Origin of the sequence: Enterococcus sp. AZ170 (assembly GCF_050545135.1) — a bacterium.
GTDB classification, from domain to species: Bacteria; Bacillota; Bacilli; order Lactobacillales; family Enterococcaceae; genus Enterococcus_L; species Enterococcus_L ureilyticus.
Window position 1 is genome coordinate 1,960,830 of sequence record NZ_CP172947.1, and the last position, 115,343, is coordinate 2,076,172.

Here is a 115,343-nt window from a genome sequence, read left to right on the forward strand (position 1 = left end):
TTTTCCAATAATTCTGTAACTGTTTCTAATGATAGGTCTTCTTTTACCACTTCAAAAATGGCTTTTGCTACGATTTCTTTGTTGTTCATAAATATCCTCCTGATGGTTGATTATATTGTTTAAAAGGTAACTTCTCTCACTTTATTTTTCAACTATTCTTCATCCTCCACTCTAGCTATGCCAATCGTACTCCTTCGATTTTTAGAGCTTTAGCTCTTATAAATTGATGAGATCACACAAAGTGGAGTGATGAACAACAAAAAAGTCTCTAGTGTTAAAAAACACCAGAGACGAGATTTTCCCGCGGTACCACTCTAATTGTTCATTCTTTGCAAAAGATGAACCCTCTTAATCTAGTAACGGTAGATAACCGTCTGCCTATGCAGATTCTCCAAAGTGCGTTTCCTTCATTTGATTATCTTCGGCTTTCACCCTCCCGAAATCGCTTGGTTAATTCTAATGAAGTACTCTCTTTTTCAATGAATCAATATGAAACTGGATTTATTATAGCAAATATTTATCGCTATGCCTAGTGTTTGGTTGTTGATTTTTACTCTTTAATAGTCATAAAGGTCAAACTAGGATCAGCATTTAATTGATAATCGGCAAAATGACCCTTTTCTGCTTCAACAAAAGCCGCAGCTCCGACCATCGCCGCATTGTCACCACATAATCTAAGCGGTGGCACAATAAAGGTTACTCCTGGTAGTTTTTTTGTAACTTCTGCTCTTAGCCGATCACGTAAGCCTTGATTCGCTGCGACACCACCGGCCATCACTAGCTGCTTAATTGGATACTCTTGGCAAGCACGAATTGTTTTGGCTACTAAAACGTCAATGACACTCTCCTGAAAACTTGCCGCTAAGTCTTGAATCACTAATTCCTCATCTCGTTGCTGCGCATTATGAACTGTATTGATGAAGGAACTTTTCAACCCGCTAAAACTAAAATCATAATTATCTTCCTTAATCATTGCTCGTGGAAATTGATAAGTATCTTGACCTTGATGCGCTAAGTTATCGATTTCTTTCCCACTCGGATAGCTTAATCCTAAAACTCTACCCACTTTATCATACGCTTCACCAGCTGCATCATCTCGTGTTTCGCCGACGATTTCAAATGAGCCTGTTTCTTTCATGTAAACCAGTTCTGTATGACCGCCACTCACTAATAGTGCCATTAAGGGAAATTGCAACGGTTCTACAAATTGGGCTGCATAAATATGGCCAGCCATATGATTCACTGGAATCAACGGTAAATCGTGTGCCCAAGCAAATGCTTTAGCAGCCGAAATCCCAATCAATAACGCCCCAACCAAGCCTGGGCCATAAGTAACACCAACCCCACTCAATTCACTGGGTTTGACATCCGCTGTTGTCAAAGCGTCTTCAATACATAATGTAATCTCTTCCACATGATGACGACTAGCCACCTCTGGCACCACACCGCCAAAACGCTGATGACTTTTGACTTGAGAAGCTACGACATTCGACAATATCAGGGAACCATCTTCAATAATGGCAACACTCGTCTCATCACAACTACTTTCAATAGCGAGTATTAATTTTCTTTCCTTATTAAAAAAAGTCATTGACTCATTTTCACTTCCTTAACAGTTAAACACATGACCACTCCGTCTTCTTTAGGATGACTATAATAATTTTTTCGACGGTTGATGGGTTTGAATCCTTTTTTTTCATATAATTTTTGTGCTTTTGAATTAGACACACGTACTTCTAAAAAAGCCTGAGAAACGTTTTGTTCAACAAAGCGTTGGATCAGTTGATCGATTAATCGACTACCATACCCTTGGTGTTGAAAATCTTTGTTGATCACAACATGAGTGATCTCCACTTCATCTAAAACCAAGTGATAACTGACAAAACCAAGCCATTGTTCTTGATCGATCAGCACAAGATAATCACTCGTTTTTTGAGTTAAGTCAAGGCTAAATTGTTCTAGGGACCACGGCGAACCATTGCTGTATGACTGATTGCTTAAAGTCCAAAGTTTTTCCGCCGCCTGATTTACTGGTAATTGTTCTTTTGAATAATACATCTTTCACTCTTCTTTTAAGTGTAACATCATTTCTAATGCATCTTCTTTATTTTCCGAATAATAGGCTGGTTTGATCGTATTCGAAACAAAACCCAGTTTCCGATATACACGTTGAGCATTTTTATTGCTGATCCTTACTTCTAAAGAAATTGTTTGACAATCGTTGACTCTTGCAAATTCCTGGACCTCTCTGATCAAAAAACTACCAATTCCATTTCCTTGATATTGAGTCAAAACAGCGACATTTGTAATGTGCGCATCTTTACCAAATATCCGACATCCAACAAAACCAATCGTTTGCTCATCCTTTTGAATAAGTAAATATAAGTGCGGCTCTGCTGCTTGAAGTTCCATCAAAAATGCTGTTTTTGTCCAAGGTAATTCCCCAGCATAGACTTCTCTTTCAATCGAAAGAAGATCTTTGATATCATCAAGTACAATTGCACGTATAAAATATTCTTGCTTTGAAATTTCGACCGTTCTGGCATCATAGGGTCGATTTTTAAAGAATTTTCCTAGAATACTATGAAAAAGATTAAATTTTTTCAACATAATTTTCTACCTCTGATGTATGTTCTTTTAGCCAATTTTCTTCTGCTTCCACACGTTTTAAATAATTAGGCAAAAAGTGGTGAATTTCTGGTTCTGGCTCCGCTTCTCCACCAATTTCCGCAAGAGTCACACCACTGGGAATTTGCCACTGAGTAATTGGATTGATCTGTGCATGGGGTAATACTGATTCGATTTGAACACGGAATTTTTCAACATCTTCTCCAACGAAATAAACTTGTTCAAATTCTTTTAATTCTTCTAACCACACGTCTATTGCACTATGGCGATCTGCTTTGATCATCTTCAACTTGCCATCAACATATTCATAAGCCCCAGTGTAAACATTATTTCTTCGGGCATCAAATACTGGAATAATGGGGCCTTCAATCCGCACACAATTGGCAGCTAAGGTCTTTAAACTTGAAACACCAACTAATTCTTTCTTTAGTGTATACGCAAGTGTTTTCGCTGTCGTTACACCAATTCGTAAGCCTGTATAAGAACCTGGTCCTTGAGCCACAACGATTCGATCAATGTCAGTAGGTGTCAACCCAATATCTTTTACTAATCGTGTGATTGTAGGCATCAAAGTTAAGCTATGGTTTTGTTTTACGGTGATTGTATATTGTCCTAATAGTTTCTTCTCTTCACAAACTGCAACTGCCAACGTTTGATTCGAGGTATCGATTGCTAAAATCCGCACAAAAAAGTCCCTTTCTTTCATCATCTAGTTGGTCTATTGTAGCATATTTTTATTCTTTCGTAAAAACATGAAGAATTAAAAGCAAAAAGAGGCAAAATCGCTTGTTGCGCTTTACCTCTCGCTTGATTGATTAGTTGCTATTCGCTTCTAAATAATCAATCAACGGTTTGCTGATATTGGTTGCCGTATCATTTTTTCGAGAATCTTCTACCATGATCATCGCAGAGAATTTATTATTACTGCGATCCATCGCTAAAAGAAAGCTATTTTCTTTCCCGACTGTATCTTGCTTCTCTTTGATTTCGGCAGTTCCAGTTTTGGCTGCTAAAGAGAAATCTGGATTATACATATTATGAACGTATCCCGTTTCATCTTCTACGCTACCTAACAAATCAGTCACAATTGTATTCGCTGCATTTGCACTGATCACATTTTCTTTCACTTTTGTTTCTTTATTCAGTTCAATTTTCGGATAAACAAGTTTCCCTTCATTTTGGAAAACAGTATACATAGCAGCCTGTTGAATCGGTGTCACTAACAGTTGTCCTTGACCATATCCTGTATCTGCCAATAAAATTTCCGAATTAAATTTATCTTCATTCGAGATTTGTGCTGGATTCATCGGGATCGACAAATCTAGTTTTTCGCCAAAGATAAATTTGTCCAGACCTGTTCTGAATGTTTCTTCACCCATCCGTAAGGTTTGTTCTGCAAAATAAATATTATCAGAATTGACTAATGCTGTTCTTAAATTTACTGGGCTAGCTTCTTTAACTCGGGTCACGAAGTAATCCCCCCAAGATGCATCTTTTTGCCATTTCAAGCCATTGATTGCAATTTCTTCTTCTGGTTTTAAGGTGCCGGCATCTAAGCCAATTCCGCCGGTGATTGTCTTAAAGGTCGATCCAGGCGCATATCCTGTCGCAAATCGGGCAGTAAATGGTAAGTTTTCATTGGTTGCATACGCATCATAATCCGTTTGAGAAATGCCATTCGCCATCTTATTTGGATCAAAGGATGGTGAACTAGCTGCTGCTAATAAATCGCCTTGTTGAGGGGCCATGATCACAGCACTTCCTGGACGATTATTGAAAATGTTATAGGCTTGAGATTGTACATTCTTATCAATCGTCAACTGGATTTTTTCGCCATCCTTTTTATCCACTTGCTGAAGGACACTTTTTGGTGTACCGTCTTCCTGAGTAATCGTGATACTACCGCCGTCTTGTCCTCTTAATTGTTTATCATAAGCCTGCTCTAAACCAACTTTCCCAACAACGCCATTACTACTTAAAGTTGGGTCTTTCTCAATGTCCTCTGCTGTGATTGTGCCAACATAGCCAACCAATTGCGCAGATGCTTCCTTCAATGGATAATAACGAACAGTCGCATCCTGAGAGGCAGCTCCTTTTGGCAAAGTCGTAACTGGTTCAAAAGAGACTGTTAACGGTACGAAAGAATCCGCTTGGACCCATGATTGCTTGAGTTTTTGTTCGATTTCATCTACAGAAATCTTGAACTGATCACTAAATGCTTTGATATTATTCGTTTTTTCTTGTCCTTCTCCTAGTTTCCCAGGTACAATGCCTACTTGATCAAAAGCTTGGTTGACAGCTAAGCCTTCTCCATTGCGATCGATGATTTCTCCTCGGTTTGCTGCATCTACCCCAATCGAAATTTTGTCTTGTCCTGTCATTTCAGGGAAAATCAGATTAGGCGCCCAGTTGATTTTATATGTGTCAGTATCCTTTTGGATCGTTGTTTTATAGGATAAATCTGTCAGATTGCCAAGTGGCGTAGTCATCTCTAAATTGTAAGTAAATGTGTATTTTCCTTCTTTTTCTTGGGTGACTTTGATGTTTTTGCTCTTGATTCCTTGCGCTTGAATACCAGAAAAAATCGTTTGGTATTTTTCTACAACTTTGGCATCATCATAACCACTTTCTTTTACAGAAGTTTCATTTAGTAATTCAGGTAATTGCTCAAATTCTTGTTTTGAAAGATAGTTTAAAAAAGACTTCGCCGATTTTTCTGCTTTATTCAACTCTTGATTTTTCTGCCACGAACTATAAGCAAAATAACCTCCCGCCAAAACTATTACAGCTGCGGCAGCGCTAATCACTATGATCACTGGTTTATTTCCTTTTTTTTTGGTCACTCTTTCCATTTTCCAATCCCCCAAATCTTGTTTCTTTCTATCTATTCATTATACCTTATTCATCTAAATCTATGATAGAAAAAAGAAGTATTTATCAAAATTATAAATAATTCGACTTTTTTTGCGCTGATAAATATTATAAGTACAATTTTATTTATAGTCAGCGATACAATAATGTTTTCATCTATTCATTTGCAGGTATAGTCAAAAAAATTATGGTAGCAAAAAACTTTATGAAAGCCATAGCTTTTAACCCTAAAAAAGGAAAGCCTCGTATTTTACGAATGACTTTCCTTGTATATTTTAAATTCTATTAAAACTCTTTAGTACATATTCTTCTGCTTCTTTACTCCAAATACCATCAGTCTTGTGAAGGATATCAGCTAATTGAGCATTATGGTTTTCCATTTCCGCTAATGGAAGTAATTTAGAAGACAAATGTGTGTAAACTAACTTCTTCCCTCCACCAATTTCTGGTTGATGCAAGGTTGTCTCGGCTACCGCATCCAACCCTAAAATATGCGTGACGACATTGGCAACTTTTACTTGTTTTTTTTCAATCAGTTCAACAGCCTTGCGCATGTCCTCTGTATTTCCACCTGAAGTTCCAACATAATGAGTGAATGAATAATGTACATCATAGAAATTGATTGGTGCTGAAAATGATTTGTCTTGCGGCCCTGCAAAGAAGTTCAGACAGCCATCTGGGTTCAGTAATTTAGAAGCATCCGCGACAACGTCCGAAACAGGAACCATTACAAAAATATCATCAAATCCTCCAGAAACCGTTTGTTTTAGAACCTCAACTTGATTTTCTAACTCTTTTACATTGAGATATGTCACTTCAATACCATTTTGACTTAGATATAATTTTTCAGCACGTTTTAATTTTTCGTCACTCATATCCGTGATCACAATTTTTTTAGGTGTGGTCGGCCCATGCAAGGCATAATCGATTGCTAATAAGCCCATTGGACCGGTACCGCCCATAATTAGTAGATGACCATCTGATTTGATTCCCATTCTATGTTCATAAGAGCCTTCAATCAAATGATAATTTGCTTCAAATGCGCCAATCACACATGATAAAGGTTCGATCAATGAGCCTTCAAAGTAAGTCTCTCCTTTATATGGAATTAAGCAGTCCTGCTCCATAACATCTCGCGATAAAATGATGTACGTTGCATCTCCTCCTGTATAGGCATAGGAATATCCTGGACAATCTGGACGATCTGGCAATTGAAGGTTTGCTTGTACTACGTAGCGCTCTCCTGCTTGGTATTTCCCTTGCCATTTACTACCCACTTCTAAGATCTCACCGCAAAACTCATGCCCAATAATAATTGAGTTGTGCTCTAAATCTTGCGGTGCCTTTTTGTGTTCTTGACCTTGATTAGCCAGTTTCCATGTAGACATGCAAATACTATCTGTCACAACAGAGGCCAAAATTTCATCCTCTTTAATTTCAGGTAATTCAAACGCTTCTAAGCGTAAATCTTTTTTTCCATATAAACGGACTGCTTTTGTTTCCATCCTAAAATACCTCCAACTATTTTAATTTAAAAGACCTAATCCATACCCTACAATTCCCACTGCGAATAAAACAAAAATCAATACAATCGGGCTTACCTTTTTCTTCAATAATTTCATCATTAACAAGGTCAATCCTAAGGCTAACAGCCCAGGAACTAAATCATCCAACACATTTTGAACTGTCGTAACAATCATTTTTCCATCTTGTCCAGGTGTTTTTGACACAACTAAAGGGATATTGATCGTTGTCCACTTAGTCACAAGGACACCCATGATAAATAGCCCTAAAATGGTCGCACCTTCCGTCAATTTCTGCAAAAGATTACCTGACAGATCTTTAACGATGTCTAAACCTTTTCTGAATCCATAAGTTAAACCAAACCATTTCATGCTCAGACGAACGGCATTAAAAGCTATAAAAAAGAGAATAGGACCCAAAATATTCCCAGACAAAGCAAGTGAGGCACCGATTGCTGCTGCAATCGGACGCAGAGTCCCCCAAACTAAGGGATCGCCCACACCTGCTAACGGACCCATCAAGCCCACTTTTAAACTGTTGATCGTACCATCATCGATATCAGCGCCACTTGCTTTGGCTTCTTCCATCGCAATCGTTACATCAATCACAGGACCACAGACAGCTGGTGTTGTATTAAAGAATGTTAAATGTCGTTTTAGCGCTTCCGACTGTTCTTCTTTTGTATGGTAAATTCTCTTGATTGTCGGAATCATGTCTACGCAAAAAGCAAGTGCGTGAATCCGTTCATAATTAAAAGATGCTTGTTGAAAGTTTGAAAAAACAAACGTCATCATTAAATCTTTTTTTGTGATGACGGATTGTAAGGGCTGCTCCTCAATCGTTTCGCTCACTATTGTCTCCATTTTTTTCCTCCCTAATCATCTAATTCATCGTCTGCAACAATTGCTCCTGAATAAACCATCTGTTCGTTTGGTTGTAAGGTGAGTGACTTAGTAAAATTAGGATTCAATTGAACATAAATCAATGCAGTGATTAAACCAATCACACCAAATGAAAGCAAACTAAATTCCAAATAGCCACCTAAAACAAACCCTAAATAGAAAAATGGCATCAAGTATTTTACACTCATCATATTTAGAACCATGGCATACCCGACTACCACAATAAAGCCGCCAGCTACTGCCAGCCCACCTGTAACGACTTCTGGAATCATTGCCAACATTTTATTGACCATTTCCGCACTAACAAATATGGCAACAATCGTCGCAGGAATCGCTACACGTAGCGCTTGAACAAATAATGCACTAAAATGAAGAAAAATAATTTTGTTAAAAGCTGCCGTCTCGGCTTCTTTATCCGCAGCGTGTTGAAAAGCGACCGTAATCGTCCGAGCAATTACTGTTAAAACTTGGCCTGCTGCGGCCACTGGCAAAGCAATTGCAATACCGGCTTGAATGTCCTGATGCCCGACTACTACTAAGATTGTCGCAATCACACTTGCCAAAGCAGAGTCTGGTGATTGTGCCGCGCCAATATTCATCCAACCTAAAGCAATCAGCTCTAATGTTCCACCTAAAATAATTCCTGTTGTCAGGTCACCTAAAATCAATCCAACAATGGTACATGCAATTAAAGGGCGATGGGTTTGAAATTCATCTAAAACACTCCCCATACCCGCAACACATGAAAAGATAAAAATCAGTACAATTTGAATTATCGATAACGCCATTTTGCTCCTCCTTAATTCGTAACTGCTTCTTTTAATTTCCCTTCAAAATCGATTTTAGGATCTGTTGCAACAACACGGCAATCTAACGTAACTGCTAATTCTTTCAGCTCATAGAATGCCTCTATATCTCTTTGACTAACAGAGATGGCTTTCGTGATCTGTGTCTTACCATTTCTAAATTGCATACCGCCGATATTGATTGTCTTTAATGGGACCCCACCTTTAACTAATGCTACAACTTCGCTAGGATTCGTAAATAAATAGAACACTGTTTCTGTTTTGTATTTAGGATTTTGATACACTTTGATGGCTTTTTCTACGTCAACAATATTGACTTTGATCCCTGGAGGTGCGGCTTGTTTAACTAAGGTTTTGCGGATCTCATCTTCATTTACTTCTTTGCTAACAACGATGATTCGTTGAGCTCCTGCTTCTTTAGCCCAAACAGTTGCTACTTGTCCATGGATCAATCGATCATCGATTCTTGCTAATTTTATTTCCATCTCAAAATTCCTCCTCGTCTTTAATAACTTGTTCTTTAAATGATTTTACAGTTTCAGCCGCAGCTTCTTTCACTATGTTAACGACTTGACTGAGCGGTGTTGCATCAATCATAGCCGCTACTTCCAACACCATTGGTAATGACATACCTGAAATCACTTCGATCTGCAGTGTTGGTTCTTTCATACAAATACTACAGCTAGCATTGTAAGGTGTGCCGCAGAAAAGATCCGTAATAAGCAGCGTTTCTTCATTTGATTTTTTAAGGTCTTTCATTATTTTTTCAGACAAGCTTTCTAATCCATCATGCTTGGAAAATTCAATCGCAGAAAAATGAGATAATTGACCAAAAATCATTTCAGCAGAGTTTTTCATCTCTAAAGCAAGTTTTCCGTGCGCTACTAGCACTACTTTTGTCATTCAAGTTACCCCCTCGTCTTCCCACCAGCAACATTGATTGTCACCCCACTGAGATAACTAGAACGATCTGATATTAAATAAACGACTAAATCTGCCACCTCAACCAATTTTCCACTTCTCCCCAGTGGAATTGTACTTATTTGACTGTAGCCCGCTCTGATTTCGTCCACTGTCTTTCCTCTCGTATAAGCTAAAGCGGATTCATAACTTGCTGTCCGTAAGCCCGTTTCCTCCATAATACCTGGTGCAATCCCTACTACTCGAATGCCTAATTTGCCTAATTCTTTTGACCAAGAACGAGTAAAGCTATTGATTGCCGCTTTAGTTGCAGCATAACAACTTTGTCCTTCTGAACCCTCAAGTCCACTTTCAGAAGACATATTGATAATCACACCAGCTCCTTCTTTGATTAAGTATCGACTAACAGCTTGACTCATTAGATAAACGCCTTTTTGATTAATATTCACCATCTTTTCAAAAAGTGCGTCATTTAATTCATAGGGACTATCCAATTGATTTGTATCTGCCAACAGCGCTGGAATGTTAATTCCCGCATTATTTACCAAGGCATCAATTTTTCCAAACATATCTATAGTAGATTTAACAGCTTGTTCCACAGATACACGTGTCGTTACATCCGTTTGAATAAAAGAAAGGTTTTCATGCTCAAAAGTCCCTTCTTGCAAATCTGTATTTACTACTTTGACGCCTAAATGACACAATTCCTTGACTATCGCCGCACCGATACCTGAAGATCCACCTGTTACGATAACCGTTTTTTTCTCTACTTCTAACCAGCTCATCAGAACACTCCTCACATTCGTGATTTAATATTAACTTATGTGATATCACAAACTCATTATATGTATGTGCTTTCACAATGTCAAGCACTTTTTCACATTTGTTATTCCTAAATCACAAATAACGTCCTAGAGAACTAAGTTTTTTAGTTTTCTAGAACGTTATAAAGTTAGGGTTTCAACTTGATTGAACCAAATTTAATGAATTATTTTTTTCTTGATTGTGCCAAGATTTCTTTTGCTGTTTCTTCAGTAGTTACAAGGGTCGTCAAGAGTTGTCCTTTTAATGCAGCCACAATGCTTTGCGCTTTTTCTTTTGACTCAGCTATACCAATCTTTATTGGCGTTTCTCTCAACTGATTAATGGTGATGCCAATGATGCGATCATCTAATTCACTAGCTATTGGTAATCCTGCACTATTAAAAAAATGAGAAACAATATCTCCTGCGATATCTCTTTCTGCCAATTCACTAAGTATATCTTTACCATAAAATGCTTGCCAAATATCCTTTTTGCTTAAATGAGGGCTTCCAATACCGAAAACCGCTATATCCAATTGTTCCCATAACTGAAGCAATTTCTGATTAAAGGCATTTTTCATCAAAGCCTCTTTAAGTTCCAATGTTTCAGGAATAGCAGGTGCATCAATCATCAATGCTTTAGCCCCCATTTTTTTTGATGCAGTGTATGCAATAGTATTGACATGATACTCACTAGCTAATTTTCCTGATGGGCCGCCAATCATAGGCAGACAAACAATATCTTTTGATTCAGTATGCCCCATTTCGTTCACCATTGAAGCTAAAGAATGTCCCCATGAAAAACCAACATTCATCCCCGTTTCTAATTGCTCAAATAAATAATCGGCAGCAGCTTTTCCAATCACTTGTTCTTTTTGCTGTGTACTTGCCTCAATGGCAATTGGTACAACAATAGCTTTATGTAATCCAAATTGTTGCTCTAAGGCTTGCTCCAACGAATACGTCTCCGAAAGATCATAATTGATCGAAATTTTAACGATCCCTTCCTCTCTTGATCGTTTTAATAATCGACTGATTGTTGTACGGTGAATATTTAATTCTTTTGAGATCTGACTCTGATTTTTATCTTCTTGATAATACATTTCTGCTATCCTGATTAATAATTTTTCTTCATCCATGCAATTACTCCTTTTTCCCTTTTTAACAAAATATATCATAGGTATCACATTTGTGAAAGATAAAAGAACAATCATCGTACTTTTAATAAAGATAACTAACTATAAAATGGAACAAACAATAGACCGAAACATCAGCATTTTTTCAATTCTCACATTACTAGTAAAAGTCACCTTGTTATTTAACAAGATACAAGGTAGTATAGAATAAAATGTCCCTATAAAAAAGAACATCGCTTTTATTTTATAGGGTCTTCTGTAACTATTATTTGATAAAGTGAGGATATAAGAATGAAAAAATTGGTGAGTATAGGAGTCTTAACTCTATGTTGTGCAACCTTGGTTGCTTGTGGTGGAAATACAGCATCAACAGAGGATAAAAAAGCAGATAATTCTTCAAGTTCTGAAAAAAATATGGAAAAAGTCTATTTTAAAGATGACACTTTAAAAATCGATATGGCTACTCTTAAAATATTATCCACTGAAGTTTTACCTGCTGACGAAAATTTACTTAGAGAAAAACCGCAACTGGCCATTACCTATGAAGTAACAAACGATAGTAAGGATTTAATTTCAGCTTCAACTGTTTGGATTGCTTGTATGTCATTAACTCAAGAAGCTGAAGAAGTTCTCAATAAATTAACTGTTGGAATGACTCCACAAGATGAAAAATTTGCGCAATACACCGAACATCAACTAGACGACATTAAACCTGGCGGTACAGCCAAAGCACTTATTTCTTATGATCTAGATGATTCACAAACACCTGTCATTTTGAAAGCGACGCAAGGAATGGCTGGAGAAGAGCTTGGTGAAAAAACAATCAATTTGAAATAGCAAGTGCCTCCAAGTCGTTTTCTAGATTCAAAAAAAGAGCATCAGTCATTGAATCATGGCTGATGCTCTTTTTTTGTATAAAAACTTTCACGTATTTTTCAAAATAGTTTCATCTGTAAAAAACTATTTTCTTTCAAAAAATTAATTGACCTGAGGAAACAATCGTTTTAAATCAATATACGCGTATAAAGTAACTTCACTCATCCACACTTCTTCTGAAATAAAATGCCCTGAATCAGCCAGATCAGTAAATAAATCATAAGCCATACATTCCAGTTCTTTATTTGTTTCCCCTACTGGCTCGTTATAAAAGGAATGACTTTTGTAACCTGTTCTAATTCAACAACATCTTCTGCACTCAATTTTAACACGTCTATTCCCTGATCACACTCGTTATATTTTTCACTTTCAGACAAAAAAAAGGCCTATAAGCCTTGATAAATCGATCATCTAATCAGACACATGGCGACACCTACTTAATTTTAAATAACAAGTACATATAATTGCAAATCCTTAGAAAATCTGCCTTCCTTCGTCTTACCTATCTTAATAAAAAGAATATAATTACATATGGTTACAAATTTCTTAATTCTTTTATGCTTCCTAATTTCATTTTTAAAATAACGATATTATAGTTCAAATCCACTCTCTTAATATTTTATCTTTTTAACATATTTACTAATCATTTTACAACTGGTTAAGTATCTCACGCTAGACAAACGAGAACAAACGTTTGTATAATATGCTTAGGTGATGATAATGAGATATGTAAAAACTGTACATTTAAAAGAGCATATACGACCAGCGCAATATTTTTACTCGTTGCACCTGGTCCCATTTCGAAAAGTATCCTCTAAACGCTTAAACATAGAGGGAACGATTTATAATCTATGGTCCTTTCCTAAGATAAAGAAAAAAGACTATTTAGCTGCTTTCCCGCTTGAGAAGATCGACCACTTTATTGTTTTAGAATATACTGACCCCTATCAATATTTGACTTTATCAAGTAAAAAAGTTTATAACCTGGATGATTTTAAAATGGAAACAAGGCGTATGGAATATATATTTGACCAGTGGAATTATAGTGAGATGGAGTGATCTTGTGAATATAATCGATGAATACGAATCCGGTCTACTGACCTACCAAGAATTTCAAAAGTACATATGGGGTTGTGGTCAGAGGCTAATTAATGAGGTTGGGTTGGATGAATTTATATTTTACTTAAATGCTGAGGAGGGTGAATATCATGAACAAGAATAGCTATGTTGCAGTAGTAGATAAGATTAGGGTAATAAAGTTGTTCCCCGATATGCTAGTGCGTTTTACGTTGCATACCGCTTTCGCTGATGTCAATTGCCTTGTCAGTAAGAAAGAACTCGCTAACCTTATTCTTTTACTTGAGGACGGGAAGTTCGAGGTTGCTACCTTTGGTCATTATAATAATCGTCAGAAATTTGTGATCGAGAAATTTGCAGTAAAAAACCCTGATAGCTTTATACGCGAGTTTGTCTTAAAACCATTAAAATCAATTGCATAAAATAATTTCCTCCCCTCTTTGCGTATCTTAACGTAAGGAGGTTTTTATATGGATCAGATAAGTTTGCTATAATTTTCCCGAACACAATAAAAGACCCTTGCAAACACTAGGGTCTTTTCGCTTAAATTTTTATTTACTAAGTTCTTTTCTCACCTTGTTCGGAACTTCATTTTCCGAAATTTGAGTTGGATTATTTACTCTTTCTTTGCTTATTTCTGCTCTAATATATGCCCCTGATTCGAATGGTTTTGGGGTTTTCCCAGACAACTCAAAATCCATCTCTTGTTTGTCTCCGTTTTCTTTCACGAACGTGACTTTGTACTTATAAGAGTAAGTATCTTTTACCTTTTTACCATCAATATCCAAAGTATCTGACATTTCAGGAACCTCAGTTGGAACCTTCGCATACGCTACCGTAGTATTATATGTTTGATTGTAGTAATCAAAAGCAAAGTAACCAATAGCGCACAATGCAATAAGTCCGATCAATCCAAGTATTTTCTTCATAGTGATTCACCTCGTATAATTTAATTTAGTATAGTTTAGCACTACGGAAACAATTTTAACCATGTATTCTTCTAACAATTTTGTAACTTTATTCTATAAATAGCCTCACTATAGGTGTATCAAATTATAAATTTTTTACAAAAAACCGCCTCGATGAAAGGGCGGCATGATGATTGTAACAAACGCATAGATAGGTGTTCTGTTTTAGTTTTTAGTGGGTGGATGGAGTTGTCAAAAATACTGACCGGTTAGGGTCGGTATTTTCGCTATCCCATAAATAATTTTAAAGCCCCGATCATCACACTAGCCAAAGCAATAGTGGTGCGGCTCGTTGGGAGTTTGAGAGTTTAGAGGATGCTGCGGAGTTGTATAGGTTGCTGGTGCTTAGTGTGGATGTTGAGGATAGGATTGCCGATTTAGTAGGAAATAGTATATAATTAGTAAAAAAGGATATGATAAAATTGCAAAAATTAAAATCGTTATACTTTAAGGTTAAAAATAAACTTTCGGACGGTAGCATAGACAGCTATCATTACCAGATAATTTTTTATTGTATGTTTCCCTTCGCACTATTACTATTTCTTGCTCTGGAAGTATTTATTTTTAATAATATTTTAAATAATTTTCACTCTACAATACTTACAGTTTTTGAACTCTTCAGCGGAGTTATATTCTTTATAATTAATATTTACTTACTCTTTTTTTTTACAAGAAAAATAGTTTTTTTTTTCAAACATAAATATATACTATTGTTACTCTCGATTCTTCCAACATCTTTATTTCTTTTAATAGCTACTCTATTTTGGTTTAGCGTTGTACTTGTAGGTATTCAAAAAATTTTTACCCTTACTTTTAATTTTAATATGCCAGTTTTATCTCCATATGTATTTTTAAAACTTGTTGCTAACTTTTCAACTATAATTGCTCCAATCACGATCTTATTTCTTTTACCTATAGCTATTTCACTTTCACTGAATTCACTTTTACCTAGACCATTACAAAAAAAAGACATTTCAACAAAACAGAAATTAACTCGAATGAGTATAAAATTATCTTTTATACTTATCGCAATCTTTATTTCATATATATTTTCAATAATTAGTATAGAAACTTTTGCTTCTATATCTATGCTTACAACATTATTTACTTTTATATGTACTCCAAAAACAATTCTCCGTATTTTTTCTACTCAAAAAAATATAGAAGGTAAAAAAATTACTGATGATGTTCTTACAAAATTCGAGATGATAAAATTTGTTTATTATGAATTTGTTTTTGCATGGTCAATTTCTATTTATATTTTTAATCCTGAAAAAACCGAAGATAGAATTAAAATATTTTTTATTTCGTTCTTTATTTTAATAATTACATCGGCGGCTATTCAATGGTATCTAAAAAAAGAAAAAAGTGATTTTTTTTCAAAATGGATAGTTGATAACGAAGATGATGAGATTGAAAAGTCGAATGGTGAAAATATAAAATCTAATAAAGAAGTGAGTAAAATGATCGAAGCCATAAAACAATACTTAAACAAGGAAATCTTTATTGACGGATGTTATGCTAAAATTATAGATGCTTTGATATGTTCTGATGGTGATTTTTTTGATGTTAAATTTACTTCTGGTGATAAAAACGGGACTAAAAAAAGATATTCTGCTTCAGATGCTAATTTCATAAAAAGTTTACCAGACTTAAACAAGCCCCCGCAATCGTGAGGGCTTTTTCTTTGCACAAAAATACCGACCGATTAGGGTCGGTGTAAGTATTATGTATTTAACTTTTTTTGATTTTTTTATAATTATTCCTACGAAGAGGCTTGGGAAACAAATAGGAAAATGCGTTTCTATCCTTAAATCCAAGCAAAACAGCACCTTGATCACTACTGAAACTATTATTGACAACGACCTACCAATATTTTCGTAATTATAGTTTTCATTTATACTCTTTATAAAATGCTTAGTAATAAAGAACATCACAGCAATTCTATTGGAATAAGTATTCCTATTTTCAAACTGAAATAAATAGGGTTTCCACTCGTTACGTATTTTAGGTGTTGTAGTTAATTTCAAATCAATTACATTAGAATTATGCGCACAAATATTTCTAATAAATTTTAAACCTTACAGCCACGACATGAGTTCTTCTGCTGTGTAGCCATAGTAAGAAGCTAATTTCCTGAGGTTATTTTTAGACATCAATTGAAGCAAAACTAAAATATCCCCAAAAGTCAGCACATCCACCGTTAACCAAATAGTAGGAAATCCGTTTGCATTTAAATTTTTCTTGTCTTTAATATCATGGGAGCTTGATAATCTAATTTTCTCTTTTAAGTAATACTTGCAGTATTCTTCACGATTGCACCAACTACTAAAGTTAAGATAACCATATGCTTTATAATTTTTCCCTAAAATATAAGCAACTTTAGTTTTCAAGGAAACTTCTATTTTTTCAATGGCATGCATTAGGTACACTCTTAAATTTTTATCTTGGTAATATCTGGTTAATACATTATCGAACTCGACATTTTCGTACTGTCGTTCTTTTTCTCCATTTTCCAGAGTTACTACTTTTGATAATGGGAAAGCAAATTCTTTGAATTTATAATAACTAATCTTTTCAAGTTTTTAACTGCTTTTTCTCTGTTAGTAACTAACATTCCTCTACTCTCAAATAACGATAATTGATTTTCAAAACTTAGATGTTCCTGAACTTTATCCATGTTATTCTCCCTATAAAAAGAGCTCCCACATCAGAACGTATCTGGCCAATCGGCAGTGAGAGCATTGTCGTCTTATAAGTTAATAATAACAGAATTGTTACCGTAGTCAACAGAAAAGATTGAAATTCTTTACTTTTCTATCTCAACTCATATTTAAATTATAATAAACTTTAACAAGTATAATCAACCACTATTCTGTCAAATCCTTGTCACAACTCTCCCGTAATTCTATGTACAAGCCCTCCTTGATAGGAGGGCTATTTTAACATAAAAAACGCTAAAACAAATCAATCATTCTATCATATAAATTAAATTATTCAAAAGGAAAACTCTCATGAGCTTTGTATATGAAAAATTATTGTTTATAGCTTATACTTAAAAATATTAAAGAAGGAGGAATATATATGAAAGCTTTAGATTCTGTTGCATTAGCGTTGGTTATTGTCGGGGGATTAAACTGGTTATTAGTCGGACTTTTTGAATTTGATTTAGTAGCAACTATCTTCGGAGGATCAACTACAATACTTGCAAAAATCATTTATGTCTTAGTAGGTCTATCTGCGATTTATTGTTTAAAATTATTTCCATTGATTGCTAATAAAGATAGAATAGATACAATGTAAATATCAATCACTCTGCAGCAACTGCCAATAAAGGTAGTTGCTTTTTTATTTTCCAGAAAACAAAAAATCCCACCTCAAAAGAGATGGGAAAAGGAGTTTAGTACTCTGGGGAGTGAGTACCTTGAAAAAATGTTAGGGTCAGAAATTGGTAATTTCAATTTACTACTTCTTCTGATATTTTGCAAATAATATAATTATTTAATTAAAAAATCCTCTACCCAATGTCGTATCAATCTGTCCGTCATCAGGACCAACAGCAACATAACGGCGACTGTCACCGTAATCAATGTAACTGATCCGAACGTAGTTAGCAGATTGTACATAACTATCATAAACAATTGATTCGTACGGATCATACCAAGCTAATGCTGCACTATCAACTGTAGTATGTCTAGATACAGGCAAGCTTTGATTTGTTGTAAACACGCCTGACATCGCAACTCGTTGTCCTGTTTGAGGTTTTGTTGGTGCTGGTTTAGTTGGATTGGTCGTACCATTCTCTGTCAATCCATTAAACAAATCATGTTGCAACTGCACTTTACTAATACCCCAACTTGCCAAATAGCTATAAGGATCAGTGTGATCGCCCAACCAATTTTGAGTAACCCACAAGTGAGTTTTGATCCCATAAGGTGTACTATCATCTAAATCAAATGTAAATCCAGTCTAACTAGCAACTATATCTTTGTAGGTAAAACCGGCAAACTTATACAGGTCAATTCATTAAATAGATCTTTAAAAACAATGAATGCTAATTTAGGTAAGTATAGAATTAAGAATAAACAACTTTCTAGCCATATTTTTAGGCACTCTCATATCTTTTTACTTACTGAGTTAAACGTACCAATAAAAGCTATTATGGAACGTGTAGGCCACAGTGATGAAAAGACAACTTTACAGATTTATACTCACGTTACGACAAAGCAAAAAACTGACATTGTAGAGAAATTAAATAACATAGGTTTATAGCACAAAAGAAGCATTCTAGCAATGCTTCTTTTGTGCTTCCTAAGTATATTTTTTAATAAAAAAACGTCTCTAGCATCGCTAGAAACGTTGATATAATCACATTCAATTCAGACACATGGCGGCACCTACTTAGTGCTGCTTCCTTCCGGATCTGACACGCTTCGTAAGCCCACCATTGTCCTAGCCTTTCGGCAAGATTTAGTATACCGCATTTTTGGTTACTTGGCTAGTCTTTCTGTTGATTTTTTAAAAGTTTCTTTTCCTCCCGTAATTTTTTAAAAAAATTTGAAAGAAGTTGCCCGCATTCTTGCTTTAAAATGCCTGATTCTACATAAGCTACGTGATTAAAGCGTTCATCTTCTAACAAGTTCATTAATGTTCCCGCTGTTCCGCCTTTTGGGTCTACGGCTCCATAATAAACTTCGTTGACTCTAGAAAGGATCATCGCACCACTACACATCGGGCAAGGTTCTAAGGTGACAAATAACTGCGCTCGCTCTAAACGCCAATTATCAATTGCCTCACAAGCTTGCTTGATGGCAAACATTTCTGCATGAGCAGTAGCATCTTGACTTTCTTCACGAAGATTATGTCCACGACCTATGATTTGTCCATCCAATACAACAATCGCCCCGATAGGTACTTCTTTAATGGCTCCTGCCTTTTTTGCTTCACTGATGGCTTCTTGCATAAATCGTTCTTTTTCTGCTATCGTTAGACTGCTCGTCTTCTCACTCAAGTCATTTCCACCTTTCATTCACTTTAATCATTAAACCTTTTTCTCTTGTTCATGGTACAATAAAGTTGTGAGGTGTGTCTATGACTATTGAAGATTTAATCGAATTATATCCTACCGGAAGAATCCAGCAAACAAAAGCTTCTAGCGAATGGCTTTCACTACCGATTGCTGGAAGCTATTTTATCCTTGCTAAAGAAGCATTACAAGAAACAGAAATTCGTTTGTTAGAAACAATTTTCCCTTCAAAAGAATCAATTGTTGATCACAAAAAACATCCTTGGTATGACTATTTATTTAATCAAACAGCTCTAGAAAGTGACGGAACATTCCGCATCATTCAATTCCAAATCAAAAAGCCCAAAGATTTTTTACAGTCAGAATGGGAAAACAGTATACAAGAAATCTTTCCCAATTTTGAAGATTTTTTCTTTACTACCGAAAATGATGGCGCTTTAATTGAAAAATACTATAAAAATCATTACACTCTAGAAGATATTCAAAGTATCTTTTTAACTTTGGATGCTGACTTTGATTCATCCACAACTGCATTTGTTGGAAATTTTTTCCAAGCTAACGAACATTTGCCAAATTTATTTCAAGAAGAGCAGTATATTTTTAAACAAGAAGCACAAAACCTTCGGGGAAAATCTGCATTCTCATTACCCGATGTGGCTCTACATTATTTTACTAAAGAGGCCATGAACCAAAGCAAAATCATTACAACTTTTGCTAGCCAACTGGTTTTGACTAGTGAGATTCGACAAATCATTCTTGCTCTTTGGCATAACCAAGGAAATATTAGTTCTACTGCTAAAGATTTGTATATGCATCGCAATACCCTCCACTATCGCTTGGAAAAATTTTATGAACAAACTGGTCTTTCTTTAAAACGTATGGATGATCTTGTATTTTGCTATTTATTAATCACAAAATAAAAACACAAAAGGACTGAGATATATCTCAGTCCTTAATATCCATATACTCTCTGCTTTTTTACATCATTTCTTCTACAAAGGTAACCAAGCGATCTTTTAAATTCTCAGTATTGCCTTTTAATGATTCCCCGTAAGAAGAGATTTTCTTTCTGCCGTCTTTGACTTTGCCTAAAATATTCATCATAGAATCAAGCTCATCATCAGATAAATCATCTACAATTCCTAGCAATTTTTCATTTCCACCAAATTTATCGTTCACGAATTTTTTTGCCTTGAAACGATTCGATACATGGTAAACTTTTTTGACGATTTTCTCAGATGCGATCACGGCAACTGAAACACTTGCTACTGCTGCAATGCCTAAGCCAATACTAATTTTTGTTGATGTTTTCATTCTTTTCAGCTCCTTCTTACTATCTATCATAATGATAACACACTCTTAAAAATTGCGGTAATAAAACAAAATCGTCTACTATTTAGTTCCTACGATTGTTTCCTCCAAATAAAATAATCAGACGAAGCAGTTGTAAAAATGTAGCTAAGGCCGCGGCTACATAGGTTAAAGCTGCGGCAAATAGAACTTTCCTTGCCATCGGTACTTCTTCTTCTGTCAAAATATTTCCATCTGACAGAATCTTTAGCGCTCGTCTTGACGCATTAAATTCTACCGGCAATGTAACTAATTGAAAAAGTAACGCCAACGAAAAAGCGAAGATTCCAATATTGATCAACGTCTGATTCCAGCTAAACAAGACACCAATTAAAATAATTGGAAAAGATAACGAAGAACCAAAATTAGCTACAGGAACAATCGCCGCACGTATTTTTAACGGACTATAGCCAGTATGATCTTGTACCGCATGTCCACATTCATGGGCTGCAACACCAATTGCTGCAACAGAAGTTGACTGGGCTGTTGCTTCTGATAAACTTAAAGTCTTATTCCCAGAATTATAATTATCAGTTAAATTACCATTAATTTGTTGAACGCCAACATCGTTGATCCGTTCTTTTTGCAAAATATATTGAGCCGCTTTTGTACCCGTCACTTTATTTCGACTTTGGATTTTATCGTATTTTTTAAATGTACTATTTACATAAGCAGATGCAGCCATTGAGATCAGTAACCCAACAATAACTAGAATATAGGTTGGATCAAACATTGCATAAAAAGGCATCATATTCTCATTCCCCCTGTCTTTCTTCTATTGTATCACGAGTTTCTAAAAAAAGTGTAACTATACCTTGACGAATTTATGAACTCTCACAATTGCCACTCTAACAAAATTGTCACATTATTATAAGCCAATTCTATGGCATCTTGATTAAAAAAAAGGCATACTACATAATAAGAGGTGACGATAATGAAAAAAATACTACTTTTCATCCTACCATTCGTACTTTTGTCAGTTGCGGTTGGGTTTGGCTATAATTATTATTACGGTGGTAAAGACTACTATACTCGAGTGGGAACACCTGATGAAATAAAAACAGGGAAATTCGACAATGGCGAGAAATATACAGAATATGATTATACTCAAATTGCGTTTAATAAACAAGGTGAAAAAGACGTCCAAGTACTAAGAGAAATTCGTGAGAAACCCTTACGAATAAATGCTTATTTAAAATTGAAAGTCAATCCTAAAAAAGGTGTACTAAGCTGGGAAGAAGTGCCTGAAAACACAATCCCTAAAAAAGCACTTGAGCAACTAACTGATTGAACCCTATTGAATCATTAAGAAAGCACTTCATCACAAAGAATGAAGTGCTTTTTAGCTATAACTGATTACTGATTTTTTCGATATTTTTCAAAACGATCGAAACTGTTCCGTCTGGGTTATTTACAAATTCAATCAAATCCCCATTACGATAAACCTCAATTGGAACAATCAACTCAATACCATTACTCATTTTTAATTTTTGCTTCCCAAATTTTTTCTCTGAAATCTCTCTTGCTTCTCGAACTGGCGGTGTCTTATCAACAAATTTTGACTCATTGACTTCATCTTGGTAAGCCATCCGAGCTGAAATATTTTCTTTAAACACTAATTCAGCTATTTGTTCATTATCAATTGTGCCAGTTTCTTCAATACTTTCATACACAGCCTCTTTGACGGACGCAATTAGTTCAAACTCATCTTCATTAAATTTTTTTCCAATTCGTTTTACCGCTTTTTTTATTTCTTTCATGTTTTCTTCTATAGAAGGTGCTGGTTGTGATTCAATTACTTTTTCTGAAAAATACCAAATTTTTTCGCCAGAAAATTCATAACGCTTTTCTAGTAACTCATATGCTAAAGTATCTAGATTAACCGTCATACCTTCATCTGGTTTTTGTGATTTTGAAGGTAAAATCGCTCGATTAATGATCAATTTATTGAAGACAGCTTCATCTTCATAATCCACATAATGCGTGTAACTTTCTTTATAGTTCAATTTGATCATAGCTAAATGCATCACAGTATCCAACTCGTATAAAATAAACAGAACATCGGCACTTGGTGCATCTTCACTGCCTGAGTATACATCATACCAGTGTTGCGCTAATAGCTGACTTTTTTGAACAAAATCATTGGGAATTCCTCTCATCTTATCCACAAACATACTTTCTTCAGCTAAAATACCCGTTTTTGTTTGGGCAGTTGATAATTTTGTTATTTTACTCGTTAGATAGACCCGAATATACTCTGTTGTTAAATCTAATTCCTTTGCTGAAAATACCGGAGTTCCGGTTTCACGATCAATAATATGCAAAATAGCACTTTTTAAATAAATATCCATCTGACATTCTCCCTTTTCTTAAACCCTATTTAGTCTACCTGAAAGAAGAAAAAAAGCCAACTATTTTCTTAAAAGAAAAAAGAGATAACAAAAAAAATAAGACAGTTAGACACCGTCTTACTTTTTAAATAAAATAATTTTATTTCATTGACTAACTTTCTTTCACAAATAATTTACCTGTCACTTCATCCACAGGATCAAGCTTATTAAAAATACCTTTTCTTCTAAAAATATACGTTAAAATAAATGGAACAACAACGGCAATTATCATGGCACCAAAAAATGCTAGGTAATACTGTGGTACGATTGACAGAATTCCTGGTAGCCCACCAACACCGATACTGATTGCTTTAACATTCAAAAGAGTAGCGAATAGTCCGGCACAAGCAGAACCAATCATTCCAGCCACAAAGGGGTATACATATTTTAAGTTGATTCCAAACATTGCAGGTTCCGTCACACCAAGGTAGCAAGAAATCATCGCTGGAATCGACACTTGCTCTTCCTCTTTATTTCCTCTATGCATGAATACAACAGCCAATACGGCAGACCCTTGAGCAATATTTGATAGTGCGATCATTGGCCATAAATTGGTAGATTGAAAATCAGCAATCAATTGCAAATCGATCGCATTTGTCATGTGATGCAGCCCCGTAATGACTAATGGCGCATACATGAAACCAAATACGGCACCGAATAACCAGTTCATTGACGAAGTTAAACCTGCATTTACGATATCTGATATCCAACTACCGATGGCCCAACCAATTGGTCCTAAAATGACATGAGCTGCCATAACAGTTGGAACTAAAGCAAATAACGGTACGAAAATCATAGAGACTGCTTGTGGAATAACTTTTCTAAAAAATAGTTCTAAATAAGCGAGTAAAAATCCAGCTAGCATAGCTGGAATAACTTGCGCTTGATAACCGATCATACTCACTTGGGCAAATCCAAAGTCCCAAAACGGAATATCAGCAGCAGCTGTACTTGCTACGTCATAAGCATTTAATAATTGCGGTGATACTAATGTAATCCCCAAGACAATTCCCAAAATCTGCGTTGTTCCCATTTTTTTAGTAATACTCCAAGTAATACCAACCGGCAAGAATTGAAAAATTGCTTCACCAATCAGCCATAAAAACGAATTGACACCACTCCAAAATTGTGAAACCTCAACTATTTTCTGTCCATCTAAAAAGCTAAATGGAATCCCTTCCAACACATTACGAAAGCCTAAAATCAGCCCACCGATCACTAATGCTGGAATCAAAGGTGTAAAAATTTCAGCTAAAACAGAAATTACTCGCTGAATCGGATTAAGATTTTGTTTAGCCGCAGCTTTTCCTTGTTCCTTGGAAACGCCTTCAAGTCCGGATATAGTTGAAAACTCATTATAAAATTGCGGTACCTCGTTTCCGATGATCACTTGAAATTGTCCAGCATTTGTAAATGTCCCTTTTACCGAAGGAATTTTCTCAATCGCCACAGTATCTGCTTTACTAGGATCATTTAACACAAAACGCATTCGAGTTGCACAATGTGAAACAGCAGCGATGTTTTCTTTGCCCCCTACATTCTCTAACAGTTTTTTTGCATCTTCTTGAAACTTACCCATTTCCTTTGCTCCTCTCAAGTAACTTGTATATACAATTAACTTTATGTTTGTATAATACTTTATAATTTAAATTTTTACAAGCGTTTTCTTTTGAAAAAATACTTTCTGTTGCCCTCATTGCTATAGAATAGAAAAAGAATTTTCTTATTACTGGAAAATATTCCGTAAAATGGTACACTTGGATTTATCAAATAAAATAAAAAATACTGTACGATCATAGTATTTTTCCCGAGGAAAAGATGAAAAAAAATAAAATTGTGATTAAAGTAAAGAAACGTTTATCAGCGGTTCAAATTATAGCTCTGGGGTTTATTGTGTTAGTTTTTGTTGGCGGAACGCTGCTATCTTTGCCGATATTTTCACGTAGCGGCCAATCAACACCTTTTATCGACGCCTTATTTACTGCTGTTTCGGCTGTTTGTGTAACTGGTCTAACTACTCTCAATACAGCTTTGCATTGGAATGCTTACGGACAACTACTTATTATGATCTTGATTGAAATTGGTGGCTTAGGCTTTATGACAATGCCCGTCATTTTATATTTTATTCTGCGTAAAAAGATTACGCTGAGTACACGTATATTATTGCGCGAGGCTCTTAATTTAGACGATATGTCTGGTGCCTTCCGTTTGATGATGTATGTGGTTAAATTAGCTACTGTCATTCAATTAGCCGGGGCTGCGCTACTTGCAATTGAGTTTGTGCCAGAATTCGGCTGGAAAAAGGGGTTGTTTTTTGGACTTTTCCATTCGATATCTAGCTTTTGCAACGCTGGTTTTGATTTATTAGGGGATAGCTTGACGCCTTATCAAGCGAAGCCTTATGTTTTATTTGTGATTGGTTTCTTGATTATTTCTGGCGGACTTGGTTTTATTGTTTGGCAAGATCTATTGCAGTTTAAAAAGAAACGAAAATTCTCTTTACACACGAAAATTGCGCTCATTACGACTGGATCATTGTTGCTTGGAGCATTTGCCATCTTTTTCCTAACTGAACACAATGCCAGTCAGTTAACAACTGGAACAAATTTTTTTGATCGACTGGCCAATACTTTTTTTATGTCTGTCACCCCAAGAACTGCTGGTTATTATTCGATCGATTATATGCAGATGACTAACGCCGGATTGATTACGACAATCTTTTTGATGTATGTCGGCGGGACATCCGGCTCAACAGCTGGTGGTCTAAAAACAACAACATTTGCTGTATTGGTCATTCAGATCGTCTCTATTTTTAAAGGTAGAACACGAGCAGAATTTCAAGGACGAACAATCCGAAACAGTACCGTATTTCGCGCACTGACACTATTCTTTATCACATTGACTTTGTGTGTACTTTCAATCATGCTTTTAACAATCACCGAACACATCCCAGAAACTTCTGGGATTGAATATGTTGCCTTTGAAGTCTTTTCAGCTTTTGGTACAGTGGGTTTGACTATGGGGCTGACACCTGAACTTACTGGTATTGGAAAAGTGATTATCATGTTATTAATGTACATCGGACGTGTGGGTATCTATACTGTTGGCTTCTCACTATTAACGAAAGGACAAAAACAACAAGCGAAATTTAAATATCCAGATGAAAGTGTTATGATCGGATAAAAAAGATAAAATCCCAAAAAGAAATGCGCTCAATTGATAAATTTTCTAGCGCATTTCTTTTTGAGGTTTTTTATTTCATTTTCCAATTATTATAAATATATAAATAAAAAAATCCCACCTTCAAAAGAAGATGGGAAAAGGAGTTTTACTCTAAAGAGTAAAATGAAAAAATAAAAAGGGTTGTTGTTGGTATGATTTCATAATAACTTCAAATAAATGAAAGTTCAAGCAATAAGACTCGGAGACAAAATTATTCAAAAGCAAAAAAAGAACGATTCAATTTAAATTGAATCGTTCTGAAATTTTAAATTAGTTTTTTACAATGTTTACTGCTTGTGGTCCACGTTGACCTTCTTCAATATCAAATGATACGCTTTGGCCTTCGTCTAAAGATTTAAATCCGTCACCTTGGATTGCTGAAAAATGAGCGAATAAATCTGTTCCGTTATCTTGAGTAATAAAACCAAAACCTTTGTCTGCGTTAAACCATTTCACTGTACCTGTATTCATAAATGTGTTCCTCCTAGTGCTTTTAGCACGATTAATTTTTGCAATACCTTTGTGATAAAAAAAGAGGAATTAAAACACCCTTACGAATGAAATGACCTATTAATTTAAATTACAATTATACTACATTTCCTATTATATGACCTTACTGGCTGAAAGTCTACATAATTCTTTAATTATGAGAAAATACTCATTTTTATCCGTCACTCAATAGAAAATCCCATTTCATTTGAAATGGGATAAGGATAGTTATTTGTTAAGGTATTGATTTTTCAGACTTGTTAAGTCTACTATATAACAGCTATACATGCAAACATATTTTTCAAAAATCTATTTTTTTGTGTAATAAATACGACCTAACGCAATCGTTGTTAATAAGAAAACTCTATGGTCTTGTCTGTCATCAATTTCAATATGGTACTCATCTCCACCTAACGTTAACTTTCTTTTATCAATATCGCAAAGAATTTTATCTTGCATAGAAATAATGTATAATATGTTGACATATTCCCACGTCAGCATACTAAGCACTTGTTCTATTGTTTCACGACTCCAATTTAAAACTATAGGGAGAATTTAAATCGCTCATCTATAGCTATCCTTGGAATTTCAACCCGAGTAGAGATCATTACATAAATTTTCTTAATTTTTTTAAATATTCTTTATTTCACCGACTCACTATATTAAGATTAAATGAAGCAACCAATTCAGAACGATAAAAATCAGTTATTTTAAACAGTAACTTTATTTAACGAAGGAGAGTTTCAGATGATTAAAAATATTGTTTTTGATATGGGAAATGTTTTGATTTCATACAAGCCTAAGGACATGCTAAAAAAAAAACTAGCGGATGAAGATGATCAAGAAATATTGTTCAATGAGCTATTTCATTCTGTTGACTGGCTTAAATTTGATAGAGGTACTATAAGAAAAGAAGCATTCAAGGTTAACGTTTCTCAACGTGTACCTGCCCATCTAAAAGAAGTAGCATTTGATCTTTTAGATAATTGGTATAAAGAGATTCATCCTATTAACGAAATGGAGTCTATCATACATGCTCTAAAAGAAGAGGATTTCAACCTATATATTTTATCCAATGCGTCTTCAGATTTTCATTATTTTAAAACAAAAATTCCAAATTTTAATCAATTCGATGGAGTGTTCTTATCATCAGACTGGAAAATGCTTAAACCGGAAAAAGAAATATATCAAGCATTTTATTCCCATTTCAACTTGAATCCATCAGAATGTTTTTTTATTGATGACATGCCTGCCAATATTGAGAGTGCTTCAAATACTGGTATGAATGGGTACGTTTTTAAAAATGATTTCCAGCAATTAACCGCTACTCTTAACGCTTTAAATCAATAACCAGAGACTTTAATCAAGTAATCAAAGACAAATAAAACGACCGAAAATCACAACAACTATTTTCGATCGTTTTATTTAATTTTATCGGAATTATTATCTTTATTTCTTCGGTTCGTCCTCGTCCATTTTCAGAACTGCCATGAACGCTTCTTGCGGAACTTCCACAGATCCAACTTGTTTCATACGCTTTTTCCCATCTTTTTGTTTTTCCAACAACTTACGTTTACGTGAAATATCTCCACCATAACATTTAGCCAAAACATTTTTCCGCAACGCTTTGATTGTTGAGCGAGCAGTGATTTTTTGACCGATTGCAGCTTGAACTGGCACTTCAAATTGCTGGCGTGGAATTAATTTTTTCAACTTCTCAACGATTACTTTGCCACGTTCAAAAGCAAAATCTTTATGCACAATAAAACTCAATGCATCGACTTTCTCTGAATTCAACAGAATATCCATCTTAGACAGATTACTCTTGCGGTAACCAATCATCTCATAGTCTAATGAAGCATAGCCTTTTGTACCAGATTTCAAACGGTCAAAGAAATCATATACGATTTCTGATAAAGGCATATCGTAAATAACGTTCACTCGGTATTCATCTAAATAATCCATCGTCACAAATTCACCACGTTTGCGTTGTGAGATTTCCATTACAGCACCTACATATTCATTAGGCACCATGATCGTTGCTTTAACGTATGGTTCTTCTACAAAATCAACACTGCTTTGATCCGGAAATTCAGCTGGATTATCTACTACGATTTTCGTCCCGTCTGTTTTAGTCACATGATAAATTACGGACGGCGCTGTCGTAATCAAATCAAGATTAAATTCTCGTTCTAACCGTTCTTGAATAACATCCATATGCAGCAAGCCTAAAAATCCGCAACGATACCCGAAGCCTAAGGCCTGAGAAGACTCCGCTTCAAATTGCAACGCAGCATCATTTAATTGTAACTTTTCTAACGCTTCACGCAATTCAACATAACGCGAATTGTCGATTGGGTACAATCCGCAATAAACCATTGGATTCATTTTACGATAACCAGCTAATGCCTCTTTTGCAGGATTATTGGCTAAAGTAACCGTATCCCCAACTTGCGTATCGCGAACTGTTTTGATAGCGGCAGTAATATAACCCACGTCACCAACCATTAGAAAATCACGACTGATTGGTTTTGGTGAAAAGATCCCTACATCTGTTACTTCAAACGTTTTGTTATTATTCATCATCATGATCTTATCACCAGGCTTGACAACGCCATCCATGATCCGTACATTCAAAATAACCCCACGATAGCTGTCATAAACAGAATCAAAAATCAACGCTTTCAAAGGTGCTTCAAGGTCACCTGTCGGCGCTGGAACCAAATCAACGATTTGTTCTAAAATATCCTCAATCCCAATCCCCGCTTTGGCACTAGCTAAAACTGCATAACTGGCATCGATCCCGATTACATCCTCGATTTCTGTGCGGACACGCTCTGGATCTGCTGCAGGTAAATCGATTTTATTGATCACTGGAATAATTTCCAAATCATTATCCAAGGCTAAATAAACATTTGCCAACGTTTGCGCTTCGATACCTTGCGCTGCATCAACGACTAAAATCGCACCTTCACAAGCTGCTAAACTTCTTGATACTTCATACGTAAAATCCACATGTCCAGGAGTGTCAATCAAATGAAAGATATAATCTTCCCCATCTTTTGCTGTGTAGGTTAATTCAACAGCATTCAATTTGATTGTAATCCCACGTTCTCTTTCTAAATCCATCGCATCGAGTAATTGGTCCTGCATTTCACGATCCGAAACAGTTTCAGTTTTTTGTAAAATCCGATCAGCTAGTGTGGATTTTCCATGGTCAATATGAGCAATAATGGAAAAATTACGAATTTTCTCTTGTCGTTGCTTCATTTCATTTATTTTCATTAATAGTCCTCATTTCTTTTATGAAAAGCTGTATGAGCTTGTGATTTCATTCAATGATTTATTCGCTCATCGCTCAGATCATTTTCAATCAGCACTACCCATTATAGCAAGATTTCCACTAGAATTAAAGAACTTTCCTGTGCTTCCATGTGGCTTTTAATTATCTCATGATCTCTTTCATCATTTTACAACAAAGCAAATGAATCCATAATAGACAAACATTTAATCGCTCTTTACCATTTTTTAGTAAGTATTACTCTATTTATTCGACTTTTTTTGATATACTAGTCTTAGAAAAACTAATTGGAGATGGAAAAATGGACCAAAAAGAGTTCAAAGATAATTTAGAATTAAAAGTTGTCGACGAAAAATATGTTGATCAATTCAATGAATTGTTAAGCTATGTCTTTCAATTTACTGAAGCTGATTTAGAAGAAAGTGGCTATGAAAGTAAAAAGGAACTGATCAAATCAAAACAGCCGATTTTAGAACAGTCAAAAGTTTTTGGTTGGTTTTATGATAATCAACTCATTTCTCAAATAGCAATTTATCCTTGTGAGGTCAATATTCACGGTTCACTTTTCAAAATGGGCGGAATTACCGGTGTTGGAACTTATCCAGAATATGCCAATCATGGCTTGATGCAGGATTTGATTCATCTCGCACTAAAAAATATGCGAGAAGATAAACAATGGATTTCTTATTTGTATCCTTATAATATTCCTTATTACCGTCGAAAAGGCTGGGAAATCATGTCTGATAAGTTGTCTTTCAGAATTCGTGATACGCAGTTACCAAGACAAGTTAACATGCCAGGGATGGTAGAACGTGTAAGTGTCAGTCATGAAGATGTCTTTACTGTCTATGCAAAATTTGCCAGGCAAAATCATGGTGCCTTGATTCGCAGCGAATTTAACTGGGAAGAATACTGGCGCTTTGAAAATGAAGATGAACGAACTGCCGCCATCTATTATGGTGCAAACCAAGAACCCTTAGGCGTCCTTTTTTACTGGGTCGCTGAAGATGTTTTTCACATCAAAGAAATGTTTGCCATCAATCAGGAAGCACGCAAGGGTTTATGGAATTTCATTGCAGCTCATTTTTCAATGATCGATTGGGTTGAAGGCGATATTTACAAAAATGAACCATTAGCCTTTTTATTAGAAGACAGTCAAATCAAAGAAACGATTGAACCCTACTACATGGCTAGGATCGTTGATGTAAAGGAAATGTTATTGGCTTACCCTTATAGCAGTACGGCAAAACCTTTTCATTTTGTAGTGAATGATCCCATTGCGGAATGGAATAACGGTGTCTTTAGTTTATTATGGGATGAAGATGATCAGGTTTCTATAACAGACGAACCGCTAGGACAAGCTGTGCATATCGATATCCAAACTTTGACTTGTTTATTGATGAATTATCGGAGACCTTCTTACTTGCATCGTATCGAGCGCCTAGCGACAGATAAAGAAACCTTGAATTCTTTGGAACGGATTTTACCCGATCAAGAAGCTTACTTTAGTGATTATTTTTGATTGGTCTCATTAACTCAATAATGTGAAAAAAATTTTGCTGGAGGAAATTGCACATGAAAATCTATTTTGCTGGACCGATGTTTGCAAAAGCAGACTTACTTTATAACGAATACTTGGTTAAAAAAATTCGTGACTTAGCTGATTCAATTGAGGTCTACTTACCACAAGAAAATGGCGCGATCAATGATAAGACAGCTTATGCTGATAGTAAGATGATTGCACTAGCCGATACTGAAAAAGTACTAGAAAGTGACCTACTGATAGCCGTTTTAGATGGGCTTACGATCGATGCAGGCGTTGCTTCTGAAATTGGTGTTGCGTATGCCAAAAACATTCCAATGATTGGTCTATATACAGATACTCGCCAACAAGGTGCTGACAATCAAAAAAAATTGCAAGCTTTAGGAGATATAGCTGAAAATCAATTTCATTATCTTAATTTATATACAGTCGGCTTAATAAAATTAAATGGTTCCGTTGTAACTAATGAGCAAGATTTCTTAGCCTTAATAAAAAAACAATTAGCCAAATAATTGAACGACATGATTTAAAATACAAATAGCGGAGGCTTTTATATGAAATTAGACTTTGAGGATAAACAAGAAAAAAGTGCTTTTTATTTTTTATTAGCATTTGGTTTTATTACATTACTCGTCAACATCGTCAAAACTTTTATAGTGCAACCAACAGAACAATATGTGCTATTGACTGTTGAAATGATTGCCGGAATTGCGGTAATTTTCTTACCCTTTGTGTTTACAAAATTTACTGGACTGGTTTTCCCAAAAATGGTCCGTCTTTATTATTGGTTTTTCATTTGGATCGCAGTTTTTCTTGGGACTGGTTTACGTTTGATTATTATTGTCCCCTTTTGGGATAAAATATTGCACGCCGTCAGTCCGATTCTACTAGTAGCTGTGGGGTATGCTATCATTGGTTATTGCCTTCGTGATGCCGATTTTACTAAAGTCAGTCCTTGGTTATTTATTATTATGGGCTTTGCTTTTGCTGGTCTAGCTGGTGTTTTTTGGGAGTTTTGGGAGTTTCTTTGTGATTCACTTGGAAATATGAATTTACAACGTTATATGACAGAAGCTGGTCAACCTTACATCGGACGAGAAGCGTTGATGGATACGATGGGTGATTTATTCACAAATACGATTGGGGCATTGATTTTAACCGTTTATAGCTTTACACAACGTCACAAGCCAGAGTATTTTAAAGCTTATGCTTTCAGAAAAGTGAAGAAATAAAGTGAAAAAGGGGGCTGAGATATAACTTTTCGAGTTATATCTCAGCCCCAAGTAATCCGTATAAACGGTGGGAACAGAAGCAATCTCTACACTTCGCTTCGATCACATCAAATTCTAAGTGCTAAAGCACTAAGATTTGAAGGTTTCGGAAATAAGCTGAAATTCACAAAAATTTGAAGAGCAATTTCCGTGAATTTCAGCTTATTTCTCGGGATTAAACACTCCTGTCCCAACCTCTCCTAAAATTCGACTTAAGAGTGGTCAAAAAGCAGCCCTTACAGTTATTCTACTTCTAACTCAACAGAAATATTACCTCTAGTTGCTTTTGAATAGGGACACACTTCATGAGCCGCTTTGACTAATTCTTCAGCTGTTTCACGATCAACATCATCGATTTTTACTGATAACACGACGCCAACTTGAAACCCAGATTGTTCATCACTAAATAGTGAGACAGTCGCCTTCACAGTACTTTTAGAGGTGATCTGTTTTTGTGCCATTACAAGTTCCAATGCACTATTGAAGCAAGAACTGTAAGCTGCTGCAAATAATTGTTCCGGATTTGTTTTATTTTCTTGGTGTGGACCAGGAGATGTCACTTGATAACTAAAAGATTTGTCTGGTGAGAAAACTTCCCCTTCTCTTCCGCCTGTATTGATGATTGTTGTTGAATAGATTTTTTTCATGATTTTTTCCTCCAATTCCTATTATCATAACCGCATCGTACAATTAAATTGTACACAACATTTATAACGATGTACAATAGTTTGCTTCAAAAAAATTACAGTTACTAAAAACTTCAAAAAGTTGGCATTGGAACAATTCACTCTTTTTGAAGCCTTTTGGTTCATATACTAATGATTGATTTCACCAATTTGTTTACTTAGAGAGTTGATTTGTTCAATCAATAAAAAATAATCTTTTTCATCAAAATCAAGTTGATTTAAACACCCTTCTACTTGATCATAAATCTCCATTTCTAATAGACTCGCTTTTTCTGAAAGCGAAATGATCACGATTCGCTCATCTTCTGGCAATCGATCGCGATGAATGTACCCATTTTTTTCCATTCTTTTCAGCATGGGCGTCAATGTTCCTGTATCAAGCGCTAGTTTTTCACCAATATCCGAGATTCTTTGATCTGAGTATTCCCACAAAACGAGCAATACTAAATATTGGGGATAGGTTAAATGAAATGGCTTCAACGCCTTTGCATACATTCTATTGAATTGTTTTGAGGCTGTTTGTAAAGAAAAACACAGCTGTTCTTCTAATCTTCTACTTTTTTTATCCACTGGATCCCTCTTTTAAATTGTTGATATAATAGTTAGATTCTACACAATATCGGTTTTAAAATCAATTTTTTGTACTTTAAAAAAATTGAGATAGCTTTACAAAAAGCTACCTCAATTTCCAATTTATTCTTCTATCGGTTCATTTTTAAACACCAATTGTTCATTCAATAAACTAATCGTTACTTTTGTTTTTGGCAATACTCGTCCTGAAACGATTTCTTTTGCTAAAGGTGTTTCAACTTCTTTTGTAATGAACCGTTTCAATGGGCGTGCACCATATGCTGGATCATAACCACTCTCTGCGATCCAGGTTTTTGCCTCATCAGAAATGACTAATTCAATTTCTTGATGCTCTAAACGTTTCGCTAATTGAGCTGTCATTTTGCCGATAATGCCTTTGACATTTTCTAAGCTTAGCGGTGTGAATAAGATTGTATCATCGATTCTATTTAAAAATTCTGGTTTAAAGTTGCCTCTTAAAATCGTCATTACTTGTTCTTCAACTTCTTCTGGTATTGTCCCTTCTGACGTTACACCTTCAAGTAATAGTTGCGAGCCAATGTTACTTGTCATAATCAAAACAGTATTCTTGAAATCAACGACCCGTCCCTTAGAATCAGTCAGGCGACCATCATCTAATACTTGGAGTAAAATGTTGAACACATCTGGATGTGCTTTTTCGATTTCATCTAATAAAACAATTGTATAAGGGTTTCGACGAACGGCTTCTGTTAATTGACCGCCTTCTTCGTAACCGATGTAGCCTGGAGGTGCTCCGACTAAACGAGATACACTGTGTTTTTCCATATACTCACTCATATCGATTCGAACCATATGATCTTCCGAATCGAACAGATCTTCTGCTAAAGCTTTAGCAAGTTCTGTTTTCCCAACACCTGTTGGTCCTAAGAATAAGAAGGAACCTAATGGCCGATTCGGATCTTGTAAACCAGCACGTGAACGAATCACAGCATCGCTAACAGCATCTACTGCTTCATCTTGCCCAATAACACGTTTATGAAGGGTTTCATTTAATTTCATTAGTTTTTCACGTTCGCCTTCAACTAGTTTTGTTACCGGAATACCTGTTAAACGGCCAACCACTTGAGCAATTTCATTTTCAGTCACCGCTTCTTGTACCATGCGTACATTGTCTTTCGCATTTTTAGCTTCAAGTACTTTTAGTTCCTCTTCTAATTGAGGAATCGTTCCATGGCGGAGTACAGCTGCTCTTTCTAAGTCATAATTGTTTTCGGCATCTTCAAGTTCATGTTTAGCTTTATCAATTTCGCCACGCTTGTTGCTGACAGCATTGACTTCTTCTTTTTCAGTCTCCCATTGCATCTTCATCGCATTGGCTTCTTCACGAAGATCTGCTAATTCTTCTTGCAATGCGTTCAATCGTTTTTTGCTAGCATCATCGGATTCTTTTTTCAAAGCTGCTTCTTCGATCTCTAATTGCATCAATCGACGTGTTACTTGGTCGAGTTCAGTTGGCATAGAATTCATTTCAACCCGGATCGTTGCACTCGCTTCATCAACTAAATCAATGGCTTTATCTGGTAAAAAGCGATCCGTGATATAACGATCTGACAAAGTTGCAGCTGCGACTAAGGCATTATCGTGGATATTTACGCTATGATGGATTTCAAAACGTTCTTTTAAGCCACGTAAAATACTAATTGTGTCTTCAACAGTTGGTTCTTTTACTAGAACTTTTTGGAAACGACGTTCTAATGCTTTATCTTTTTCCATGTATTGACGATATTCATCTAATGTTGTGGCACCAATCAAATGTAGTTCTCCACGAGCCAACATTGGTTTTAATAAATTACCAGCGTCCATACTACCCTCTGTTTTACCAGCACCAACAATATTATGAATTTCATCGATGAATAGGATAATGCGTCCTTCACTTTTCTTCACTTCTTTTAAGACTGCTTTTAGACGTTCTTCAAATTCACCACGGAATTTAGCGCCAGCGATCAATGCCCCCATATCTAAAGAAAAGATTGTTTTGTCTTTTAAATTTTCAGGCACATCTTTACGGACGATTCGTTGTGCCAATCCTTCTACGATTGCTGTTTTACCCACACCTGGTTCACCGATCAAAACAGGGTTATTTTTTGTTTTACGAGAAAGAATCCGAACGACATCACGAATTTCTTCGTCACGACCGATAATAGGATCTTGATTGCCGCTTTTCACTTGTTGGACTAAATCTACCCCATATTTTTCTAATGCTTTGTATTGTTCTTCTTGATTTTGAGAAGTCACACGATCTCCCCCTCTCATGTCTTCGATATTTTTGTGTAGTTCTTTTTCAGTGATTCCTTGACTTGTTAGATATTTAGTCAAACGATAATTTTTTAGTTTCATCAATGCTAAAATCACGATTTCTGTTGCTAAAAATTCATCTTGAAATGATTCACGTAGCTTATCTGCTTCAGCTAATAAGTTGAACAGATTTTGACTCATACTTTGACCATATTGAACATTGCTGCCTTGTATACTTGGATATTCGTCGATTGCTTGATCTATTTCACGTTCAAATGCTTCTACATCAACGCCAGCATCTGTATAAAAATTACGACCAAAATGATTTGGCTGTAAAAAAATCTTCCATAAATGAGCAATATCGATTTCCTGATGATGACGAGTAACCGCAACCTGTTGCGCCTCAGCAATAGCCTCTTGTAATGTCGTTGTCATTTTTTCGATGTTCATAGAATTACCTCCTAAATTTAAAAGCTGAACAGGCTCACTTAGCTCCGACTGAAAAATAGGAAAAATCGACTGTGACGTTTTTTGTCACATTCTATTTTTATCTTTTTTCTGAGGAGCTAGCCTGCGAAGCTAGATAGCGTTAAAAGCGGAACAAATCGGTTAATCCTGTAGAAAATTAGGAAATTAACATTGAAACGTTCTTTGTTTCACTGGTAATTTGTCTATTTTCATAGGAACTGATTTGTGCAGCTAGATAATGTTAAAGCGCAGCGAGCTCATCCAGCTCTGACAGAAAAATAGGAAAATATAACTGAGGTGCTTTTTGCCTCATTTATATTTTATCTTTTTTCCGAAGAGCTAGCCCGCGCAGCTAGATAATGTAAAGTGGAACAAGCTTGTCCAGCTTTGACAGGAAAAAATATCTATCAATCTCCACTCTCTAAATAGTATCCCTAATTTATCAAAAAGACAGTAGGTCTTTTGTACTATTTATTCAAAGTCTAAAGTCTGATTAATTTTGACCTTATGAATTTATTATACTCATTTGGTCAATAAAGGTCAAATAAAAACCATTGAATTTTGACCAATGTTTCTACTTAATTTTATCATACAACTTATTCATTTTTTCGCAACTATTATTATCGCTCAAACAAAAGAAGAAGGTATAAAGTCTAACACGCTTTACTCCTTCTTCATCTATTAATATGATCTTTTTTATTTAATAAAAAAACCTTCTATTTTTTCTTTTTCATTGATCGAGATTGTAAAGACTCTTTTCTCTTTTTCATATTTGGCAACTAAAACAACCACATAAAAATTGTCTTTCTTTTCAACAGTACTTTTATCAACTGTTTCAAACGGTCCTGATTTTTCAAGAACTGGTGCAATAGCTTTCTCAAAATCCGCTCTATTCAATTGTTCTAGCATTTTATCAGAAAAGGATTCACTAGCTTTATCATAATTCCCATCATTGATCAATGTTACAATTTCCTCAGCTTTAGCTGTCATTTTATTTGAAGTCTCTTGATCGACTTTTTCTCCGCAAGCGGTTAAGATCGTCATTCCAATAAGGATCGTGATTACTGATGATAAGACTTTTTTCATTTTAGGACACTCCACTCTTTTTTTAATTTTCTAACATAAAAACCTAAGCCTATCACAATGATGCCAAAAAGGCTTTCCGTTAAGATGAGTGATAGACTCCCAGAATATTGTGCAATCGCAATCACTGAATCAATCAGTCCGTGTAAAACTATTGCAAACCAAAGATAGTGAAGCTTTTGTTCTTCAACACTTTTCATTACAATTATTGATAATTCTACATGGAAAGTTATTGCAATTATTCTTTCTAAACTCCCCCACAAAAAGTCACTAGTTGCAATCTCTGGATGCACTGGACTTATTAAATAAATGAGAGCGTTCATCCCTAAAAATAAAAACGCTTCAATTCCGCCATGCCCTAGACCAAAAAATACAGCTGTTTGAAAAGAAGCATACGCTTTTAAACAATAGTTCATCATGACATATCGACCCACTTCTTCAAAAAGTCCAGCAGTAAAAGCTAGAAAAAGAAGGTAAACAATTGGATGCATCGTTTGAAAAAGATTGAATTCTAAACTATTCTTTGACAAAAATTGTAATAAAGGAAGCCTAAGGACTAATTGGAAAATTATGAATGTCAAAACACCTAAAAGAAACGCTTTTACATAGCTACGTTTGACTAAACAATAGCTCAAGATAACTATTGGAAGAATCCCACCCACACTTAACGCTATCACAGCACTAAACAGTTCACTCACCTCTTTTCATGTACTTCTTCAATAAAAGTATACATCTTGGTGCGCATTCTGTAATAGTTCTGTTCACAAGTGGTTCTTTTTCGTTCACAAGTGGTTTTTATTGAGTTTCAATGTTTGAATCAAATAAGGGTGCTCTATACATGTTTCTATCATTAAATTTGGCGAGTGATTAACTATTTGCTCTAAGGAAAATAGTCCATAACCTCTTTGATTCCACTTACTTTCTTTGCTGGATTTAGATTTGCGAAACATTTGATCAATCGGCAGAATATTTTTTGGACAACTATTTTTTGCGACAAAAATCTGATTGTCTTCTACTTCAAAAAACGCAATGATCAATTCTCTCTCATCAGATGCTTCTGCGGCTTCGATAGCATTGTCCACTACGATTGAAATACTTCTGATAAAATCAAGCAGATCAATATAAATTTCTGTTATTTCTTCTGGTATATCCACTGTGACATTCAAGTTTTTTTGACAAGCATCTATAACTTTGACACTCAACACACTTTTGATTTCAACAATTTTTATTTTCGTTAATTTAGTCAATTCAAGTTCTTTATTAGAAATAATCTTTGAAGTTGGTTTGATTACTTCATAATACACCTGCTGAATCGAATCTAAATCTTTTGAACGGATACTTTCCTCTAGAGAAAGAAGCACGTTCGAATAATCGTGACGAAAAGTCGCCAATTCTTCGTGTAAGATTTCCAACTTCTCTGTATATTGCTTCATCTCATAATATTCAGATTCTTTTTGCTTTGCTAAGAGTTTCTTATTTGTTAATTTAAAACTATAATAAAAGAAAAAAAGTGCCAATCCAAACGCAACAAACAACAAAGGATAGGCTAATGGCTCAAACTGCCAAAAATAATGCTGGAAAAAAAATGATGCAGGATTGAATGCCATAAAAAGAAAAAAATTACAAATCAGGATGCAAACAATACTTAAATACAGCATTGGGCTTTCAACCAAATAAGCAAATACTCGGCTGATTTTCTTTCGGAGTATCATGATTAAGCAAAACATAAACAAAGCAACAACCAATGGGAGGACTATAAAACTTGAAAAATAGGTTGGAAATTGAGAATAGATTAATAACCACGTAAAGATTTTATTCAATTCACTTTGTAAAAAAGTAATCAAAAAGACCGTTACCCCAGAAAAATATATATTTTCAACGATAGATAGTTTATGTTGCTTTTGCCTTACCCCTAAGTAAAACAATAGTAAAAAAATAGTAACGACTGAATAGATATTGTATCCACTACTATTAAAAAAGCCTGTTACAATTGTCAAAATAGTATTCAAGATAAACAGTCTGCTCCAAGCTATTTTGCTATTGATCAACTCTAAATAAAATATAAAATAAACGAATCCTATTACTAAACTTGTACTTATTATTATCCCCATAACCATTGACCAACCATTCTCGATTTTTTACAAACCTGTTATCCAGTGATCACACACTGATTTCAACATTCGTCTTGAAACTGGAATTTTCATTCCATTAGATAAAATCAATTCCCGTTGAGTATGATCTATTTCCCCAATTTTATCTAAATTAACAACATAAGATTGATGACAACGCATAAATTGACTCTTGCTGGTTTCGATTTCTTTCAGTTCACCATAAAAGCGCAGCGATCGTTGTTGGGTGAAAAGGGCTAAGCGATGCGCATCTGTCGTCATTGCGTAATAGAAATCTGAAACAGGTACTTTTATTGTTGCATGACTGTTACTAACGATCAAATAATCATCGATCACTTGTTTTTGATTCAACTCCTGATATTTAATCAGACATTTTTCGATTTCTTCTTTCAAAATTGCTGGTTCAGTCATTTTTTCTATAAAGGCCAAGGCAGAAACCATATATTGATAGGATATCGGAGCAAATTCTGAATGTGTCGTTATAAAAACAATTAATCCTGTATCATCAATCATACGAATTTTCTTAGCAACCTCAAATCCATTATATACAGACTTTTTGATCTCGATATCGAGAAAATAAATGTTTGGCGATATTGAGTTGGGGATCTGTTCTAAGATTTGTTCGCCTTTTTTGGTAACAAATATAAACTCATAACTAACATTTTTTTCCTCACAAATGTCGGTTATGATGCGCTTTAACGCTTGTGCCTGAATAACATCATCTTCCAAAACAAAAATACTCATCTATTCTCACCCCTCGATCAATCAACGCTATAATTTTTTCAAACTAATTCAATTATACTAGCTTTTTTATAAAAAAACAGCGCAAGATAAACAAAATAAAAACAGAGAGGAAAATTTAGTAACCATTTCCTCCCTGCATTTATTTAGCAAAAATCTTCACTCATAAAATCGTTCTTACTATAATAATTCCCCAAAACGCTTCACATAGATTTTTTTTACGACCATAACCAATAGCAAATAACTTACTATTGTTAAACCTAGCCAAGCGAAATAATTTAATGGCAATCCTGTTAAGCCTAAACTTTCTCCAAAGCCTGTAAAGGGCAAAATTGTCCCGACCGCAATCCCTAATGAAGTAATTGTCGTTAGAATAAATGATGCGCGACTTTGTAAAAATGGAATCTTAGGTGTACGCAAGGTATGAATCACCAATGTTTGTGACCAAAGTGATTCAACAAACCACCCTGCATGGAAAATGGCAATAAAGGTTGCTTGTTGGGCTGGTGCTAAATCATGATAATTTCCGCCAACTAATTGGGGACAGATAACGAAATACATTAATAAGTAAGTCGTAATGTCAAAGACTGAACTAGTTGGTCCTAACCATTTCATGAAGGAACCGATTTTCGATGCATCCCATTTTTTGGGTTTTTCTAAATAGTCATCATCAACGTGATCCCAAGGAATCGACATACAAGAAATATCATAAATCAAATTCAAAAACAGCAATTGTAACGGTAGCATTGGTAAAAATGGTAAAAAGATACTAGCAACTACCACCGAAAACATATTACCAAAGTTTGAACTAGCTGTCATTTTAACATATTTCATGATGTTTCCAAATGTAGTTCTCCCTGCTAATAAACCACGTTCAAGGATCATCAAATCCTTTTCTAGCAAGATGACATCTGCCGATTCTTTTGCAATATCAACAGCCGTATCAACAGAGATGCCAACATCTGCTTCTTTCATTGCTGGTGCATCATTAATCCCATCTCCCATGAACCCAACAGTATGACCTGACTCTCTTAGAACTTGAACGATTCTTGTTTTTTGTTGCGGGGTTAATTTCACAAAAATATTATATTTTTCTGCAATCATTTTTAGTTCAGAATCATTCATTCGTGCGATTTCGCTTCCAGAGATCAACTCTTCATGGGCTAATCCAACCTGCTTACTCACTGATTTTGTTACTAATGCATTATCACCGGTTAAGACTTTGACCCCTACTCCGTGATTTTTTAGTGCTTCTAATGCAACTTTAGTCGTCTCTTTGGGTGGATCAAGAAAGGCAAGATAGCCGATCAAAACCATTTCATTTTCATCTGAGACAGAAAATTCATCGATTGTTGCAGGATTTGTTTTTTGGGAAACAGCAAGTACACGTAAACCGTCCTCGTTTAATTCTTCAACTGTTTTTAATAGCTCTTTTTTCAGCTCTTCTGTTAAAGGTGTTACTACGCCTTGATAGTCAACATAGCTAGAAATTTCCAGCATTTCTTCAACAGCACCCTTTGTGATCATTTGCGTTTTTCCAGTATTGTCTTCAATCACGACACTCATACGACGACGTTTAAAATCAAAAGGAATTTCATCTACTTTTCGATACTCAGAGGAATCGATTGAAAGTTCAGTTTTTGCTGCATCAATAATAGCGACATCCATTAAATTTTTCAATCCAGTTTGATAATAACTATTAAAAAAAGCATGGCGTAATACGCGATTGTCTTCTTTTCCATCACAATCTAAATGATATTCTAAGATAATTTTATCTTGCGTTAATGTTCCTGTTTTATCTGTACACAAAACATCGATTGCACCAAAATTTTGAATAGCATTTAGATTTTTTATGATCGTTCCTTTTTTGGCCATTCTTGAAGCCCCTTTGACAAGATTGGTTGTCACGATCATTGGCAACATTTCAGGTGTTAGTCCAACTGCTACTGATAACCCGAAAAGAAAGGCGTCAAACCAATCTCCTTTTGTTAAACCATTGATTAAAAAAACAGCTGGTGCCATGACTAACATAAAACGAATCAATAACCACGAAGTTTTACTAATACCTAATTCAAAATTCGTTTGAGGATTTTTATCAGAAACATCTTGCGCCACTTTACCAAAAAGTGTATCATCTCCCACAGAAACAACTATACCTTCAGCACTACCACTAATTACATTACTGCCCATAAATACAATATTTTCATATTCTGTTTCTGAACTGCCTGCTTTTAGTTTATAGTCTGCTCTTTTTTCTACAGGGTAACTTTCCCCTGTCATAGCTGATTGTGAAACGAATAAATCTTTCGTTTTCGTTAAACGAATATCGGCTGGAATCATATCTCCTGCTGATAATTTTATGATATCACCGCAAACAATTTCTTCGATTGGAAGCTCTACTGTCTGTTTTCTACGAACAACAGTGGCTGTAACCTTGACCAAATTGTTCAATTTTTCAGCCGCTTGATTTGATTTAACCGATTGAATTAGTGTCATTGTACCACTGATCAAAACCATTGCTAAAATAATCAAGACACCGATGAGATCACGATCTTCAGGTGGTGCAATCACATAATCAGTGATAAATGAGATGATTGCCAACGTGAGTAAAACGATTGTGAAGGGTGTAAAATAAGCTTTGATTATTTGAACAATCAGAGGCGTTTTTTTACCATGTGAGATAATGTTTTCCCCAAACGTTTCTCTCGATAAGACTGCTTGTTGATGTGTTAGTCCTCGCTTTGAAGAATTGAAATAGGTTACGATATTTTCTGCTGAATTTCTTGCAAAATATTCATAAGATTGGTTCTTTTCTTTAGTTAATGTTATTCTTTTTTCCATTTGTTTTTCCTTCTTTCTAAACTCTTACCAATGAGATAATAGATGATCGCATAGCGATTTAAGTTATCTCAATGCTCAGATATTCAATCTTTTAAGAATCGGACCAATGGAAAAAGAGGTATGCTTATCGGAGTAAGTTTCTGAACTGCCCTAGAAACAAATAGACAATAATAAACTTATCTTCTTTAAAAACAGGGTTCTTTTTACAAAGGTCCTTGATCATCTGACTACTGTCATCCATTTGTTTCCATCTCCTTTAGCGTTATATATCTAATAAATTTAAATAATTCGATTTTCTTATTAGTGTAGATTCTTTTCTCAAATGTTTTTAAGACGACATTTCCGTCATTATAGGCTTGTCCTATACTTTGATATCCAAAATGTTCATAAAAACCCCAAGCCTGCATACGCCCGTTTAGAATTATGATTTGGCACCCCATAAGTTCTGCTACTTTTTCAGCAAATTCAAGTAATTTTTTTCCAATACCAAAGCCTTGATGCACTTCATTAATAGCTACTTGTTTGATTTGCCCTATTGTTCTACTCTTTTTTGAAAGAATTAATGTTCCCACAACATTTCCTTCGATCATAGCTGTCATATGAATATCTTTTTCTTCGTTCAAAGGCAACTCTTTGATCCATTCTTTACCAGCACTAGACTTAAGCAATTCGTTTCTTAATTGGACTCCTGCCCAATAGGCTTCACTATTCCAATTGATAATTTTAACCATCACTGTTTTACCATCTTGATTCCTCCGTTCTTTTAGTTAGTCATTTGATTGATTTCTATAACTTCTGAAAGCTGAGACAACTCAGAAATAATCGTATTGATTGCTAGACTACCATTTCTTGTAGCCTCAATTTCCAAAAACAACCGGACTTTTTTTCCAGCTAAATCTGTACAAGAAAATTTAGTGAATGTTAGACAGTACTTATCTAACAACTGGATAATCTCAGTTCTAAGCATGACTTCACTGCTGTTACTAGCAATAACAGAAAGATAATGAATTGTCTCTGTTTGATCGTCTTCTCTTTGAACTGTATAATCATCTATTTTGAAAGATAAATTTCTCAACAGGATGTTCACTAACATTAAGATAACAGCACAAACTACGCCTTCTGTTACAAATCCAGCACCAATCATACTGCCCACAGCTGCTGAACACCATAATGTTGCTGCGGTATTGATGCCAGTTACGCTAAATCCTTCTCGTAAAATCACTCCCCCGGCAAGAAACCCAATACCACTGACGACTTGAGCCGCAATTCGTGTTGGACTATTGTCATCTTGAATCAGCGATGATAGCGAAACGAACTGACATGAACCAAACGTTACCAAAGTCATCGTTCTCATACCAGCCAACTTTTTTCGCCATTGTCTTTCCGCACCGATGATCATTCCTGCAAAGATACTCGCAACAATATTAATTAAAAATGCATAGGCTTTCTCCTTTCTTCGGTTTGTTTGTTTTCAGCTCGTTACGTCCCTCTCTTCGATCGACAAGTACTGTTCAACATCTGCTCTGCTAATGGCAATCGTTGGGTTTCAGTACGTCGGGCACTTCTCTCTCTTCGATCGACAAGTACTGTTCAACATCTGCTCTGCCAATGGCAATCGCAGTGTTTCACAGCAAAAAACCTTCCGCCAAAAACTCAGCGGAAGGTCATAAATAGGCGTACAAAAAAAAGCCTGCATGATCTAATCGTTGAGTTTTGGCACTATACAACGTAAAAAGCAGAGCTTTTAGCTACCTTATGAAAAGCCTTGTAATCGACAATCCCTGTTCTACCCATTGGCATCTCTCGATGTTTTTGGGCAGTAGCCTATGTTTGTATAGGAGCCTCACCTAACAAATCTATTTAGTTGTCTTACAGAAAGAACTATACCACCATCACAAAACAAATGTCAATGTTTTTTCGTTTATTTTTTGAATAAGCAATGATCGTTTCACTACAAAATCAAAAAATCACTGTCAAAAAATACTTGAATAGTGCGTTTTTAACAGTGATTTTTGATAGATTAATTTTTTTCAACTTTGACTACTGAATTACCAACTACTTGAGGTGGGATCGACATTGTCATGGCAGGTAAACCAACTAAGGTAAATTGAATTTTATCTCCCTTTTTCAAATCATTTTCAGTAATACCATCTGCCAATTGTTCATCTGATACATTTAAGATTACGCCATCATTTTTCATCATACCGATTATTTTTTCTGGATCTTCAATTACTTCAACTTCATTTAAAACCAAACGTAGAGATTTGTCTACCGTCTCGTTTCTCCTAGCATCTTCCATTAAAGTGGCTATAAATACTGATTTTGCTTGTTCTTGTTCCACGTTATGAGATGTTTCATCTGTCACTTGATTTTGTTTACTACTCATAGATGTTTCTTCACTTCCTTTTGCAGAATCATGGTTATTTTTCGTACATGCTCCTAAAGAAATCAATGTAATGATAGTTAGCACTGCTAATGTGATTTTTTTCATAGGATATCCCTCCATTATTGATATCTAATTATAAGCTATATTTTTGATTCCAGTCTAATATCATCCTTAGTTCTCTTAAAAAATAAAAAATGATTGAGACAGAACTCTTCGAGTTACATCTCAACCACATGGCTTCCATAAAAGCTGTAGTAGTCTGACCACCTTTAACCATTTCTCCGGTCATTGCCTGACATCGTAATTTCTTGTGCTAAATAACGAATCCGCTCCATGATTCGACGAGCCTTCAACGGCTCTTGTTCCCCACGCTGAGTCACGGTCAAGTGCTTTTCTAAATCCTTTAAATTTAGATTCGATGAAAAAAAAGTCACTAATTGTTCTTGCATCCGATATTGTAAAATCACACTAAGCACATCATCTCGAATCCAAGACGTCATTGATTCCGCACCTAAATCATCAATCATCAAAACAGGGGACTTTTTAACGGCATCCAATTTTGGGCCTACCATATCTTTGCCGATTGCTTGTTTCATTTCGACAGTAAAGGTTGGAAAATGAACAATCGTTGTAACGAATCCCCGTTCAGCTAAGCTGTTGGCAATTGCACCTAGTAGAAAAGATTTCCCTACACCAAATGTCCCTTGTAAATAAAGTCCTTTATGAAATTCTTTTGGATTAGAAGTGTAATCATTTAGAAATTTCATTGTTTCGGCCATCGCTTGAGCACGACCTTGAGATGCTGTATCAAATCTACTTAGGTTCGCTTCTCGCACATCCTTTGGCATATCCATGGCCCGAACTCGTTTACGAATTTCATCTTCTTTTTGCTTGGCAATCAGAGCTTCTGTCGGCACATAAGTGACATCGATATAATGGAAATTCAAGGTTAGTTTTGGCTCATATCCAGGTGCGATCATTGTTGGATCATTCAAATTATATTTACGTTTTTCTTGAACAAATTCATATAGTTTTGAATAACTTTTTCGAATATCATCATCTGACAAACGTTCACGATTTTCCTGAATAAATTGTTGAACATCCGTATCTTTCAATACAACTTCAACTAACTCATTGTACCGTTCGTTCATGTCTCTGTTTTGAATGATTTTTGACATTTCTTTCCCTACATCTTCCATTAATTATCGCCTCCTTTGCTTAAGAAATCTTGTATTTCTTTATCCAATCGCGCCTGCTCTTCTTTAGATAATTTTTGCTCCTCAACTGGATTGTCAACCCAATCTGGTAATGTTTCTTGGCGAATTGGTCGATTATTTTGACCATAGCGCTGTCTTGTTTGCTTTTGTTCTTTGCCTTTTTTAGCAATTTCTCGTACATGATCAATTGCTTTTTCTGGAGAAAAAATGCCACTTTGAGCCCATTCGTTTGCGATTCGATTCACATAATCGGCTTTCAATGTTGGTTGCTTTTGAATATTATAAACATAGTTGATCAAGACATTGATCACACTGTTTGGCAAGCCTGATTTGCTGACTAAATATTTAACTAAAGAGCGTTCTTGTGGAGTCGTATAGCCGCCACGCTCATTTTTCAATGCTTCCAAATAGTTTAGCGGAAAATTGTTCTCACTGTCCATGATCATCTGAATATCTTGCATTGAAAAGCCATTCATTTTTAATGAATTGTAACGGTATGTTTGTTGATCTTCAGCTGATAAATCAACTGTCTCATTTTTTTGAAACTGACTTGGTTTTTGTTTTTTATCAGGATCATAGGTCCTATAGACCGCACGCTCAAATTCTTTTGTGTCAATTTTTCCTGTATAATAGTCAAATGATTTAGAACAGAAATCGATCATGTCTAGTTCTGTAATTCCAAATAAATTATGAAAAACAAAAACTTCTTCTTTAAAACCAACATGATTATCTGGTAATTTGATACCCAGTTTTTCGATTCCTTGTATAAAATAGGACCAATCAAATTGTTCACTGACTGCACTTATTTTCTGTGCTGGACGGGGATCCTCAAAAGCTTGCTCCATTTGACTTAATTGGTTGCTTTGTGCCACAATTTGTTCTTCTTTAAATAGATAAGCATCTTTAAAGCCTACCGAAATTTCTTCAAAACCGTTCAAATTAATGAACTTTGGTTTGAACCGATCAAATAATTTATCTAATTTCCGCTGACCTACACTGTTTAAAAGTGTTAGCGATAATACTTCATCTTTAAAAAAACGTTCTGCTGTTTCAGGATGGTTCAAACGATATAAAAACAAAGTCCCCAGTTCAGCATCATTTTTTACAAAAGTACTTAATAAACCAATGCCTTCTAATTTCTTTCTAGCCAATTGAATTTGTTTAATACTCTTATCCATTATCGTAATCAATTCTGCGTGAAACAGCGACTCACTAATCCCAGTTTTTTCAGCTTCAGATAACAGTGTTAGATATAAACCAAAGGCATCCACACCGATAATAGGTTGGTATAAAAGGGTCAATATCTCTTGTTCCTGATTAGAAAGCGAACAAGCAATCGCCGCTTGAAATATACTTTTAGGATGGACTTCTTTCCAATTGTCTTTCAAGGAAAGACCTCCTTATTCATTTGTTGCATCGTCACTTGATGATTTCGCTTTGTCTACGATATCCTGCAATTCTTTTAGGAATACACTCATATCTTTGAACTGACGGTAAACACTGGCAAATCGAATATAAGCAATCTCATCTAGATTAACTAAATCTTCCATAACATATTCTCCGACTAACGTCGTTGAGACTTCGTTTTCACCTAAACTACGTACTCGATTTTCAACATTATCGACGATTTGCTCCATTTGTTCCATAGCAACAGGTCGTTTTTCAGCAGAGCGAATCAATCCGCGTAAAACTTTCTCTCTATTAAATTCTTCTCGATCCCCATTTTTCTTGATGACTAACAATGGCGCCGCTTCAATTCGTTCGAAGGTTGTAAAACGGTAATTGCAATTTTCACATTCTCTGCGACGACGAATTGCACGTCCATCATCTGCTTGACGACTATCGATCACTCGAGAATTATTATGATGACATCTTGGACAACGCATAGTGTTCACCTCGTTTATCTTATATTTTATAATATACATTATTTACGTATCTATATTATAACATGAAATGCTTGAGAAGCCATACATCTAGTAATAGTTCCACGAGAAATTAATGCTCATTTAATCCTGGTATTCAAAAAGAAAGAGTTGGAATAAATAATGAAAATTCCAATATAAAACATATTCATTTTTCTTTTTTTATTAAAAAAATCAAAAAAAGCGACAATAAGATTTATTCATCGCTTTATAATTACTGCTATTTAAAAAAAACATAAAATAGATAGAGGACTTATCATCTACTTAAAAGTTTTTTTCAGAAACCCATGCTTCAATTAACTTTTTTGTTTTTTCAATATTTTCTTGATTATCAAAAACAATATCCGCATTTTTTTTCTTTTCTTCAATCGATAATTGGCTTTGGATTCGTTGCAAAGCTTCATTTTCACTTAGATGATCTCTTTTCATCAAGCGAAGTAACTGGAGCTTTTCTGGAATATACACGACAGCCACTTGATCGACAAATTTGTCATAACCGCCTTCATAAAGTAATGGTATATCAACGATTATTAACGATGCTTTATCTTTTTTTGATTCGATTTCAGCTAAGATTCTTTCTTTTATACATGGAGACAGAATTTTATTGAGTATTTTTCTTTTTTGTGCATCGGAAAATATAAGTACACCTAGCTTTTTTCTGTTTAATGAACCATCAGAATTGATAATATTTGTTCCAAAAACCGAAACAATCTCAGCCAGTCCGATGCTTCCAGGCTCAACAACTTCTCTTGCTATAATATCCGCATCCACGATGGGGAAACCTAAATTTTTAAATACATTAACAACCGTACTTTTCCCTGTAGCAATACCTCCAGTTAAACCTAATATCAGACCCATCCATCAATTCCTCACTTTCAAGGTTTGACATTTTGGACAAAAATGCGTTCCTCGTTGAGCAACCTTGATTTTTTTAATCGGTGTCCCACATCTCGAGCAGGGCTTTTCTGTTTGACCGTAAACATTTAAAGAAATTTGAAACGTTCCAGCTTCTCCGAGAGCATTTAGATAGCTTCGAATTGTTGTTCCACCAGCCTCAACTGCACGACCGAGAACGTCAATGATCGCATGATATAAGCGCTCAATTTCTTTGGCTTTTAAGGTGTCTGCTGGCTGCTCAGGATGGATCTTCGCTTCCCACAGTGCCTCATCTACATAAATATTGCCCAACCCTGTCACTAGACGCTGATCCAATAATAATGGCTTGATTGCCTTATGATGCTTCTTTAGACCTCTGCGGAATTCTGATAATTTAAATTGAGAAGGGACAGGCTCAGGACCTAGAGCTAAAATCCCTTTATATAGCCCTGCTTGATTTTTTTCTACTAAAGTCATCCTACCAAATTTACGCACATCTAAGTATCTTAATTCTGTTTCATCAGTGAATGTAAAAATAACGTGAGTATGCTTATTTCGGTCATTCTGCGGATCATGGGTTTCATACTTTCCTTCCATTCGCAAATGAGAGACCAAATCATAGTTTGTTAATTTAAAAATCAAAAACTTGCCACGACGCTCCATGTTTTCAATTGTTTGCCCGATCAATTGTTGTGCAAAAACATCAACTTCTGGTGTTTCGATGATCCTTGGCCATAAAACAGTTACTTCTTTGATGGTTTTTCCAACGACTAATTTTTCTAACCCTTTTCTGACTGTTTCAACTTCTGGTAATTCAGGCACCTTTCATCGCTCCTTTAGAAAAAAAGACTGAAACCAACACAGCAATGTTTTTAACATTGTCGTTTAGTCAGTCTTTTCCACTTATTTTATTGCCTTATCTATTTAGCGTCATACCATGTTTTGCCCCAACTACTATCCGTTAGCAACGGTACGTGTAAAGCAACAGCATTTTCCATCACATCTTTAACTAAGTCATTTAATTTTTCTAACTCAGATTCAGGTGCTTCAAAAACAAGTTCATCATGTACTTGCAATAGCATTGTTGCTTGCATATTTTCTTCTTTCAAACGTTTTTGCATGTTGATCATTGCAATTTTCAAAATATCCGCAGCACTTCCCTGAATCGGTGTATTAATCGCTGTCCGCTCCGCAAATGAACGTAAATTAAAATTACGTGAATTGATATCTGGTAAATAACGGCGGCGATTATATAACGTTTCTACAAATCCTTTATCTTTAGCATCCCGAACAATAGCTTCCATATACTTTTTCACACCAGGATATTTTTCAAAATACGTATCAATATATTCTTGTGCTTGCTTTCTAGTAATACCAAGGTTTTGCGACAACCCATAATCACTGATTCCGTAAACTATGCCAAAATTTACAGCTTTTGCTTGGCGACGCATATTCGGTGTTACATCTTCCGGTTTTTCAATACCAAAAACACGCATAGCTGTGCTAGAGTGAATATCTTGACCTTCAATAAAAGCTTCTTTCAAATGTTGATCATCTGAAATGTGTGCTAAAACACGTAGTTCAATTTGAGAATAATCGGATGAAAAAATCAACCAATCATTTTCTCTCGGTACAAAAGCTTGACGAATTTTCCGTCCTTCTTCTAAACGGATTGGAATATTTTGTAAGTTAGGATCAACTGAACTCAAACGTCCTGTTTGAGTCAATGTTTGAACATAGCGTGTGTGGATCTTGTCATCAGGTTGAATCACTTTTAATAGCCCCTCAACATAGGTTGATTGGATTTTGGCGATTTGACGATAGACCAAAATATCTTCGACGATCGGTGCTTGCTCTTTTAATTGTTCCAGCACGTCAACTGCGGTTGAATAGCCAGTCTTTGTTTTTTTAATAACAGGTAGACCCATTTTTTCAAATAAAATCACGCCCAATTGTTTAGGTGAATTCAAATTGAATTCTTCGCCAGCTTCTGCATATATTTTTTGTTCGATTTCACGTAGTCGATCTGAAAATTCGATACGCATTTCTTTCAATCGATTCGCATCCACACGAATACCTGTGATTTCCATATCACCCAATATTTTTGAGAGCGGTAGTTCCATTTTATAGAATAGATCAGCTTGATTCTTTTCAACTAATTCTGCATCTAGTTTTTCAGATAGAAAATGAATAGCGTTGACTTTCCGTGCAAGATGGCTGAAAAAAGCCTCATCATCTTCTGGTAAGCCTTTTTTCGCACCTTTTCCATAAACTGATTCATCCGAGTGGATATCAGTATAACCATAGTGCTGCGCTACACCCTCAATATCCGCATTGTTATCATTTGTATCTAATAAATAAGCAGCTAATAAGACATCAAACGTAATACCTTGAGGTTTCCCAACGTAGCGGTTAAGAGACACATAGGTACGTTTTGCATCGTACACTATTTTTTTATATTTTTCTGATAACAGCCAATCAACAAATGGTTTGCTTTCAAATAATTCTAAACTGTTTGTTGTGTATACTTTGTTCCTTGTTCCCCACGCAACACCTACAATCGGTGAAGTATGGTAATTATCTTCCAACATTTCAACATATAAGGCCATATCATCGGTAAACATTTCTTCTGTGAATGTATCTACCACATCAAAATGAACATCTTCTAGCTCAACTACTTCTTCTTCAACATTCAATTTGCTTAGCATTTGTTTGAATTCCATTTCTTTATAGAAAGGAATCAATTTTTCTAAGTCTTTTCCTTCATATTTTAGTTCATCAATATTGATTTCAACTGGAGAATCGATATTGATCGTCGCTAAGCGCTTTGACATAAAAGCTTGTTCTTTGTCGTTAATCAAATTCTCTTTCATTTTGCTTTGCTTCAAGCTATCGATGTTTTCATAAACGCCCTCAACTGAACCGAATTCTTTTAACAATTTAATAGCTGTCTTTTCACCAATTTTTGTTACCCCAGGGATATTATCTGAAGTATCTCCGGCTAAACCTTTCATATCGATAATTTGATTGGGGGTCAACCCATCATATTTTTCAGCTACATGCTCTGGTGTATAGGATTCTAAATCACTGACACCTTTGATCGTAATATCTACTTTTACTGAATCTGTTGCTAACTGAGTCAAATCTCGATCACCTGATAAGACGACCACATCAAATTGGTCCTTAGGTACTTTAGTCGCTAATGTTCCAATGATGTCATCTGCTTCATAATTATCTAATTCATAATATTTTACACCTAAACCAGTTAACAATTCACGAATGTAAGGCATCTGCTCTTTAAATTCTCCAGGTGTTTTTGAACGTCCTGCTTTATATTCTGGGTAAAATTCGGTCCGAAATGTGGTTTTCCCTGCATCAAATGCGACTAAAACATGAGTTGGTTTTTCTTTTATCATAACATTTTCAAACATATTATTAAACGCATAAACCGCATTTGTATGTAACCCATTTTTATTTTTAAAACGTTCTAAGGAATTGTGTAAAGCAAAAAATGCTCGAAACGCCACGCTGTTTCCATCAACTAATAATAATTTATTTTTTGTCATTCTTTTATCTCCTCATCTTAAGCAAACTGGTTTCCTATCTATTCTAACAAAAATTTGGTAACTTTGCAGTAGGAAGGAACTAAAGTTCGTAAAGTCTATTAGAATTATTAAATTAAGTGCAACACGCTCTTAAATACTTTAAAAATAAGAACATTTTAGTTAAGTTAATCGCCTTGAATTTATTTTTATAGTAGGTCAATCTCTCTGTTGGACATTTTTTAATGCTCTTTTCTTCCATTAGCTTCTTTGATAAAATAAAAAATGTATTTGACTATAACGATTCAATACAATGGAGAGAAGGAATAATTTTGAAAAAATTAGGTCAAGACTTAACTCAAAGACGAACAAGTGTAATTTTATTTACGTTTTTTTGTGTATAATTATCAATATATTCTTACAGAAGACTCTAACAGTGTCTGATTTAATTGGTATCTTTGTGGAGACAACAGTCATTGCCTTTGGTATATGGCAAGTGAGAAAAATGAAACATTACGTTAGGTAATATTTCTTTCTTTAATAGTTAGAATAGACTTGTTATTTTTGATTCCTTTCATTTGGTTAAAGCTAACAATTTATCATAAAATACCTTAGACTAGTAATTAAAACAAAAAGAAAACCCTCTCTGCACACTCAGAGGGGGTCAATTAGGAGTTCACACAAATGAAATTGATTTTTTGTAACTATTGTCTCTTTCTTCTATGTCTTTATACTACAAGGTAAATGTGAAAAATATATGAACGAAACATTTCTAAAGTGTAACTTTTTTAATGACCATCATCTTAATTCTTTATTATTCAACAGAATCAGTAACTGCTGATTTGTTCAAAAACATTCTCATCAAGGTAAAATATTTCCAGCTGCACAATAGATTTCATACCATTCTTCTCTGTTTAATACAATCTCAGAAGCTTTTGCAATTTCTTTAATTCGCTCTTTATTCATACTTCCAGCAATAACTTGCATGTTTGCAGGATGTCTTAAAATCCAAGCAGTAGCTAAGCCAGTGGCTGTGCAATTATGATTTGCCGCAATTCGATCTAAAACGCTGTTTAATTCTGAGAATTTCTCATTTCCAATGAATACCCCTTCAAAGAAACCATATTGATAAGGCGACCATGCTTGAATTGTCATCTGATTCAATCGTGAATAATCTAAGAGACTTCCATCTCTGTCAGTACTTGGTTCATCTGTCATGTTCACATGGATTCCTTGATCAATCATTCCTGTATGTTTGATCCCAAATTGCAATTGATTCACTAGTAGTGGCTGCTTCACTGTCTTTTTCAATAAATCGATTTGCATGGGTTTTTGATTGCTAACACCAAAATATTTTACTTTTCCTTGTGCTTCTAACTGGTCAAAAGCTGCTGCAACTTCTTCAGGTTCTACTAGTGTGTCTGGTCTGTGTAATAATAAGGCATCTACATACTCAACATCTAAACGCTTCAAACTGTTTTCAACTGACCCTACGATATGCTCTTTGGAAAAGTCGAACATTCCTTTACGAATACCACATTTTGTCTGGATAATGATATCTTCTCTTTTAATCGATGTTTCTTTCAACGCTTTTCCAAAAATAGTTTCGCATTCTCCTCCACCATAAATATCTGCATGATCAAAAAAATCGATCCCATTTTCATATGCAGTTTCTATAATCTCTCTAGGATTTTCAGCGCCATTCATTCTCATACAGCCGAGAATAACCGATGCTACTTGTAAATCGCTTGTTCCAAATTGAATTTTTTTCACTAGAAAACCTCCTCAAATTATATTGACTATTTTAGTTTAACACATTTTTATGAAAGGGTTTCATTTTCTAACTTTTTTTAATATCTTTTCAATTTTAATAAATCCCTCCTCAGAAAATTCTGGCTCAATAAGTAAGGTTGGTAAATTGTACTTTTGCTCCACTTCCTGACAAAGGACTGTTGTTAAAATGATATCTGAGTATGAGATGTTTCTAGAAATTCTGGCATAAATAACAGCTAAATTGAATTTGTTAAGAAAAAAAGTATTAATTCTCTTTCCTAGTTGCGTTTCGATTTCAAGTGGTAAATCCGTCATCAAACAGACCACAATTTTTTTCTCATTATAAACAGGTGGAATACGAGAACTTAAAATCATAAAATACCGATGGAATAAAGATTCTTTTGGTATATTGCGATAACACGGGGACTCTTTTACCAACTCACTTATCCCTTCTTCAAGTTTACTTGAAAAGCTAGGATAGCATTCTTGGAGAGCTTTAATTGGCTGATTCCTTTCAAATGAAATATTTGAAACTAATTCATAATGTAAATGGAATCCTAAAAATGCATTAACGCTTTCCATTGAATAGGTGAAATTATTATTCCAAAAGACTCGTCTAAATTTGTGTGCTGCAATCAATGTTTTATAAAAACAAGATGTCTGCCTTAAATAATGCTCTTCAATAATATAGGCCTGTATGCGTGATTCATAGTACTGAAAAAAATATGCTTGAGAAATTAAATACAAATAAGCTAATTCTTCAAAAGGCAAGTGCTTCGTCATTTGTTCCATTCTCATTGCCTTCATAAATTTCAAGAAAATAGAACTATTTTCAATATATTGCTTCCAGTTAGTTCTTATCTGAACTTTGTTCCCTTTTTGATAACGCCAGCTTGCAATTTGAATCATTCGATAAAGACCTTTTTTTTGAAGATCATTTATTTGTATTTGAAAAAATAAAATGAATTGTTCTGTTAGGCATTTGCTTCGATTTTTCCCATTAAGTAAAAACTTCGTTTCCGTCCCTTGATAAACAAACCAGTAAAAATGGAAAATCATCGCTCTTATCTGTTCCTCATTTCCTTTAAATTCGTACGTTCCTCGTGTCAACTGAATATTAAATTTTTTAAGCCACTCGTTGATCTTTTTCATACGTTTTCTCATACTTGACTCACCAATCAGCGATCTTTCTGCTAATTGTTTCATTAAAATATTCTCCTCTTCGATAATTGCTTTCAGAAAAACAATCTCAGGTAGATTGCTTAAATAGCGAACTAAAAACGTTTCTACATAATGTGCATTGTCTTTTTTTAAGTAAATATATTTTTTTGAATTAGCACAAATGGTTAAATGCTGATCCAATTGATATCGTTTGAATAATTTTTGTAATTTGACCAATGATCTTTGGATCGTTTTTGAATTGATTCCTACTTCATTTGAAAGTTGTTTTAATGAACAACTATTCTCATTTGATTTGAGTACATTAAACAGGTTAAGTAACTTGATTGATTCAAAATCAAGGATTTCTTTAAAGTCCATTCCAAACCTCCGCTATAAAAATGAGCCTCTATTCTATCACTCATTTTCACAAAAAAAGTAATGAATAGGCATATTAAATATACGCACTATTCATTACTTTTCATTTTTTTAATTATGGATACGTAAAGTCATAGCATTTGCTGCAACTATTACAGTGCTCAGAGACATCAAGATTGCTCCAACTGCTGGGTTTAGTATTATTCCCCATGGTGCTAGAATCCCTGCCGCTAGTGGAATCGCAATAATATTATAACCAGCGCCCCACCAAAGATTTTGAATCATTTTGCGTCGTGTTTGTTTGGCTAAATCTAGGAAACGGAGAATATCTTTTGGATCACTATCTGTCAAGACTACATCAGCTGAATCAATTGCAACATCAGTTCCCGCCCCAATCGCAACACCGATTGTCGCTCTAACTAAACTTGGTGCATCATTAATTCCGTCTCCAACCATCATTACTTTTTTGCCTTCGCTTATATATGTTTGAATGATTTTCTCCTTATCTTCTGGCAATAACTCTCCATGAAATTCATCAATCCCTAGGTAATGAGCGACTGATTCTGCTGCTTTTTTATTATCACCTGTTAACATTATAGGAACGATTCCTTGTATTTTTAACTCAGTAATAAATTGCTTTGCTTCTGATTTTACCACGTCTCCTAATGCAATCAACGCCACAAGTTGCTCCTCAACAATCAAATAACTTAAGGTATTTCCCTGTTCTTGATAGCTTTGTTTTAATAAACGGTCAAAGGTAAAATTTAATCGATCCACTTCTTTTTCATTCACAATTTTTACGGATTGTCCGTTGACCATCCCTGTTAAACCAATGCCGGAAATACTTTGAAGGTTCTCTGCCTTGTCTGGTATAATTCCTTGTTCTTTTATATACTTCATGATGCCTATCGCTAATGGGTGATTCGCATTATTTTCCAAGGCACCGATCAATTTTAGGGCCTTTTGTGTAGTCATCTCTTTGCTGAGCATTTCAACCCCAGTTACAGTAAATTTGCCTTCAGTCAGTGTTCCTGTCTTATCTAACATAACATATTGAATGTCATTTGCTTGTTCAAGGGCATTACGGTTTTTCAATAATAATCCATGTTTTGCTGCAATTGAAGTGGAACGTGCCACAACCAAAGGAATAGCTAAACCTAGCGCATGAGGACAAGCAATAATAAGGACCGTCACCATTCGTTCAAAGGCAATGCTTACATCTCTATCGATGATCAGCCAAGTAAAAAATGCGAACAGTCCCGCAGCGAATGCTATATAGAACAACCACTTTGCCACTCGATCCGATAACGATTCAAGTTTTGATTTTTCGCTCTGAGCTTTTTTTACCATCCCCATAACTTTTGAAAGATAGCCTGTTTCGCCAGTTCCTGTTACTCTTATTTCAATTGTTCCACTTCCGTTAACCGAACCTCCGATAACCTTATCCTCTTTATTTTTTGTCACAGTTTTTGACTCACCTGTAACCATTGATTCGTCCACTAATGTTTGACCGTTAATGATCACACCATCAGCTGGTATTTTATCGCCCGCCCGGACTACTAAATGATCATTTTCTTTTACTTGCTGCAATGCCACCTCTTCCTCGTTGCCGTCTTTGTTTAATCGTTTCACTGTGTTAGGTAACAGTTCAGCCATCTTTTGCAAAGCATCACTTGCATTGGAAATAGCATTCATCTCGATCCAATGACCCAACAACATAATAACAATCAAGGTGGCCAACTCCCAGAAAAAATCCATCACATGATTTTGCGGCATTAACTTATTCATTATGAATGCGTACACGCTATAAAAATAAGAGACAGAAATACCCATAGCGATCAAGGTCATCATCGCTGGACTTTTTTGTTTCAGCTCCATCTTAGCACCATTTAAAAAAGGTTCCCCTCCATAAAAAAATAAAATTGATGCTAAAACCAAGACGAGCCAATCAGAACCAGGGAAAGTAAACTGAAAAGACAAATCCACACCCATCATTGGTGAAATAAAAATAATCGGTATAGCAAGAATTAAAGAAAACCAGAACTTTTGTTTAAAATTCCCCATATGCATAGAATGATCCATACTAGACATATGTTCATGCGACTGATGCCCAAATGTACTGTGATCCATACTTTCCAAGTTATGCATTTGATGATCACTATGTTCTTCATCGTTCCTCTTCATTAAAATTCCTTCTTTCCTTCTTTTCAATTCATTTATGTCAGAGCCAATCTCTCATTTTAAGCATAGCACAATCTAGCATTTGGAAAAAATAAAGTAACTCATTTCATATAAACAAAAATTTCTTGCGTATTTTATATTAAGTCACTCTGATTAATGCCAAGTATAACTCTTAAAAAGCCAAATAGCATAATCTCTTTTTTCTTTAATCCTACTATATTTTCTTACACAAGATTCCTTAAAATATTTATACACGTTTTTTTCAGATTCTCGTTTTATTTCACTATACATTTGTTGGATTGCTTTTCGATTTGCTTTATATTTTTTACGGTTTCCACCAGTAAATCCATAAAAAATATCAATTCCTTCTGATTCTTTAGTAATGGGAGAATGACGAACTAATTCATTTTGAGTTTTTTTGAGCTTTTTTAGTATGTCTTCTGTTGCACTTTGCTCAAAGCCTTCTTTGATGATCATCTTGCATAATCGTGTATATTCGATCTTTGCCACATGATTATATACATGGCTTGCATAATCTAAGCCTTTATATAAAACATTTGCGCTAAACGACATGTTGACTAGTAGCTTGTACTGTTGAATACACGTCTCTTCCATTCTTTCTTTATTTTCTTGGTAAGGAATCTCATTATTCAGTCTAACCAAGAATTGATATAAAAGATGATTTTTTTGCTCCTCAATTTTAGCTATTTTTTTCATGTGTACTTCTCCTCCTTAAATAATGAATGTTTTTCGGTATTTTTAAAAAAGAAATTAATGGACTAAAGTAAATTTATTGGGTCTTATTTTTTTATTTTCTTAGTGGTAAAATTTACTTACACTCTCATTTTATAAAACAAAGAAAAATAATTGAATATATTTCGGTATAAAGATCATATCACTCCAAACGATTTATTGCAACGACAAATTGAAATAAAAACGGTACATTTATTCTTAAATAATGATATAGTAAAAGAAAGAAATTTTAGTCAGCTTTACGAAGAGCGTAGAGTATTCATACCAAGGAGGTATTATTTTGGAGATAGATTTAAAAGCAGCTGGGAAAAGAATCAAAGAAATTCGAGATCAACATAAGTACTCAATGGCTCTTTTTGCTAATTTAGTAGGAAATGCAAGTGCCAGCACAGTAAATAACTGGGAAAAAGGAAATAATCTACCTAAACCAGAAAGATTAGAAAAAATTGCGATTCTTGGCAACACAACAATCGATTGGATTCGCTATGGAGCGTTCAAAGATTATGTGAAACAATTATTGAGTGAAGCGAATTTACAACATCAACTTGAGAATGAACAGCTTGAACTATTAATACACTCACTAAAAAAAAAGAAGATCAGCTATAGCCAAGATTTAAAGATACTGACTACTGCAAACGAGCTATTCCCAGATTTATTTGAAATAAATTATCAATCAGAACTTTCCGAACAATTCTCCCTTATTTCTGAAGATTCCACACTTTACAGAATCGAACAAAACGATCGTTATAGAACAGACTTTTTACCAATGATCGAAGAATTATTGTATCATTCTAACCAAAAAGAGATTAACGCTTCTGTCTTATTTTTAGTCTTTGATTTATTAAAACGATCAGAATCATGTAAACTTTTTTCAGAGGTTCCACAAATTTTTGCTTTATTATCAGAAGTTATCACTAACGATATAGTTTATAGAACGAAACACACCATGAAATCCATTGATTATAACAGTTCTATTAAAAAACCTAAGCAAGGTAAACTATTAACTGAGAAAACAGTGAAAAAAAAATATGCTCAGGTAAAAAAAGAACTCATCTATTTACTTGATGAATTTTATGCTGATTATAATATTTAAAACGAAAATAAGCTTTTTTTAACTATTACAATTATTGTTTCTTATTAATAGTAAGTTTCGCATATTACAATTAGATGTTACCATTATTGCCATATTTTAAATTTCATTTTTTTGATTGATCTGATAGTTTAAGCCTAATTATTCTTAAAAAATATGGTATACTTTGTCTTGTATCATAAACGATGATGAACGGAGACAATATCTAAGCTGTCAAACGTTTAAAATAATCAATAAAAAAGCGAGGAACATCACTTGAAGAAAAAACTACTGATTACACTGTCATTTATTTTATTAGTACACGCTGCACCAATGAGCGTATCAGCAGAAGATATCGATCAAAAAATCCAAAATCAAACAAAGAAAATAGACGAAATTATTAAGACCGAAAAAGATGCAAAAGATTATCTAACTACTTTAGAAAAAGAGATTACGACGATCGAAACAGAATATCAGGCTGTTCTTTCTGAAAAACAAAAGCATGAAAAAGAAATGAATCAGTTAAATACTGATATTGCGAATTTAGAAACAAAAATTCAAAAAAGAAATGAGCAATTACAAGCTCAAGCTAGAGTAACACAAACAAACCATGAACAAGAATCTATGTTGACTGTGTTACTAAGTGCTGAATCTTTTTCTGATGCTATTTCAAAAGCCATCGCTGTGAATACATTAGTTACAGCAAATAATGATATTTTAACGGCTCAAAAAGAGGATAAAAAGGAACTGGATACGCTGAAAGTTTCATTAACTGAAACCTTAACAACTCTTGAGAAGAAAACAGAAGAACTTGAAGAAAAAGAAACTGCTTTGGCCGAAGCGAAGCTTGAGCAAAACGTAAAAATCAACGAAATTGCTGCAAGTCTTGCTACTGAAACAGCTGAAAAGGATAAATTTGTCAAACAAAAAGATGAAGCTGTAAAAAGAAAAGAAGCCCAATTAAAAGCAATTGCTGAAGAAAAGAAAAAAGAAGCTGCGGCTAAAGTTGTTGCTGAAAAGCAAGCTGCCGAACAAGCAAAAAGAGACGAACCAACTGTTCAATCGGCTCCTGTACAAACAACTGAAGAAGCTGTTACAGTTCCCGATACAACGACGAATACGAATAATACTCAACAAGTACCTACTCCTTCAGTATCCTCTGGCGGTTGGTCTGCTCCTGTAGCTAGTATGAGCATTACTAGTGGATTTGGTGGTCGTGAAGACCCTACCGGAATTTCTGGCTCATTCCATGATGGTATTGATTTTGGCGGAGCAAGTGGCACGCCAATTATGGCCGCTCGATCTGGTGAAGTGGTTAGTGCAAATTATGGTGGTATGGCTGGCAACCATGTTGTAATCAAACATGATAATGGCTACTACTCTTACTATTTACACATGAGTAGCTTAAGTGTAGCCGCTGGTCAAAACGTTAGTGCTGGTCAAACATTAGGCGGTATGGGCACTACTGGAAATTCTACAGGAGTTCATTTGCACTTTAGTATTTCAACCAGTTTATGGGGTGGATTTGTTAATCCGGCTCCCTTCCTTGGATTATAAATAATGTGAAACGATAAGAAAGTCAGAGCGATTCTGCTTTCTTATCGTTTTTTTCATCTAGTCAAGCTAGTCGTCACTTTTATCAATTTGTTTAACCTCTACTAGGGAACATGTTATAATAAAGGTAGATAAAGAAAGGTGCTGATTAAAATGATCAATAACTATTCTACTATTTTAGTTGCTGTTGATGGATCTAAAAATGCTGAGTTAGCGTTGCAACATGGTGTTGCTATTGCTAAAGAAAAAAATGCTACCTTATATTTATTATCTGTTGTTGACGAAAATGCAATCAGTCATAGTTCTTATGCTTATTCAAAAGTACTTGCACAAGAAAAAGAAGCTATTGAAAAAGAGTTACTAAAAAACATTTATTATGCCACTGAACAAGGTCTAGATGAGGTCATTCCAATAGTCGAAATCGGCAATCCTAAAGAAATGATTGCTACCACTGTACCTACGAATCAGGCAATTGATTTAATCGTTGTAGGTGCAACTGGTAAAGGGATGATCCAATCAAGCCAGCTTGGCACGACAACAAGTTATGTTGTACAGTTCGCTCCTTGTAATGTACTCGTTGTAAAATAATCAATGCTTTAAAAGCATGTGGTCCACTCGTATTCGGTGAACCACACGCTTTTTTTTCTACAAATCCATTAATTTTCCAATTAAAATAAACCGATGCTGCTGATTAGAAATGAACCCTTTTTCACATAATTCTTTTTGTCTATCGAGTAACGCTTCAAAATGAGTTTCTACAGAAAAATTTGGGTATTCCCATGGAATTCTTTTGATATAGTAAATGAGTCCCTCCATATCTAGGAAATGTTGTGCTAGAAAAGATTCCGCAGCAAACAAAATATCAAAATTTTCTTTTAGCAGCGCTTTTTTCGCTGTTTCTAAAGACCAGTCAATCCGTTGTCGTTGAACATTGTTGAATAGCTTTTGTGAAAGGGCACGTCCATTTTGATCGCCAACTTGCTGTGTAATAAATAACCCGCCCGGCCTCAATACTCTGCTCACTTCAGTCAAATCATAAGATTCATGACTATTTAAGACAATATCAAAAGAATCCTTTGGAAATTTCAATTGATCATCTTCCGCTACAAATACGACTTTTGCGCCTAATGGTTGTAATGTTTCTTTTAATAAACGATAGTTGGGCCGCCAGCCTTCGGTTACGGTAGTTTGATGATACGGATGCTCAAATGTCAGCAGTAATTCTCCCCCACCAGTTCCCATATCTAATAAGTCCATTTCCTTAGATAAGTGTTCACGAACAAGCCTTGAATAACTCCAAGGTAATTCATCTTGACGCCAACGATTGCACATATAAGAAAAATCCCAGCCATTAAATGGCAATTGCTCAATCGTTTGCCAATATTTTTTTAAGTCTTCATTGTTCATAACTAACTCTCCCTTACACTGTCTAATTCTTCATTGTAAGTTGGATACAGTTATAAAGGTTGTCCTGATAGCAATCATCTTACTCTATACAGTTTCTATCAGCCCTCTAACTGTATCGAGTTGTTACTTCGTTGCATCACTTTTCGTTGCATTTCACTCAACTCCTATCATTTTTTCACAAGACTTAATCCGTCCTAAACTTATAATCAAGCAAAAGTGATTCACTTAAATTCCATCTATACCAAAGATAATGCCAGTTAATGTACATACAAGCACTTTATCAAATTAGGCCATTTCGATCAACCACTTCTTTAAACCAATGTCCACTCTGTTTTAGAGTACGTTGGTCATTTTCCAAGTCTAATCGGTAAAAACCATAACGATTTTTATATCCGTTCAGCCAAGACCAACAATCAATAAATGTCCATGAATGATAACCAAAACAATTACTTCCTGCTTCAATCCCTTTATGCAGTTGCGCTAAATGTTCTTGCATAAATTCAATTCGGTAATCATCTTGAATCATTCCTGTTTGGTCCATGAATCGCTCTTCATCTGCCACACCCATGCCATTTTCAGAAACATACCAGGCAATATTTTTATATTCATTTTTAATCATCAGTGCCACATCATATAAAGCCTCAGGATAAATTTCCCACCCGCGATAGGGGTTGATTTTTTTACCTGACCAATCGTAATGCTCATAAAAATCAGCCGGGGAAAGAGCAGGCTGATTGATTTTTGTAGGTGCTTGAACCCGACGAGGTTGATAATAATTCATGCCAATAAAATCAACAGTATTTTTTTTGATCGTGTTTAAATCGTTTGTTTCTACTTTTGGCAGTAACTCATTCGCTGCTAAAAGTTCAATCAAATTTTCAGGAATTGTTCCTAAGACTGTTGGGTCTAAAAAGCTTTTTGTGTTTAATAAATCAGCCAGTTGAGCTGCTTCTAAATCTTCTTTGCTCTGACTTTTTGGGTAGCAGGGGGAAACATTTAATATAATACCAATTTGGCCAGAGTATTTGCCTTCTTTAAATGATTTGACCGCTAAAGTATGCGCCATCAACGTATGAAAACCTACTTGAATGGCCTTTTTCAAATCATGTATAGCTGGATAATGATAGCCATATAAATAGCCACATTCAACATGAACCATCGGCTCATTAAAGGTCGTCCACAGTTCGACTAAATCACCAAATAATTCAAAGCAAGTGTTGGCATAAAAGGCAAACGCTTCAACTGATTCTCGCGCTTCCCAGCCCCCTTTTTTCATTAACCACCAAGGCATGTCAAAATGAAATAAGTTAATGATTGGTTTAACACCATTTGAACGCAACTCATTAAAATAGCTCCGGTAAAACGCAACAGCTTCTGAATTCACTGTTTTACCATCCGGCAATAATCGCGTCCAAGCAATTGACGTTCTGAAAGAATTTAGGTGAATAGCGTTCATTCGTTTGGCATCCTCACAATAGGTTTCATACATATTTGAGGTATGTTCAGGCCCTTGATTTTTCGAGAATTTTTCTGGATTCATTTCATACCACTTATCCCAAGTTGAGGGTGATTTTCCGTTTAAAGAACCATGGCCTTCTGATTGTGGAGCGGATATAGCTGCGCCCCACAAAAAATCTTTAGGAAATGTTTTCATTCTCTCTTCTCCTAGTTGGTTATTTTTAAATAATCTAAAAGTAACGTACAAAACATCATATTTGCCCAAGAAAACCATTCACGTGTATATTGAGCAGGATCATTCACATTGATCCCTTCGTGCATATGATTCGTACCTGCATCAGTTTGAACTAAGGTATTTAAAAGCTCGACTTTTTCCGTTTGATCTTCAGTTGTCAGCCCTTGAATACATAAAGCAATCGGCCAAACATAATTTTTTGGCGTATGCTCACTTCCGATTCCCTTTAACTTATTTCCTTCAAAGTAGTAGGGATTTGTATCGGATAAAATCAAGTCTCGTGTATTTAGATAAACTTCGTCCTCCATCGAACAATAGCCTAAATATGGTGCGGCTAACAAACTAGGGACATTGGCATCATCCATTAAAAGATAATTACCCAAACCGTCAACCTCATAAGCATAAACTTTTTTCCCTTGATATTCAACAACTCCCCATTCTATAATCCCCTGCTCAATTTCGTTTTTTAATTGTCTAGCCTTTTCAGCTAAAATAACATCATTATACATTGTCTCAAGAATCTCTGCCAGATAATCTAAGATAACTACCGCAAACATATTGGCTGGGATAAGATAATGGTAGGTACAACTATCATCACTAGGACGAAAGCCAGACCACGTCATACCAGTATAACCACAAGGTTCGCCTAATCCATTATTAGACAGAGTATCTTCTGGTCTTTCACCGAATCGTTCAAAGCGATAGCTTGAATTTTCATGATTCTGCTCTATTTTAAAAACATTGATGATTGTTTCAGCCGCTTGTTTAAAGTTTTTAGTGAAATGGGTTGTTTCCCCCGTCTTTTTCCATAATAAATAAGCAAGCTCAATAGGATAACACAAGGAATCTACTTCGTATTTTCGTTCCCAAATCCAGCCGTTCATTTCGGTGCTATCGTGATGATAACAATGCCCGTTTTCCGATTCATTAAAAGCATTCGCATAAGGATCTATCAAAATACACTTGATTTGGCGGTTAATTAATCCTCTAATCAATTGTTTGACCTGTTCATCTTCAGTGGCTATAGCGAGATACGGTTTGATCTGTGCGGACGAGTCTCTTAACCACATAGCAGGAATGTCTCCGGTAATCACAAATGTATCATCTGCGGTTGTTTTAACAGTTGTCTCTAATGTATTATCAAAACAATTTGCGAACACTTCACTCCATCTGGGATTGTCAACTTTCTCAGCGACTTGTTTTTTTAAATTTTTAATTATTTTTTTTGAATAACTGACCGTCATAAATAGGCTCCTCTTTATTTTCCTTTTAAAATCACTTCTGATTTTATCCAAGATTTGATTGTATCTTCATGATACATCGCTAATATCTCAGTATATAAAATATCGATTACTGTTAACACTGGAATTTGTGGAGAAATCCCGCCCATATCTTTTTTCCCCATGGAACTAGTTAAGCAAAATGCCTCAGAAAGCTTTTTATACGGACTTTTTTCATTCGCTGTAATAACGATTACTTTGGCATTTTTTTCAGAAACAACTCTGATTGCCTCCAAAATCGTTTCATTGTCACCAGAAATTGAGGACATGATCACAAGGTCTCCTGATTGAACGCCGTGAGCCATCATTGCAATTGAATGCTCGTCTTTGATCACATTAACAATTTTACCTAAACGAGAAAATTTAAACTGAAAATCTTCACCACAAAAAGCATTATAGCCCGTGCCCCAGTAATGAATGATTCGCCCTTTGTCAATCATCAGCGCAGCTTTTTTCACTTGTTCCTTATCTAGTTTCTCGATAATGTCATTGAGAAGCAAAGAATAATTTAAATTTACATAGTTGATGCTTGAATCCGTTTGCTTCTTAGTTCCTTTACTAGAATATTTATACAAATAAATCAGTTCTTTATAATTCGCTAAACCAATTTTTTTACAAAAGCGAGTAATCGAAGAATTGGAAACACTCAATTTTTGGGCAAGCTCTTGGATACCCAGCTCCTTATTTCCATCAAGAAAATAGTGCGCAATCACCCGCTCAACATCCGTAAATTTCTTTTCGTTTGCTTGAATGATCAGTTCAATATAACTTTCCATAATCAAGCCCTCCTTTCACAATCTGGAAACAAAATAAGAGATATTTGGATTGAAAATACGGTTGGGTCAAAAGTATTTAACTTCGAGAAATCAACAGAAAAGAACAAAAATGACAAGAAAAGTAGGATTTTTAGCTTTGATGTAGAATGGTTCCTACTGATTGCTCTTCAAATTCCTATGACCAAGTAGATACTATTCTGCATCCGTTCGTATCCCATTTTATTTCACAATAATTTCAGCTTATTTCCGATGGAACTGCTTTTGTTTCCACCTTTTGATCAAAACCTAGAACTAATTTTGCGCGTTAAGTAATTGGCTTTCATCAAATTTCATATTCATCCGTACAAATGGTGCATAGATGAAAATATCCAGTACAACTAACACGGCTGTTAAAATTACAGGACTAAGATGGAACGCACCTAAAATCCAAGTACTGATAAATATCGGCTCATTTCCAGAATTTAGAACGACCAACGGAACGACCCAACCAATTTTGGTTACAATATATGCGACAATTGCATTAAATACTGGTACAAATACAAATGGTATAAACATCAATGGATTTAGTACGATTGGAAAGCCAAAAATAATTGGCTCATTGATTCCGAATAATCCAGGAATAAATGAAAGTTTGGCTACTTCACGACCACTATAGGTTTTTGGTGTGAAAATCAAAATGGCTAAAATCAACCCAAATGTTGCACCTGATCCACCAATCATTGCGTAAACATTTGTCATTGTGTTCGGGGCAACAGAAATGTCCGCAAAACTTTTTGTTTCAGCAAATTTTGCCACGTTTTCTAAGAAGATCGGCAACCATAATGCTGACACAACGCCCCACACAATATTAAAGCCATGAAGTCCTAAGAACCACAAGATTTGCTCTAATAAAATAACTACAATAATTGCGGGCAAGCCTGTTCCAACTGAGGTCAATGGTTGCACAAATAATTGACTAACCATGTCCATGAAGGAATTAAAATCAAAGGCTTCAATCAAAACTTTCAAAATAGAACAAACCAATAAAACTATCGAAATTGGAATTAAGGCAAAAAAGGAATCAAACACGTTTGGTGGTACATTTCCGGGTAGTTTGATGGCAATTTTGTGTTTTGCCAGTACTGAATATAAGAAAACTGCTAGCAATCCGACGATCAAAGCTGTAAACATTCCTTCATAACTAAAGAAATTATTTGCATAACCTTGAACGATTTCAGCGGAATCATCTGCAAAGTTCACATTATTTGGTACCATAACAAAGTAGGCTGCAAAGGCAAGTAACGTTGCTAATAGCGGGTTGATATTGGCCTCAGGATGTTTTTTCATCAACTCTTTTGCATAATTATATGCAGTAGAAAATACAATCAATAACGCGACGATTCCCAGTGTTCCTAGATAAACATTGCCGAATATTGCAGAAGCTGTTTGACCGATTGCCGTTTCCCCAAAGAATGCATCAATCTGCATTTTGATCAAATTCGAAAATGAGCCAACTACAGTAAAGGGAATACTGCTAATAAATGCATTCTTAATTGCTTGTAAAACGCTGTTATTATCTACTTTATTTGCAATTTTTAATAATGGATCTTGAATCTTTTCGATATTTATTTTCATCTTAATTCGACCTTTCTACTGCGTTCTTTCTATTGCAACTGTTTTAATTTCACCTGGTTTAAATTTCCCTAATTGAATTTCATGCAGCTTTCCTAATGTTTCAATTGTATTACCATTTAAATCAACAAAATGGATGTTGGATTTATTTTTCAACATTATTTTTTCGTTTTCAACACTCGACGCTAGCGATGGATTATACAAACGAATCTGGACCCATTTTTGATCTCTACTCAATTCTAATGCACTATATACCAAATTTGAGTCACTTAAATCAATAAGCGTGTTCAATCCATTTAATTGGTCTACTTTATTACTCTGGAAATATTGAATCGGATTGGTAAAACGATTCAATGTTTGGATTTGATAATACGGACTTTCGTTTGAATACAACTGATATTCTTTTTGCACCATCACTGGGTCAAACACTTCACTAATAATTAGTGATATATCCATCTCTAACTCACCTAACAGCTGACTGTCAGGCGTTGGAATATAGCGGTATTGATTCCCAGAAGCATCTCCTGGCCTCCTTAACAATTCGGGTCTGCCTAAGAATCCTACACCTCTGAATAAAGTAATATATAAATCACTATCAATTACTTGATATTCTTTGATTCCTCTACTTAAAATCGTCCAACTAGTCGTTGCATCATGAATAGTTGAATAGTGAATCATTGGATAGATTTCTGTTGGTTCTTCTTTCCAACCAAGCTTTTTCCAATCATGGATATGTGGGTCTTGATTCTTTCTTTCTACGATTCCAAATAACGTATCCGCATAACTGACTTGACTTTTTACTGGTGTTTTCACAACTAAACGCATCCGGTGGTCCAACACTTGATTATCGATTTTCAATTTCATATCAATACGTTTTGATTCTTTACTTAAGGTCACAACAAAGGTATAGTTGACTTTAGCGTTTAATTGCTCTTCTTTTCTAGATTGTAAATCTTTCGGCAAGGACCAGCTACCTTTTAAAGTCATAGTTGAAAGAAATGGCCCTGTCTGAACAACAACGTTACTCGTATCAAAGTTTAAATGATGAACTTTATCATGGTAGGCTGGTGAATAATCATAAGTATCCCCTTCATCACCAGATTCTTCCACATACAGGCAATTTTCATATGTTTTTTCTTGTCTTTTATCTAAAATACAGAACTGTCCGTCTGAAAAAGAAAGTTTGTACGCTTCATTTTCGACAACCGCTCGCTCATTGGTTATCATTTTATTATGAACCAGTTCAGCTTGCTCTTCTATTGTAACGATTGTGTATGCTAATGGATCTGTTTCCTTTATGAAACTAATTTTATGGATATAGTAGTATTTTGCTTCATCATAGTCACGTTCTAAACGTCTGACTTCACCTGCATAAACTTTTTCTGATGATAAAATTTGATGCTCTAATTCTTGATGATTGTCATCAAATAATTTGATATGTTTCAATTTTGTACTCACTTCAACTATATAAGGATCGCATCTTTTATATGGCAAAGTATTAAAGAGAATCAAATCATTTGGTTTAATTTCAGCTATTGATTCAGAAATTTTCCGTACGAGATAGTCAACTGTTGAGTATGACAGCTGATCTGCTTCTTTGTATCTAGCTAAAATCATTTCGTTTGTTTTGTCCGTATTACAACCGCCAATACTATCGTGAGCATGATTTTTTAATAATAGTTTCCAAATGTAATCCAGCAATTCTCGTTTAAACGGAATCCCTAAATCATCCGCCATCAGCATCAATGGTTCTAACTGAAAAATCAAACGGTTTTCGACCTTATCATTTAACTGTTTCAAGTCATATCTTGATGAATAAATAGAGCGGTGAATTTTTGAAACGCTACCACTCATAAATTCACCTTGAACAGTCGGTAAATTTTTGGTTTGTTTTCTTAATAAATTAAAAATATGAGGATAATTGCTTTCTTCAATGGTATATTCTTTTCCAAATTGCTCGTTCACTTCTTGAATAATCTCTTTTAGGTTTCGATCGACCGCTCGCTGATCTCCACCCACTGGTAATGTCACTACATCTGTTGCGCTATCTTGTGAGACAATATCAAGGATCTCTTTTTTCTGGTACAGCTCACCTTCAACAAGTGCTACTCCTGCATAGTAGCCATTGCGAATATTGATCGTCAATACTTTTGAACCATCTTCGGCTGTCCAATAGAATTCTCGACTTTTTGTAACTTCGTTTGGCATCCCCCGCCAAAATACAGCATCTTCAATGCCAAAACCATTATAAATTTTAGGCATATCTTTCCCTTGACCAAATGAATCTGGTAAATACCCTAATGAAGTATGGCCACCCAAACGTTTTGACATTTCAATGCCGATTTGCAAATTTTTTACAACTGATTCACCGGCTACTACAAATTCATCCATCTGCGTATACCAAGGTCCAATAAATAGTTTGTTTACTTCCACTAATTTTTTAAGTGTTGCTTCTTGATTTGGATATACTTTTAGATAGTCATCTAGAATACTTAATTGCCCATCCAAATAATAGTAGTCGAGTTCCTTATTTTCTAATGCGTAAATCACCTCATCCATATGGTAAGAAAATTGAATAAATGCTTCATTATCACTAAAATACCACTCACGATCCCAATGGGTGTGAGCGACGATGTGTACCTTCTTCATCATCTTTTCTCCTTTCATCTCACTTCTCATTAAATATACTCTGGATTGTTTGAAAAGAAAACGATTTCGGTAATATTTTCAAGTATTTTCTTGAATCTAGAAATATCATGAAAATATTACCAAAAAAATACGCCGATTTTCTTTTTGGCAACTTCCTTTTTCCACTTTATTTTCTTTTGTTTGTCATACTAAATAAGAAGAAGATTCCTATCTATTATGCTAGACAGAAATCTTCTTCTTGATTAAACTATGTCAATACTTCGTATTCAGCGATCGTACTTGAAATAATCCCAGAACGTTTCTTTTCTTCAGCTACATCCTGTTTTGGTTCCTTTCTTTGATGCATATTTTTAAACGACTGGCTTTGTACCCAATTTTTTTGATGCTCTTTTGAGCTCCAACGGCTTAAAACAACAAGCTCGGTTATTTCTGGATCATGAGGCAATGTACGGTGCATTAATTGAAAATTTAAGAATCCATTGACTGCCTCCATGCTTTCCTTTGTATGAGCGGCTGTAAACTGTTGAATAATTCTTTGAGAATGAGCTGTTTCTGTTTGGATCGTATTTGTGACTATATACATAGTTGTTCCTCCATTTCTTTTTAGTGTGTTTCAATAAAGTAGTCTTCAATAATTTGTCCTTGATCAAAATGAAGAACTCGTTGACAGGTTTGATTCAGAAATTCTTTATCATGGGTGATTACCAATACTAAAATATTTGCCTGAAGCAGCCAACGAATTGTATTGCTGACTTCTTCCATATGCAATAAATCCAACCCACTGGTCGGTTCATCAAAAATAAGTAACTTTTTACCAGATAAAACAGCACTAGCAATTGCTACACGCTGCTTCTCACCTCCCGATAGTGTTTGGGGATGTCTCGTCAAAAGAGATTCTAGGTTAAGCATTTTCACAACTTTATCAACGTCATGTATATTTTTGGCATTTAAACGAATTTCTTTTTCTACTGTTTCAAAAAACAACTGTAAATTGACATCTTGCATCACAACAAAACTTTCCTTGATCAACTCTTTGGCTGACATTACAGAGCCATTCAACTGGATCATTCCCTGTTTTACCTTGACCAATCCTGATAAAATCTTAGAAAATGTCGATTTTCCTGCTCCATTATGACCAATAATTCCTGTAATAGAACCACTTGTCAATCTTAGTGAAGGAATGTTCAACACAGAAGCTTGCTTGCGGTAATGAAAATCAAGACCTTCGCAGGTTAACACAACTTCCCCAATCTCTTTTGTTTCTACCATACACTTTGTGAAATACGTCTTCTCAAGGGATCTTAATCCCATTGCCCGGATATCAGCTGGGGATTTTCTGTCCATTTCTTGTCTAGAATAACTTTTGATGATTTCACCTTTATCCATCACTAAATATCGGTCTGCAAGCTCGGTTAAATAATACAGCCGATGTTCAGAAACAATGATCGTCATTCCTTGCTCTTTTAATACTTGTAAGTAGGTTTTCAAGCGATCAATTGTTGCTTCATCTAAATTGCTTGAAGGTTCATCCAATAAAAATAGCCGATGCTTCAACATGCTAGCTGATGCAAAAGCGATCAATTGTTTTTCTCCACCAGACAAATGAAACATACTTCGCTCTAAAAATTCCTTTAATGAAAACAAACGAGTTATTTCCTTGATTCGTGCAATCATTTCATTTTGAGGAACACCATAATTTTCCATAGCAAAAGCCAGTTCAGAATACACATCACTCGTAAAAAATTGGGTCTTAGGATTTTGGAACACCACGCCGATTTCTCGAACATATGCGTTGAATTCTTTCGTCAATAGATCTTGCTCTAAGACAGTTCCTGTTCCCGTTAGATCACCAGCATACAATTCAGGTATCAAGCCGTTTAAAATCCTTAATAACGTCGATTTACCACAACCGCTTTTACCACATAATACAATAAATTCACCCGCTTTGACCTCTAAATCCACTTGTTGGATGATCTTAGCTTGGTCCTCATAAGCGAACCCCACATTATGCAAGTCAATCATTCAATCAACCTCCCAATAATTCCAGATAACACTAAAATGCCGATCAAAACGTAATCTTGTATTTTCAAACGAATCTCATAAATACTTGTATGAGTCGTCGGATTAGCTAAGCCTCTTACTAAAGCGGCAGAGGATAAGTCTAGTGAAGTATTTTCAGCAGACATTAAAATTGGAACAATGATATACTCCATCGTTTGAAATGGATGAAGAAACAAATCCACAGTAGAAACTGCAATCCCCCTATATTTCATAGCATTACGAATACTTTTAAAATCTTGAAAAAGAGTGGGAAAAAAACGGAACAACACGGTTAATGGAATAATTAAACTAAACGGTATGTGACATTTCTTCAAAGCGGCGATCCACTCACTGATTCTTGTTCGATTCATTGCAAAAGCGGCTGCCATAATGGTGGGCAGCATCCGTCGATTGCCAACAAACAAGAAGTCAAAAAAAGCGGCAAAAGAGTTGTCGATATAGGGGAAAAGTAAATAGTCGCCTAAAACGAGCAACCAAAAAATACTATAAAAAATTGTTCCTTTTTTTAGGCTGCCATTTAAAATAAATAGGCTATATAACAGTGACACAAATAAGATCTCGGCTTTAAAAGGCAATGGGAACATCAACAAAAAACTGGCAAACAAAATCGTACATAATTTACTTCTGGGATCAAACGTTACGTATGTTTTTTCCATAATTTTTTCCTTTAGTTTTATCAAAGTGCTTTTCATAAATTTTTTGGCCAATCAATAGCCCTACAATACTACACAGAATTACAGAGACAACACACACATAAAAGGTCGTTGTTGTGATCGGCGCAAAAACTTTATCGATATAAACAGTATCTTTACCACGTGCTACCAGTGAATCAACATATGCATTTTTCATGAACCATAAGGGTAAAACTGGCCCCATTAAACCAAAACTAAAAACCGTATAACTAAGTAGCGTTCGGATTTTTTCCGATAATTTTGTACGATATTGAATCCAATCAGCTGCTACCGCACACACTATATTGGGCAAAAAAGATAACGGAAAGTGACCGGAAACTAAGAAGAACAGCCCCATTACACTACCCATGATTGTAATTGCCCCAAAACGAGGAATTCGATGGAGCACTAATAGATACACGATTCCAGCAAAAAGAGCAGTGGCACTTGGGATTAACACTGAATTAAATGCGGGAATCGTAAAACGTAAAATAACCATTGCAATTGTTACGACTAAAAAATAAATTGCTGTATAAATGCCAACTGAAATAAAATCTTGAATTTTTAACTTTTTCATTTTTGTATTGACCCTTCTTGTTTTAATGTGAATAAAAATAATAGCTGTCCATATGTTTCACTAATAATTTTTAACTGATAACGTCCCGCTTTTTCAAACTGCGCACCAGATAGTAAAAGTTCCTCTTCAAGTAACTCAAAGTCTAAAGAATAGCCATTTTCAGAAATTTTCTTTGATTTGACTAATTCAAAACGAGCAGTTTGCTGTTCTAATTCTTTCACCAAGCCATTGTCGATCGATAGAGAAATCGTCTCGCCAAGTATATAGTCAGATTTAGATAGGTGTGGCGAGAATCGCATGGGTTGCTTTAAACGAGTCCTAAAATGAACATCTTCAAAGCCCTCCGCTAGGATGTCGAGGCTCACTTCTTCCTCTTTTTCCCACTTGTCAAACAGTTGATACCTTAGTTGATTTGAATTCGCTAAAAGACCAAATTCTAAATGATTTTCTGGTTTGTGGTACAAATAATCAGGCCATAAAAGTGGGACAGTCTTACCATTTTTAGTTATTGTAACACTATATATATATTTACCATAAGCTTCATGAAACTGATCATAAGTTGTTATCTCATATTCTGGTAAAAATTGAACCATTGCAGCATAACTATAATGAGAAAAATAATACATTTCATTCACGTATTCAAGTTGACTTTGAATAGCTTTGCCATTTTTTTCCTGACTATTTTCAAGTAACTCTCTTGCCCCATAGGTACCATCTAGAAATAGCCGTTTTCTTTTATAGCTGCTGACAAATGTTTGTTCATCGTCATTCACAGGTTTTAACGAGTGAATCGTTTCTAGCTTTTCTTTGAACTCTGGATAAGCTTCAGGAGAACTACTGGCTAAGATATAGTCAGTAACCGTGATATAAACTGGTATATTTTTAATGCTATAGCTATTGTCATCAGTCAAAAGTATTTTTTGTTGATTTGTATGCGGAAATCTACTGATAATTTGCTGAAATTTTTCAGACAACGTATAATCGCTTTCTACAAAACCTGAGCAATCTGCTTGATAAAAATCAAAAAACGACAATGTTGATTCACCAAATAAATAACTTGGTAGCTGTTTATCCTCAATGTAGGTGTGCTCATCAAGCTTCACCGAACAACGCTCTGTTGCTTGTTTATCATATTTAAGTGAAAATGTTGCCAGATTTATTTCTTTCATTGAATCACTCCTTTCCTATTTCGTTAGTATAGCACAACAAAATGATAATGAGAATCATTATCATTGAAATATAATCATTTATACATTCTTACGTTTCATAATGAAAAAGGAAGAACAAAACAAGTGTTTTGTTCTTCCATGTTTGATCAGCAATGTCTCTAATGTGTTGTTCCAGTATTCTCTTCAATATCTTCTTTCGTTATTACTGCTGCTTCAATTGCATAGAGCAATGAATCGGCAATTGTTTGAATTGGCATTGAAGGTGTTCCAACCGGTCGATCGATGACTTGAGTCGGTTCAAACGGCACATGGATAAAACCACCTTTGATTTTTGGGAATTCTTTGTCGATCATATACAATAAACGATACATGATATCATTGCAAACGAAAGTACCAGCTGTATATGAAATGTAGGCAGGCAACCCGTGATTTTGAACATTCTTCATCATCGCTTTGATTGGTAAAGTCGTAAAGTAAGCAGTTTGACCATCCTCTTCAAGTTTTGCTCCAATTGGTTGATTTCCTTTATTGTCAGGAATTCTTGCTTCAGCTAAATTGATGGCTACTCGTTCAAAGGAAACAGCACTGCGCCCGCCAGCTTGCCCAACACAAATAACGATATCAGGTTGATGTTCTTTGATTGCAACTTCCAATACTTCTCCACTCTCTTTAAAAACCGTGGGAATCTCTAATTTGATTATTTTTGCTCCTGCGACTTCATCAGGAATCATTTTTACCGCCTCATACGCTGGATTGACAGAATCCCCGCCAAAAGGATCAAAACCCGTTACTAATACTTTCATAATAAAAACCTCCTAAAATTTAAAAGCTTAACAGGCTCGTTTTGCTTCGACTGAAAAATAGGAAAAATCTAAAGTGACGCTTTTTTTGTCACATTCTATTTTTATCTTTTTTCCGAGAAGCTAGCCTGTGAAGAGTTGTTTGACTTATTATTTAAATAAGATCATATAAATAACTTGAAAAACAAACATAAATAATGCGATAAACCATTGATTTTTAATTACACCATATTTATCCTTCATTTCTAACATTGCTACTGGTACGATATTAAAGTTTGCAGCCATTGGTGTCAATAATGTGCCGCAATAGCCACATGTCAAAGCTAGCATACCAATCAATGCTGGATTTGCTCCATAGGCTAAGACAAATGGTGCACCGATGCCAACCGTCATCACTGTAATTGCAGCAAATGCGTTTCCCATAATAATCGTAAACAACATCATGCCAAAAGCGTAGATGATAATCCCAACAGTGACATTTCCTTGCGGTACAATCGTACCCACCGCAGATGAAATCACTGTACCTACCCCAGCACTAGTAAACACCGCCCCGAGTGATGCCAGTAGCATCGGTAACATACTTAATGGCCCAACTGTGCCAAGCATATCTGCTGCATCATCCAAAAATGTAGTAGGTTTATTGTTTTTAGAATAAAGCATCAGGATCATAATTGCTACTAAAACACCCACGCCCACACCAACAAGTGCGCCAAGTTTTGTAAACAATGCAAATATAATGGCAAAAACCCCAATACTTAAAGCTGGAATAAAGATTTTCATTCCCAACTTATCAGACATTTGCTGCATATATTCTTTAGAAGGTAGTTTACTTTGCCCCTTACTAACTTTTTTCAAAATAGCTGGAATCGTCATTGAAAAAATTAGGATACCGCTGATCAAAGATGGGATAAAACGTCCACCACCAATTACGATCCCCAAAGCACACCAAAAATAACCTGTTCCATAACGATGAGGATTACTTTTATCTACTAAATTCTTCACGCCTGTGTATATCAAAATTAAGCCCATTAAAATATATAAAACTTCTAATAACTTCTCACCAAGCAAAATATCTGAGTTCATAAAATAATTCATGATAGCCCTCCTTTTTGTTTGGTAGTACCATAATATTTTTTCATCAAGCGACGATCCTTGGTATAGAAATAAATGCTTGCCGTAACTAATGCTACTAAGGCTACAGGAATTTCAACAGCTGCGAGTTGCACTAAGCTGACTTCATACCCTAATTCTTTTAAAGTTGATTGAACCAACAGTCCTCCAGAACCACCGATAAATAATACTTGACCAAAGAACCAGCAAATATTTTCCATTGCTGAGGCCATTCCTTTTAACTCTTCTTCATACTCTTTATTTAATTCTAAATTTTGAGATTCAACTGCTCCCAGCGACATTGGTAAGATAATTGGTCGAACAAATCCTGCCACTCCACCAAAACTAACGTTGAAAGCGGCAAAAATCATTCGAAAAACGCCATAAATATCAATGATCAATCCAGCTGAAACTTTTTTGAATCGTCTGATCAAAGAAGCTGCTGATTCTTTTAAGCCGTTTCTTTCTAAGGTTCCTGTTGCTAACATAATAATAATAAAAATAGCCATTCCTCTGTTACTTACAAAACTTGTACCTAGAATATCTAGCATCCCTTCCAAACCAATGCCGCCCACCAAAGCAGTAACAACTAAAGCAATCATTACAATCAAAATTGAGTCTAGTTTCATAGTAAAGCCAACTATGACAATTAGTACTCCTAATAAACTAAGACTATTTTCCACTCGTCACACTTCTTTCTTCATTTGATAGTTTGGTTCATTTTTTGAAAGGTATCAGAGTTATCAACTCAATCTGATTCCCATACAAAGAATGACCTCTTTATTATACACATTTTTTGATTATTTTTTAATTTTTACCATAATAATGAAATAAAAAAGTTACTCTGAAATCAAGAGATGTTCAGATGTAACTTTCTTTCAATCTATATTCAATTAAAAAAGTTTATTATCTCTTCCTCAATGCTCTATCAGTAAACCCCCACTTCTTCTTCGGCTTTATCGTAAATCAGCTTGGTTTTATTCGCATCTAATTTTTCCCAGTTTTCTCCATAAATATGTTCCAAGCGTCCATAGGTGTCATAGGAGAGAATATAACGATGGTCGTGTTTTTCATCATTGATGATTGTGTATAGTTTGTCCTCATCATCTTGGCTGATCTGCCAAGTCCCCCCTTCGAACTCATCTGCTTTAGGGATTTCACTATTTTTCTCCAACAATTGTTTGACATTATCTGTAACATATTCTGAATGATCTTTTAAATTTTGATCACGTTCATCAGATAACAAATAATAAACAACAAAAAACTTTTGCGACATTATTGGCCGAACTTGAATATCCGCCCACAATTCCTCGAATTTATCTTGTGGTAATAATTCCCAACCCTCTCCATAAACATTTTCGATTTTTTCATCATTTGTTTCTTGAAGAATGATGAACGGTTCCTCTTCATCTAGTAAATTCAATGCTGTGACAAAGCCATATTCTGAAACGTTATCTGGTGAAGAATAGAAATCATATTTGGATTCGATCGTTATTTTGGGTAACTCTGAAACTACCATTTGCTTAGCTTGTTCCTTGGCTTTTCCAACCAAATGTTCTTCTACAAACGTATCACGATCCGTATCTTCTCGATTGATAAAAAAGTAATAAAGAAATTGATCATACAAATTCTCACTTTCTTTTAAATCTGATACTTCATCTATAAAATAGCTAGCTTTGGATTCACTTTCTCCACTGACAAAGGATTGAATATCAGAAGGAGTGGTATAAGAATTCCGTTCTTCAAGTCGAAACAAACTATTGCCAATTTTAAACAGTGCAAAGAGGATCAAACAAACAGCCCATATATTTCTGCCCACACCCTTTTCTCTTTTGAGAGGACCTTGGGTCGGTTCCATCACTTGTAACATAGCCAATTCTTTTGATTGAAATAATGCTGGGTCTTTTTTGGCTAATTCTGCCCAGCATTCTTTTACACGAGAATGACGTTTTAAGCGAAAATAAACATAGCCCGTTAATAAATCAATCGTTGTCGTTGGAATGGTTACTTCGCTTTTATCATAAATCAAGACAGCGTTGGCAGATCCTTCATTTTTGACCCATTCATAATAGGTTCTAAAAAAACCACTCGTATTCGTCTCATTCAAGGCAAGGACTTCAGCAAATAATTCATTCAATGAGCTGACCGTATGTTCCTGTTCTAGTCTAAAATCATTCATCAAAAGATGCGCAATTTGCAAATTGATGACATCTTGATCTTTTGTCGTCACAGCGTGACATGAATTCAAACGCTCTTGCCAAAGAGCTTGATCTGGAAGACCATTGTCGAAAAGGTGAAAAAGTTCATATCGATCCGTAAAATAGGCAATCCGCTGTTCTAATTGAATATTCTGATAGATGTCAAATGAAAAAGATGGAACCTGCTTGATCGCTGCCCATGTATAACAAAAATAATCGCCAGATTTATAATCTTTGATCAACGAATCAAAATCAAAAAATTCACCAATATACTCAATAACTTGCTTGGATAATACACGATAATTTGCCAGTAAAAATCCCTTCATTATATCTGAAATGTCACCATGTTCATCAATTGACCACTCCAGATCATCTGAAAATAGCAACGTCCATTTTTCTACTTCAGAAAAGAACGCCATTTCGTCATAAAGTGCTGCTAATTTATGATCAAAGTGTTCAACGTTGTTCGTTTGGCTTTGAGTGATTATCTCTGGTTTCGTTATGCTTTGATTATTTTCCTTGCGCTCAAACGAGTCTTGTTCGAATGTTATTTCTTCATTATTTTGAACAGTCTGTTGTGTCTTTTCATGTTCTAACTTACTTGTCTTTAGCTCGACTTTTTGTTCTATATCGTTCGGTGGCTCTTCATCTGCTGCTTCAATTGCGGCTATAGTTGTTGTTTTTTCGATAGGTCGACCACTTTCAATAATCGTTCCTGCTAGAAAAATAGCCGAATCAAAGGCTTCTTTTAGCTTTTGAAACGCAATCGCCTCATCTTCTACATTTATTGTTTTTAGTTTTGCAGCATAGGCCCGCTTTATCTTTTTTTTATCTGAAGTTGGTTCCAACCCCAATATTTCCCAACAATTCATAACCCAACGCACCTTCTCTTTCTCCAGAACCTGCTTCTATTTAGCTTATCTACCATTATGACAAAGAAAGAATGGAATAACAATACTAGAAATCCTTGAGATCAAGGTTAATTCAACATTTTTCCAGATAAAAAAACACGAATCAAAGAAAAACTCAACTGGAAAAGTCCAGTAGAGTTTCGACAGTTCGATCAAAAAACTGCATAAAAAATAGAGTAGAAAAATCCACTCTATAAAAAGTCTAACTTTTTGGGGTCACTACAGCAGACTCAAAATTATAAAGTGGAACTTCCTTCACTCCTGAAAAAAATCCTGTCTTATTAGTTGAACTCCCTAATTTTGCAACAAGGTAATCTAGTTCTTTTTTAGCCATTTTTTCATACACATTTTCAACTGCCGGATTATTATTTGAAACAATTGCAACAGATTTTTTATTCACTAAAATATTTGCAATGATATTTGAAATAGTTTGTGTTTTTCCCGTGACAGGAGGACCTTCAATAATACTAATTTGAGAGGAAAAGGCATTTTCAACAGCTTCTAATTGGCTCTCATTCAACCCAAATGGAAAAATAAAATACTCTAAAGAATCTCTAGCTTCATTTTTACCATAGCAATAAGAGTGTAAAGCTGTTCCTTTATAAAGAGTAATTTTTTTCAATTGCCTCTCTATATTTTCGGCCATAGGTTTATTTGTTGGACTAGCATGACGAACACGTTCTTTTGCAATTTCAGTAAAATAAGAAAATATATTCTCATTTTTCAAACCAGAACTCGCAATAATTCTTACATTTCCCGACTTCATGACATACTTTTTTTGATCATTTGGATAGTTTACAACAACATACTTATTCCCATATTCAGTGGATTTATCTATTTGTTGATAAACGTTTTCTTCTCTAGATAAAAGACCTGCTTGTATTTCTTTTTGTGGTGTAATCTTGCAAAAGACTAACGGTTTTGTAAATAACTTACCTGATGGAAAACCTACAGTCACCATCATTTGATTTTCTTTACTCCAAAGTCTCCAATCTGTTATTTGGTTCGTTTTGTCCTGTCCATTCATGAATATCGAAAACATTGCATACCGTCCTAGTTTCAATTTTTTTTAGTTTATATATTATACTAAAGAACCTTACTACCAATTAAATTCAACTGTTTTAATACTAAAGAGCTTGTTTATTTCCGTTAAAAATCATCTAAAAAAATAAATTTCTAAATGATTAACACCTTAAAAATAAATATCTAATTCACTAATATGAATAAAAAGCATCATATAGATAAGAATGTAGGATTACATGATGCTACTCCACATCCTCAGAGATTCCATCCCTTTAACTTTCAGGACTATCATAGGCTATGTCTAAAATATCAGGATCAAGGCTTTTTATTTCTTCAAAAATCACACTTATATTTTGTCTTTCATTTTGTTGTAAATCTTCTGAAATATATATAATATACAGTTTTTTCCGCGCTCTTGAGCAAGCAACATATAGCAGATTTCTAACGCTATTAAATCTAAGGCTCTCTTCCTCCGTGAAATTTAAATTACCATAATTTTCAAAGAAAAATTGAATATAATCTTTCTTATTTGCAAAAGTATTTTCAAGAACAATAACTACATTATCAAATTCCAGACCTTTTGATCCGTGCAATGTATAGTAGTTTATACCTGTTTCTTTTTTATCAGTCTGAACATATTCATACCAACAAAGAAATTCTTTTAGCTCTAAATCAAAGAAGGAATTTATAATACTCATATCTCTTTCAGATTCATTGCTATCGTCATCTTCAAAAGTATCGCTTGAAGTAAAGTAAAAATAATCATATGCTCGTTTTTTTATTTGTTCTATATAATTGTTAGTAGAATCAATTGAAAATATATTTTTCAAAATCGATTCTACCTCAAAATTAGTATTAGTCTCCTTATTATTACTAATACTAATTTTGCCTAATTCATTTATATAGCCACCAATTTTTGTAGATTTAATAGAATTAACTTTTTTAATAAATTGAATAAAAACATCGTAAGTAATCTGTGTGGAGCCTTCTATAAAATTTGTAACCATCCTTACAGTGGAGTCCTCATTTTTCACCTTTGCTATAAAATCAATAAAGTTTAAAACTTCTCTTAAAAACCATCCCATATTTTGTAGATTATTTGACAAAAACTCTGAACCAACATTATTGTAATTCCCACCACTAAATCTTGGAAACTCTCTAATTTTGTTTAATAAATTCTCAAATTCTCTTTCCTTAGCTATTTTATCGTTCTTTAAAAGTAAAACTGCACAATCTTTATCAATTTCTTTTTGTGACAAAAAACTAGATAGACTTTCCAATTCAAGACTCGAATGATAAAACTGAATTTTACCGTCCTTGAAATTTTTATAGATACTTTTTTGTCCAAATCCGTCATTTCTTATTCTTTCAATGAGTTCTACTATCTGTGAAGATGATCTACGATTAAAAACCTTTTTTATTGGTATAAAGTCTTCAACAATAGTATCTAATTTGCCAACTCCTTTATCATAAATATTTTGCATGTAGTCACCAAAATACCCTATCAGAAAGTTCGTCTCTCTTTCTCTTGAATAATCTAGAATACTGTTAAAGATCTCAACAACCTTTCTATCCGTATCTTGATATTCATCAATTAGAACATAAGGATACTTGTCAAAAAATAATCTTTTTACTATATTGTTATTTATGATAATTGAGTAAGCATAGTCTAATAACGTATCATGACTAATAATAAATAAACTAAGATTGTCTCTATTACGAGTAGGATTGTAACGTACTTTACATTTTCTTTTATTAGAGTTACTTAATGCTTCTTCCAGTTTTTGCTCACTTCTTAACGCTGATACAACTTTTTTAAAATTTGAAACATTACTCAATAATTTTTCATCAATCTTCCCAGTGTTCTTTATTGCATCTCTAAAATCTGTTGCAGATTCACTGTAATATTGATAAAACAAATCAAGAAATTCTTGATTTAAAACTATCTGTTTAAAGCTTTCTTGATCATCACATTCGTTATAAAATTTTATCTCGGATAAAGTATCATCTATCTTTCCCAACTCTTCTTCTATCTTTTTTTTATGTTCATTAATTAGTAATGGCTGTTGATGCGCAATAAAACCCCATAAAAACTCATGAATAGTCGATACAACAACAAGTGAGTTCTGTCCTATTCTTTCCAAAATTTCATTTTTTGCGGCATTGGTATATGTTATGCACAATATTTTCTGCTTTACACTTAATAACTCATCTGTTCTGTTTTCTAAGATATATTCAATAGATTTTTGTAATGAATATGTTTTTCCGGCACCAGCACCCGCATCAAAATAAAAACATTTAAAATCCTTTATACTTTCATTTATTTGATTTTGTATCTTTCTCTCATTTTTTATGTTTTCTTCACTAATCAATTGAGTCATTTGTCTCCTCCGAAAAATGCGTCTTCAGTTCTTGTAATCCAATTTCAATATATTTTGGAATTCGCATTTCAAACTCTGATTCTGTTGTATTTAGAAAAACTAATCCTGTCGAAAATTTAGATTTTCCATCAGATAATTTAACTTGATACATATAAGAATAATCTACCATCTCGAATTCTCTATCAATACCTCTAAAGTATTTCATTTGTGGATGAACATATTGTAAAAGCTTTATTAACGACTCCTTATTTTCAAATTGGTCATCATTATCCTTACAATTAGTCAATACTATTGCTTCTTCAAAACTTGTTGCATAGTTCCCATTAATCTTTCCTTGAGTGAAAAGCGATATATTGCAACGAGATATTTTCAATGATTCCGTTTCACCGATACAATCTATGATAAAGCGATTAATTATTTCCGTTTCATCAGTAGCCTTCTCTTTTTTTATAAATGCTAGTAGCGACTGATTAGTAGTAATACAGGAATTAGGGGAAATCCTATTGTTTAAATCTGTTATTGGTTTAGGGATGATATCTTCTTCATCAACTTTACTCAATTTCACTGTTTTTTCTTCCTCAGACCTTTTCAAATCTAAGTCAGTAAAAATGATTGTTTTTATCTTCAATAAAGTCAATAAGGTTATAAATTGATGTGCATAAGCACCATCAATTCTATAAACTTTTAGATGATGTTTATTTAAAACTTCATCATTATCAATAAGATATCTTATATACGTTTCCTCAGATACCCCTTCAACTAACACTATTGCATCTGTGAAAAAAATATCCGAGGCTTCTAGCCTTAAATATTTTTTTATATATTCAAAAATTCCAGAATCAATTTTTCCTGTTGAGGTCAACTCTTCATCTTTTATATTTTGTACAATAATCTCGTTTTTACTATCACATCCTAAGTAGACAATATTGTTTAGCGTATTCCCAGAGTGAATTTTACTATTCAAAATAGCCGAAGAATGGGTTGTTATAATTATTTGAAAGGTCTCTAATTTATTCTTTCCCTTATTTCCTATTAGTTTAGCGATTGCCTTAGAAATATTTTTAATAAAGAGTTCTTGCATTTGAGGATGCATAAATGATTCAGGCTCTTCAATACACAAAATGTTGATTGCACCATTTATATCTTCTTTTCCGTACAACTCAATATAATCAACAATCTCAGAGATTATAACCATTAGATTTGTATATCCTAGACCAAATTGATTTTCTGGAATATAGTTTCCGTTTTCTTGGTATTCGTAAATGATCCCGTGATTGAAGATTGTTGGCAAATTAATATCTGGTTTTAAGTTCATTTTTAGATTTTTAGCCGATTCTATACTTGTAACAGCATCTTGTAAGATTTTTGTAATGTTATCATCAACAGTTTTTTTTGTTTGATAATTTAACTGGTACATAAAATTATCTAAATCTTCAGTTTCGTGATTTTTTATGTAAGTTGTTACGATTTTATTGTATGCATTGGTTAACGTCTTACCATCTTTTACTGTATTTGCATCAATCGTTTTTACTTTTAACAACGAAGATAGAGAAAAATCCTTAGCTGGCTCATCACTGCCCTCTGCATAGAAGTTTAGAATATAATATTTACCACAAAAATGCTGTAAATAAGCTCTAAAATTTTCTTCTTCAAAAAATTCAATAAATCTTTTTATTTTTTCACTACTACTAATTTTCTCTCTTAATTTAGCTATTGAAGTTTCGACACTATCTGTTGGAAAATTTTTTTCAATCTCCTCCATAGATAAGTCCAATTGAGACAATTTTACTGTTACATTTTTATTTAATTTAGACAATGAATCCAAGAACTTAATTTTATTATTAACTTCATATTTTATTTGTATATTTACATCCGCCACATCTTCCTTTTGTTGATCGGCTTCTTTTTTTATATCCCTTACGATTAAAATATCTTCAAATTTTCCAATTACATCATCTTTATCATTAATACCTATTTCTAGATTAAATTCCAACACTGGTAAATTTTGACCTGCGATGTCTTTAATATACTTCTGATCTTTCATCCAGATATTATCCTCATACCATTTACGTAAATAGTTTAAGTTAAAATCAGTATATTTAAAAACGTCTAATGAGCCACATTTTTTGTCTTTCAAACATTTCATTAAAGACAATACTGTTGTTTTCCCTGAATTATTTTTACCAACCATTAATGTAGAGCTTTTAGAAATATATTTTTCTGCAACCTCTTCACTCTCATCCTTCTTTACAGTATCCAGTTTGGTGTCTTCCTCCCAAGTTTCATGCGCAAACTCAATTCTTTGTAGCTTATCACCAAATTTCCTATAATTTCTAACAGATAACTTTTTTAGGTACATTTTTCTTCCTCCTTATAATTTGTTTTCCCAATATTTTCAATCTATTTTTACCTTTAATATATTTAAGTATTAACTAATGTATACATAGCTTATAATATATAGATATTTTAGTGCTGATATTTTTAAACAATAATAATTCAGAGAGACATTACCATTTAAATTTATTCCTTATATAATCATGATTAATTAGAGATTTCTGAAGATTTAGTTAACTCTCATTATATCCAAAAAACTACCTGTCTCCATATTCAAATAGAAATCCTCTTACAAACTATCCTAATTTGAATATACATCAACAAAATAGGTTAGTTTCTCTGCATACGAGTATCGATTCAATCTTTTTTCCGAATACGAAACAATTAATAACATTATTTTTGTGCATATTGATAACTGCCTTATTTATATAATACCATAATTAACATATTTTAAACATTATGAAATATACCATTATAAAAGATTTGTTCTAAAAAATGCTCATTGGTGCTAGTATTGATTCTACTTTTATTTTCAGACATCAAAAAAGCTAGGAATGCCTATATAAAAGCGTTCCTAACTTATAAATGACAAGCATCATCTTTCAACAGGTTTTTCCTTACTTATTCAGCGTAATAATTTGGGTGGCTATTTTTTTTAAGAAGACTTGATCATGTTCAACTAAAAGCATGCTTGGTTTTATCGACAAAATCAATTGCTCTAATTGTTCTTGATTAAAGACATCCAAATAATTTAATGGTTCATCCCAAATATAAAGTTCAGCCGGCTGGGCCAATGATTTAGCGAGTTCAACTTTTTTCCGTTGCCCCATACTCATTTGTTCAATTCGATTTTGAAAGACTTCTCGTTCCATTCCTAGTTTATGCAAGTTATTGAGAAATTCTTGATGATCGAGGTTTTGTTCTTCAGAAAATTCCAGTAGCGTTCCTCGATTGTCTTCATAGTTTTGACGAACATAACTGATTTTTAATCGCTCTGGACGAATCACTGTTCCTTGACGCCCACCATCAAATTGATTCAATAAAAAGCGAATGATCGATGATTTCCCTGAACCATTTGGACCAGCTAAAGCGATTCTTTGGCTTTGGTTTAACTCAAATGATATTGCTCGAAACAAGGATTGTTCTTGATAATTTAACTGTAAATTCTCAACTGTCAATAATCGTTTGAGATGTCTAGGTTGATAATTCATCGTTAATAAATCGATATATTCAATATCTTTAAGTAGATTTTCTTTTGCCGTCAGCTTTGTTTCCATCCGATGTTCGATTGTTTTAGCACGTTTCATCGTACGAGCTGCACGTGCACCGATCGCACCAGTATCATAAATTGCTCCACTCCCCTTTTCAGAGGCTCTACCATATTTATCTTGTTCTTTAGAACGCGACCATTCTGCTTTTTCAGCAGCTGTTTTTTTCAAGCGGCTGACTTCTTTTTTTAATTTTTCATTTTGCGCCAGCTCAAAATCATCTTTGATTTTTTTCTGTTCTTCATAAACTGAAAAATTTCCGTGGTAAAGCTCTATCTGGCTTTTATCAATAGATAATACATGATCTACCACTTCATCCACAAAGGAACGATCATGACTGATCACAATGAATCCTTGACGTTTCTTTTTCAGATAGTCCGCTACTTGTTTACGTCCAACAATATCTAAATGATTCGTTGGTTCGTCAATCAAGGGAAAGTAATGAGCATCAATAAACAATAAAGCTAATAAAACTTTTGTCTGTTCACCGCCAGAAAGGCTTTCAAACTCACGCCATAAGATTGCAGGATCTACTTGGAGAAGATTTAACTCACGTTCGATTTCCCATTGCTCAAACTCACTGATTTCTTGCAATACATAGTAAGTCAATTGCTTACTATCTTTAATTGGTTGAGGAAAATACAGAAATTCTAATTGATGAATAATTTTTCCACTATACACCAATTGATCCTGTAGAATTTTTAGTAAGGTTGTTTTTCCTCGACCGTTTCTGCCAATCAACCCTAATTTCCACTGAGTATCAACGTTTAAATTTGCTTGATCGAATAGTAATGTTCCTTGAGTGTCATACCCGAATGTTATATTTTTTAGTTCAATTTTTGACATCGTCTCACCTCGTTTATGAAAAGCTGAAGGAAGTTCAATGATTCCTTCTGCACTTTTCAGAACTAGCAACGGGATTTCGAGTACACAAAAAATCCGTACCTTGAAAAATCATGCCAATTCTGAAAATCTGCACACTGCTCCCCTGAGATAGCTCAAGTTACAGTCTGAATGCAGCTTCAACAAATTGACTTAATTTTTCAATGCACGGATCCCTCACTTCGTCTTTTTATGCTTTTACTATATCATGATCTTTTTCTCTCTGTCAACAATGCTTGGTTCTCTATTCTAAAAGAAACTACTAAAATGAAGAAAGTAACGTATACTATGAAGTATAGTAGCTATTATTTATGATTATTGGCTGGGAGGTAAACACTTGAAAATAATAATTTGTATTCACGCTCATTCTTCTAACATCCCCTATTTGACTCCACTATTTCAAGATAAAGACAATGTTATTTTAGAGCATTATGTCATGACAGATTTTTTTGAGATCATCACAAAAGAAAAACTCACTCAATTCATTGAAGATAAAATAACAAAAAATGTCTGCAACGTCATTATTACTTGCACTATGTATTCCAACTTGATTCAACAGGAATCGATCAAAGGTGTGCCAATTATTCGTGTAGAGCATCCATTACTCGAACACATTACAACGAATCCTCATCAAAAACACTTGATTTTTTCAAATCCTAAAACAGTCGCTGAAACGGTTAAAAAAGTCGAAGCGTTCTACAAAAAAAAGCAGTTGGTTCCTGACTTTACTATCTCTGTTATTCCTGACGTTTTCGATTTAATCTTAACCAATCAAAAAGCAGCTTACCGGCAGTCCTTGATTAACTATTTGACCTTACATAAAGAAACATGGTCAGGTGATATTTATTTAATGCAACTTTCTATGGCAATCGTTTCAAAAAAAGATCTTGTCCCTCTGACTAATTCTGTATTCACGATTCTTGAAACTTTAGATAGAGCCATCAATGAGGAATTATCAAAAAATCTTGAATGAAAATTATCATATTTAGTCTTTAAGAACGAGCAATCTTGAGAAGATTCTTTCAACCTTCTAGAAAGTCTGCTTTTTAATTTCGTTTTCCTATATACTATACTCACAACTAACGATTAAAGGAGACTTTACAATGAAAATTGAACATATTGGCTTATGGGTAGCTGACTTGGAGAAGATGCGGACGTTTTATGAAACCTATTTTAATGCGCACTCTTCAGCTCTTTATCATAATAAAAAAACGAGCTTTCAATCCTATTTTCTGACATTTACGGATGGTGCAAGACTTGAAATCATGAGAAGAGTTGATGTTGTTCAACACCTTTCTGAGAATGAGGGTTTAGGATTTGCTCATTTAGCAATCTCTTTAGGGAGCAAAGATAGTGTTGATAATCTAACCAATATCTTGGTTACGGAAGGATATGAACTATTAAGCCCTGCTCGTACAACTGGTGATGGCTATTATGAATCGGTCGTTGCCGATCCTGAAGGAAATCGTCTAGAATTAACAATTTAAAACTATAAAATCGATGCTTATTGGAGGAAATAAAATGGACATAAAAGCAATTGTACTAGATATTGATGGCACACTCTTAAATGATGACAAAAAATTGATGAAAAAAACGAAAGAAGCGTTGATCAAGGCTCAAGAAAAGGGAATCAAAGTCATCTTAGCTTCTGGTCGACCTACCCCTGGAATGTTAAAATTCGTGGATGAACTGCAAATGAACCAATACGACGGGATGATTGTATCCTATAATGGCGCTCACGTTCTTGATGTCTGTAGCCAAAAAGAACTTTTTAGTCAACCTCTTTCAATCGAAAATAGCAAGAAAATTTTAGAGCATCTAAAATCATTCGATGTAAAGCCGATGATTGCTAAAGATGAATATATGTACGTCAATAATGTGTTCGACGGCATGTTAGACTTAGGGGCTACTGACGGGCTATTTAATATTATTGAATATGAATCACGTGGCGGTAATTTCCAGTTGTGTGAAAAAGAAGATTTAGCAGCTTTTGTTGATTTCCCACTACACAAAATCCTAGTTGCTGCTCAGCCAGAATATTTAGAAGAACACTGGGAAGAAATACTTGCACCATTTAAGCAATCCGTTAGCGGCATGTTCTCTGCACCGATGTACTTTGAATTCACTGACCAAGGTATTGATAAGGCGAATGCTTTGGAGCAAACCTTGAAGCCTCTGGGCATTCATAGAGAGCACATCGTTTCATTTGGTGATGGGCATAATGATCTCTCTTTAATCAATTACGCAGGCCTGGGGATTGCAATGGGCAATGCGGTTGATGAATTAAAAGATGTAGCGGATAAGATCACAACATCAAACAATGAAGATGGCATAGCAACGGCTTTAGCTGAATTACTTTAATCTGTTAGAAGTAGATCTGAATCAAAAAAACGGAGCTATCTTTTTATGATTCACACATTCAGTCATATTCAGGTATAATTCACTTATACAGACTGAATTGAAAGGTGTCTATCCCATGAATCTTATGCTTAAACTAAAAAATTTAGATAAACTCACAACGAGTGAACAAGTTCTTGTTGACTATATTCTTGATGCTCCTGAAAAAGTGATCCATTTTTCTCCAAAAGAATTAGCAGTACATTCTTATGTATCGATTTCGACGATCTACCGATTGATCAATAAACTTGATCTTGATGGCTTGAATGATCTTAAATTTGCACTAGTTACCTATCTGAATGAACACGGTACAGAGCCAATGATTGATATTGACTACCCCATTTCTGCTGAGGATAATCACTATGCTATGACCCAAAAACTCAAAACAGTTTATGAACAAACTATTCAGTCGACAATTGATACCAATGATGTTGAGATGTTAGCACTTAGTAGCGCTTTACTTGAAGAAGCAAATATTGTCGATATCTATGCATCATCAGCAAATATTTACTTTGCTCAAAATTTTCAATTTCAAATGCAGGAAATCGGTCGCAACATCAATGTACCAATTGATGATTATCGGCAAAACCTAACGGCTGCAAATAGCACACCTAATCATTTAGCCATTGTAGTCTCTTACGAAGGGCGTGGCTCAAGTGTCAAAAAAATTCTTAAAATCTTAAAAAAGAATCAGTGTAAAATTTTATTGATTACCTCATTGCATAGTCCATTGTTACAGGAAAAAGTGGACGGTGTCTTTTATTTTTCATCAATGGAAAATCATTACAATAAAATTTCATCTTTTTCCACTCGAATGTCTTTGATGTCCATCTTTGATCGTTTATATCTTAGTTTCTTCAACCAAGACTATGACAAAAATTTGGCTTATAAACTCGCTAACTATCAAAAAATGAACCCAAATTTAATCTAAGATGATTCTCCACAAAAGACAGCTCACTTTTTACACTGAGCTGTCTTGATTTTCGTTTATTCAAACAAGTTAAAGAGAACAATCGTAATCAACTGCGAATCACCTAATAATAAACAGGAAAAAGAAAGTACGATAAAAGAAAATAATAATAACAACAATGTCAAACTAAATCGTCCCAAAGCTCCCTCTCTTTTCCAAATATTATCTGTAAAAGATAAACTGACGATTAAAGCAGATAGGAAAAATAGCCCTGCAACGATCTGGAAAGAATTAGTTACTAGAAAAGCAATCAACACTGAAAATAGACTAACATATACCGCCAAACTTGCTGGACTAAAAAGCCACCCAAACGCAGTTAGGAACGATACATCCTTTTTCAGGAGCTTATTCATTATTAGGAAAAAGAGTAAGATAAAAACAAAAAAATAAGCACTTAACAACAATACTATTTCTTTAGAATAACGAATTTCAGCAATACTTCGACTGATCGCAATACTATTAAGAACAATCAATAATAAAAAATTAACTACGCCAAAAATTGGTATTGTTTTTATTTGTACCGCGTTTTCCCCTTTTATCTGGGCATTTAACCAACGGAAATAATTTTTGCTCTCTTTTTTTAGCTGTTGAACAGTTTGATTCTTTTTTAATTGTTCATTTAGATTTTGTTGTAATTGAACGCTTTTTTCCAACACTGTTTCTCCAGACTTTGTTACACCAGATTCTGTTATTTGGCTTTGACCACAGGCTGGACAAAACTTAGCTTCCTTTTTAACTTCTTTTCCGCAACGATTACAATTATTCATTTTTTACACCTCTACCCTTTTATTAATCCTATCTCCATTTTCATTTTTAATACTCGATAAACGGACTGATCCAGCTCTTTCATCGTATAAGTACCTTGTTCGATTCCTTGTAAAACAAAAGGGATTTGTTCTTGAAACGAAGAAGATAAAATCAAATCATTCCCTGCCTTTAAAGCAGCTAAACCCGCTTCTTCTTGAGAAATAAAATTAGCTAAACCTGCCATATCCATATCATCTGTCATGATCACACCTTGAAAACCTAACTCATTTCGCAAAATGTCATGAATAGGCTGAGAAATTGATGCTGGCATAGTTGCATCAATACTCGTAATGATATTATGAGAAACAAGAACACTATCCGCACCCGCAGCAATACCTGCTTTAAATGGTAAAAAGTCATTTGTTCTTAATTCTTCCAACGTACGATCATCATAGACGATTTCTATATGAGAATCACGATTATTCCCATAACCTGGAAAATGCTTTAGCGTTGATACTAATTTTCCCTTTTTTAATTCTTCTACACTAATTCTTACATATTCACTTGTTTGTTGGGCATCCAACCCTAAAGTTCGATCATAAATAAAGGCTTGGGGATCAGTTGCTACATCAGCATCTGGAAACAAGCCACCTTGAATACCATATGAGTGTAAAACTTCTGCTTTCTTCTGAATTTCTGAACGAATCCCTTCCCAACCTGCTTGTTGGTAGATTTCTTGAGGTGATTTAAACGCCTCCGGAATTAAATCGATTCCTCCACTTAAACGTGAAACTGTTCCACCTTCTTCGTCAGAAGCTATAAATAGTGGGAGTTTACTTACAGATTGGTAAGAAGCAATTTTTTCTTTTAATGATACTGGCGTTTCAGTCTCCATATCTCGACCAAATAAAAGATAACCACCTAAATGATAATTTTGAATATTTTCCAACTGGTCTTCCATTGGGACACGAGCTAAAAATAATTGTCCAACTTTTTCTTCCACACTCATCGAAGCGATCATTTCTTCAATTACTTTATCTTGATTATTTTCAAGAATAATTTTACTTTCTTTAGTTGTATTCGTTGTTTCTTCAATCGTTTTAGTTAAAGAGCTTTCTTGATGATTTGTTCCTTCTTTTTGACTAAACAATAAAATCACCGCTAAACTAATGCCAATAATCACTAATAAAATGAATACTGCACTGATAATCGTCTTTTTATGATTGATAATTGTCCCTCCTAAAATTAAACGCTTTACACAAAAGCTGACAAAAATAGCCTGTAAGTCGTACTAATAAATCGTTAATCTGTTCATTCAATTCCACCATTATCAACGATTTCAAAGTTTTCTTTTCCGCCTAAACTTTGAATATTGAACTGCTTTTCTGTGTCATTATACCTCAGCGTTGCCTTTTGATAGCGAAAAATTTGTGTCACATCGTTTTGTTTATACTCTTTGTAATGGGTCTTATACTTGATCAAGTATTGCACATCATAACAATCTTTACCATTCATTTTAACAGATTCCACCGTAGGAGTTCCACTTACTGAACTCTTGCTTTTACTATCACGCACAGATTGAATGAATGTATCAAAGTCTTGGTACTCAACATTGCTTTTAGTATCTGTAAAGTAAGTAGAAAATGTTTGTTTGGTTGTTTCATCATACGTTGAATAAGATCCTGTATAACTAGAGACATCTCCATAGAAATGGGACAAAAAGGTTTCAACCTCTGATTTTCCTTTGATTCCTGAGAAATCCAGCTCAATGATCGATGCATACGATTCGGGATCATATTCGCTAGCATCAAAAGATAGCCCATCAATCGTGTGTTGTTTTGTTTCGATAATGCTTTTATCTGCTAATGTTTTTTTTAATCGAACAGTCATTCCCTGATTCCAAATTTGATTTTTTACTTCATATTCCCCATTAGAAAGTTGACCAATTTTTTTGTCATTGATAAACACTTCTGCATCAGAGATATTGGTTTTTACTTTAAATGAAAGCTTGCGAAAGTCAAAATCAACTTGATTCATTTTAATTAAGCCAGTATGGTGAGCTTGAATTAAATCAACTGTTGTTTCATTTTGCTCACCTAATAATTCTCCCTTGATAGTATATTCTGTCGGCGTTAAGGGGCCCCAGACTGTCTGAAATAGATCCTGATCGGTTCGTTCTTTTTCTTGGTCATCCAAAAATAACTGCATATCCTTCTGGTTTGCTGTAATGGTGATATACCCAGGTTTTAGTTCCCATTGATAGACATCAAAAAGCAAAAACTTCCTGCCACTTCTTAATAATGATAACTCACCTGTCTGCTTATCCCCAGTTTCTAACTGCAGAATTAATTTAGAAAAGGCTTCTTTATGCTCGTTGTGTTCATAATAAGCGAAATATCTTTTTAATTCATTTTTTGTTATTTGATAATTAGGATCTGTTGAAACGGTCAATTTTTCCATTTGATTGATATCTTTATTCCTCACGATCTCTATCATTCGTTTTAGCTGGTTCTCTTTACTGTAATAATTTTTTGCTGTAAAATAGCTTCCTATAACTAAACAGAAAAGGATTGCAATGATTGCTAAGAAAACTCTTTGACTTTTTTTCATTCGCACTTTATTCTTACTCGTTTTACTTCCTTCTGATTGCAGTGAATTTGTGTGCGATACTGATTCACCACAGGCAGGACAAAATCGAGCCTCTTCTTCTATCAATGAACCACATGAACAAACTATTTTGCTGTCCTCTTCTACTTTTTGGCTTACTTCAAATTGTAGTCCACAGTTTTCACAATAGACTGCATCCTCGTAATTTTCATGCTGACATGACTGACAACTTTTCATGTTTATCTCCTATTTCTACAATTTTTACTCCCTACCTTATCATTCTATTTCGCAAACAAAAAGTCAACTATTTTTGTGATTAAATTGGAAATAAATGAAGATTTATAAAAAAAGAAAGCCTATGCCATCGATTTAAATAACAGTTTTCATTTAATCCGTTATTTTTGACAAAAAAATAAACACATGAGATGCTCTAGTCGTAATCAACAAAAAATGAGAGAAGGTTGGATCTTATGGCAACAATGGTTTTTGTAAATTTCCCAGTCACTGACGTAAAACGTTCTACTGAGTTTTATGAAAAATTAGGGTTTAAAAAGAATCAAGACTTTTCTACAGACGAAACAAGTTCAATGGTGTGGGATGATAACTTTTGGATCATGCTCTTAAATCATGCGTTTTACAGTAAGTTTATTAAGGATAAAACAATTGCAGATACTAAAACAACTAGTGCTACATTGATCGCTTTTAGTTTGGATAGTGCTGAAGCGGTGAAAAAATTTGGTGAAACTGCAAAGGCTAACGGCGGGGACTTTTACAAAGTTGATATGGGGATTCCAGACGATCAAATGTTTGGTCTTGAAGTACAAGATCCTGATGGCAACTCTCTAGAACCAACTTGGATGCAGATGTAAAAGGGAACGAATAAACTTGATTTTTACAGAGTAGATTTGTCTATTCTGTTTTTATTTTCTAACTAGTAACCAGCTTTATTATTTGGTAGAAGCAACTTCTAAGGTATCATTTAAGCGAGTAATGCAAAGTTAGGCTTAAATCTTAGTTGCAGGAGGAATAGTTAATGAAAAATTTTATAAAAAATCACTTGATGTTATGCCTAACCATTGTGATTGGAACCTTTTTAGTGTTTGTTCCAATTATCCATCAAACCGTTTCACCACATTGGATGCTTTATCAATCGATTTAATGGACAAAACATGGAATGAAATACAAGAGTTAGATAAGTTGAGTAAAATTAATTGATTTTCATCATAGAATATATTCAAGTACAGCAAAAATTGTAGCGATTATCAAGCTAGGCTGGATAATCGCTACAATTTTTCATTACGTAAGACTTTAAGCTAATTTAACTAACGTTATGAACTCTTCTCAATCAAAAAAACGATTCTTACTCTTCGGACGAAAAGTGGTTTTTACATCCCTCTCCCCAAAATCAAATCGAACAACTGTTGTCTGTCTTTTATTCCTGTCTTTGATTGTATCCTGCATGTTAATAATGACTGATTTTACAACCTCTTGCAATTTAAGTATTGACGTACGATTCGTTGCATAACCTATTCTGATACTAAACATCGTTTCCGCTAGATCTTCATCTGAAAAATCATTTTCAATGATCTCTTTATAAATTGGTTTCAATTCATAAACCTGTTCTAAATCAACGTTGAAAATAGCTACTTTTAAACAACTAGACGTCACCTTTTCCAGTTCCTCAGGCAATCCATCTAACAACTGCTCATAACTCTTATTTGCAATCATATTTTCAACTAAATAGTCTGCTTGTTCTTGTTTTTTTACTATGACCTCTTTTACTTCTTCATACAGACTCAGTTTATATTTTGGTATCAGCGAACACTTTGATTCTAAGACCTCGTCATCGATATCATATTCAGAAACAAACTGACTTAAACGACTAAGAAGGTTCTCAGCATAAGCGTCTGATACTTTTTGAGCATCTGTTATCATTAAGTTAAACATCAGGAAGGTAAATTGTTCATTTTCAAAATAATTAGCAAAAAGATTGTCTCCAATCTCTTGATTTGTTATCATCCTTTTTAGTATGTTCTTTCGTTGATCAGAGATAGTTCCTAATTGATTGATTTTTTTTGGAAAAAAATAATACATACAATAGTATTTTAACGCTCTGAGCGCTTCATTTTTATTTGAATATCTATTATAAACATTCTGACTGCTTTTTAACCAATGATCAAAGTCTTTTTGATTAAACAGTGCATCTTTCACTAATCTATTGGGCAGTATCTTGTGTAAGTAAAACTGTCTTTTCACACCGTTGTTCTTGTAGCGCAAATAGATGATATACGCCATCCCAATAAGAAAAACCACTGCGGCCACTATGATGATCCGTTTCATGTTCCCAAATTCTTTTTGCTTTTTTTTATCTGCTCTGATTTTATCACTGTCTTGCGTGATTTTTGCTAGTCCCTTTTCCGCATAAGCTTTTTTTACATCGGCGTAGACACGATCACTTGCTTCGATGACTGCTTCGTTATAGTTATCTGCTTTGATCAATTCTAATAATTGATGTTTCAGTTTTTCATCTTCATTCAACGGCTCAAATATTGAAGTAAGTTTTTCACCATGCGCAAAGTATACCTCGTCTTGCGCTAAAACAAAGATGAGAAGACTATTTACAGGAGCATTTCTAGTTTGAAAATCAAAATTTCTAAATTTATTGCCTAAATGTAATTCCAGGCTATTTCCTTGAGGTTCCACATCATGAGTGATGACAACACCATATTCCGGCTTACCATCTAGAACTGAAAATTTTTCTTGATTTAAGTTAGAAACATACTCTTTAGTTTCTTGATTGATTTTTCCAGTTTGATCTTCAATATAAGATTCTGCAGACACATGTTTGCCACCAATAATTAAAAAAAGCCCAACTATACAAATAAATAACAACCCATACCTAATTCTTTTCATTTACTCCCTGATCCTTTTTTATTTTTATTGTAACATAGACTAACGGGCTCTATAAAAAAATTTAATGAAAATAAGGTCAAGACAAATAAAAATCGAGCCAAAACGTACACGTTCTAGCTCGGACTATTCACTCAACTTTATTTTTAGCTCTTTTCAAATCGAGACATACTCGTAGGAACAAACAGCTTAGGATTGATCTTAAGCACCAATAGCAGAACTACTGATGTTGCAATTGCAGTAGCCAACCCGCTTAAGCCATTCATTATAAATGAAAACAACCAAGGATTCATCCCCCACAAAGCAAAACTGCCCCAGAAAATAACTCCAGCAAGAAAATGCCAAAAATAACGCATTGCCGTACCTAAAAATGTTGCATAAAGAATAATGCGACTGCTCTTTCTAAAGTCTCCTGCTTTGATTGTTTGTTGTAATTTCCCACTATAAAGCCCAGCAAAACCGGCAAAACCAAAAGCTAAGATATATTCAATTATGACTTGAAGTGGCGTTAAATAGTATACTTGGGCTGATGGAAAATGAAGTAATCCCCAAATGAAAGCAGAAAAAAAACCTGCTTTGGCTCCTCTTCGCAAAGCATATAATGTGATTGGAATCATGCCTAACGATATGGAAAAGCTACTACCAATGTTCATCGGAATAAATGACAAAACCATTGCGATTGCAGCAACTATCGTTCCTTCAATCCAAATTTGTAACGCTGCTTTTCTTTGCATAAAAAAATCCTCCCTGTAGAACGACCAATTCACAAAGGAGGAGTAAACGAATTTATTTACTCCATCACAATTCCTACGCTCGTACTAACGAACAGGTTCAAGGGTTTAGAGTGGTTACTCATTCTCAGCCATGGGCTCCCCTTTGTGATGGGTTCTATTTAATTTTTTGTGTTTATCTTCTTTTGAGATAACACTAGAACTTTAACATGATATCCTGAAAAAGTAAAGATGCACGTATGTTTCTATTTTAAGTGGAAAAATTCTTTGAGCTTAGCACTTACATCCCAAGCTCAAATTTTATCATAAGTATTGTTTTACCTAATCTTATAAAATACCAAAATAGGTAGCGATCACTTTAGCAATCAAAAGAAAGATTATCGTTGCTGCCGTGTATTTTCCTGGGGTCTTTATATGTAAGGAAATAAGGATTGATAAATAATAGAACAGACGAAATAAAGTTTTAATCTAATTGTCTCATTCTAATCTAGAAAAAAGTTGTAAACTTGGTTATTCTTTATTATAGTTAGAATAAGAATGAGGCAAAAGGCACCTCACTCTTCGTTTCCTATTTTTCTGTCAGAGCTAAACGAGTTCACTCCACTTTTAGTTTAGGGAGGTTTTAAGTTTGAAGATCCTTTATATATCAATATCTGGCAACACGCGTTCTTTTGTTAAGCGTCTTGCTGAATACGCTTCTAAGCAGTATGCTATACAAATTGACGTACAAGAAATTCATGAAAACTCTGTTTTTGAAGATGAGGAAAGTTCTTTTTTCACTTTTGTTCCAACTTATTTAGGTGGAGGAAATGGCTTAGATAATGGTGATACGGAAATTTTAACAGACACAATGCGAGAGTATTTGGACTTTCATGAAAACTTTCGTTATTGTTTGGGAGTTGTCGGTAGTGGTAATAAAAATTTTAATCATCAATATTGTCTAACTGCTAAACAATATGCTCAAAAATTTAATTTTCCTTTTTTAGCAGATTATGAACTTCGTGGCACACAGGAAGACATAGAGTACGTTTTAAATACGTTGATTGAGGCAACCGATAAGCATTAACTATTTTTAATTCGATTACACAAAAAACAGAGAATCTTATAAATAAGAATTCTCTGTTTTTGGCTGATTTCTACAATAATTCTTTCCGTAATTCCTCGTCTGTTCGAGGTGATAAATACTTCGGCGGAATATCCAAAACAGTATATGCACCAAATTGTTTTTCTTTTGCTAAGCGAACGCACGCTCTCGCATAGGCTACCAATACACTCGCAGTAAATTCTGGGTTACTTTGTAAGTCCAAATTGTATTCGATAACTTGTTTGGTATTTTTATGTGTTATTCCAGTGTGAAGAACCGTTCCACCATGAGGCATTGCTTTGTGTTCTTGGTCTAGTTCACTCTGTGAAATAAAATGAACTTCTGTATCATAATCAGCAAAATAATTTGGCATCGAGATGATTTCCTCACGAATTTTTTCTTCCTCAGCACCCACTTCCAATACCACAAAACACTCTCTAAAATGTTTATCACGAGTCGTTAAAGTCAATTGTTCTCCAGCTTTTAGTTTTTTAATAACTTCACTATTTGGAATGGTATATTGAACAGCATCTATTACGCCTTCGATTCGTCTTAAAGCGTCTGAATGTCCCTGACTAACACCTTTTCCCCAAAATGTGTTTGTCTCTCCAACTGGTAAAATACTTTGCGCATATAAACGATTTAAGCTAAATAAACCAGGATCCCAACCAGTCGAAATGATTGAAGTCGTTTGATTTTCTTTTGCGACTTGATCCACCTTGGTAAAATGTTCTGGTATTTTCGCATGTGTATCGAAACTGTCAATGGTATTGAATAAATGCGTCCATTCTGGCGTTTGTGTGGGTAAGTCTGTTGCTGAACCTCCGCACAAAATACAGACATCAATGTCCCCTTTTTTTAATGTTAGTTGATCCATTGTAAAGGCTTTTGCGCCTTCTGTTTGAACACTTTCCGGAGTTCTTCTTGTGTAAACTCCTACCAGTTCCATATCTTCATTTTGTTTGATTGCGCGCTCAACCCCACGCCCTAGGTTCCCATACCCGATGATAGCTACTTTTATCATACTTACATTCCTCCACTTCTATAGAATGAATTATACCAAAACAAAAGATTCCCTGACAATAACCCTTAAGAAATTTGATCAGCTTTTCCGCTTACTCTTGTTAAAATACTTTTTTTTTGCTTATACGGATTAAAATCTTATTCAGCTTCTGCAATAACCAAAAAGAACAAGTGTATCCTTTAGCTGAAGGTACCCGTTTATAGTAAATATACTCTGGAAAATATTCAGCCCCTCTTGAAAGCTTAAAGGGCCCCACTCCTGAACTCATATGAAATATCTGCTGGTCATTCACACGAAGGAGCGTAAAATACGTTAATAATCGATAAATACCAGCCTCCTTTGGATAACTCAAATCATAGCCTAAAATGGGAACGGTCAAGACGCCGTCAAAAGACCAACTCATCGTGACTCCAATCAGTTTTTCATCATCAAAAATCCCTATAAATTGAGTATTTTGAGCATCTGTCATCGCTTCAATAAACACAGTTGTATACAGCGGATTGATCTTAGAGTATTTTGAAATATACAATTGCGAGTATAGTTCGATAATCCGTTCAGTATAGTTTTCTACATCAAAGTCTATTCGTATATCAAACATTGTGTCCTTTGCCAATTTACAGTCTTTTTTGAAACTCTTTTTGCGTTTGATTACTTGGGCTTGATGTGCAATGAAAACCTGCCGTGATATAAAGGGTTGATAGTCTAATACATCCAGATGTTCCATTAGTTCTTGATTTAGAAAGCTATTTTGTGAACGATAAACAATCGTTTTATTTGGGAAATGTTTATTCAAAAGAAGCTCGATTGCCTGTACTTCTTCCAGCGTAAAATTTGGAAAAAGGTTTGTCGATACTAAATAGTTTCCTACATAAACGGCTTCATCTATTTTTTGAGGTATAATCGTCTTTAATAGTCGGAAAGCCCCTGACAATAGTTTTTGCCCTTTTATCTCAGTCAACGCTAATTCTTCTTGGGCATAATCTAAATATTGCGCTCTTAAGGATGTCGGATATGTTTGTCCTGCCTGAAACTGTGCATCCACAACCAAAATAAGCTCTTTACCAAATTCGATTGCGTAGCAAGTGGTATTCCTACAGTTTTCTATTAGACTGGAAACATCATGGGTTAGAAAGGTTCGAATATAACTATATAATGGGTGCTGAGTTAATTGGCATTTAGAAAAATCGGTTTTTGAATACAAACGAACGTCATTCATCCGATCCCTCCGTTCCCTCATTTTTATCTACTTGATACGAAATATCCTGTACAACAAAATCGGTTATGCTTAATTTTTGTTTTTTTGCTTTAAGAAAATATTGAGCTAAGACCCATGGCAGCATCAGCCAGGTCTGCCAAACAAAGGCTTCCGCCAAGACATCTTGTGTTTTAAGATAAGTCGGATATGTTTTTCGCCAGTTTTTTTGTGTGATTATTTTACCTAGCCAAAGCAGTTTGATTCCATAAGATGTCGTTATCCTTTTGTTTATTTCTTTGACAGGCGTATTTAAAAGTCCTGCAATGATCCGTTCATTATCCAAAACAGCACCAAACGTTAGACGTGGGTTACATTCAATCGGATAAAAGGTTGTGCCATCAAACATAAAATCAAAGCTAAAAAAACCATTTTGGCTTAAATGTTGACTCAAAATTTCAATGATCTGCGTTAATTTAGGATGCTCAAACGGTACATACGTAATGCTGGCAAAGTTTTCGATTCCTAGATTTGTATCATAGGCACAAGCAGAAATCAGTTGACCGTTTTTGAGCATCAGTGAGAGACAGATTTGCTGTCCTTCAATTTTTTCCTGTACGATATAGTTTTCAGAATCTATCGTAGTAATAGCTTCTTCAGAAAAGAACACAGATTGACCAAAGCGCGAATAGATAGGCTTGACTAATTGCTTAGAAAAATCAACAGCCTGTGCCACATACAACTCACTTTTTGGTACTAACAATCCAATCGCTTCACACCAAGTGATAAACGTCAATTTATTGTGTAGTGTATTTAGTAATTCTTGTTCACCAATCAAAAAGCTAGTCCCCCTATGTTGGATCTCTTCTTGAAGTAATCCATAGTAAAGGGTTTCTTCATTTATCGGTAAAAGAAGATCGATGGCATTTCTCTCTATAAAAGATAGAACTTCTTTTCTAAAAGTTTCAAACTGTTGCGCGGGTGGTGCAATCACTTCAATTTTTGTGAAAATATTTGTATAATTGGCAAATGTTGGACTAAAGTGTTCCAGCATATACATTTCATGACCCATCTGCTTTAATTTCTGCCCAAAAAACAGCGCCAAAGGGGAACGCCCCCCTGTTAAAACTATACGCATCCATTAGTCACTCCTTTTTACGTATGAGATAACACGCCGCATTTTCTTACCATACTCATTGGTCAGGTTACCAATGCTTACATTTATGTTGATCCGAGTCTGTAAGCTTGATGGAAATACTTTGTTTAACTGATCTATAACGATTGGAATAATCGTTTGCTCAGAACTAGCTGATGATAACTCTAATTTAAGATCAATACGTTCTTTTGTTTGCTGAATGCATTGAAATTGTAGAATTTCATCACTGCTCCGTGCTATTGCATAGCGGATGAAGTCTGGAAAAACAATCTGCGCTTCATTCTCAACATAGAAAATAAAGCAATCATCTTCTCTGCCTTCAATTTTTTCTAGTGCAATAAATGAGCTACCACAAGGACATGGTGTTTTACGCTCAATCAGGATATCAGTATGACGATAACGGATCAATGGTTGTGTGGTTCGGTATAAATCCGTTATGATTGGAATAAATCGATTAGATGTTTCAGAGAGATATTCTTTTTCAATAAACACAATGTCCTCATTTAAGTGTAATGTTCCATGATGACAACTGATGCCTAGGAATCCTTCTGTTGCTTGATAAATTTCTTTTAGACGACAGGATAAGCTTGTTTCAATGTATGCTCGATCCATTTCTTCTAGTACTTCTGCAACACTGAATACTTCTTTTAGCTTGTATTCTAATGAATGATCTACATAAAAAGCAGCGATCAAGCGCAACATAGAAGGTTGCGCTACAATAACGTTTGGCTTCAGTTGATCAAGTCTAGCTAAATTTTCATCGATAGGATTCATCAAGTCAAAAAAATGCAGCCGAATTTTGCCCTGATTGATTGTTTCATATAAATTATTATTGGCTCGCATGAAAAATGCAATGACAATCGTTTCTCCTCGAAATTTCCGTCGATCAATCGCTTTTTTCATCATCGCTGCTGACCATTGGATTGTTTCTTGATCACTCACTAAAAAAACGCCTTGGTTTCCTGTCGTACCCGAAGAAAGGCCAACGGAAATCGTTCCGATTTTCGGTGCAAAATCTCGATTTTCTTCTGCCTTTAGAGCCACTTGCTTCGCCTGTTTTAATGAGATTCGTTTCGTGTTCAATGTATCGAATTCATTCATCATCACGTCCTTGTTGATTATCGGAAACTGATCGTAAACAATTTTACCAGATTCATTTACAAAACGACTATAAAATGGGGATTTAGGCACAATTTTTTCTAAATGTTTTTGTAATCGTTTCTTTTGATAATGACGAAATTTTTTTGGGCGCTTTTTGCTTAAATAATCCTGATAAGAAAGGTCAATATACGTCCTCAAAAATGGTTTAAATTTCTTGATATCCAACGATTGCGCCTCCTCGTTTTTGGTTCCATTCAAGTAGCTGAGTAAGCGACGTTTCACAATGAGATAAGAAAATGGGCAGCTCTGGCTGTTGTTCATGGATCTGAGCTAAACAGGTTATATCTTGTTTCATCTGAGCAAAATTATGAACAATTACTTTTGTTAATCTATTTGGCAGCCGACCTTCGGTAATTGATTCTAAGTGCCAAGCAACATCGATTGCTAACAATACTGGCCCTTGAATCGTTTGTAGATAAAAAATAAATTGTCCTAAAGCATGTCCAGGCATGTTAATTGCACAAATACTTTGATCACCAAAAAGATCATACGCTTTCACCTTTAAATCAAAGAGTTCCACTAACGGAGCTGTTTCAAAATAGCTCATTTGCTCAAAGGATTGCGGTAACAATTCCTGAAAAAAACCTTGACGTAATTGCATGACACGTGGTTGCTTTTTCAATTGCTCAATGGCAGCTGATATCTTTAGTTTACGATAGTTTACTTCACAGATACCGCCAAGATGATCCGGATGAAAATGGGACAAGAATAGCCAATCATATTCTGATTTTAAAAACATTTGTTGTTCCACTTTTTTCTGCTCTTTTTCTATGAATAATTTTCCATAAACAGTTTGGGGCAGTTTTTTTAATCGAGATAAAAAGTGGGTTCCATAGCCGGTATCAATCAAGATTTTCCCTTTGGTTTCATGTTCCAGCTCAATACAGTAAATGGGGTATTCTTTTTTTTGGAAAGAACCACCTGCCATTGTCAAAAAAGGCCGTTGTCTGGCAGATCCTGTTTTTATTATGTTGATATGACGGATCATCGGCGATTCACCTTCAATAATTGTCCCCCAATTGACATCCCCGCACCTGTTCCTAATAAAAGTACCAACTTATCTTGAAATTGGTCTTCTCGTTTTAATAAATGTTCGAATGTAAACGGGATTGATGCCGCAATTGTATTTCCAGTTTCTCCAATAATATCAACCATTTGTGTGTGCGAAAATTTAGCCATTCGCGCAGCAATTTTCATACCAGGACCACTGGCTTGGTGAGGCACCACAAAATCAATTTCTGAGACTTCTGTACTGCCTTCTGATAAAAGTTCGCCAAGAAATTCTGGCAATTTACGGCGCATTGCTTTAATTAATTCAAAACCATCCATATGAAAATAGCGGTCTTGTTCATGCTCAGGAATAAAATCAGCACTCCCACCCGCTTTGATCTCGGCACTATGGGCATATTCGGGATATGTCATGAATTTTGCACTCAACACTTCTACGTCATATTGTGCCTTTGGTTGTTCAGCGGTAGAAAAAATGAAAGCGGCACTAGCATTTCCAATCAAAGCGCTACTTTCAAATTCAGTTGGATCAAGTGCATCATCCCCAGCTTCAGCTGAAACAACTAAAATCGTTTTATATTTACCTGTTTCAATAAAAGCTTGTGCGATTTCGCAAGCACTAATAAAACTCAAGCAGGTTGCATTCACATCAAAGCAGGGAATCTGATGATTCTCTGCTAAAAAATGCTCTGCAATCAAGCTAGCCGTACACGGAATTGGCTGTTCAAATGTACCTGAAGCACAAATCATAATATCTAACTCTTGGTAATTCATTTGTGCATCCTTTAGGGCCGCTCTGACAGATTTTGCCGCCAATTTGGATGTTCCCTCATCGTAAAAATGACGTTTGGCAATGCCTGTTCTTCGTTTTGTTTCTCCTGGTTCCAGCCCAAACTGCTGATCGATTTCATTTGATAAAACAACTCTTTCAGGCAAATAACTGCCTGACCCAACGATGGTAAAGTTCATTTTTTTCACCCATCCAGTTTCATTTTATAATCCGTAATATATTTTTGGATTCCTTCATCGATCGTCATGATCGGTTGATACCCTAATTTCTCTTTTGCAAAACGAATATCCAATGTTTGGCTATAAGCCAAAATACTGACCGTATAACGTGTCAATAGCGGTTCTTTTTTTAGTTTGAATAAATAATGGAATTTTTCTAATAAATGTGCAATTTTATAAATAAACTGTTCATTAAATTGACGATAATGGACCTCTTCACCCAAAAGCTGAAAAATTCGATCAATCAGTCGTTTGAAAGAAATAGGCTCATCATTCGTGATATTAAAAATGCAGCCATTTATTCCATTTGCCTCTACACATAGTCTGAGGGCATAGGCAACGTTTTCTACACATGTTAGGTCCATGATATTGCCTTGCCCATTACGAAATAATGGGATGCCAATTTTTTGATTGACTGCCATCAATCTAGGAAAGATACTGGTGTCACCAATTCCAAACAAGCCTCTAGGGCGAACGATTACGAGTTCAATCTCTTCTTGATAGTGATGAAGTAGCCTTTCCGCTTCGATTTTTGTTTGAATATAATTATTTAAATACGGCGGATCGAAGGCTTTATTCGTTAAATCTACTTCTTTAATGTTAAAGTCGTCTTTGCATTTAGCGTAAATACTAGGAGATGACACAAACACCAAGCGTTTTACTTGTTTGGCAATTGAAGCCTCGATTACGTTTTTTGTTACTGCTACATTTGCTTCGTAAAAATCTTCATATGGTCCATAAACTGTTGACAGCGCAGCACAATGTAGACACGCGGATACCTCTTTAGGCCACAATCTAAAAACTTCACTTCTATGATTTAAATCTAGCATTAAAGGTGTAATAGTATATTCTTCCTCTAAAAAGTCCAACTGAGCTTTATTTCTACCAACTGCAATCACATCATAATGTTGTGCAACTAATTCTTGAATAACGTACTGACCTAAAAAACCTGTTGCACCTGTGACAATTATTTTTTCTTTCACATGCTCCCCCTTAAGCTTTTTTCTCTTATACACTATTGATCAGGTGATACACGTTCTATTTTATCATAGATAAAACACCATAATCTATAAACAAAAAGCCAGAAATGACGGTAGGAAGTCATTTCTAGCTTTTTATCTTATTTTATTCATCCAACTCTTCAAATTGTGAATTGTAAAGTGATGCATAATAGCCACCTTGAGCAAGTAATTCCTCATGAGTTCCTTGTTCTTTGATATCACCATCTTGCATATAAAGAATTTTGTCTGCATCTTTGATGGTTGACAATCGGTGAGCAATAACGAATGATGTACGACCCGCCATTAAGTTGTTCATGGCGCCTTGGATCAATCCTTCCGTTCTTGTATCTACAGAAGAAGTCGCTTCATCAAGAATCAAGATTGGTTTATCTGCTAAAATTGCACGAGCTATTGTTAATAATTGTTTTTGCCCTTGAGAAATATTGGAAGATTCCTCATTTAATTCCATGTTGTAGCCACCAGGTAATGTTTGGATAAAGTGATGAACATGAGCGGCTTTGGCTGCTTCATATACTTCTTCATCCGTTGCATCTAAACGACCGTAACGCAAGTTTTCCATGATCGTTCCTTTGAATAACCAAGTGTCTTGTAAAACCATTCCAATATTTTTACGTAAATCTGCACGGTTAAAGTCTTTAATATTATGACCATCGATTTTAATCGCACCAGATGTCACATCGTAAAAACGCATTAATAATTTGACCATTGTGGTCTTACCAGCGCCTGTTGGACCAACAATTGCCACGGTTTGACCTGGATCAACATGTGAACTAAAATCGTTGATAATGATTTTATCTGGTGTATAACCAAAACGAACATGGTCAAAATCGACCATTCCTTTGGCTTTATCGATCTTAACAGGATTTGGTACAGTTTGTGCTTCCTCATCTTCTTCAAGAAATTCAAAAACACGTTCAGCAGCGGCAGCCATTGACTGAAGTAAGTTAGAGACTTGAGCCAATTGAGCAATAGGTTGTGTCAAGTTACGAACATATTGGATAAAAGCTTGAATGTCCCCAACGGTAATGGTTCCGTTATAGGCTAAGATCCCACCAAAAATTGCCACTGCAACATATCCGAGGTTTCCTACAAAGTTCATGATTGGTTGCATCAAACCAGAAAGAAATTGAGATTTCCAGGCTGATTTGAATAGGATATTATTTTGTTCTTCAAATTCATTCAAGGAATTTTCTTCATCATTGAATAAACGTACGATATTGTAGCCGCCAATTGTTTCTTCCACTTTACCATTGATCACCCCAAGATATTCTTGTTGGGTTTTAAAGTATTTTTGCGAATTTTTCACAACAATCATAATTAAAATCATTGAAATTGGCACAATCAAAATGGCAATACCAGTCATTTGCACAGAAATCGAGAGCATCATGACGATAACCCCAATAATGGTAAAGACGGATGTAATCAATTGTGTGATTGATTGGTTCAATGATTGTCCTAAGGTATCCACGTCATTGGTAATGCGAGACAAGACTTCTCCTGTTGTACGACTTTCAAAGTAATTCATTGGCATACGATTGATTTTTTCTGAAATTTCTTTACGCATCCGATAGGTTATTTTTTGCGATATCGTTGACATGATCCAACCTTGGATGATCCCAAAGGCTGAAGCTGCTAAGTAAAGTCCTAACATGAATAGTAAAATCCCACCGATTTTACTAAAATCAATCCCGCCAGTCCCTTGATATTTTTTAATCAAACCATTGAATAATTCTGTGATCGCTTGTGATAAGATTTTTGGGCCCCAGATATTAAAGATGGTTGACGCAATTGCAAAGATCATTACAAAGAAAACAGGTATTTTATAAGCACCAATATAGGAGATTAATTTTTTTAGTGTTCCTTTAAAATCTTTAGCTTTTTCCACTGGAGCGCCATTTCCAGGTCCGCGTCCGCCACGAGGGCGATTTTGTGTTTGTTCTGCCATTATTTTTCGCTCCTCCCTACTCAGCTTCTTCTATGCCTAATTCAGCATTGCTCAATTGTGATTGGGCAATTTCTTGATAGACAGTGGATGATTTCATCAATTCATCGTGTGTTCCATGATCTACAATGCGACCTTCATTTAATACAATAATGTTATCTGCATGAAGAATTGTTGAGATTTTTTGGGCAACGATGATTTGTGTGGCGCCTTTGATATTTTCAGATAAAGCTTTACGTAATGCCACATCAGTTTTATTATCGAGTGCAGAGAATGAATCATCAAAGATCAAAATTTTAGGATTTTTCGCTAAGGCACGAGCAATTGATAGACGTTGTTTTTGACCACCAGAAACATTCGTTCCTCCTTGAGAAATTTCGCGATCATAGCCTTTTTCATTTGAATCAATAAATTCTTCTGCTTGTGCAATTTCAGCTGCTTTTCTCATTTGTTCATCTGTTATGTCTGCATCACCAAATTTAATATTAGAAGCAATGTCACCAGAGAATAGAATCCCTTTTTGAGGCACAAATCCAATAATTTCATGAAGCTTATGCAAACTCATTTCGCGAATGTCGATTCCATCAATCGTGATTCGTCCGCCAGTTACATCGAACAAACGTGGAATCAAGTTAACGATAGTTGATTTACCTGAACCAGTGGAGCCAATCAAAGCAGTTGTTTGACCTGGTTTAGCAGTAAAGTTGATATGATGCAAGACATCTTCATCCGCATCTCCATATCGGAATTCTACCGCTTCAAATTTCACTTCACCTTTAAAGTCATGGTCATCTTTAGGGTGTTCAGGATCTTTGATAGTTGGTTCTGTTTCAAGTACTTCTTCCACACGTCCAGCAGCAACGTTGGCACGAGGTAAAATAATTGAAACCATTGATAACATCATAAAGGCCATCACAATTTGCATTGTATAGGTGATAAAGGCCATCATATCCCCCACTTGGAGTTGACCGTTATTCATATTATGTCCACCGACCCACACGATCAAAACAGAAATACCATTCATCAATAACATCATGACAGGCATCATGATAGACATTGCACGGTTAACAAATAATTGAGTTTTCATTAAATCAGTGTTCGCACGATCAAAACGTTTTTCTTCGAATTTTTCACGAGAAAACGCACGGATAACAGGCAAACCAGTAATGATTTCACGAGAAACCAAGTTTACTCTATCGACTAATTTTTGTAATGCTTTAAACTTAGGCATTGTTGTTAATAGTAGGCTACCTACCAAAACTAACACAGCGGCAACTGCCACTCCGACGATCCAGCCCATGCCTGTTCCTGTTTGATAGACGTTGTAGATCCCACCAATACCTAAGATCGGAGCATATAACACAATGCGCATGATCATCACGATCCCCATTTGCATTTGTTGGATGTCGTTCGTATTACGTGTGATCAATGAAGCAGGAGAAAATTTCTCCATCTCAGTATTCGAAAATTGTAGTGTGCGTTTGTATTGTCCTACCCGTAAATTTCGACCAACTGATGCAGCAACTAATGAAGCAATCAATCCTACAATGATCGCAGCTATAGCTGATACAAGAGTTAAAAGAACCATTTTTGTTCCGGTTTTGACCATATAATCTGTTTGAATTTGTTGGGTATTCATATCTAGTGCTTTATATTCAGCTAATGTTAGTTGAATGCCCACAGTTTTCATTGAATCTGCACCGAGATCACCTAAACTTTTTTCTGTTGCTTTACGAGCGGCTTCAACTTTTGCTGGCATAGCTGCTGTCTTTGTTTTGATTGAATCTGCTAGGTCTTTTGCTGCTTCACCTTTTGCCTGTGCTTGGGCAGCTAATTCTTGTGCTTGAGTTCCTTCTTGGGTTGCTGTAGCAATATCTGTTGCAGAGGCAGCTGCTTCACCTGCCGCTTTTGCCTGTTCTCCTAAAGTTGTTGCTTCTTCCCCAAGTTGTTTTGCCTTAGCTGCATCTTCTCCAATCGCCTTATAGTCTTCAATGATTGCTTTGGCTTCACTTCCACTAGAAGAATCTTTTGATTGAGATGTTCCTAACATCATCATTGGCAGGTTAAAAATATCTGCAAGCTTTGCTTTTGTCATATTGTCTTGAAGATTTAATTGATACACTTCAACTTCTTTGCCATCGATTTTTTCAGTTGTTTGTTTATAATTGTCTTCAATCGTTTTCTTCTCATCATCCGTCATAAACATTTCAATTCCCTGAAGAGTTGTTTTTCTAATCTTTTCAGGTGTGGAGTATTCAAGCCCTCCTTGTTGAATTCCGACATCGACGATTCCCGATGTTAACTTTGGTAAGCTTAAATCACTATTTGCCTGTACAACTAAAAGCACAAGAACTGCGATGACCGCATACCAGTATTTGCCGAGATATTTAAAAATCTTCACTATTGGTCACCTTCCTCTTTCCGGGAAATTTGTTGGGAGTAGTCTACGAATTTCGCAGTTAGCTCGATGAACTGTTTTGTGTCCGGCTCTCCCATCAATTTAAAAATTTTAACAATCTTATCGCGCATTTCTTTTTTTTGAAACTTGGCTGCTTTTTTGCCAAAATCCGTTAAAGTGACATTAATACGGCGACGATCATTTGGGTCCATATTGCGCTCAATTTGACCTTTTTTTTCTAAACTACCTAAAACAACTGCAATACGAGCGCTAGACAAATTAAGCGATTCAGCTAGATGTTTTGGGCTAGTCGGTTTGCCATGACGAGCAAGAAATTTGATGACAATACTCTCACCTTGATTACTCTTTTCCAGTCTACTAAATGCGCTATGTCGATTTTGAACCATTAAGCGCATCAGCTCTTGTTCGGCCTCTTCTGCGAATGACATATGACTCCTCCTTCTTTCAAAATAATTACTTTCACAACTAATAGCTAACAGTGTTAGTAACTAATACTATTTGATAATAATGCAAATACCTTTCGATGTCAATAGAGTTAATTTAAAAAATAAAATAAATACGGTTTCATTAAAAAAAACTAAAAATTCACGATATTTTCGATAGAAATACTCCTTGTTTCAGAGAAAAATAGAACCGCCGATAATCAGCGGTTCTACACTAAATTCTTCAATTTCTGGTAATTTTCCCGATGCTACACCTTACTCGTAATTCATTAGACAGGCCCGTTACGGTATAAAACGATTATTTTGCATTTAAAGCAGCCATCGTAATATAATTGTAGGGTTGATTAAAATGTGGTAAAAAGAATAAATCTAGCAGTTTTAGTTCATCAATAGTCATGCTCTTTTGGATCGCAAGAGAGAATAGATGAATCGCCATCGAAATATCTGTACGTGACGACATTTGCGCACCGATAATACGACGACTTCCTTTTTCATAAACAATTCGGATCGAAACCGAATCATTATCATTCATAAATGCTGGTTTTTGCAAATCAGTATAATCTGTATACAAAACTTCTATCTGATATTTTTTGGCAGCTTCTAATGAAAGACCAGTAGAAACCATGTTCAAGCCAAAAATAGAAATTCCATTTGAACCTTGAACGCCGATGGATGCAAGTGAAGCGCCACCAACATTATGGCCTGCGACAATGCCCGATCTTACAGCATTTGTTGCTAAAGCAATATAAGTAGTTTTCTCTAACGCATTAGAGTAGAGAGTCGCACAATCTCCCACTGCATAAACAGATGGATCACTTGTTTGCTGGTATTCATCAACAAGATAAGCGCCATTTCCAAACAACTCTAGATGATTTTTACCTAAGTCATTATTTGGTAAAAAGCCAATAGCATTAATCACTAAATCAACAGCATATTCCCCTTTGTTCGTTACAATTGCTTCAACTTTCTCTGATCCTTTGTAGGCAGTGGCGATTTCATCAAAGTGTAGTTCGATCCCATTTTCGGATAAATTAAGATCCATTTCAGCTGTAAAATCTGGATCATAATAGCTGGACAAAGAACGTGGTGCGCCATCGAAAAGTAAAACGTCTTTTCCACGTCTTTTAATGGCCTCAGCAATTTCAACACCTATATAACCTGCGCCTATAACCGCAACTTTTCTAATGGAAGCCATACCAACTAATTGATCCACTATTTGACCATCTTGAAACTTTTTCAAAAAGTGAATATTTTCTAAAGTATTCCCAGGTATTTGCGGTGTAATTGGGATTGAACCTGTTGCTAAAATCAACGTATCATAGTTTTTACAAAAATGAGAGCCATCACTTGCTTTGCAAAAAACTTTTTTATCGTAAAAATCGATTTGCTCAACATCGGTTTCTAAATAAACATTTGCTCCTTTTGCTTCAAATTCTTCTTTATTTGTATAAAACAATTGTTCATATGATTCGATTTGCCGACCTACCCAGAGTGCTGTTCCACAGCCTAAATAACTAAGATTAGAGTTTTTATCGATCATGGTCACTTCTTGATCTGGATAATTTTCCAACAGTGCATTGGCTGCAGCAATACCTGCATGGTTTGCGCCAATTATAATTGTCTTTTTCATGTAATGTCTCCTTTTATTGAATAAAAAAGACGAAACACATAAATTTTTGCTGTGTTTCGCCTTTTTCAGAATTTTATTTGTTACGCTTGCGTAATAGGCAAGATATTTTCAACTTCTGAGTGTGGACGAGGAATTACGTGGACTGATAATAGTTCACCAACACGTTGGGCTGCTGCTGCACCTGCATCTGTGGCAGCTTTGACAGCACCGACATCGCCACGTACCATCACGGTCACAATGCCACCTCCAACTAATTCTTTTCCTACTAATGATACGTTAGCTGCTTTGACCATTGCATCTGCCGCCTCAATTGAACCAATTAATCCTTTTGTCTCGATCATTCCTAGTGCATCTGATTTCATTATAATTTCCTCCTAAGATTC

Annotated in this window: 106 protein-coding genes, 1 other RNA gene, 2 riboswitches and 1 other annotated feature (2 of these 110 cut by a window edge); of the genes, 23 read left to right on the top strand and 84 right to left on the bottom strand. The window is 34.9% G+C overall.

Features of this window, described 5'->3' with window-relative positions:
• The 13 genes from argS to IGJ55_RS09495 form a co-directional block, all read right to left on the bottom strand.
• On the bottom strand, positions 1 to 89 hold the start of the coding sequence (gene argS, locus IGJ55_RS09435; RefSeq protein WP_069640847.1) for an arginine--tRNA ligase. 1,603 nt of this gene lie to the left of the window's left edge; the window shows 89 of its 1,692 coding nt (coding positions 1–89); its start codon is at positions 87 to 89; its stop codon lies beyond the left edge, outside the window.
• A 194-nt stretch (positions 90 to 283) separates the two neighbouring features.
• Positions 284 to 489 (bottom strand) — a binding site (T-box leader).
• 61 nt (positions 490 to 550) lie between these two features.
• Positions 551 to 1,591 carry a tRNA (adenosine(37)-N6)-threonylcarbamoyltransferase complex transferase subunit TsaD gene (tsaD, locus tag IGJ55_RS09440; RefSeq protein ID WP_069640848.1) on the bottom strand — a complete coding sequence of 347 codons (1,041 nt, stop codon included), beginning with the start codon at positions 1,589 to 1,591 and terminating at the stop codon, positions 551 to 553.
• On the bottom strand, positions 1,588 to 2,058 hold the full coding sequence (gene rimI / locus IGJ55_RS09445) for a ribosomal protein S18-alanine N-acetyltransferase (RefSeq protein WP_430606231.1): 471 nt from the start codon (positions 2,056 to 2,058) through the stop codon (positions 1,588 to 1,590). The genes tsaD and rimI (IGJ55_RS09445) overlap by 4 nt, the downstream gene beginning before the upstream one ends.
• Positions 2,059 to 2,061: 3 nt before the next feature.
• Positions 2,062 to 2,610, bottom strand: a complete 549-nt coding sequence (rimI, locus tag IGJ55_RS09450; protein ID WP_069640850.1) for a ribosomal protein S18-alanine N-acetyltransferase — start codon at positions 2,608 to 2,610, stop codon at positions 2,062 to 2,064.
• Positions 2,594 to 3,313 carry a tRNA (adenosine(37)-N6)-threonylcarbamoyltransferase complex dimerization subunit type 1 TsaB gene (gene tsaB / locus IGJ55_RS09455; RefSeq protein ID WP_430608148.1) on the bottom strand — a complete coding sequence of 240 codons (720 nt, stop codon included), beginning with the start codon at positions 3,311 to 3,313 and terminating at the stop codon, positions 2,594 to 2,596. The genes rimI (IGJ55_RS09450) and tsaB overlap by 17 nt, the downstream gene beginning before the upstream one ends.
• Positions 3,314 to 3,443: 130 nt before the next feature.
• Positions 3,444 to 5,480 carry a penicillin-binding transpeptidase domain-containing protein gene (locus IGJ55_RS09460; RefSeq protein WP_430606232.1) on the bottom strand — a complete coding sequence of 679 codons (2,037 nt, stop codon included), beginning with the start codon at positions 5,478 to 5,480 and terminating at the stop codon, positions 3,444 to 3,446.
• A gap of 294 nt (positions 5,481 to 5,774) precedes the next feature.
• Entirely contained in the window at positions 5,775 to 7,004 is a 1,230-nt protein-coding gene (locus tag IGJ55_RS09465) for a zinc-binding dehydrogenase (protein WP_430606233.1), read from the bottom strand.
• A gap of 21 nt (positions 7,005 to 7,025) precedes the next feature.
• Positions 7,026 to 7,886 (bottom strand): mannose/fructose/sorbose PTS transporter subunit IID, encoded by an 861-nt coding sequence (locus IGJ55_RS09470; protein ID WP_430606234.1) that lies wholly within the window; start codon positions 7,884 to 7,886, stop codon positions 7,026 to 7,028.
• Between the two features lie 11 nt (positions 7,887 to 7,897).
• Complete coding sequence (locus tag IGJ55_RS09475) at positions 7,898 to 8,713, bottom strand: PTS mannose/fructose/sorbose transporter subunit IIC (RefSeq protein ID WP_430606235.1); 816 nt, start codon at positions 8,711 to 8,713, stop codon at positions 7,898 to 7,900.
• 11 nt (positions 8,714 to 8,724) lie between these two features.
• Positions 8,725 to 9,216 (bottom strand): mannose/fructose/sorbose PTS transporter subunit IIB, encoded by a 492-nt coding sequence (locus IGJ55_RS09480; RefSeq protein ID WP_069640856.1) that lies wholly within the window; start codon positions 9,214 to 9,216, stop codon positions 8,725 to 8,727.
• Between the two features lies 1 nt (position 9,217).
• A complete protein-coding gene (locus IGJ55_RS09485) occupies positions 9,218 to 9,634 on the bottom strand; it encodes a PTS sugar transporter subunit IIA (protein WP_430606236.1) in 417 nt (138 codons plus the stop codon).
• A 5-nt stretch (positions 9,635 to 9,639) separates the two neighbouring features.
• Positions 9,640 to 10,437 (bottom strand): SDR family oxidoreductase, encoded by a 798-nt coding sequence (locus tag IGJ55_RS09490; protein WP_429949616.1) that lies wholly within the window; start codon positions 10,435 to 10,437, stop codon positions 9,640 to 9,642.
• A gap of 203 nt (positions 10,438 to 10,640) precedes the next feature.
• Entirely contained in the window at positions 10,641 to 11,594 is a 954-nt protein-coding gene (locus tag IGJ55_RS09495; RefSeq protein ID WP_429949614.1) for a sugar-binding transcriptional regulator, read from the bottom strand.
• A gap of 288 nt (positions 11,595 to 11,882) precedes the next feature.
• Between IGJ55_RS09495 and IGJ55_RS09500 the strand changes: the two genes are divergently transcribed.
• The 3 genes from IGJ55_RS09500 to IGJ55_RS09510 all read left to right on the top strand — a co-directional run bounded on the left by IGJ55_RS09500 (position 11,883) and on the right by IGJ55_RS09510 (position 13,966).
• On the top strand, positions 11,883 to 12,428 hold the full coding sequence (locus IGJ55_RS09500; protein ID WP_207120541.1) for a DUF5067 domain-containing protein: 546 nt from the start codon (positions 11,883 to 11,885) through the stop codon (positions 12,426 to 12,428).
• 1,102 nt (positions 12,429 to 13,530) lie between these two features.
• Positions 13,531 to 13,689 (top strand): hypothetical protein, encoded by a 159-nt coding sequence (locus IGJ55_RS09505; protein ID WP_430606238.1) that lies wholly within the window; start codon positions 13,531 to 13,533, stop codon positions 13,687 to 13,689.
• Positions 13,676 to 13,966, top strand: a complete 291-nt coding sequence (locus IGJ55_RS09510; RefSeq protein WP_429949611.1) for a hypothetical protein — start codon at positions 13,676 to 13,678, stop codon at positions 13,964 to 13,966. The genes IGJ55_RS09505 and IGJ55_RS09510 overlap by 14 nt, the downstream gene beginning before the upstream one ends.
• A gap of 129 nt (positions 13,967 to 14,095) precedes the next feature.
• Here the strand turns inward: IGJ55_RS09510 and IGJ55_RS09515 are convergent, their stop codons facing one another.
• Positions 14,096 to 14,473, bottom strand: a complete 378-nt coding sequence (locus IGJ55_RS09515) for a YxeA family protein (RefSeq protein WP_207120544.1) — start codon at positions 14,471 to 14,473, stop codon at positions 14,096 to 14,098.
• A 461-nt stretch (positions 14,474 to 14,934) separates the two neighbouring features.
• Here IGJ55_RS09515 and IGJ55_RS09520 point away from each other — a divergent pair, with 461 nt between their 5' ends.
• The gene (locus tag IGJ55_RS09520; protein WP_430606239.1) at positions 14,935 to 16,188 is read left to right on the top strand and encodes a hypothetical protein; all 1,254 of its coding nucleotides are present in this window, start codon (positions 14,935 to 14,937) and stop codon (positions 16,186 to 16,188) included.
• A gap of 405 nt (positions 16,189 to 16,593) precedes the next feature.
• Here IGJ55_RS09520 and IGJ55_RS09525 read toward each other — a convergent pair whose 3' ends face one another.
• Entirely contained in the window at positions 16,594 to 17,085 is a 492-nt protein-coding gene (locus IGJ55_RS09525) for an Abi family protein (RefSeq protein WP_429950047.1), read from the bottom strand.
• Positions 17,037 to 17,192: a hypothetical protein gene (locus IGJ55_RS09530; protein WP_429949608.1), complete on the bottom strand. Its 156-nt coding sequence runs from the start codon at positions 17,190 to 17,192 to the stop codon at positions 17,037 to 17,039. Before IGJ55_RS09530 ends, IGJ55_RS09525 begins: the two co-directional genes overlap by 49 nt.
• A gap of 404 nt (positions 17,193 to 17,596) precedes the next feature.
• Between IGJ55_RS09530 and IGJ55_RS09535 the strand changes: the two genes are divergently transcribed.
• Positions 17,597 to 17,815, top strand: coding sequence for a DUF378 domain-containing protein (locus IGJ55_RS09535; protein WP_069640864.1), 219 nt, complete (start codon positions 17,597 to 17,599; stop codon positions 17,813 to 17,815).
• Between the two features lie 198 nt (positions 17,816 to 18,013).
• Here the strand turns inward: IGJ55_RS09535 and IGJ55_RS09540 are convergent, their stop codons facing one another.
• The gene (locus IGJ55_RS09540; RefSeq protein WP_069640865.1) at positions 18,014 to 18,427 is read right to left on the bottom strand and encodes an SH3 domain-containing protein; all 414 of its coding nucleotides are present in this window, start codon (positions 18,425 to 18,427) and stop codon (positions 18,014 to 18,016) included.
• 36 nt (positions 18,428 to 18,463) lie between these two features.
• Between IGJ55_RS09540 and IGJ55_RS09545 the strand changes: the two genes are divergently transcribed.
• A complete protein-coding gene (locus IGJ55_RS09545) occupies positions 18,464 to 18,784 on the top strand; it encodes a tyrosine-type recombinase/integrase (protein WP_429950046.1) in 321 nt (106 codons plus the stop codon).
• Positions 18,785 to 18,885: 101 nt separating this feature from the next.
• Here the strand turns inward: IGJ55_RS09545 and ffs are convergent.
• An RNA gene (gene ffs, locus IGJ55_RS09550) (signal recognition particle sRNA small type) lies at positions 18,886 to 18,970 on the bottom strand.
• A gap of 40 nt (positions 18,971 to 19,010) precedes the next feature.
• Entirely contained in the window at positions 19,011 to 19,523 is a 513-nt protein-coding gene (gene tadA / locus IGJ55_RS09555) for a tRNA adenosine(34) deaminase TadA (RefSeq protein WP_100630365.1), read from the bottom strand.
• A gap of 80 nt (positions 19,524 to 19,603) precedes the next feature.
• Here tadA and IGJ55_RS09560 point away from each other — a divergent pair, with 80 nt between their 5' ends.
• A complete protein-coding gene (locus IGJ55_RS09560) occupies positions 19,604 to 20,458 on the top strand; it encodes a helix-turn-helix domain-containing protein (RefSeq protein ID WP_430606240.1) in 855 nt (284 codons plus the stop codon).
• A 58-nt stretch (positions 20,459 to 20,516) separates the two neighbouring features.
• Here IGJ55_RS09560 and IGJ55_RS09565 read toward each other — a convergent pair whose 3' ends face one another.
• Both IGJ55_RS09565 and IGJ55_RS09570 read right to left on the bottom strand, forming a co-directional pair.
• A complete protein-coding gene (locus IGJ55_RS09565) occupies positions 20,517 to 20,852 on the bottom strand; it encodes a hypothetical protein (protein ID WP_069640869.1) in 336 nt (111 codons plus the stop codon).
• Between the two features lie 82 nt (positions 20,853 to 20,934).
• Complete coding sequence (locus tag IGJ55_RS09570) at positions 20,935 to 21,639, bottom strand: zinc metallopeptidase (RefSeq protein ID WP_429949603.1); 705 nt, start codon at positions 21,637 to 21,639, stop codon at positions 20,935 to 20,937.
• Between the two features lie 183 nt (positions 21,640 to 21,822).
• Between IGJ55_RS09570 and IGJ55_RS09575 the strand changes: the two genes are divergently transcribed.
• On the top strand, positions 21,823 to 22,179 hold the full coding sequence (locus IGJ55_RS09575) for a YxeA family protein (protein ID WP_069640870.1): 357 nt from the start codon (positions 21,823 to 21,825) through the stop codon (positions 22,177 to 22,179).
• A gap of 55 nt (positions 22,180 to 22,234) precedes the next feature.
• Here the strand turns inward: IGJ55_RS09575 and IGJ55_RS09580 are convergent, their stop codons facing one another.
• Together IGJ55_RS09580 and treP are read right to left on the bottom strand one after the other, a co-directional pair.
• Positions 22,235 to 23,239, bottom strand: coding sequence for a nucleoid-associated protein (locus IGJ55_RS09580; protein WP_429949601.1), 1,005 nt, complete (start codon positions 23,237 to 23,239; stop codon positions 22,235 to 22,237).
• A gap of 151 nt (positions 23,240 to 23,390) precedes the next feature.
• Positions 23,391 to 24,857, bottom strand: a complete 1,467-nt coding sequence (treP, locus tag IGJ55_RS09585) for a PTS system trehalose-specific EIIBC component (protein ID WP_430606241.1) — start codon at positions 24,855 to 24,857, stop codon at positions 23,391 to 23,393.
• Positions 24,858 to 25,096: 239 nt separating this feature from the next.
• Between treP and IGJ55_RS09590 the strand changes: the two genes are divergently transcribed.
• Positions 25,097 to 26,461, top strand: coding sequence for a TrkH family potassium uptake protein (locus IGJ55_RS09590; protein WP_069640873.1), 1,365 nt, complete (start codon positions 25,097 to 25,099; stop codon positions 26,459 to 26,461).
• 309 nt (positions 26,462 to 26,770) lie between these two features.
• Here the strand turns inward: IGJ55_RS09590 and IGJ55_RS09595 are convergent, their stop codons facing one another.
• Together IGJ55_RS09595 and IGJ55_RS09600 are read right to left on the bottom strand one after the other, a co-directional pair.
• Positions 26,771 to 26,971 (bottom strand): cold-shock protein, encoded by a 201-nt coding sequence (locus IGJ55_RS09595; RefSeq protein ID WP_010761095.1) that lies wholly within the window; start codon positions 26,969 to 26,971, stop codon positions 26,771 to 26,773.
• A gap of 327 nt (positions 26,972 to 27,298) precedes the next feature.
• Positions 27,299 to 27,490 carry a hypothetical protein gene (locus IGJ55_RS09600; RefSeq protein WP_430606242.1) on the bottom strand — a complete coding sequence of 64 codons (192 nt, stop codon included), beginning with the start codon at positions 27,488 to 27,490 and terminating at the stop codon, positions 27,299 to 27,301.
• A gap of 246 nt (positions 27,491 to 27,736) precedes the next feature.
• Here IGJ55_RS09600 and IGJ55_RS09605 point away from each other — a divergent pair, with 246 nt between their 5' ends.
• Positions 27,737 to 28,339, top strand: a complete 603-nt coding sequence (locus IGJ55_RS09605) for an HAD family hydrolase (RefSeq protein WP_430606243.1) — start codon at positions 27,737 to 27,739, stop codon at positions 28,337 to 28,339.
• A gap of 99 nt (positions 28,340 to 28,438) precedes the next feature.
• Here the strand turns inward: IGJ55_RS09605 and lepA are convergent, their stop codons facing one another.
• Positions 28,439 to 30,274: a translation elongation factor 4 gene (gene lepA / locus IGJ55_RS09610; protein WP_430606245.1), complete on the bottom strand. Its 1,836-nt coding sequence runs from the start codon at positions 30,272 to 30,274 to the stop codon at positions 28,439 to 28,441.
• Positions 30,275 to 30,591: 317 nt separating this feature from the next.
• Here lepA and IGJ55_RS09615 point away from each other — a divergent pair, with 317 nt between their 5' ends.
• Genes IGJ55_RS09615 through IGJ55_RS09625 form a run of 3 tightly spaced genes read left to right on the top strand, consistent with a single transcriptional unit; the run spans position 30,592 to position 33,065 of the window.
• Positions 30,592 to 31,812: a GNAT family N-acetyltransferase gene (locus tag IGJ55_RS09615; RefSeq protein WP_430606246.1), complete on the top strand. Its 1,221-nt coding sequence runs from the start codon at positions 30,592 to 30,594 to the stop codon at positions 31,810 to 31,812.
• A gap of 53 nt (positions 31,813 to 31,865) precedes the next feature.
• Positions 31,866 to 32,345, top strand: a complete 480-nt coding sequence (locus IGJ55_RS09620) for a nucleoside 2-deoxyribosyltransferase (protein ID WP_430606248.1) — start codon at positions 31,866 to 31,868, stop codon at positions 32,343 to 32,345.
• Positions 32,346 to 32,387: 42 nt separating this feature from the next.
• Positions 32,388 to 33,065, top strand: coding sequence for a hypothetical protein (locus tag IGJ55_RS09625; RefSeq protein ID WP_069639991.1), 678 nt, complete (start codon positions 32,388 to 32,390; stop codon positions 33,063 to 33,065).
• A 281-nt stretch (positions 33,066 to 33,346) separates the two neighbouring features.
• Here the strand turns inward: IGJ55_RS09625 and IGJ55_RS09630 are convergent, their stop codons facing one another.
• The 21 genes from IGJ55_RS09630 to IGJ55_RS09730 all read right to left on the bottom strand — a co-directional run bounded on the left by IGJ55_RS09630 (position 33,347) and on the right by IGJ55_RS09730 (position 60,049).
• Positions 33,347 to 33,751 (bottom strand): organic hydroperoxide resistance protein, encoded by a 405-nt coding sequence (locus IGJ55_RS09630; RefSeq protein WP_069639990.1) that lies wholly within the window; start codon positions 33,749 to 33,751, stop codon positions 33,347 to 33,349.
• Positions 33,752 to 33,919: 168 nt separating this feature from the next.
• Positions 33,920 to 34,360 (bottom strand): MarR family transcriptional regulator, encoded by a 441-nt coding sequence (locus IGJ55_RS09635; protein ID WP_207120553.1) that lies wholly within the window; start codon positions 34,358 to 34,360, stop codon positions 33,920 to 33,922.
• Between the two features lie 123 nt (positions 34,361 to 34,483).
• A complete protein-coding gene (clpB, locus tag IGJ55_RS09640) occupies positions 34,484 to 37,087 on the bottom strand; it encodes an ATP-dependent chaperone ClpB (RefSeq protein WP_429949593.1) in 2,604 nt (867 codons plus the stop codon).
• Between the two features lie 714 nt (positions 37,088 to 37,801).
• The gene (locus IGJ55_RS09645; RefSeq protein ID WP_069639987.1) at positions 37,802 to 38,191 is read right to left on the bottom strand and encodes a DUF3887 domain-containing protein; all 390 of its coding nucleotides are present in this window, start codon (positions 38,189 to 38,191) and stop codon (positions 37,802 to 37,804) included.
• A complete protein-coding gene (locus IGJ55_RS09650; protein WP_069639986.1) occupies positions 38,188 to 38,886 on the bottom strand; it encodes a YhfC family glutamic-type intramembrane protease in 699 nt (232 codons plus the stop codon). The genes IGJ55_RS09645 and IGJ55_RS09650 overlap by 4 nt, the downstream gene beginning before the upstream one ends.
• A gap of 84 nt (positions 38,887 to 38,970) precedes the next feature.
• Complete coding sequence (locus tag IGJ55_RS09655) at positions 38,971 to 40,197, bottom strand: GHKL domain-containing protein (RefSeq protein ID WP_069639985.1); 1,227 nt, start codon at positions 40,195 to 40,197, stop codon at positions 38,971 to 38,973.
• Between the two features lie 129 nt (positions 40,198 to 40,326).
• Positions 40,327 to 41,061, bottom strand: a complete 735-nt coding sequence (locus IGJ55_RS09660; RefSeq protein WP_069639984.1) for a LytR/AlgR family response regulator transcription factor — start codon at positions 41,059 to 41,061, stop codon at positions 40,327 to 40,329.
• Between the two features lie 177 nt (positions 41,062 to 41,238).
• On the bottom strand, positions 41,239 to 43,899 hold the full coding sequence (mgtA, locus tag IGJ55_RS09665; protein ID WP_430606250.1) for a magnesium-translocating P-type ATPase: 2,661 nt from the start codon (positions 43,897 to 43,899) through the stop codon (positions 41,239 to 41,241).
• Between the two features lie 233 nt (positions 43,900 to 44,132).
• Positions 44,133 to 44,630, bottom strand: coding sequence for a GNAT family N-acetyltransferase (locus tag IGJ55_RS09670; protein WP_430608152.1), 498 nt, complete (start codon positions 44,628 to 44,630; stop codon positions 44,133 to 44,135).
• Positions 44,631 to 44,662: 32 nt separating this feature from the next.
• Entirely contained in the window at positions 44,663 to 45,328 is a 666-nt protein-coding gene (locus IGJ55_RS09675) for an MgtC/SapB family protein (protein ID WP_207121882.1), read from the bottom strand.
• Between the two features lie 262 nt (positions 45,329 to 45,590).
• Positions 45,591 to 45,761: riboswitch (M-box (ykoK) riboswitch) on the bottom strand.
• A gap of 158 nt (positions 45,762 to 45,919) precedes the next feature.
• Complete coding sequence (locus tag IGJ55_RS09680; protein ID WP_430606253.1) at positions 45,920 to 46,390, bottom strand: hypothetical protein; 471 nt, start codon at positions 46,388 to 46,390, stop codon at positions 45,920 to 45,922.
• A 164-nt stretch (positions 46,391 to 46,554) separates the two neighbouring features.
• Positions 46,555 to 47,484, bottom strand: a complete 930-nt coding sequence (gene dnaI / locus IGJ55_RS09685; protein WP_069639979.1) for a primosomal protein DnaI — start codon at positions 47,482 to 47,484, stop codon at positions 46,555 to 46,557.
• Entirely contained in the window at positions 47,484 to 48,890 is a 1,407-nt protein-coding gene (locus IGJ55_RS09690; protein ID WP_430606254.1) for a replication initiation and membrane attachment family protein, read from the bottom strand. Before IGJ55_RS09690 ends, dnaI begins: the two co-directional genes overlap by 1 nt.
• A gap of 12 nt (positions 48,891 to 48,902) precedes the next feature.
• Entirely contained in the window at positions 48,903 to 49,388 is a 486-nt protein-coding gene (nrdR, locus tag IGJ55_RS09695) for a transcriptional regulator NrdR (protein WP_069639977.1), read from the bottom strand.
• 300 nt (positions 49,389 to 49,688) lie between these two features.
• On the bottom strand, positions 49,689 to 50,282 hold the full coding sequence (gene coaE / locus IGJ55_RS09700; protein ID WP_430606255.1) for a dephospho-CoA kinase: 594 nt from the start codon (positions 50,280 to 50,282) through the stop codon (positions 49,689 to 49,691).
• Positions 50,283 to 50,285: 3 nt separating this feature from the next.
• Positions 50,286 to 51,122: a DNA-formamidopyrimidine glycosylase gene (gene mutM, locus IGJ55_RS09705; protein WP_430606257.1), complete on the bottom strand. Its 837-nt coding sequence runs from the start codon at positions 51,120 to 51,122 to the stop codon at positions 50,286 to 50,288.
• Between the two features lie 98 nt (positions 51,123 to 51,220).
• Complete coding sequence (gene polA, locus IGJ55_RS09710) at positions 51,221 to 53,866, bottom strand: DNA polymerase I (protein ID WP_430606258.1); 2,646 nt, start codon at positions 53,864 to 53,866, stop codon at positions 51,221 to 51,223.
• An 837-nt stretch (positions 53,867 to 54,703) separates the two neighbouring features.
• The gene (locus IGJ55_RS09715) at positions 54,704 to 55,615 is read right to left on the bottom strand and encodes an aldo/keto reductase (RefSeq protein WP_430606259.1); all 912 of its coding nucleotides are present in this window, start codon (positions 55,613 to 55,615) and stop codon (positions 54,704 to 54,706) included.
• 60 nt (positions 55,616 to 55,675) lie between these two features.
• A complete protein-coding gene (locus IGJ55_RS09720) occupies positions 55,676 to 57,154 on the bottom strand; it encodes a helix-turn-helix domain-containing protein (protein WP_069639971.1) in 1,479 nt (492 codons plus the stop codon).
• A 108-nt stretch (positions 57,155 to 57,262) separates the two neighbouring features.
• Complete coding sequence (locus IGJ55_RS09725; RefSeq protein ID WP_430608153.1) at positions 57,263 to 59,299, bottom strand: heavy metal translocating P-type ATPase; 2,037 nt, start codon at positions 59,297 to 59,299, stop codon at positions 57,263 to 57,265.
• 186 nt (positions 59,300 to 59,485) lie between these two features.
• The gene (locus tag IGJ55_RS09730) at positions 59,486 to 60,049 is read right to left on the bottom strand and encodes a hypothetical protein (protein WP_069639969.1); all 564 of its coding nucleotides are present in this window, start codon (positions 60,047 to 60,049) and stop codon (positions 59,486 to 59,488) included.
• 316 nt (positions 60,050 to 60,365) lie between these two features.
• On the opposite strand from IGJ55_RS09730, the gene IGJ55_RS09735 reads away from it, so the two are divergent.
• The 3 genes from IGJ55_RS09735 to IGJ55_RS09745 all read left to right on the top strand — a co-directional run bounded on the left by IGJ55_RS09735 (position 60,366) and on the right by IGJ55_RS09745 (position 63,296).
• Entirely contained in the window at positions 60,366 to 61,178 is an 813-nt protein-coding gene (locus tag IGJ55_RS09735) for a helix-turn-helix domain-containing protein (RefSeq protein ID WP_430606260.1), read from the top strand.
• A 252-nt stretch (positions 61,179 to 61,430) separates the two neighbouring features.
• On the top strand, positions 61,431 to 62,711 hold the full coding sequence (locus IGJ55_RS09740; RefSeq protein WP_069639967.1) for a murein hydrolase activator EnvC family protein: 1,281 nt from the start codon (positions 61,431 to 61,433) through the stop codon (positions 62,709 to 62,711).
• A 150-nt stretch (positions 62,712 to 62,861) separates the two neighbouring features.
• Entirely contained in the window at positions 62,862 to 63,296 is a 435-nt protein-coding gene (locus IGJ55_RS09745) for a universal stress protein (protein WP_069639966.1), read from the top strand.
• Positions 63,297 to 63,353: 57 nt separating this feature from the next.
• Here the strand turns inward: IGJ55_RS09745 and IGJ55_RS09750 are convergent, their stop codons facing one another.
• From IGJ55_RS09750 to IGJ55_RS09840, 19 genes are all read right to left on the bottom strand, one after another.
• Positions 63,354 to 64,115 (bottom strand): class I SAM-dependent methyltransferase, encoded by a 762-nt coding sequence (locus tag IGJ55_RS09750; RefSeq protein WP_069639965.1) that lies wholly within the window; start codon positions 64,113 to 64,115, stop codon positions 63,354 to 63,356.
• Positions 64,116 to 64,395: 280 nt separating this feature from the next.
• Complete coding sequence (locus IGJ55_RS09755) at positions 64,396 to 65,769, bottom strand: glycoside hydrolase family 1 protein (protein WP_069639964.1); 1,374 nt, start codon at positions 65,767 to 65,769, stop codon at positions 64,396 to 64,398.
• 11 nt (positions 65,770 to 65,780) lie between these two features.
• Positions 65,781 to 67,052: a glycoside hydrolase family 125 protein gene (locus IGJ55_RS09760; protein WP_069639963.1), complete on the bottom strand. Its 1,272-nt coding sequence runs from the start codon at positions 67,050 to 67,052 to the stop codon at positions 65,781 to 65,783.
• A gap of 14 nt (positions 67,053 to 67,066) precedes the next feature.
• On the bottom strand, positions 67,067 to 67,864 hold the full coding sequence (locus tag IGJ55_RS09765) for a MurR/RpiR family transcriptional regulator (RefSeq protein ID WP_069639962.1): 798 nt from the start codon (positions 67,862 to 67,864) through the stop codon (positions 67,067 to 67,069).
• Between the two features lie 291 nt (positions 67,865 to 68,155).
• Positions 68,156 to 69,478: a PTS sugar transporter subunit IIC gene (locus IGJ55_RS09770; RefSeq protein ID WP_069639961.1), complete on the bottom strand. Its 1,323-nt coding sequence runs from the start codon at positions 69,476 to 69,478 to the stop codon at positions 68,156 to 68,158.
• Positions 69,479 to 69,493: 15 nt separating this feature from the next.
• The gene (locus IGJ55_RS09775; RefSeq protein WP_069639960.1) at positions 69,494 to 72,124 is read right to left on the bottom strand and encodes a glycoside hydrolase family 38 C-terminal domain-containing protein; all 2,631 of its coding nucleotides are present in this window, start codon (positions 72,122 to 72,124) and stop codon (positions 69,494 to 69,496) included.
• Positions 72,125 to 72,371: 247 nt separating this feature from the next.
• Entirely contained in the window at positions 72,372 to 72,707 is a 336-nt protein-coding gene (locus IGJ55_RS09780) for an antibiotic biosynthesis monooxygenase (RefSeq protein WP_069639959.1), read from the bottom strand.
• 20 nt (positions 72,708 to 72,727) lie between these two features.
• On the bottom strand, positions 72,728 to 74,146 hold the full coding sequence (locus tag IGJ55_RS09785; RefSeq protein ID WP_430606262.1) for an ABC transporter ATP-binding protein: 1,419 nt from the start codon (positions 74,144 to 74,146) through the stop codon (positions 72,728 to 72,730).
• Entirely contained in the window at positions 74,143 to 74,841 is a 699-nt protein-coding gene (locus IGJ55_RS09790) for an energy-coupling factor transporter transmembrane component T (protein ID WP_069639957.1), read from the bottom strand. Before IGJ55_RS09790 ends, IGJ55_RS09785 begins: the two co-directional genes overlap by 4 nt.
• Positions 74,816 to 75,433, bottom strand: a complete 618-nt coding sequence (locus IGJ55_RS09795) for an MptD family putative ECF transporter S component (RefSeq protein WP_069639956.1) — start codon at positions 75,431 to 75,433, stop codon at positions 74,816 to 74,818. The genes IGJ55_RS09790 and IGJ55_RS09795 overlap by 26 nt, the downstream gene beginning before the upstream one ends.
• Positions 75,430 to 76,602 (bottom strand): hypothetical protein, encoded by a 1,173-nt coding sequence (locus IGJ55_RS09800; protein ID WP_069639955.1) that lies wholly within the window; start codon positions 76,600 to 76,602, stop codon positions 75,430 to 75,432. The genes IGJ55_RS09795 and IGJ55_RS09800 overlap by 4 nt, the downstream gene beginning before the upstream one ends.
• A 158-nt stretch (positions 76,603 to 76,760) precedes the next feature.
• Positions 76,761 to 77,405 (bottom strand): pyroglutamyl-peptidase I, encoded by a 645-nt coding sequence (pcp, locus tag IGJ55_RS09805; RefSeq protein ID WP_069639954.1) that lies wholly within the window; start codon positions 77,403 to 77,405, stop codon positions 76,761 to 76,763.
• 147 nt (positions 77,406 to 77,552) lie between these two features.
• The gene (locus IGJ55_RS09810; protein WP_069639953.1) at positions 77,553 to 78,497 is read right to left on the bottom strand and encodes a DUF979 domain-containing protein; all 945 of its coding nucleotides are present in this window, start codon (positions 78,495 to 78,497) and stop codon (positions 77,553 to 77,555) included.
• On the bottom strand, positions 78,494 to 79,195 hold the full coding sequence (locus tag IGJ55_RS09815) for a DUF969 domain-containing protein (protein WP_430606266.1): 702 nt from the start codon (positions 79,193 to 79,195) through the stop codon (positions 78,494 to 78,496). Before IGJ55_RS09815 ends, IGJ55_RS09810 begins: the two co-directional genes overlap by 4 nt.
• 245 nt (positions 79,196 to 79,440) lie before the next feature.
• A complete protein-coding gene (locus IGJ55_RS09820) occupies positions 79,441 to 81,594 on the bottom strand; it encodes a hypothetical protein (protein WP_430606268.1) in 2,154 nt (717 codons plus the stop codon).
• A 229-nt stretch (positions 81,595 to 81,823) separates the two neighbouring features.
• Positions 81,824 to 82,663: an AAA domain-containing protein gene (locus tag IGJ55_RS09825; RefSeq protein ID WP_430606269.1), complete on the bottom strand. Its 840-nt coding sequence runs from the start codon at positions 82,661 to 82,663 to the stop codon at positions 81,824 to 81,826.
• 253 nt (positions 82,664 to 82,916) lie between these two features.
• Positions 82,917 to 85,025: a UvrD-helicase domain-containing protein gene (locus IGJ55_RS09830; RefSeq protein WP_430606270.1), complete on the bottom strand. Its 2,109-nt coding sequence runs from the start codon at positions 85,023 to 85,025 to the stop codon at positions 82,917 to 82,919.
• Positions 85,009 to 87,384, bottom strand: coding sequence for an AAA family ATPase (locus tag IGJ55_RS09835; RefSeq protein WP_207121325.1), 2,376 nt, complete (start codon positions 87,382 to 87,384; stop codon positions 85,009 to 85,011). The genes IGJ55_RS09830 and IGJ55_RS09835 overlap by 17 nt, the downstream gene beginning before the upstream one ends.
• Positions 87,385 to 87,976: 592 nt before the next feature.
• A complete protein-coding gene (locus tag IGJ55_RS09840; RefSeq protein WP_430606271.1) occupies positions 87,977 to 89,473 on the bottom strand; it encodes an Lsa family ABC-F type ribosomal protection protein in 1,497 nt (498 codons plus the stop codon).
• Between the two features lie 373 nt (positions 89,474 to 89,846).
• Here IGJ55_RS09840 and IGJ55_RS09845 point away from each other — a divergent pair, with 373 nt between their 5' ends.
• From IGJ55_RS09845 to IGJ55_RS09860, 4 genes are all read left to right on the top strand, one after another.
• Positions 89,847 to 90,482, top strand: coding sequence for a hypothetical protein (locus IGJ55_RS09845; RefSeq protein ID WP_430606273.1), 636 nt, complete (start codon positions 89,847 to 89,849; stop codon positions 90,480 to 90,482).
• Positions 90,483 to 90,612: 130 nt separating this feature from the next.
• The gene (locus tag IGJ55_RS09850) at positions 90,613 to 90,996 is read left to right on the top strand and encodes a VOC family protein (protein WP_430606274.1); all 384 of its coding nucleotides are present in this window, start codon (positions 90,613 to 90,615) and stop codon (positions 90,994 to 90,996) included.
• A 34-nt stretch (positions 90,997 to 91,030) separates the two neighbouring features.
• Positions 91,031 to 91,870 (top strand): Cof-type HAD-IIB family hydrolase, encoded by an 840-nt coding sequence (locus IGJ55_RS09855; protein ID WP_069639946.1) that lies wholly within the window; start codon positions 91,031 to 91,033, stop codon positions 91,868 to 91,870.
• 115 nt (positions 91,871 to 91,985) lie between these two features.
• Positions 91,986 to 92,837 (top strand): MurR/RpiR family transcriptional regulator, encoded by an 852-nt coding sequence (locus tag IGJ55_RS09860; RefSeq protein ID WP_069639945.1) that lies wholly within the window; start codon positions 91,986 to 91,988, stop codon positions 92,835 to 92,837.
• A gap of 56 nt (positions 92,838 to 92,893) precedes the next feature.
• On the opposite strand, the gene IGJ55_RS09865 is transcribed toward IGJ55_RS09860, so the two are convergent.
• The 3 genes from IGJ55_RS09865 to IGJ55_RS09875 all read right to left on the bottom strand — a co-directional run bounded on the left by IGJ55_RS09865 (position 92,894) and on the right by IGJ55_RS09875 (position 96,467).
• Entirely contained in the window at positions 92,894 to 93,643 is a 750-nt protein-coding gene (locus IGJ55_RS09865; protein ID WP_430606279.1) for a zinc-ribbon domain-containing protein, read from the bottom strand.
• 11 nt (positions 93,644 to 93,654) lie between these two features.
• Positions 93,655 to 94,806 (bottom strand): glycoside hydrolase family 3 protein, encoded by a 1,152-nt coding sequence (locus tag IGJ55_RS09870; RefSeq protein ID WP_430606281.1) that lies wholly within the window; start codon positions 94,804 to 94,806, stop codon positions 93,655 to 93,657.
• A gap of 128 nt (positions 94,807 to 94,934) precedes the next feature.
• On the bottom strand, positions 94,935 to 96,467 hold the full coding sequence (locus IGJ55_RS09875) for a zinc ribbon domain-containing protein (RefSeq protein ID WP_430606282.1): 1,533 nt from the start codon (positions 96,465 to 96,467) through the stop codon (positions 94,935 to 94,937).
• A gap of 233 nt (positions 96,468 to 96,700) precedes the next feature.
• Here IGJ55_RS09875 and IGJ55_RS09880 point away from each other — a divergent pair, with 233 nt between their 5' ends.
• The gene (locus IGJ55_RS09880) at positions 96,701 to 97,099 is read left to right on the top strand and encodes a VOC family protein (RefSeq protein ID WP_207121331.1); all 399 of its coding nucleotides are present in this window, start codon (positions 96,701 to 96,703) and stop codon (positions 97,097 to 97,099) included.
• Positions 97,100 to 97,263: 164 nt separating this feature from the next.
• Entirely contained in the window at positions 97,264 to 97,389 is a 126-nt protein-coding gene (locus IGJ55_RS09885; protein ID WP_429949532.1) for a hypothetical protein, read from the top strand.
• 182 nt (positions 97,390 to 97,571) lie between these two features.
• Here the strand turns inward: IGJ55_RS09885 and IGJ55_RS09890 are convergent, their stop codons facing one another.
• Together IGJ55_RS09890 and thiT are read right to left on the bottom strand one after the other, a co-directional pair.
• Positions 97,572 to 99,143: a hypothetical protein gene (locus IGJ55_RS09890; RefSeq protein WP_430606285.1), complete on the bottom strand. Its 1,572-nt coding sequence runs from the start codon at positions 99,141 to 99,143 to the stop codon at positions 97,572 to 97,574.
• 143 nt (positions 99,144 to 99,286) lie between these two features.
• A complete protein-coding gene (gene thiT / locus IGJ55_RS09895; RefSeq protein WP_069639939.1) occupies positions 99,287 to 99,874 on the bottom strand; it encodes an energy-coupled thiamine transporter ThiT in 588 nt (195 codons plus the stop codon).
• A gap of 53 nt (positions 99,875 to 99,927) precedes the next feature.
• Positions 99,928 to 100,026: riboswitch (TPP riboswitch) on the bottom strand.
• A 473-nt stretch (positions 100,027 to 100,499) separates the two neighbouring features.
• Here thiT and nrdI point away from each other — a divergent pair.
• The gene (nrdI, locus tag IGJ55_RS09900; RefSeq protein ID WP_069639938.1) at positions 100,500 to 100,937 is read left to right on the top strand and encodes a class Ib ribonucleoside-diphosphate reductase assembly flavoprotein NrdI; all 438 of its coding nucleotides are present in this window, start codon (positions 100,500 to 100,502) and stop codon (positions 100,935 to 100,937) included.
• A 70-nt stretch (positions 100,938 to 101,007) separates the two neighbouring features.
• Here the strand turns inward: nrdI and IGJ55_RS09905 are convergent, their stop codons facing one another.
• The 13 genes from IGJ55_RS09905 to IGJ55_RS09965 all read right to left on the bottom strand — a co-directional run.
• Positions 101,008 to 101,979 carry a diaminopimelate dehydrogenase gene (locus IGJ55_RS09905; RefSeq protein ID WP_069639937.1) on the bottom strand — a complete coding sequence of 324 codons (972 nt, stop codon included), beginning with the start codon at positions 101,977 to 101,979 and terminating at the stop codon, positions 101,008 to 101,010.
• A 100-nt stretch (positions 101,980 to 102,079) separates the two neighbouring features.
• Positions 102,080 to 103,195, bottom strand: coding sequence for a hypothetical protein (locus tag IGJ55_RS09910; RefSeq protein WP_430606287.1), 1,116 nt, complete (start codon positions 103,193 to 103,195; stop codon positions 102,080 to 102,082).
• Positions 103,188 to 104,309 carry an ATP-grasp domain-containing protein gene (locus tag IGJ55_RS09915; protein ID WP_430606289.1) on the bottom strand — a complete coding sequence of 374 codons (1,122 nt, stop codon included), beginning with the start codon at positions 104,307 to 104,309 and terminating at the stop codon, positions 103,188 to 103,190. The genes IGJ55_RS09910 and IGJ55_RS09915 overlap by 8 nt, the downstream gene beginning before the upstream one ends.
• Positions 104,310 to 104,312: 3 nt before the next feature.
• Positions 104,313 to 105,653, bottom strand: a complete 1,341-nt coding sequence (locus IGJ55_RS09920) for a F390 synthetase-related protein (protein ID WP_430606291.1) — start codon at positions 105,651 to 105,653, stop codon at positions 104,313 to 104,315.
• Entirely contained in the window at positions 105,634 to 106,476 is an 843-nt protein-coding gene (locus IGJ55_RS09925) for an MBL fold metallo-hydrolase (RefSeq protein WP_430606293.1), read from the bottom strand. The genes IGJ55_RS09920 and IGJ55_RS09925 overlap by 20 nt, the downstream gene beginning before the upstream one ends.
• Positions 106,473 to 107,465, bottom strand: a complete 993-nt coding sequence (locus tag IGJ55_RS09930) for a 3-oxoacyl-[acyl-carrier-protein] synthase III C-terminal domain-containing protein (RefSeq protein WP_430606296.1) — start codon at positions 107,463 to 107,465, stop codon at positions 106,473 to 106,475. The genes IGJ55_RS09925 and IGJ55_RS09930 overlap by 4 nt, the downstream gene beginning before the upstream one ends.
• Positions 107,466 to 107,470: 5 nt before the next feature.
• Positions 107,471 to 108,487 (bottom strand): NAD-dependent epimerase/dehydratase family protein, encoded by a 1,017-nt coding sequence (locus IGJ55_RS09935; protein WP_430606298.1) that lies wholly within the window; start codon positions 108,485 to 108,487, stop codon positions 107,471 to 107,473.
• Between the two features lie 142 nt (positions 108,488 to 108,629).
• Positions 108,630 to 110,471, bottom strand: coding sequence for an ABC transporter ATP-binding protein (locus tag IGJ55_RS09940; RefSeq protein WP_207121339.1), 1,842 nt, complete (start codon positions 110,469 to 110,471; stop codon positions 108,630 to 108,632).
• A 16-nt stretch (positions 110,472 to 110,487) separates the two neighbouring features.
• Positions 110,488 to 112,869, bottom strand: a complete 2,382-nt coding sequence (locus tag IGJ55_RS09945; protein WP_430606299.1) for an ABC transporter ATP-binding protein — start codon at positions 112,867 to 112,869, stop codon at positions 110,488 to 110,490.
• Positions 112,869 to 113,315 carry a MarR family winged helix-turn-helix transcriptional regulator gene (locus IGJ55_RS09950; RefSeq protein WP_430606300.1) on the bottom strand — a complete coding sequence of 149 codons (447 nt, stop codon included), beginning with the start codon at positions 113,313 to 113,315 and terminating at the stop codon, positions 112,869 to 112,871. Before IGJ55_RS09950 ends, IGJ55_RS09945 begins: the two co-directional genes overlap by 1 nt.
• Positions 113,316 to 113,628: 313 nt before the next feature.
• Positions 113,629 to 114,960, bottom strand: a complete 1,332-nt coding sequence (gene nox, locus IGJ55_RS09955) for a H2O-forming NADH oxidase (RefSeq protein WP_430606302.1) — start codon at positions 114,958 to 114,960, stop codon at positions 113,629 to 113,631.
• A gap of 80 nt (positions 114,961 to 115,040) precedes the next feature.
• Complete coding sequence (eutM, locus tag IGJ55_RS09960; RefSeq protein ID WP_025868624.1) at positions 115,041 to 115,322, bottom strand: ethanolamine utilization microcompartment protein EutM; 282 nt, start codon at positions 115,320 to 115,322, stop codon at positions 115,041 to 115,043.
• On the bottom strand, positions 115,267 to 115,343 hold the 3' end of the coding sequence (locus IGJ55_RS09965) for a phosphate propanoyltransferase (protein ID WP_430606305.1). Its footprint extends 661 nt past the window's final position; the window shows 77 of its 738 coding nt (coding positions 662–738); the start codon falls outside the window, past its right edge — the gene reads right to left on this strand; its stop codon occupies positions 115,267 to 115,269. The genes eutM and IGJ55_RS09965 overlap by 56 nt, the downstream gene beginning before the upstream one ends.

Excerpts from the sequence above, each read along its gene's own strand:
- tsaD (WP_069640848.1), bottom strand. The coding sequence starts at position 1,591 with ATGACTTTTTTTAATAAGGAAAGAAAATTAATACTCGCTATTGAAAGT.
- rimI (WP_430606231.1), bottom strand. The coding sequence starts at position 2,058 with ATGTATTATTCAAAAGAACAATTACCAGTAAATCAGGCGGCGGAAAAA.
- rimI (WP_069640850.1), bottom strand. The coding sequence starts at position 2,610 with ATGTTGAAAAAATTTAATCTTTTTCATAGTATTCTAGGAAAATTCTTT.
- IGJ55_RS09460 (WP_430606232.1), bottom strand. The coding sequence starts at position 5,480 with ATGGAAAGAGTGACCAAAAAAAAAGGAAATAAACCAGTGATCATAGTG.
- IGJ55_RS09465 (WP_430606233.1), bottom strand. The coding sequence starts at position 7,004 with ATGGAAACAAAAGCAGTCCGTTTATATGGAAAAAAAGATTTACGCTTA.
- IGJ55_RS09470 (WP_430606234.1), bottom strand. The coding sequence starts at position 7,886 with ATGGAGACAATAGTGAGCGAAACGATTGAGGAGCAGCCCTTACAATCC.
- IGJ55_RS09475 (WP_430606235.1), bottom strand. The coding sequence starts at position 8,713 with ATGGCGTTATCGATAATTCAAATTGTACTGATTTTTATCTTTTCATGT.
- IGJ55_RS09480 (WP_069640856.1), bottom strand. The coding sequence starts at position 9,216 with ATGGAAATAAAATTAGCAAGAATCGATGATCGATTGATCCATGGACAA.
- IGJ55_RS09485 (WP_430606236.1), bottom strand. The coding sequence starts at position 9,634 with ATGACAAAAGTAGTGCTAGTAGCGCACGGAAAACTTGCTTTAGAGATG.
- IGJ55_RS09490 (WP_429949616.1), bottom strand. The coding sequence starts at position 10,437 with ATGAGCTGGTTAGAAGTAGAGAAAAAAACGGTTATCGTAACAGGTGGA.
- IGJ55_RS09495 (WP_429949614.1), bottom strand. The coding sequence starts at position 11,594 with ATGGATGAAGAAAAATTATTAATCAGGATAGCAGAAATGTATTATCAA.
- IGJ55_RS09500 (WP_207120541.1), top strand. The coding sequence starts at position 11,883 with ATGAAAAAATTGGTGAGTATAGGAGTCTTAACTCTATGTTGTGCAACC.
- IGJ55_RS09510 (WP_429949611.1), top strand. The coding sequence starts at position 13,676 with ATGAACAAGAATAGCTATGTTGCAGTAGTAGATAAGATTAGGGTAATA.
- IGJ55_RS09515 (WP_207120544.1), bottom strand. The coding sequence starts at position 14,473 with ATGAAGAAAATACTTGGATTGATCGGACTTATTGCATTGTGCGCTATT.
- IGJ55_RS09530 (WP_429949608.1), bottom strand. The coding sequence starts at position 17,192 with ATGGATAAAGTTCAGGAACATCTAAGTTTTGAAAATCAATTATCGTTA.
- IGJ55_RS09535 (WP_069640864.1), top strand. The coding sequence starts at position 17,597 with ATGAAAGCTTTAGATTCTGTTGCATTAGCGTTGGTTATTGTCGGGGGA.
- IGJ55_RS09560 (WP_430606240.1), top strand. The coding sequence starts at position 19,604 with ATGACTATTGAAGATTTAATCGAATTATATCCTACCGGAAGAATCCAG.
- IGJ55_RS09565 (WP_069640869.1), bottom strand. The coding sequence starts at position 20,852 with ATGAAAACATCAACAAAAATTAGTATTGGCTTAGGCATTGCAGCAGTA.
- IGJ55_RS09570 (WP_429949603.1), bottom strand. The coding sequence starts at position 21,639 with ATGATGCCTTTTTATGCAATGTTTGATCCAACCTATATTCTAGTTATT.
- IGJ55_RS09575 (WP_069640870.1), top strand. The coding sequence starts at position 21,823 with ATGAAAAAAATACTACTTTTCATCCTACCATTCGTACTTTTGTCAGTT.
- IGJ55_RS09580 (WP_429949601.1), bottom strand. The coding sequence starts at position 23,239 with ATGGATATTTATTTAAAAAGTGCTATTTTGCATATTATTGATCGTGAA.
- treP (WP_430606241.1), bottom strand. The coding sequence starts at position 24,857 with ATGGGTAAGTTTCAAGAAGATGCAAAAAAACTGTTAGAGAATGTAGGG.
- IGJ55_RS09590 (WP_069640873.1), top strand. The coding sequence starts at position 25,097 with ATGAAAAAAAATAAAATTGTGATTAAAGTAAAGAAACGTTTATCAGCG.
- IGJ55_RS09595 (WP_010761095.1), bottom strand. The coding sequence starts at position 26,971 with ATGAATACAGGTACAGTGAAATGGTTTAACGCAGACAAAGGTTTTGGT.
- IGJ55_RS09600 (WP_430606242.1), bottom strand. The coding sequence starts at position 27,490 with ATGCTGACGTGGGAATATGTCAACATATTATACATTATTTCTATGCAA.
- IGJ55_RS09605 (WP_430606243.1), top strand. The coding sequence starts at position 27,737 with ATGATTAAAAATATTGTTTTTGATATGGGAAATGTTTTGATTTCATAC.
- lepA (WP_430606245.1), bottom strand. The coding sequence starts at position 30,274 with ATGAAAATAAATGAAATGAAGCAACGACAAGAGAAAATTCGTAATTTT.
- IGJ55_RS09615 (WP_430606246.1), top strand. The coding sequence starts at position 30,592 with ATGGACCAAAAAGAGTTCAAAGATAATTTAGAATTAAAAGTTGTCGAC.
- IGJ55_RS09620 (WP_430606248.1), top strand. The coding sequence starts at position 31,866 with ATGAAAATCTATTTTGCTGGACCGATGTTTGCAAAAGCAGACTTACTT.
- IGJ55_RS09625 (WP_069639991.1), top strand. The coding sequence starts at position 32,388 with ATGAAATTAGACTTTGAGGATAAACAAGAAAAAAGTGCTTTTTATTTT.
- IGJ55_RS09630 (WP_069639990.1), bottom strand. The coding sequence starts at position 33,751 with ATGAAAAAAATCTATTCAACAACAATCATCAATACAGGCGGAAGAGAA.
- clpB (WP_429949593.1), bottom strand. The coding sequence starts at position 37,087 with ATGAACATCGAAAAAATGACAACGACATTACAAGAGGCTATTGCTGAG.
- IGJ55_RS09645 (WP_069639987.1), bottom strand. The coding sequence starts at position 38,191 with ATGAAAAAAGTCTTATCATCAGTAATCACGATCCTTATTGGAATGACG.
- IGJ55_RS09660 (WP_069639984.1), bottom strand. The coding sequence starts at position 41,061 with ATGAGTATTTTTGTTTTGGAAGATGATGTTATTCAGGCACAAGCGTTA.
- mgtA (WP_430606250.1), bottom strand. The coding sequence starts at position 43,899 with ATGGAAAAAAGAATAACATTAACTAAAGAAAAGAACCAATCTTATGAA.
- IGJ55_RS09670 (WP_430608152.1), bottom strand. The coding sequence starts at position 44,630 with ATGGTTAAAATTATCAATTGGAATAGTGAAGCCTATTGGGCAGGAGTC.
- IGJ55_RS09680 (WP_430606253.1), bottom strand. The coding sequence starts at position 46,390 with ATGAAAAAAATCACATTAGCAGTGCTAACTATCATTACATTGATTTCT.
- dnaI (WP_069639979.1), bottom strand. The coding sequence starts at position 47,484 with ATGGAAGATGTAGGGAAAGAAATGTCAAAAATCATTCAAAACAGAGAC.
- nrdR (WP_069639977.1), bottom strand. The coding sequence starts at position 49,388 with ATGCGTTGTCCAAGATGTCATCATAATAATTCTCGAGTGATCGATAGT.
- coaE (WP_430606255.1), bottom strand. The coding sequence starts at position 50,282 with ATGGGTCTGATATTAGGTTTAACTGGAGGTATTGCTACAGGGAAAAGT.
- polA (WP_430606258.1), bottom strand. The coding sequence starts at position 53,866 with ATGACAAAAAATAAATTATTATTAGTTGATGGAAACAGCGTGGCGTTT.
- IGJ55_RS09720 (WP_069639971.1), bottom strand. The coding sequence starts at position 57,154 with ATGGACTTTAAAGAAATCCTTGATTTTGAATCAATCAAGTTACTTAAC.
- IGJ55_RS09725 (WP_430608153.1), bottom strand. The coding sequence starts at position 59,299 with ATGCATAACTTGGAAAGTATGGATCACAGTACATTTGGGCATCAGTCG.
- IGJ55_RS09730 (WP_069639969.1), bottom strand. The coding sequence starts at position 60,049 with ATGAAAAAAATAGCTAAAATTGAGGAGCAAAAAAATCATCTTTTATAT.
- IGJ55_RS09745 (WP_069639966.1), top strand. The coding sequence starts at position 62,862 with ATGATCAATAACTATTCTACTATTTTAGTTGCTGTTGATGGATCTAAA.
- IGJ55_RS09750 (WP_069639965.1), bottom strand. The coding sequence starts at position 64,115 with ATGAACAATGAAGACTTAAAAAAATATTGGCAAACGATTGAGCAATTG.
- IGJ55_RS09755 (WP_069639964.1), bottom strand. The coding sequence starts at position 65,769 with ATGAAAACATTTCCTAAAGATTTTTTGTGGGGCGCAGCTATATCCGCT.
- IGJ55_RS09760 (WP_069639963.1), bottom strand. The coding sequence starts at position 67,052 with ATGACGGTCAGTTATTCAAAAAAAATAATTAAAAATTTAAAAAAACAA.
- IGJ55_RS09765 (WP_069639962.1), bottom strand. The coding sequence starts at position 67,864 with ATGGAAAGTTATATTGAACTGATCATTCAAGCAAACGAAAAGAAATTT.
- IGJ55_RS09770 (WP_069639961.1), bottom strand. The coding sequence starts at position 69,478 with ATGAAAATAAATATCGAAAAGATTCAAGATCCATTATTAAAAATTGCA.
- IGJ55_RS09775 (WP_069639960.1), bottom strand. The coding sequence starts at position 72,124 with ATGAAGAAGGTACACATCGTCGCTCACACCCATTGGGATCGTGAGTGG.
- IGJ55_RS09780 (WP_069639959.1), bottom strand. The coding sequence starts at position 72,707 with ATGTATATAGTCACAAATACGATCCAAACAGAAACAGCTCATTCTCAA.
- IGJ55_RS09785 (WP_430606262.1), bottom strand. The coding sequence starts at position 74,146 with ATGATTGACTTGCATAATGTGGGGTTCGCTTATGAGGACCAAGCTAAG.
- IGJ55_RS09790 (WP_069639957.1), bottom strand. The coding sequence starts at position 74,841 with ATGGAAAAAACATACGTAACGTTTGATCCCAGAAGTAAATTATGTACG.
- IGJ55_RS09795 (WP_069639956.1), bottom strand. The coding sequence starts at position 75,433 with ATGAAAAAGTTAAAAATTCAAGATTTTATTTCAGTTGGCATTTATACA.
- IGJ55_RS09800 (WP_069639955.1), bottom strand. The coding sequence starts at position 76,602 with ATGAAAGAAATAAATCTGGCAACATTTTCACTTAAATATGATAAACAA.
- pcp (WP_069639954.1), bottom strand. The coding sequence starts at position 77,405 with ATGAAAGTATTAGTAACGGGTTTTGATCCTTTTGGCGGGGATTCTGTC.
- IGJ55_RS09810 (WP_069639953.1), bottom strand. The coding sequence starts at position 78,497 with ATGAATTATTTTATGAACTCAGATATTTTGCTTGGTGAGAAGTTATTA.
- IGJ55_RS09825 (WP_430606269.1), bottom strand. The coding sequence starts at position 82,663 with ATGTTTTCGATATTCATGAATGGACAGGACAAAACGAACCAAATAACA.
- IGJ55_RS09830 (WP_430606270.1), bottom strand. The coding sequence starts at position 85,025 with ATGACTCAATTGATTAGTGAAGAAAACATAAAAAATGAGAGAAAGATA.
- IGJ55_RS09835 (WP_207121325.1), bottom strand. The coding sequence starts at position 87,384 with ATGTACCTAAAAAAGTTATCTGTTAGAAATTATAGGAAATTTGGTGAT.
- IGJ55_RS09840 (WP_430606271.1), bottom strand. The coding sequence starts at position 89,473 with ATGTCAAAAATTGAACTAAAAAATATAACATTCGGGTATGACACTCAA.
- IGJ55_RS09850 (WP_430606274.1), top strand. The coding sequence starts at position 90,613 with ATGAAAATTGAACATATTGGCTTATGGGTAGCTGACTTGGAGAAGATG.
- IGJ55_RS09855 (WP_069639946.1), top strand. The coding sequence starts at position 91,031 with ATGGACATAAAAGCAATTGTACTAGATATTGATGGCACACTCTTAAAT.
- IGJ55_RS09860 (WP_069639945.1), top strand. The coding sequence starts at position 91,986 with ATGAATCTTATGCTTAAACTAAAAAATTTAGATAAACTCACAACGAGT.
- IGJ55_RS09865 (WP_430606279.1), bottom strand. The coding sequence starts at position 93,643 with ATGAATAATTGTAATCGTTGCGGAAAAGAAGTTAAAAAGGAAGCTAAG.
- IGJ55_RS09875 (WP_430606282.1), bottom strand. The coding sequence starts at position 96,467 with ATGAAAAGTTGTCAGTCATGTCAGCATGAAAATTACGAGGATGCAGTC.
- IGJ55_RS09880 (WP_207121331.1), top strand. The coding sequence starts at position 96,701 with ATGGCAACAATGGTTTTTGTAAATTTCCCAGTCACTGACGTAAAACGT.
- IGJ55_RS09885 (WP_429949532.1), top strand. The coding sequence starts at position 97,264 with ATGAAAAATTTTATAAAAAATCACTTGATGTTATGCCTAACCATTGTG.
- IGJ55_RS09890 (WP_430606285.1), bottom strand. The coding sequence starts at position 99,143 with ATGAAAAGAATTAGGTATGGGTTGTTATTTATTTGTATAGTTGGGCTT.
- thiT (WP_069639939.1), bottom strand. The coding sequence starts at position 99,874 with ATGCAAAGAAAAGCAGCGTTACAAATTTGGATTGAAGGAACGATAGTT.
- IGJ55_RS09905 (WP_069639937.1), bottom strand. The coding sequence starts at position 101,979 with ATGATAAAAGTAGCTATCATCGGGTATGGGAACCTAGGGCGTGGGGTT.
- IGJ55_RS09910 (WP_430606287.1), bottom strand. The coding sequence starts at position 103,195 with ATGAATGACGTTCGTTTGTATTCAAAAACCGATTTTTCTAAATGCCAA.
- IGJ55_RS09915 (WP_430606289.1), bottom strand. The coding sequence starts at position 104,309 with ATGCGTATAGTTTTAACAGGGGGGCGTTCCCCTTTGGCGCTGTTTTTT.
- IGJ55_RS09925 (WP_430606293.1), bottom strand. The coding sequence starts at position 106,476 with ATGATCCGTCATATCAACATAATAAAAACAGGATCTGCCAGACAACGG.
- IGJ55_RS09930 (WP_430606296.1), bottom strand. The coding sequence starts at position 107,465 with ATGAACTTTACCATCGTTGGGTCAGGCAGTTATTTGCCTGAAAGAGTT.
- IGJ55_RS09940 (WP_207121339.1), bottom strand. The coding sequence starts at position 110,471 with ATGGCAGAACAAACACAAAATCGCCCTCGTGGCGGACGCGGACCTGGA.
- IGJ55_RS09950 (WP_430606300.1), bottom strand. The coding sequence starts at position 113,315 with ATGTCATTCGCAGAAGAGGCCGAACAAGAGCTGATGCGCTTAATGGTT.
- nox (WP_430606302.1), bottom strand. The coding sequence starts at position 114,960 with ATGAAAAAGACAATTATAATTGGCGCAAACCATGCAGGTATTGCTGCA.
- eutM (WP_025868624.1), bottom strand. The coding sequence starts at position 115,322 with ATGAAATCAGATGCACTAGGAATGATCGAGACAAAAGGATTAATTGGT.